Here is a 115,343-nt window from a genome sequence, read left to right as displayed (position 1 = left end):
ACCGCTTCGTTCAAGCGGAATGGGTGGTGCCGACGGTGCCCGCGGAATGCGTGCGATCGGCGGCGATGGCTTCATGATGCCGGATGACTTCCTTGATGATGAAGTTCAGGAACTTCTCGGCGAAATCCGGATCCAGATTGGCATCCTTCGCCAGGTGGCGAAGACGTTCGATCTGGTATTCTTCGCGCGCCGCATCGGCCGGCGGCAGATTGTGCTTGGCCTTGAGAACGCCGACCGCCTGGGTGCAGCGGAACCGTTCGGCCAGCATGTGGACGAGCGCGGCATCGATGTTGTCGATCGACTGCCGGTAACCCGCCAATTCCTTTTTGATTTCGGGATCAATCATCTCTCACCGATCCTCACTTCTTCTTGGGTAGGCCCGGAAGGCCGGGGAAACCGCCAAGGCCCGGAAGCTTGGCGCCGCCGAGACCGGGCAGGCCGCCGCCGCCAAGGCCCGGCATGCCGCCGGGCTTGAGGCCGGCTGCTTCCGCCTGCTTCTGCAACGCTTCGAGCTGCTTGGGGTCGAGGCTCGACAGATCGGGCATGCCGCCGCCACCAAGGCCGCCGAGGCCCATCTTGCTGGCAAGGCCGCCCATCATCTGCTTCATCATGCCGCCTTTGCCCTTGCCGCCCATCATCTTCATCATGTCCGCCATCTGGCGGTGCATCTTCAGAAGCTTGTTGATGTCGGCAGCATCGGTGCCGGAACCGGCGGCGATGCGCTTCTTGCGGGAATGCTTCAGCATGTCCGGGTTGGCGCGCTCGGCCCTGGTCATCGAGGAGATGATGGCGATCTGGCGTCCGAACAGCTTGTCGTCGAGACCGGCCGAGGCCATCTTGTCCTTCATGCCGGCCATGCCGGGCATCAGGCCCATGATACCGCCCATGCCGCCCATCTTCTGCATCTGACGCAATTGGTCGGCGAGGTCGTTCAGGTCGAACTTGCCCTTGGCCATCTTGGCGGCCATTGCGGCCGCCTTTTCGGCGTCGATGTTCTCGGCAGCCTTTTCGACCAGCGAGATGATGTCGCCCATGCCGAGGATACGGTCGGCAACGCGGCGCGGATGGAACTCTTCGAGTTCGCCCATCTTTTCGCCGACGCCGATGAGCTTGATCGGCTTGCCGGTAACGGCGCGCATCGAAAGTGCTGCACCGCCGCGGCCGTCGCCGTCCATACGGGTGAGCACGAGGCCGGTGATGCCGACGCGTTCGTCGAAGTTGCGGGCGAGGTTGACGGCATCCTGACCGGTCAGCGCATCGGCGACCAGCAGGATCTCATGCGGATTGGACTTCCGCTTGATTTCCGCCATCTCGATCATCAGCGGCTCGTCGATATGCGTACGGCCGGCGGTGTCGAGGATGACGATGTCGTGGCCGCCGAGCTTGGCGGCCTGCACGGCGCGCGCGGCGATATCGGTCGGCGACTGGCCGGCGATGATTGGCAGCGTATCGACGCCGGCCTGAACGCCGAGCTGGCGAAGCTGCTCCTGGGCGGCCGGACGACGGGTGTCGAGCGAAGCCATCAGGACCTTCTTTTTGTCCCGCGTCTTCATCCGGCTGGCGATCTTGCCGGTGGTCGTCGTCTTGCCCGAGCCCTGCAGACCGACCATCATGATGACGACCGGTGCCGGCGCATTGAGGTCGATAGTGACGCCCTCGGAGCCCAGCATCTCGACCAGCTCGTCATGGACGAGCTTGACGACCATCTGCCCGGGCTTGATCGATTTCAGGATCTCGGCGCCAACGGCCTTCTCGCGAACCTTTTCAGTAAAGGAGCGCACGACGTCGAGGGCGACATCGGCTTCGAGCAACGCACGGCGAACCTCGCGAAGCGCCGCGGAAACATCTGCTTCCGACAATGCGCCGCGGCCGGTCAGTCCATTCAATATGGAACCAAGGCGGTCCTGGAGGCTCTCGAACATTCTCACTTCCTTCTGGTTTCCGGTGGCATGGAGACTAGCCGGAAACGTGGGTTCCTTCGCCTGAAAAACAAGGCGCAAAGCCAAAAACCACCCGAGGGCGCAACGCGCTGTCGGATGTTGACCTCCGGGCTCTCTTTATACCTTTACGGGGCCTGGTCGGTGGCTTCGAAGTCATCAACTTGCGAAGGAATTTGCCGCGATAAACAGGAAAGCGGCCGAAAAGTCAAGAACGGCCGGCAAATCCGGCAGCAGGGATTTCAGGCACGGACTGCGCCGCGACGCTCACAGCACCAATCCCGGCGGTCAAGAGCCTTCCTTGTCATCCGCTGCGCCAAGTTCACGTGCCAGCTCATCGAACGCCGTCGCGACGCGGGTCATGACCCTGAGTGCCGCAACCACTTCGGTCTGGTTGATATCGCCCAGAACCGCGTGCAGCAATTCGAGTTCGCGCCGGTGGATGGCCTCGAACAGGTCGCGACCGACAACGCTCGGCGCACAGAAATAGGCGCGTCGATGTTCCGGGTTGGGTTGCTTTTCCAGAAGTCCCTTTTCCAGCAGTCCGACGACGACGCGCAGCACGAACTGCCGTTTCATCGACAACCGCCGCGCCGCCTCCGGCACTGTCAATGGCTCCACGCAGAGAAGCTCGAGCACCGCCCTTTCGGCGACGGATATGCCCGAACCTTCCAGCATGTGCTCGATCGAACGATGCACATTGAGATGGATCGGCCGGACCAGTTTGATGGCCTTGTACAGACGTTCCTGTTTGTCGAAGCGAACCAGCATGAGGCACGATAGCAATCAAGTTGCTATTTTCAAGAATTTCTTAAACCTTGTCCCCTCACCCTGTCACGACGCATCGCAAGCGCCTATCTTTTTCAGACACCGCCACCAAACAATCGCCGGAAAGCGACGATGCCGAAGGTCAATCCTTATTATCGGGGGCCCGCCTCCGACCACTTCGACGGAACGCGGTTCTTCAACCCCAATGGCCGGCAGCCGCGGGGCATGGGCGACCTTCTGCGCTGGCAGCTCGGTCGAGGCAAGGTGAGGTGGCCGACGCATTATCCAAGCCCGTTTCAGCAGGCAAAGCCGGATCTGAGCATCGAGGCCGACCGCCTGCGGGTGACGATGATCGGCCACGCGAGCCTTTTGATCCAGGTGCATGGCTTCAACATACTGACCGACCCGGTCTGGGCACACAGGGTGAGCCCGTTTTCCTTCGTCGGCCCAGCACGGCGCAATGCGCCAGGCATCGAGATGGACGATCTGCCGCCGATCGACCTCGTGCTCGTCACCCACAACCACTACGACCATCTCGATCTCGATACGCTGGCAGCCCTCAACGAAGAGCACAGTCCGCTGATCGTCACGCCGCTCGGCAACGACACAATCATCCGCCGCGCCGTGCCGGACGCGACCATATCCGTTCTCGACTGGGGCGACCGGCTGGACCTTGAAGACGAACTGGTGATCCATGCCGAGCCCTGCCATCACTGGTCGGCGCGCGGCTCCGGCGATCGCCGCATGGCGCTCTGGGCGGCCTTCGTCATCGAAACCCCTGTTGGCAAGATTTACCACGTCGGCGACACCGGCTTTCACGGCGGCATCAACTATCGCGCCGCCCGCGAAAAACATGGCGGCTTCCGCCTCGCCAACCTGCCCTTCGGCGCCTACGAGCCGCGCTGGTTCATGCAGGATCATCACCAGAACCCGGAAGAGGCGGTGCAGGGCATGATCGACTGCGCCGCCGACCACGTGGCTGGGCACCACTGGGGAACCTTCCGCTTGACCGATGAAGGCGTCGATGCACCGGTCAAGGCGCTCGAACAGGCGCTTGACGAGGCCGAGATTGCCCGCACGCGCTTCAGGGCCATGCGCCCGGGCGAAATCTTCGATGTGCCGCCTTCGTCGTCGACGCGCCAATGAAGCCGGCACTGGGAAGCCGGCACTGGTAATTTCCGGGCTTTTCCGCCATATACAGCCCAAATGAAGGGTGCCTCCGCTTGGCGAGGCTGGTTTGGACAATCGCGACATGGTCGACAACGTGCAATTTGCCAGAATGAACGGGCTTGGAAACAAGATCCTGGTCGTCGACATGCGCGGCCGCCGCGACCGCGTGACGCCGCAGGCTGCCATATCGCTCAACGCCGATCCGGCCACCGCCTTCGACCAGATCATGGCGATCCACGATCCGAAGGCCGCCGGCACCGACGCGTGGATCGATATCGTCAATTCCGACGGCTCGATGGCCCAGGCCTGCGGTAACGGCACGCGCTGCGTCGTCCAGGCGCTTGCCGCCGAAACCGGTAAGAAGGCCTTTCTCTTCCATACGGTTGCTGGCCTGCTCGAAGCCAAGGAGCACGACGACGGCACGATCTCCGTCGACATGGGAAGCCCGCGCTTCGGCTGGGACGAAATCCCGCTGTCGGAAGAGTTTCACGACACGCGCCGGATCGAGCTGCAGATCGGCCCGATCGACAATCCCGTGCTGCATTCGCCGTCGGTTGCCTCGATGGGCAATCCGCACGCGATCTTCTGGGTCGACAACGACGTCTGGTCCTATGACCTCGAACGCTTCGGGCCGCTGCTCGAAAACCACCCGATGTTCCCGGAGCGGGCCAACATCTCGATTGCGCGCGTGCTTTCGCGAAATGAACTGGACCTCAGAACCTGGGAACGCGGGGCCGGCCTGACGCTTGCCTGCGGTTCTGCTGCCTGTGCTGCGGCCGTCAGCGCCGCCCGGACCGACCGCACCGACCGCAGGGTGATCGTCAACGTGCCCGGTGGCCCACTGTCGATCGAGTGGCGTGAAGCGGACGACCATGTCGTCATGACCGGCCCGGCCGAATGGGAATGGTCGGGAACCGTCGACCCTGCGACCGGCGCCTGGCAGCGCGATGAAACCCAACCGGGAACCGCCGAGGCCCGGGCGCTTTGAGCGGCGTCGAGGTCATAACCTTCGGCTGCCGTCTCAATACCTACGAATCCGAAGTGATGCGGGCGGAAGCCGAAAAGGCGGGGTTGAACAACGCCATCCTCGTCAACACCTGTGCGGTGACCGGCGAGGCCGTGCGCCAGGCGCGCCAGGCGATCCGCCGCGCCCGCCGCGACAACCCGCATGCCCGCATCATTGTCACCGGCTGCGCCGCCCAGACGGAGAAGGAAACCTTCGCCGGTATGGCCGAGGTCGACGCCGTGCTCGGCAACGAGGAGAAGCTGAAAAGCGCCTCCTACCGATCGCTGCCCGATTTCGGCGTCTCGGCGGAAGAAAAGCTGCGCGTCAACGACATCATGAGCGTGCGGGCCACAGCACCACAGATGGTCAAGCATATCGACGGTCACGTACGCGCCTTCATCCAGGTGCAGAACGGCTGCGATCACCGCTGTACCTTCTGCATCATCCCTTATGGACGCGGCAATTCCCGCTCGGTACCGATGGGTGCGGTGGTCGACCAGGCACGCAGGCTCGTCGAGGGCGGCTACAGCGAGATCGTGCTCACCGGCGTCGATGCGACGAGCTACGGCGCCGATCTGCCGGGAACCCCGACGCTGGGACTGTTGGCAAAGACGCTTCTCAAACAGGTGCCGGATATCCGCCGCCTGCGCCTTTCCTCGATCGACGGCATCGAGGCCGACGGCCATCTGTTCGATTTGATTGCCGACGAAGCGCGCTTCATGCCGCATCTGCATCTGTCGCTGCAGCATGGCGACGACATGATCCTGAAGCGCATGAAACGTCGCCATTCGAGCGCCGACGCCCTCGCCTTCACGGACAAGGTCCGGCGCTTGCGCCCCGATATCAGTCTCGGCGCCGACATGATCGCCGGCTTCCCGACGGAAACCGAAGAGATGTTTGAAAATGCCGTGCGGCTTGCCAAGGATTGCGGCATCGCCCATCTGCACGTCTTTCCCTATAGCCCCCGTCCCGGCACGCCGGCAGCGCGTATGCCGCAGCTTGACCGGGCGCTGGTCAAGGATCGCGCCGCCCGCCTTCGCGCGACGGGCGCGGCCCTTTATGCCCGCCATCTCGAAGGCATGGTCGGCAGCGCGCAGACGCTGCTGGTCGAAAACAACGGCCTCGCTCACACCGAAAACTTCACGCTCGTCGACGCCGCCGGCCTCAAACCCCGTGCGCTTGTGCCGGTCACGATCACCGGCCACAATGGCAAGCATCTGACGATGCAGGTAAAACAGATGGCTGCGGCCTGACTCATGCGGAATCCCTGAATGGCAATCGGTTTCATCAAGAAGATCTTCTCCTTCGGCAAGGGCACTGTCGAGGAAACCAAGCCGCAGGATGCCGCGCCGGAAGCGGACGTCGCAGCAGCGGTACCGGCCGAAGTGCCGCCGGCGCCGGAGCCCGTTATCCCCGAGGCGATCGCCCCGGTCGACGTAGAAATCGACGAGCCCGTTGCCGAGCAGTCCGCGGCCGAAGAAGCCTCTGAAGAACTGCTTGAGCCGCTGTCTGATATCGAAGCCCTGCCGCTTGCCGTCGAGGACCCGATCCTGCCGGCCGAGATCGAGACCGCGGGCGGACCGGCATCGGACGAGGCGCGCAACGACGAGAATACCTCTGTCAGCGAAGACGCGGTCGTGCCCGTGGATGCAGCGGCAGAACAGGGAGAACTGTCGCCCACAACGCAAGAGGCGCTTGAGGCCTACGCCGCGCTTCAGGAAACAGCACCGGAAGAGCCGCCTGTCGAGCCAGAGGATCTGGCCGAGCAGGAGGAAATCGCAGCCGTCGAAGATCAGCCGATCGGCGACGATGCGAGCGATGAACTGGCTGCAGATGCGGCACCTGTCGAGGATGTCGTCGAACAAGACGACAGTGTTTTCGAGGCGCCAGTTTCAGAGGCAGCGGTCCCCGAGGAGCCGGTCCTCGGAACGCCGCTGCCCGAAGCACCTGCCCCCGAAGCTGTTATTGCCGCCAGCCTGCCGAAGGGTTTTGCCAGCGCTGCCGAGCGCGCGCAGGAAGAGCCCGTTGCCGCGCCACAGCCCAAGCTTACCTGGTATCAGCGCCTGCGCCGCGGGCTTGCCCGCACCTCGTCGCAACTGACCGGCCAGATCGCCAGCCTCTTTACCAAGCGCAAGCTCGACGAGGCGACGCTGCAGGACCTGGAGGATCTGCTGATCCAGGCCGATCTCGGCGTCGAGACTGCCATGCGCATCACCGATACGCTCGCCTCCGAGCGCTACGGCAAGGACGTGTCCGGCGAGGACGTGTCGCGGATCATGGCCGGCGAAATCACCAAGGTGCTTTCGCCCGTCGCCAAGCCGCTGGAACTCGACCTCAGCCACAAGCCGCATGTCATCCTGGTCGTCGGCGTCAACGGCACGGGCAAGACCACGACGATCGGCAAGCTCGCGGCCAAGTTGTCGGGCGCCGGCCTCAAGGTGATGCTCGCCGCCGGCGACACCTTCCGCGCCGCCGCCATCGAGCAGCTGAAGATCTGGGCCGATCGCACCAAGTCCGACATCGTTTCATCGAAGCTCGGCGCCGATGCCGCCGGCCTTGCTTATGAGGCCTTCCAGCAGGCGCGCGAAAAGAAGGCCGACGTGCTGATCATCGACACCGCGGGTCGGCTGCAGAACAAGGCCGAGCTGATGGCCGAACTGGAAAAGATCGTGCGCGTGCTCGGCAAGCTCGACCCGGACGCACCGCACACGGTGCTGCAGACGCTTGACGCCACCACCGGCCAGAACGCGCTGCAGCAGGTGGAGATCTTCCGCAACGTCGCCGGCGTCAGCGGGCTGATCATGACCAAGCTCGACGGCACGGCCCGCGGCGGCATTCTCGTCGCCATCTCCGCCAAGCACAAGCTGCCGGTCTATTTCATCGGCGTCGGCGAAGGCATCGACGATCTCGAACCATTCGAGGCCAAGGATTTCGCCGAGGCGATCGCGGGCGTCGCCGCGTGACGGCGGATGTCCGCCACGTCTTGTTCGAGGCAATGCGCCATAAGAGGCAATCTTTGATCGGCAGCATGATTTGCCCGTAAATCGGTTCCGACTTACGGAAATGTCCGGTGGCGTTTGCGCAAGCCGGCTGCCTTGATATGGTTTTGCCGCAAAGCTGGTGTTATGAGCGGCAGGCACATGCAAAAACAGGATCCCGAAATGTCGACGATCGAGGCTACCAAGCCGCAGAAGGAAGTCAGCCCGCTGTTGAAGCTGGTGCTGGAGCTCGGACCCCTGATGGTCTTCTTCTTCGCCAATTCCCGCGGCGAGTGGCTGGCCGGACATTTCCCGACGCTCTCCGAACTCGGCGGCCCGATCTTCATCGCGACCGGCCTGTTCATGGCCGCCACCGCGATTGCGCTCGTGGTCTCCTGGATGCTGACGCGCACGCTGCCTATGATGCCACTGATCTCCGGCATCGTCGTCTTCGTCTTCGGCGCGCTGACCCTCTGGCTGCAGAACGATACCTTCATCAAGATGAAACCGACGATCGTCAACACGCTGTTCGGCACGATCCTGCTCGGCGGGCTTCTCTTCGGCAAGTCGTTGCTCGGCTACGTCTTCCACTCCGCCTTCAAGCTCGATGAAGACGGCTGGCGCAAGCTGACGGTGCGGTGGGGCATTTTCTTCCTGGTGCTGGCCGTACTCAACGAGGTCATCTGGCGTTCGTTCTCCACCGATTTCTGGGTGGCGTTCAAGGTCTGGGGCACGATGCCCATCACCATCCTGTTTACACTGGCGCAAATGCCGTTGATCATGAAGCATTCGCTGGATCAGGATAGCGCCAAGTGAGCACAGCCATCGACGGCAATGACAGTCAGAACCGGCGGGCGCTGCTCTGGTTCGTGGCCTGTGTCGGCGTTCTCGCGATCCAGGTCATCACCCAGCATCTGATGGGTCGCATCTGGATCTGCGACTGCGGCTACGTCAAAATCTTCGAACCCGTCGTCAAATCGAGCGGCAATTCCCAGCACATTGCTGACTGGTACACGCCGTCGCACATCATCCACGGCTTCCTGTTCTATGGCCTCGGCCACCTGCTTCTGCGCGGCAAGCCACTGACCGCCAAGCTGTTCCTGGCGATGGTCATCGAATCCGCCTGGGAGATCGCCGAAAACACCCCAATGGTGATCGACCGCTACCGCTCGGCGACGATCTCGCTCGACTATTTCGGCGACAGCATCCTCAATTCGACGATGGACACGCTGGCCATGGTCGCCGGCTTCCTGTTTGCCGCCCGCATGCCCGTCTGGCTGACCGTTTTGATCGCCATCGGCTTCGAACTCTTCACCGGCTGGCTGATCCGCGACAACCTCACCCTCAATGTGCTGATGCTGGTCTGGCCGCTGGATGCAATTCGCGAGTGGCAGGCGGCGATTTAAGGCGGCGGTTCGCTCATCCCCGCCCCCGGAAAGTTGGCTGGAGGCGAACAATCAACCTCCTTCATCCCTGTGCTTGTCACAGGGATCCAGCAGCGCCGCGTCGGCGGCGCGCGAGACTCCGCCCTGACTGCAAGGCGAACTTTCTTGGAAAATTAAGCAGCCCATGGTCATTCACGGTGCGGACGCACCGTGGCTGGATCCCTGTGACGAGCACAGGATGAGGCGCGAATCGTAGCCGTTGCACGAAACGTTACGAGGTCAATTGCGGACTTGGCCTGAACCGCTCAAGAACCAGCGGCAGCCTTCTCGATCGCCGGCATCAGCCCTTCCTTCACGCTCTTCTCGTCGAACGGACCGACGCGCTTGTAAAGGATCGTGCCGTCGGCGCCGACGAGATAGGATTCGGGAATACCGTAGACGCCCCAGTCGATCGCCGCCTTGCCGCGCGGATCAACACCGACGGCTGCAAAGGGATTGCCGAGTTCGCCCAGGAACCGGAGGGCGTTTTCGTTCTGGTCCTTGTAGTTGATGCCGACGACCGTCAGACGCTCGTCCTTCGACAGTTCGAGAATGAACGGATGCTCCTGCCGGCACGGCACACACCAGGAAGCCCAGACATTGACCAGCGTCAGCTTGCCCTTGATGGCAGCGTCGGTCAGCGCCGGCATCGGCTGGCCGTCCCGGGTCGCGCCTTCGAGCGGCGACATGTCGAGCATCGGCGCCTTGGTGCCGATCAGCGCCGAGGGGATTTCGCTGACATCCTTGCCGGAATTGAGCTGGCTCCAGAAGATGGCGGCAAGCGCCGCGAAGATCGCCAGCGGCAGCAGCGCAAGGCCGACACGCAGGGCTCCGGGCTTGCGCTCCTCGCTACCGGGTGCGGGGCTGCTTGTCATCGCGGCTCTCCGGTTGCTGCTTCCGCCGAACGCCGGCGTACCCCTGCCGCTTCGAGTTCGCGCAGCTCACGCTGGCGCGCGCGCCCGTCGGCGATCACCCAGAGACAGAGGCCGACGACGGTCAGCGTCGCGATCCCGTAGCTGGCAAAAACATAGGCAGCGTGGCTCATCATTTGGATCAGACCTCCCGGCCGGCACTTCGGGCCGCCAGACGGCGAAGCGACGTCACACGCCGGCGCCAGATCTCGTTGCGCATGGCGGCGATGTGCAGCGTGAAGAACAGAAGCGTGAAGGCGATGGCCATGACGACGAGCGGGCGGAGAAACTCCGGGTCGATCGTCGGGCCATCAAGCCTGAGTACGCTCGCCGGCTGATGCAGCGTGTTCCACCATTCGACCGAAAACTTGATGATCGGAATGTTGACGAAGCCGACCAGCACCAGCACGGCCGAGACGCGCGACGAACGCGCCGGGTCGTCGATGGCGCGGTTGAGCGCCATCAGCCCGAGATACATCAGAAACAGCACGAAGACCGACGTCAGTCGTGCATCCCAAACCCACCAGGCGCCCCACATCGGTTTGCCCCACAGCGAGCCGGTGACGAGCGCCAGGAAGGTGAAACAGGCGCCGATCGGCGCTGCGGCCCGCGACGACACGTCGGCCAGCGGATGCCGCCAGACGAGCGTGCCAATGGCAGCGAGCGCCATCACCGAGTAACACATCATCGACAGCCAGGCGGCCGGCACATGCACATACATGATGCGCACCGTCTCGCCTTGCTGATAGTCGCCTTCCGTCGTGAACGACAGCCAGAGGCCGAGGACGAAGAAAAGCGCCGTCAGCGCCGCAAACCACGGCAGGACGCGATCGGCCAGCGCCAGAAACCGCGTCGGGTTGGCGAGATCGCTGAATTTGCGGATAGCAAGGCTGTTTTCGCTCATGATGGCTCTTTAACGCCTAAGGCCCTTTGCTGCAATTGATCCCCGTCAATCACGAGATCACGATGGTTCTTCTGTCGCATCAACCCAACGATCATAAACGTCATCGATTTTAACAGGTTAGAGCGGGAGACAGACGGAAAACCGCAAACAGTTTATCGGTTTCCCGCACCATCCGCGTCAGTCGGACGCATGGCGAAGCGCCGCGGCGGCGGCAACCGGCCCGATGACGGCAAAAAACAGGGTGATTGCCATCAATATCATCAAGGGCGGCAGAAACGGGGCCGGGTCCTCGATCGCCGCATAGACGGCGCTGACGCCGAAGATCAGCACCGGAATGGCAAGCGGCAGCACCAGGATCGACACCAGCAGACCACCGCGCGGCAGCGACACGGCAACGGCCGCACCGACGGCACCGATGAAGGTGATCGCCGGCGTTCCGACAAGCAGCGTCAGCATGGTGGCGCCGATTGCAAGCTCGTCCATGTTCATGAACAGGCCGAGCAGCGGTGCAGCGATCACCAGCGGCAGGCCGGTGGCGGCCCAGTGGGCCGCGCATTTGACGAACACGGTGGCGAGCAGCGGCGTTTCCTGCATCAGCATCAGATCGAGCGACCCGTCTTCGCGCTCCGCCTGGAACAGCCGGTCGAGACCGAGCAGCGACGCGAGCAGCGCCCCGATCCACAGGATGGCAGGCCCGATCCGCGCGAGAAGATTAAGGTCAGGGCCGACACCGAAGGGGATGACGGCGACGACCGTCATGAAGAACAAAACGCCGATCATCGCGCCGCCGCCGGCGCGGATGGAAAGCTTGAGGTCGCGGAGGAAGAGCGCGATCACCTGCACGCCCCTTTCATCTCTTTGCCCGCGATCGCCAGATTACGCGTCATGCCACATGCCTCCGCCGACGCCGGCAAAGCCGGTCATCCGCAATTCCCCAGTGCGCTCGAGCCCGAGCGGCTGATGCGTGGCCGCAACGACGATGCCGCCCTGATCCAGATGCGCGTTGACCAATCCGGCAAAAAGCCTGTCGGCACCGGCGTCGAGCGCCGCCGTCGGCTCGTCGAGGATCCAGATCGGACGGTGGGCGACAAGCAGCTTGGCCATCGCCATGCGCCTCTGCTGGCCGGCCGAAAGATAGCCGAAGGGTAGGTGCGCGATCCCAGGAAGGCCGACGGCTTCCACCGCTTCGACCAGGTCCCTGCCCGAGCCACCGGGCGAATCACCCATGAAGTTTTTCCAGAAGGAAAGATTTTCCGCGACGGTCAGCTCGCGTTTCATCGCATTTCGGTGGCCGAGATAGTGGCTGAGCTCTGACGGATGGCGCATTTCAGGAGGGCCATTCTCAAGTTTGAGACTGCCCTTTTCAGCCATGAGAAGACCGGCCAGAACACGCAGCAAAGTCGATTTTCCCGACCCGTTCGGACCCGTCACCACAAGGGCTTCGCCGGCACTAAGAGCAAAGGAAATATCGTTAAAAATCAGATCCTCGCCTCGCCTCGCACTCAGACCTTCAGCCAGCAGGCGCATGAATTTTCAGTTTCCCTTTACACTCTTTGCCGCAGGGCAAAAAAAAGTCCCGATTGGACCTTGGTTGGTCTGGCACGATTTGGAGAAATTATCTATAAGGCGGCCAACACGCCAGCGGTCGGCGTGAATTTCATCCTAGCGCCGAACATGGAATGAATTTCCACGTACGGACAGCGGAAATGGCCGCACCCGCATCCCAATTCGCGCTTCATTGCGCTCGGGCGTTCGTACGTCAGTTTTTGGCGATCAGACGGAACGGGGTATTATCCAGTGTCCAAGTCCCTAGACAGTTTCAATTGTCGCTCCACGCTCACCGTCAACGGTGTCGACTACGTCTATTACAGCCTGCCCAAGGCTGAGGCGAACGGTCTTGCCGGCGTTTCGAAGCTCCCCTACTCGATGAAGGTGCTGCTCGAAAACCTGCTGCGCAACGAAGACGGCCGCTCCGTCACCAAGAAGGACATCGAGAACGTCGCAGCCTGGCTGAACGACAAGGGCACCGCCGAAAACGAAATCGCCTACCGCCCGGCCCGCGTTCTGATGCAGGACTTCACCGGCGTTCCCGCCGTTGTCGACCTCGCTGCCATGCGCGACGCCATGGTGTCGCTTGGTGGCGATCCGGAAAAGATCAACCCGCTGGTGCCCGTCGACCTCGTCATCGACCACTCGGTTATCGTCGACGAATTCGGCACTCCGAACGCCTTTGCCCGCAACGTCGAGCTGGAATACCAGCGCAACGGCGAGCGTTACCGCTTCCTGAAGTGGGGCCAGCAGGCGTTCAAGAACTTCCGCGTCGTGCCGCCCGGCACCGGTATCTGTCACCAGGTCAATCTGGAATATCTGGGCCAGACTGTCTGGACCCGTGAAGAAGACGGCGAAATCACGGCCTACCCGGACACCTGCGTCGGCACCGACAGCCACACGACGATGATCAACGGCCTCGGCGTTCTCGGCTGGGGCGTCGGCGGCATCGAGGCTGAAGCCGCGATGCTCGGCCAGCCGGTCTCCATGCTGCTGCCCGAGGTCATCGGCTTCAAGCTCACGGGCAAGCTCAAGGAAGGCGTGACGGCGACCGACCTCGTGCTGATGGTCGTGCAGATGCTGCGCAAGAAGGGTGTTGTTTCGAAGTTCGTCGAATTCTTCGGCCCCGGCCTCGACAACATGACGCTCGCCGACCGCGCCACCATCGGCAACATGGGTCCGGAATACGGCGCCACCTGCGGCTTCTTCCCGGTCGACAGCGAAACCATCAACTACCTCACCATGTCCGGCCGCGAAGAACAGCGCATTTCGCTGGTCGAAGCCTACTCCAAGGCTCAAGGGATGTGGCGCGATGGTGACGGCTCCGAGCTGGTGTTCACCGACACGCTCGAACTCGACCTCGGCGACGTTGTTCCGGCCATGGCCGGTCCGAAGCGTCCGGAAGGCCGCATCCCGCTGGAAAGCATTGCATCCGGTTTCGCAACCGCCCTCGAAGGCGACTACAAGAAGCCGGGCCAGCTTTCGAACCGCTACGCTGTCGAAGGCACCGACTTCGATCTCGGCCATGGCGACGTTGCCATCGCTGCGATCACGTCGTGCACCAACACGTCCAACCCGTCGGTTCTGATCGCCGCCGGCCTTCTCGCCCGCAACGCCGTTGCCAAGGGCCTGAAGTCCAAGCCGTGGGTCAAGACCTCGCTTGCACCGGGATCGCAGGTCGTCGGCGAATACCTCGCCAAGTCGGGCCTGCAGAAGGACCTCGACGCGCTTGGCTTCAACCTCGTCGGCTTCGGCTGCACCACCTGCATCGGCAACTCCGGTCCGCTGCCGGCCCCGATCTCCAAGACGATCAACGACAAGGGCCTGATTGCCGCCGGCGTTCTCTCCGGCAACCGCAACTTCGAAGGCCGTATTTCGCCGGACGTTCAGGCCAACTACCTCGCCTCGCCGCCGCTCGTCGTCGCCTATGCACTCGCCGGAACGGTTCAGAAGGACCTGACCAACGAGCCGCTCGGCGAAGATCGGGACGGCAACCCGGTCTTCCTCAAGGACATCTGGCCGACCTCCAAGGAAATCCAGGAGTTCATCTTCAAGTACGTGACCCGCGAACTCTACGCGACCAAGTACGCCGACGTGTTCAAGGGCGACGAAAACTGGCAGGCCGTTCAGGTTCCTCCGGGCCAGACCTACGCCTGGGACGATGGTTCGACCTACGTGCAGAACCCGCCCTACTTCGTTGGCATGGGCAAGTCCGGCTTGGGCATCTCCGATATCAAGGGTGCTCGCGTTCTCGGCCTGTTCGGCGACAAGATCACCACCGACCACATCTCGCCGGCCGGTTCGATCAAGGCGGCTTCGCCGGCCGGTTCGTACCTCATCGACCATGGCGTCGGCGTCGCCGACTTCAACCAGTACGGTACGCGTCGCGGCAACCATGAGGTGATGATGCGCGGCACCTTTGCCAACATCCGCATCCGCAACCACATGCTCGGCCCGAACGGCAAGGAAGGTGGCTACACCATCCACTATCCGTCGAAGGAAGAGATGTCGATCTACGATGCGGCCATGCAGTACAAGGAAGAGGGCGTTCCGCTCGTCATCTTCGCCGGCGTCGAATACGGCAATGGCTCGTCGCGCGACTGGGCTGCAAAGGGCACCAACCTGCTCGGCGTCAAGGCCGTGATCGCCCAGTCCTTCGAGCGTATCCACCGCTCGAACCTGGTCGGCATGGGCGTCATCCCGTTCGTCTTCGAACAGGGAACGACTTGGGAATCGCTGGCCTTGAAGGGCGACGAGATCGTCACGATCGACAATCTCGCCAACGTTCAGCCGCGCGAAAAGCGCGTCGCCAAGATCACCTATGGCGACGGCAGCGTGAAGGACGTTCCGCTCGTTTGCCGCATCGATACGCTCGATGAAGTCACCTACGTCAACAATGGCGGCATCCTGCAGACGGTTCTGCGCGACCTCGCCGCCTGATCGCTCTGGTTGCTTGAAACATTGAAAGGCCGGGATACCGCAAGGTGTCCCGGCCTTTTCACGTTTCCTATAGGTTGCCTGCCCATATCCTCACTCCAACGTGACTTCCCGTTGAAGCATCGGCGTCGTATGTAATGGACTTCCCCGTGAAGTAGGCCTGTCGGCCGCCAATGAAGTGACGCCATGACATTCGCAGACAGATATTTCCTTCGCCCCGTTGCAATGGCTTTCGGGCTTTTTGCTGCAGCGTCGGTTCCGGCTATGGCTGAGGATGGCAAGGTTATCAAAGGCGTCGTCGAACTCTTCACCAGCCAGGGCTGTTCCTCCTGCCCTCCAGCCGATGCCGCCTTGAAGAAGCTGGTCGATGACGGCGACGTGGTGGCGCTGTCCTATCACGTCGACTACTGGAACTATCTCGGTTGGAAAGACACGCTCGCCTCGACAGAGAACACAGACCGGCAATATGCCTATGCCCGCATGCTGGGTCGAAATGGCGTCTACACACCGCAGGCGATCCTCAACGGTCGCGACCACGTCAACGGCGCCAATCTGCAGGCGATCAAATCCCGGCTCGACGCCATGAAGACCGCCGGCAAGGGGCTTGCCGTTCCGGTTGACGCGAAGATCAACGGCGAGGAGATTTCGATCAAGGTCGGCGCGGGTGACGGCAAGGCAAATGTCGTCGTCGTCTATTTCGACCGGGCGAAGATCGTCAATGTCGAGAAAGGCGAAAACAGCGGCAAGAAGATCGCCTACTGGCACGCAGTGCGCGATATCCAGACCATTGGCATGTGGGATGGCAAGCCTGCGACCTTCACCCTGCCTGCAACCGTCCTGACGGAGCAGCGTGGCAAAAGCGGCTGCGCGGTGCTGTTGCAGTCGATGAAAGATGCTGAAACCCCGGGCGCGATCATCGGCGCGACTGCCGTGCTCGCCGGCCCGCAGGGCAAACTGTGAGCGGCTGCAGGACGCTTTAAGTCGGAATCGATTTAGGGAAAATAGGCGGCATGCCTGAACCATTACAGCGTCCTTTGCGCGTCATACTTGACGCGCGGCGCTGTAAGGGGTGGTTCGGCCCGGCAGCATCGAGGGGCTGGGGCTGAGGGTTCGAAGTTACCGGACCGAACCGGCCATGACTGCGTTCTTTGAAGGTCACGCAGCATGACGATCTGACCGGACATACGGTGGCAACGACTCTGTCCGTCAGCGCCCGCGAGTTTTGCGGTGAATTGGGGCGGCGATTTGACTGAAATGGGGCAGAGGCAAGAAATGCCATCTGCACCCAGCGGCTCCGGCCGGTTCCGGCTTGCTTTTCGGCTCGTGTCAGGCAAACTGTTATCGTTCTGTCACAACAGAAGGCCGGATTGCCGATGACCGATGAGCCGGATTTGCCGCGAGGCGAGGCGCGACATCAGCGCCAGACCACTTCTGAAGTGGTCGTCGATCTCTCGGAATACAAGAACGCCCGGAATGCTCCTCCCATCACCTTTCACCGCCGAGAACTCGACCAGATCCTGTGGGTCTACGGCCGCATGGTCGGCGAAGGCGAATGGCGCGACTACGCCATTGACCACCTGAAGGACCGCGCCGTCTTCTCCGTTTTCAAGCGCGCGGGCGAGATGCCTCTCTTCCGCATCGAAAAAAACCCGAAGCTGGCGGCCAAGCAAGGTGCCTTTAGCGTGCTCAACGTCCACGGCACGATTCTGAAGCGCGGGCACGAGCTCGGACAGGTCCTGAAGGTTTTCGACAAGGCGCTCAAGCTGGTCGAAACCTGAGACGCCACATCGGAACGATCGGAGAGTCAGGCCCACATGCCGGCTCTGGCTTCGCTGACATCTGCCCTCAGGCTTGATAAAGCGTATCCGGGTAGACGCCCTCGGGCGGATCGCTCGTCGCTCGATCGCCCAGCGCAAGCTGCATGATCGCGGTATCGAGCCACCGTCCATGCTTGAAGCCGGTCGCCTTCATCAGCCCATGATGTTCGAAACCCAATGATTGATGGACCGCGATCGATGCGGGATGGGCACCGCCGATGACCGCCACCATCTGGCGAAATCCAAGCGCCGTGCAGCGGCGAACAAGCTCGGCGAGCAGCATCCTTCCTGCCCCCTTCCCCCGTGCCGAAGGCGCCAGGTAGATCGAATCCTCGACCAGGAAGCGATAGGCCGTCCGCGTGCGGAAGGCCGAGGCATAGGCGTAGCCGATGATCATGCCCGCCGCGTCGATCGCGACGATGTAGGGATAACCATGGCCGACGATGGTGGAGAAGCGCGCTGCCATTTCCGCCTGCGACGGAGGCGCGACCTCATAGGTCGCCACGCCGTTCAGAACGGATTCGCGATAGATCTCGGCAATGGTGGGCAGATCGGAGACGGTGGCGTCGCGCAGGGTCAGGGACATGGAAGGATCTTGACGGTTGGATTTTTTCATTCAGTCACATGGATCGCACCCGTGGATCAAGCCCTTTTCCGGGCAACAAAAAAGGCGGCCGAAGCCGCCTTTTCCGTCAATCTCTTCAGGCTTAGTTGTTCCGGTTGCCCATGAACTGCAGCATGAACATGAACAGGTTGATGAAGTCGAGGTAGAGCGTCAGCGCGCCCATGATCGCCTTGCGGCCAGCAACGGTGCTGTCGTCGGCATCGTAGTACATTTCCTTGATCTTCTGCGTGTCGTAGGCGGTGAGGCCTGCGAAGATCAGCACGCCGATCACGGAGATTGCGAAGCCGAGTGCCGAAGAGCCGAGGAAGATGTTGACGATCGACGCGATGATGACGCCGAACAGACCCATGATCAGGAACGAGCCCATGCCGGACAGGTCCTTCTTCGTGGTGTAGCCGTAGAGCGACAGTGCACCAAACGAGGCGGCGGTCACGAAGAACGTCTGCACGATGCTCTGGCCGGTAAAGACCATGAAGATCGACGACAGCGAAACGCCCATCAGGGCCGCATAGACCCAGAACGTCATCTGCGCGGCAGAAACGCTCATGCTATTGATGCGGAAGCTCATGAAGAACACGAGACCCAGCGGAGCGAGCATGACGACCCATCTCAGGGGCGACGCATAGAGAAGTTGGGCGAATGCCGGATTGGAGACGGCAAGCGCGAATGTTCCGTAAGCTGCCAGGCCGGTGATCGCCAGGCCGAGGGCCATCAAGTTGTAGACCTTCAGCATGTAGGTGCGAAGGCCTTCGTCGATCACGGCACCCGCCTGAGCGCCGGCGGGCGACATTCGGGTTTGGTAGTTTCTCAGATCAGCCATTGTTTCCTCATTTAAGCCCCGGTTGAACTTACGGTGTCGGGCGGATGACCTGACCGATCGGCCATCATCCCATGCCCAGGCGCCGCTGCGGGGCTCCAGCATGCCTGTGGATAAATATGATGCCGAAAGCCCTTGCGTACAAGACCTTCAGACCCGTGATTCGGCACAGCCTGGGCGTTTATGGCCTTGTATGACAGGGATTTACGGTTAACTCCGTCCGCTCAGAGCTCCCGCAGGACCGGCGCCGCCTTCTGACCCAGCACACGCCAGGTGCCGGCAAGCCCGATGCCAACAGTCATCACCAGCGCAATGACGACCGTGGCAACCGCAACATCCGGCAGGAAACTCGACGGCAGCTTCATGATCCGGCTGACGACGTACCAGGCGGAGACGCCGCCCGCAAACAGCGCAAAGACCGCGGTTGCAAGGCCAAGGATGATGTATTCGTAGCTGAAGGCACGGATCAGCGTGGCGCGCGTGGCGCCCAGCGTCTTCAGCACCACCGCATCGTGGATGCGCGCCCGATTGCCGGCAGCAAGCGCGCCGGCCAGCACCAGGACGGAGGCGACGAGCGCGACGGCGGCGGCAGCACGGATCGCCGTTGCCAGCTGCCCGAGAAGCGCGTTCACAATGTCGAGAGCATCCTTTACCCGCACGCTGGTGATCGTCGGATAGGCGTTGGTCACGGCTTTCAGCACCGTCGCCTCCTCCTCCGGCGTCGCGCCGGGATCGATCACCGTTGCGAGCCACGCATGCGGAGCGCCGGCAAAGGTGTTGGGCGAGAATACCATCACGAAGTTGATCGACAGCGATTCCCATTCGACATTGCGGAAGTTGGCGATCTTGGCGGTGATGTTGCGGCCAAGCACGTTGACCGTCACCATGTCGCCGATCTTCAATCCGAGCTCGCGCGCCTCTTCCGCCGAAAACGACACCAGCGGCTCGCCGCTATGGTCGGGCGCCCACCAGCTGCCTTCTGCAAGCGTCGAATTCTCCGGCTTGTTCTTGGCATAGGTGATGCCGCGGTCGCCGCGCAGCACCCACTGGCCACTCGGCGGGACGTTGCGACTGTTCACGTCCTCGCCGTTGAAGGCGACGATACGGCCGCGCAGCATCGGCACTTCGATGACCTTGCCATCAGGCATCGATCCGTTGAGCAGCGCGCGGAACCCCTCGATTTCGCTTCCCTGGATATCGACGAAGAAGAAATTGGGCGCCCGCTCGGCCATGCTGCCGGTCAGTTCGCGCCGAAGATTGCCGTCGATCAACGCAAGCGTGACGAGAAGCGCAAGACCGAGGCCGAGCGACAGCACCACCGAAGGCGTGAGCGCGCCCGGTCGATGGATGTTGCCGATCGCCAGCCGTAACGACGGCGAGTTGACGCGCGGGCTACGGCGCGCAAGCCATGAGATCAGCAGCGAGACGAGACGCAGAACGATGAAGGCGAAGGCGATCGCGCCGAGGAACACGAGCGAGATGTAGCGGTCATAGGCGGTCCAGATGGCAAGTCCTGCAAGCGCGCCCAGGCAGGCGAACGCGCCGACCAGATAGGGCCATGCGGGAAAGCCCGAGGGGTCGAAGCCCTGCTGGCGAAAGAGCGCTGTCGCCGGGATGCCGCGTGCGCGGCCGAGCGGAAGGATGGCGAACGCAAGCGCCGTCAACACGCCGAACAGGGCGGCGATGCCGAGCGCACCGGGATAGAGCCTGAACTCCGTCGAAATCGGTAGCAGATCGGCAAGAAACTGTGCGGCGACGAAGGGAATGAGCGCACCGAGAACAAGCCCTATGGCGATGCCGATCAGAGCGATCAGGAGGATCTGCGACAGATAGATCATCGCCACCAGCGAGGCAGGCGCACCCAGGCACTTGAAGGTGGCTATGACGCTGCGCTTCTGGTCGAGATAGGCGCGCACGGCATTGGCGACACCAACGCCGCCGACGATCAGGGCCGTCAACCCGACAAGCGTCAGGAACTGCGAAAAACGGGTGATATTGGCGGTCAGCGACGGGGCCGCGTTGGAGCTGGTGCGGATCGACCAGCCGGCCGACGGAAAGCGCGTCTCGGCGTCGCCGCGGACCGCGTCGACCCGGGTCGGATCGCTCACCTTCACCTTGTAGCCGTGTTCGACAAGACTTCCCGTCTGCACGAGACCCGATGCGTTGAGCGTTTCATCCGAAACCATCAGGCGCGGTGCGAAGCCGAATCCGTCGGAGAGCGCATCCGGCTCGTGCACGATCTTGCCTGAAATCTTGATGCGGGCATTGCCCAGCAGGATTTCATCACCGACGGAAATGCCGAGGCGATCAAGCAACAGCGGTGCGGCCACCGCACCGAACACGTCGCCCTGCCGCGCCAGCAGACTGCCAAGCGGCTGATCCGGTTGGCTTTCCAGCTTGCCATAGAGCGGATAGGCTGCATCGACGGCTTTCAACTCGACGAGTGCCTGGTTCGATCCATCGGGCAAACGCGCCATGGAGCGAAGGCCCGCTGAAACCGAGACGGGTCCGAGCCCGTCGAGGAACGCGCGCTCCTCTGTCGTTGCCACCCGGTTGTTGAGCTCGAAGCGGATGTCGCCGGCAAGCAGCTCGCGCCCCTGGGACGCGATCGTCGCGGTGATCGATTGCGACAGCGAGTTGACGCCGGCGATCGCCGCCGTGCCAAGCGCGATGCAGGCGAGGAAGATATAGAACCCCTTGAGGCCGCCGCGCATTTCGCGCAACGCCAGCCGCAGGGCGAGCAGTGGGCGCAGTCGGATCGCGAGGGCCTCGCTCATGCGGATGCCGCTTCCTGGCGCTGCGTTTCGACGACCGGTTCGAACGCGCCACTGGAAATGATCTCGCCGGAGCGCACCCGCACCTGCCGCGAGCAACGGGCCGCGAGCGCTGCGTCATGGGTGACCAGCACCAGTGTCATGCCCCGGTCACGCTGTTCGGCGAAAAGCAGATCGGCGATCTGCCGGCCCGTCTCGTCATCGAGATTGCCGGTCGGCTCATCGGCGATCAGCAGCTTCGGCGACGGCGCGAGTGCACGGGCGATCGCCACGCGCTGCTGCTCGCCGCCGGAAAGCTGGCCGGGATAGTGGCTCAAGCGCTCGCCGAGGCCGACGGCCACAAGCTCCTTGCGCGCGATCTCGAAGGCGCCGGGAACATTGGCGAGTTCGAGCGGCACGGCAACGTTTTCGAGGGCTGTCATATTGGGGATGAGGTGGAAGGATTGGAAGACGATGCCGATGTTGCGCCCGCGGAAGTCGGCGACCCTGTCCTCGTTCAGCCGGTGCAGCGGCGTGCCGTCGATAATGATTTCGCCGCGGTCCAGCCGTTCAAGGCCAGCCAGCACCATCAGCAGCGTCGACTTGCCCGAACCGGAAGGCCCGACGATGCCGACGGACTCGCCGGCGTCGATTGTCAGGCTCATGCCTTTCAGCACATGCACCGAGGCCGCGGCTTCGCCGAGGGTGAGGTCGGCATTTTTGAGCTCGATGATGGTACTGGCCAAGCGAAACAATCCTATATGAAACGGAAAGGGAATAAGAAAACAGCACCCGCGATTTAGGAACAGACCCATGGCATTAAAAGGATTTCAACGGTTTTTCTTGGGGCTCGCAATGACAATTGCGTTATCGGCGGCAGCACGGGCCGAAACGATCAGCCTCGTCGGCTTCGGCGACAGCCTGATGGCGGGTTATCAGCTGCCTCCCGAGGATGCCTTCCCGGCCCGGCTTGAAAAGGCGTTGAAGCAAAAGGGCCTCGATGTCACGGTGGCGAACGCCGGCGTTTCTGGCGACACCAGCTCAGGCGGCCTTGCGCGCATCGACTGGTCGATACCCGACGGCACCAAGGGTGTCATCCTGGAGCTTGGCGCCAACGACGCGTTGCGCGGCATTCCGCCGGAAGAAACCCGCAAGAACATCGAGGCGATGATTTCACGATTGAAGGAGCGCGGCATCGCCGTGCTGCTCGCCGGCATGATGGCGCCGCCGAACATGGGTGCCGACTATGCCGCCCGGTTCAATCCGATCTATCCGGAACTCGCAGAGAAATACGGGCTGCAGCTCTACCCCTTCTTCCTCGACGGCGTTGTCACCGACGCAGCACTCAAGCTTGAGGACGGCATGCACCCGAACGGCAACGGCGTCGGCACGATGGTCGATAAGGCGCTGCCCGTGGTCGAACGTTTCATTGCAACATTGTCAAAGGCGGAGTGAACAAATCATCCACAGTTAAGAGAGTGTTAATATTCGCAAGCGTCAAATAGTAGTTGCCTGCAGACTCGATGCGTGATTCGCTGAGACATCTGCAAGAGATTCGGGGAGCTCGCCATGCCGAGACTATTCACCGCCCTCGAAATTCCGCGCAATGTTGCGATGAGTCTTTCATTGCTGCGCGGAGGTCTTCCCGGAGCTCGCTGGATCGATGTGGAGAACTACCACATCACCTTGCGCTTCATTGGTGACGTCGACTGGCGCACCGCAGACGAGATCATCGACAAGCTTGACCGGATCGAAAGACCGGAATTCCAGCTGCAACTGACCGGCACCGGCGCCTTCGGCTCGAAGAAGCCACACTCGGTCTGGGCTGGGGTCAGCAATCACCCGGAAATGTACGCGCTGCAGGCCGAAATCGAGCGCATCTGCCAGAGGCTGCGGCTGCCGGCCGACCCGCGCAAGTTCACGCCGCATGTCACGCTTGCAAGGCTGCGCTCCAGCCGCGTCGAGGATGTGGTCGAATATCTCTCCGGACGCGGCAACTTCATGGCCTCACCCTTCACCGTCTCACGTTTCGTGCTTTTGTCGTCGCGCGATTCCGTCGGCGGCGGCCCCTACCTCACCGAAGAGGTGTTTCCGCTTCACGAAGTCCGCTCTTCGAGCCTTTCCAGCAACGACGAGCATCCGGCCTCCAACATCTGGTAAAGGCGTTTGAACGCTTCGGGACCGTCATAATAGGGATCAGGAACGTCCTGGTCCCGCCCCGAAGCGTAGCTCAGAAACAGATCGATCCTGTCTTCAAGCCCCGCCGGCGCGAGCTGGCGAAGCGTCTTGACGTTCTCCCCATCCATGCCGAGGATCAGGTCGAACGCCGCAAAGTCGGCCTTTGAAACCTTGCGCCCGCGAAGGCCGGAAATGTCGATGCCGTGCCGGCGCGCCGCCTCGATCGACCGGCGGTCCGGTGGATCGCCGATATGCCACCCACCCGTACCGGCAGAATCGACAGAAATCTGTGACGCCAGACCCTTTTGCGCCGCGAGCTCGCGCAGCACGCCTTCAGCCAGAGGTGACCGGCAGATATTGCCGAGACAAACAAAAAGAATTCGGACCGGTTTCATGCTATCCATTTCAAGGAGATAAGAGGCCAGCCGACTTATACGCGGCGGCACAGCCTTGGAACAGACGCGGTGAAAGGGAGGAACGGATGAGGCCGGAGAAACTCGACGAGGCGGCAATCGCCGAGCATTTGCACAAGATGGAAGGGTGGGTGCGCGCCGAAGACGGCGCCTCCATCTGGAAAGCTTTTCGCTTCAAGAATTTCGTCGAGGCTTTCGGCTTCATGACGGAGATGGCGATCGTTGCCGAAAAGCTCGATCATCACCCGGAATGGTTCAACGTCTACAACCGCGTCGACGTGACGCTCACGACGCACGACGCCAGCGGCCTCACCGAACTGGACTTCAAGCTGGCTGCCAGAATGGACAAGGCTGCGGCCGGCCGCATGCCCGACCATTTGAAATAGATTTTGAAATGGATCTGGCACTTCCCATATTGTTGAGCGTTGCAACATCGGAAGCGAGGCGATGGACGACGTAAAGATTGGTGAAATTCTCCTGCCCGGCGAAGAATCCGAACAGGAGCGCAGGGAAAAGCGCGTCAAGCGACGCTTCTGGCCGACCTTTCGCCGCGCCGCCCGGCAGATACCGTTCAGCCGGGAACTCGTGGCTGCCTATTATTGCGCGATCGACCCGAAGACGCCGACGCGCACGCGCGGCATCCTGCTGGCGGCACTGGCCTATTTCGTGCTGCCGCTCGACTTCCTTCCCGATGTGCTCGCCGTCGTCGGATTTTCCGATGATGTCGCGGTTCTGACTGCCGCCTTTGCCGCCATCAGCGGGCAAATCAAGGAAGCCCACTACCTCAAGGCCGACGAGACGCTGGCCGACAATCCCGAGGAATGACCGCGGAAAATGCGGTCCGTCCGTGTGTCCGCCGTATTCCTGCCCAAAAGTCAAACTCTTGCCCAATTCTTTGTGGCATAGACATTTTGGAACGACACGCATCGAAACGTCTTGGTTGAGACGCGCGTTGTTTGGAATGGCATGGGGCAGGAAACGATCCGGAAGAGCTGTTCGAGGCGCCGAACACTCGACGCCGGAAGAGCGCTCCAAAAAATTGACGGACGGCAGATCTGCGGATGCTGGAGCGAAGGCGACAAATGCTTCGTTTCGGGGCTGAAACCAGCGGATTTTGGCCCTCGTTGACGGTTTGGTAACCTGAATTAAGTCACAACAATTGAAATCATGACTACGCGTCGCCCGTCTGACCTGTTTCGGGTGATCGAAAAGCAAGAAAAGCGGCAGGACCTCATGTTTGTAAGAAAGATCGCAACCGCAATCGCACTCGTTCTGGCAACCGCCAGCATGGCTGCCGCCCAGTCTCCGACGCGCATCCAGCAGTTCAACGCCTGGGGCGCCTATTCCTACAATTCCGGCGGCGGCAAGGTCTGCTATGTCCTGTCGGTTCCGAAGGAAAAGAGCCCGGCCGGCGTCGACCACGGCGACATCTTCTTCCTCGTTTCCCAGCGCCCCGGCCAGAACATCAGCTACGAGCCGCAGGCCATGATGGGCTACCCGCTGCAGGAGAACTCGAAGGTCAACGTCGTCATCGACGGCCGCACCTTCGTGATGTTCACCAAGGGCAACTCTGCCTGGGTCGAGAACGCCGCTGAAGAGCCGGCGCTCGTTGCCGCGATGAAGACCGGCAAGGCGATGTCGGTCAACGCCAAGTCGCGCAAGGGCACCACGACCACCTACGCCTATTCGCTGTCGGGCATCTCGGCTGCACTGAAGCAGATCGAAGCCTGCAAGTAGGCTCTCGCCACTTTGGCAGAACACAAGGCCGGCGCCTGACGCCGGCCTTTTTGCATTCAGGATTGACGCCTGCGCGTGACTCTTGAGCAAAACAATGCTACAGCCCCGGCAAATTAAGAGCCCCCGCGCCCTATTGGCCGCGCTTGAAGGCTCGACCGATTTCAATTCGAGCATCAGGACAATCTCCGGACCCTTCTCCGGACGGGCGTTTTCTGTACGACAGGACACCAGAGCATGGCAGCCACTGAAATCTTGAACCGGGTGGATACCGTCAAGGCACCGCAGGCGCGCATCGCACCGCAGGCCGAGAAGCCTTCGCTGATCGGGCTGTTGCGCGAGGACATGGCCAAGGCCCTGGTCGAAAAAGGTATTCCCGAGCGTCAGGTGAAGATGCGCGTCAGCCAGCTCTGGCACTGGCTCTACGTGCGCGGTGTTTCCGACTTCGACGAGATGCTGAACGTCTCGAAGGACATGCGCGAGATGCTGAAGCAGCATTTCACCATCGCCCGGCCGGAGATCGTCGAGGAGCAGACCTCGGGCGACGGCACCCGCAAGTGGCTGCTGCGCTTTCCCGCCCGCGGCGCCGGCCGCCCGGTCGAGATCGAAACGGTCTACATCCCCGAAGAGGGCCGCGGCACGCTCTGCATCTCCAGCCAGGTCGGCTGCACGCTCACCTGTTCCTTCTGTCACACCGGCACGCAGAAGCTGGTGCGCAACCTGACGGCCGAGGAAATCCTGGCGCAGCTGCTGCTCGCGCGCGACCGGCTCGGCGACTTCCCGGAGCGCGACACGCCCCAGGGCGCGATCGTGCCGGCGGAAGGCCGCAAGATCACCAACATCGTCATGATGGGCATGGGCGAGCCGCTCTACAATTTCGAGGAGGTCAAGACCGCCCTGTTGATCGCCTCCGACGGCGAGGGCCTGTCGCTCTCCAAGCGCCGCATCACGCTTTCGACCTCCGGCATCGTGCCCGAGATCTATAGGACCGGCGACGAGATCGGTGTCATGCTGGCGATCTCGCTGCATGCGGTGCGCGACGACCTGCGCGACATGCTAGTGCCGATCAACAAGAAATATCCGCTGAAGGAACTGATGGATGCCTGTCGCGCCTATCCGGGCCTGTCGAACGCGCGCCGCATCACCTTCGAATATGTGATGCTCAAGGACGTCAACGACAGCCTCGAGGACGCCAAGGAACTGGTGAAGCTCTTGAAGGGCGTGCCGGCGAAGATCAACCTCATTCCGTTCAACCCTTGGCCGGGCACCAACTACCAGTGTTCCGAGTGGGAGCAGATCGAGAAATTCGCCGATTTCATCAACCAGGCGGGCTACGCCTCGCCGATCCGCACGCCGCGCGGCCGCGACATCCTGGCCGCCTGCGGCCAGCTGAAGTCCGAATCCGAGCGCATGCGCAAGGTCGACCGGCTCGCCTTCGAAGCAATGATGATTGCCAATCACGGCGAGGACTGAGCCATCAGGTGGGTGCGGCGCGGTTTTCCGCCCGCATTTCACCTTTCACGACTCAAAGACGATCGCAACGCCCTCGGATTGTGTCGATCCGCACCATCTCAACCGCAGGCATGTCGTGATCGATGAAGAACTTTGATGGGTGATGCAGTTCCTATCGATTGATTTCATGTCACCGGTTTCCTAAGAAAGCGGGCAATCAATCTAGGAGGACACCCATGCGCTCACTTCTCGTCGCCCTTGCCGCCACGGTGGCATTTACCCTGCCCGCACGCGCCGATGAGGTGACCGTCGCCGTAACCGCGATCGTCGAACACCCGGCTCTCGATGCCGCACGCGACGGTGTGAAGGACGCGCTGGCCGCAGCCGGCTACAAGGAGGGCGAAAACCTCAAGTTCCTCTACGAGTCCGCCCAAGGCAACCCGGCGACCGCAGCACAGATCGCCCGCCAGTTCGCCGGTGAAGCGCCTAATGTCATCGTTCCGATCTCGACCCCGTCGGCCCAGGCCGTCGTTTCCTCGACGCGCGATATTCCGGTGGTCTTCACCGCCGTGTCCGACCCGATCGGCGCACAACTGGTCAAGGACATGGACAAGCCGGGCGGCAACGTCACCGGTCTTTCCGACATGTCGCCGGTCGCCGAGCACGTCGCGCTGATCAAGGAAATCCTGCCGAACGCCAAGTCGATCGGCTACCTCTACAACTCCGGCGAAGCCAACTCCGTGTCGCTTCTGGCAGTCTTGAAGACGGAAGCCGAAAAGGCCGGCCTGACCGTGGTCGAATCCGCGGCAACGAAGTCGGCCGAAGTCCAGGGTGCGGCCCGCGCACTCGTCGGCCGCGCCGACGTGATCTACGTTCCGACCGATAACACGATCATCTCCGCGCTCGAAGGTGCGATCGCCGTGGCTGAGGAAGCCAAGTTGCCGCTCCTCACCGCTGACACGGATTCGGTCGCGCGCGGCTCGCTCGCGGCTCTCGGCTTCAACTACTACGATGTCGGCAAGCAGACCGGCGAAATCGTCGTTCGCATCCTCAAGGGCGAAAACCCGGGTGATATCGCCGTCAAGGTTGCCGCCGGTTCCGACCTGGTGATCAACAAGAAGGCCGCTGAAAAGATGGGCGTCACCCTTCCGGAAAGTGTCGTCAAGCGCGCTACACGCGTTGTCGAATAAGGCTTTGAGCCTTTTCAGGTTCAAGTTTATTGCGTTTTGGCCGCCCTCGTTCCATACGAGGGCGGTTCGTTATTGGAGCACGGCGTTTCCCTCGGGGCACGCAAGATGCGCTCTGACAGTTTGAAGCTGCGCCGACGCCGGATCTCTGGACGTCATGGCCAACCGGAGACGCCGCGCTGATAGAACAAGCTTAAGGCGCGCGGCAAAAAAAGAGGGTCGGGGGTTTGAGTCAAATCGCTTTCTGGGGAGCCGTCGAACTGGGGCTGGTCTACGCCTTTGTCGCCGTCGGCGTCTTTCTCGCATTCCGGGTTCTCGACTTCCCTGACCTGACGGTCGACGGTTCGTTCCCGCTCGGCGCCGCGGTGACCGCGGTGCTGATCATCGCCGGCGTCAACCCGTGGATCGCGGCCTGTGTCGCCATGGTGGCGGGTGCCGCCGCCGGCATCGTCACGGCGATGCTCAACGTGCGCTTCAAGATCCTCAATCTGCTGGCCTCGATCCTGACGATGATCGCGCTGTTCTCGGTCAATCTGCGCGTGATGGGCAAACCCAACGTCGCGCTGATCAACGCCGACACCATGCTCTCGCCGTTCTTTGGCCTGGGGCTTCGTGATTTCTACGTTCGCCCGCTGTTCATCGGCATCCTGGTGCTCGTTGCCGTCATCGTCGTCTGGCGCTTCCTCGAAAGCGATGCGGGTCTTGCGATGCGGGCAACCGGCGCCAATGCGCGCATGGCCCGTGCGCAAGGGGTCGACACCAACCGGCAGATCTATCTCGGTATGGCGATCTCGAACGCGCTCGTTGCCTTCGGCGGCGCGCTCTTTGCCCAGACCAACGGCTTTGCCGACGTCACTTCCGGGGTCGGTACCATCGTCGTCGGCCTTGCAGCCGTCATTATCGGCGAGACGCTGCTCGGCGCCCGCGGCATCCTGATCGCGCTGATCGGCTGCGTGCTCGGCTCGATCCTCTATCGCATCGCCATCCAGCTGGCGCTGTCGACCGACATGCTCGGCTTGCAGGCCTCCGATCTCAATTTCGTGACCGCCGTGCTCGTCACCTTCGCCCTCATCCTTCCCCGACTTCGTCGCGGAGGTGCGGCATGATCAGCGTCAAGAACATCCAGGTCGTCTTCGGCAAGGGAACGCCGCTGCAGAAGCAGGCGCTGAACGGCGTCGACCTCACAATCGAGCAGGGCTCCTTCGTCACCGTCATCGGCTCCAATGGCGCCGGCAAATCGACGTTGCTCGGCGTTCTCGCCGGCGACGTGCTGCCGAGTGCGGGCCAGGTGACGATCGGCAAGACCGATGTGACCCGCAAGGGCACCGCCGCTCGCGCCGGCCTTGTCGCCCGCGTGTTTCAGGATCCGCTGACCGGTAGCTGCGGTGCGCTTTCGATCGAAGAGAACCTGGCGCTCGCCGCCAAGCGCGGCGAGAAGCGTGGCCTGATGGCAGCGCTCGGGCCGAAGCGCCGCGAACATTTCCGCGAGCGCATCGCCGAGCTTAATCTCGGCCTCGAAAACCGCATGGGCGACCGCATGGACCTGCTTTCGGGCGGCCAGCGCCAGGCGGTCTCGCTGGTCATGGCGACACTTGCCGGCTCCGAAGTGCTGCTGCTCGACGAACATACCGCCGCCCTTGATCCCGGGATGGCCGAGTTCGTTATGAACCTCACCCAGAAGATCGTTTCCGAGCGCAGGCTGACGACGATGATGGTTACCCACTCGATGCGCCAGGCGCTCGACTATGGCCATCGCACCGTCATGCTGCATGGCGGCGAGATCGTGCTCGACGTTGCCGGCGACAGCCGCAAGGAATTGCAGGTCGAGGACCTCATCGCCATGTTCCGCCGCATCCGCGGCCAGACGCTCGACGACGACGCGCTGCTCATCGGCTGACCCCGTCGCTTACGGGGCGATCAGAGCTTGCCCCTCATCTGCCTGCCGGCATCTTCTCCCCGTAAAGACGGGGAGAAGAGACAAGTGGCAATCTCTCAGCCGTTCTCCGGCAAACGGCGTGAAGTGCCATCTACCGTTTCACACGTCTCCCCATGCTGCTCCGGCGATCGCCGTTGCCGCCGAACGATGCAGCACGTGCTCTTCTCCCCACATGCGGGGAGAAGATGCCGGCAGGCAGATGAGGGGCGAAACCCTCCGAAGACGCCCTATCGCGCCGTCGTCATGAAGATCTTCACCGCAAAGACAGGGAAGACGCCGGCAAAACTGTAGTCGAGCGCCCGCATGAACCCCTTGTTGCGCTGCAGCCAGGAGGACAGCCAGTCGGCGGTAAATACCACCAGCATGTTTACAGGCATGCCGATGACGATGAACATCGCGCCGAGGAACAGAAGCTTGCCCGTCACCGATGCATCGTTGGCGCTGACGAACTGCGGCAGGAAAGTCATGAAAAAGATGATGACCTTGGGGTTGAGCAGGTTTACCCAGAAGCCCGACGAGACGTTGGAAAGAGCCGTACCGCCGGAACCTTCGACGGTCTTGACCGAAAGCGTCGATCCGTGGCGGATCGCCTGAACCGCAAGCCAGAGCAGATAGGCGGCACCTCCGGTCTTCAGCACCATGAACGCAGCAGGCGAGGCCGTGATCAGCGCCGAGATGCCGAAGGCGACCAGTAGGGTGTGAACGACGATGCCGAAGCTCGTCCCGAGCACCACGAATAGGGCGGCCTTCTTGCCTTGCGACAGCGCGCGGCTGATCGAAAGCGTCATGTCCGGCCCCGGCGTTGCCGCAAGCAGCAGCGTGGCGGCAGCAAAGCCGAACAGCGTGGGCAGGCTGGGAAGGAAGTCCATGTGCGCGATTCCTGGAACACTCGGTGACCTCGTCTATTCCGGAGCGTCGGCTTTTGCCAGCGGATTTGGGTGTCGCAGCGTTCTTCCGCTTGTATCCAGGCGTGTTCCGGATAAAGTGCCGCAGAATTTCCAAGGCGGCACGCCGCCCTCTTCCAAGACCAGACGGACGGAAACCATGGCATCGCATAAAGACGTGAAAAAGGTCGTTCTCGCCTATTCGGGCGGTCTCGACACCTCGATCATCCTGAAGTGGCTGCAGACCGAACTCGGCGCCGAAGTTGTGACGTTTACGGCAGACCTCGGCCAGGGCGAAGAACTGGAGCCGGCGCGCAAGAAGGCCGAGATGCTCGGCATCAAGGAAATCTACATCGAGGATGTGCGCGAAGAGTTCGTGCGCGATTTCGTCTTCCCGATGTTTCGCGCCAACGCCGTCTATGAGGGCGTCTACCTGCTCGGCACCTCCATCGCGCGTCCGCTGATTTCCAAACACCTGATCGACATCGCCAAGAAGACCGGCGCTGACGCGATCGCCCACGGCGCCACCGGCAAGGGCAACGACCAGGTTCGCTTCGAGCTGTCGGCATACGCGCTCAACCCCGACATCAAGATCATCGCTCCATGGCGCGACTGGTCGTTCAAGAGCCGCACCGACCTGCTCGAATTCGCCGAGAAGCACCAGATCCCGGTCGCCAAGGACAAGAAGGGCGAGGCTCCCTTCTCTGTCGACGCCAACCTCTTGCACTCCTCCTCCGAGGGCAAGGTTCTGGAAGATCCGTCGCAGGAAGCCCCGGAATACGTGCACATGCGCACGATCTCGCCGGAAGCGGCTCCCGACAAGGCAACCGTCATCAAGGTCGGTTTCGAGCGCGGCGACGCCGTCTCGATCAACGGCGTGCGCCTTTCGCCGGCAAACCTGCTGGCAAAGCTCAACGACTACGGCCGCGACAATGGCATCGGCCGGCTCGACCTCGTCGAAAACCGCTTCGTCGGCATGAAGTCGCGCGGCGTCTACGAGACCCCCGGCGGCACCATCCTGCTGTCGGCACACCGCGCGATCGAATCGATCACGCTCGACCGTGGCGCCGCCCACCTCAAGGACGAGCTGATGCCGCGCTACGCCGAGCTGATCTATTACGGCTTCTGGTTCTCGCCGGAGCGCGAGATGCTGCAGGCGGCGATCGACAGGAGCCAGGAGCATGTCGAAGGCGAAGTGACGCTGAAGCTCTACAAGGGCAATGTCATGGTCACCGGCCGCGAAAGCCCGAAGTCGCTCTATTCCGACAAGCTGGTCACCTTCGAAGACGACCAGGGCGCCTACGACCAGAAGGATGCTGCCGGCTTCATCAAGCTGAATGCGCTGCGCCTGCGCACGCTGGCTGCACGCAACCGTTAAAAGCGGCAAGCACCTGACAAGAAAAAGCCTCCGCGACCCGGGTCGCGGAGGCTTTTTCGTTTCGTCTTATTCAGCCGCTTCCGGCAGGGGCTGCGTGCCATCGACTGGCGCCGCCAATGGCGTCAGGCGAACGGTGCGGCGATACCAGAGATAGCTGAACACGCAGAGAAGGCCGAAGCTCGGAATGATCGTGCCGAGCGCCAGCACCGGCACGCCGACAACGGCCGCCAAGGCGCCGCCGAGAAGGCCGGCGCCCATCTGGATGAAGCCCATCATCGCCGACGCCGTACCGGCGATATGCGGGAAAGGCGCCATGGCCGCCGTCATCATGTAGGGCATGACGAAGGCGATGCCGAAGGCGTAGACGCCGACCGGCGCCATCACCGCCAGGAAGCTCGGTTCGAGCGCGTGCATGGTGTAGGCGAGCGCCACACTGCCGAGCGCGATGAAACAAAGACCGACCGGCACCAGCGCCTGCGGCGTGAACCGCCGCATTAACAGCCGCACCGTGACCGTGCCCGAGAAGAAGAAACCGGATTGCATCAGCATGCCGACGCCGAATTCGGTCGGCGTCAGCCCGACCGTGCCGATCAGGACGAAGGGCAGCATCGTCGCTTGGGCGTAGAGCGCGCCGACGGCGCCGGCAATCACCAGGGTCGAGGAGACGAAGCGGGTATCTGTCAGAAGCTCGCGATAGGCGGCAAGGATCGGCCGCAGATGGCCCTTGGCCGGATCGGGCGTCGCGGTTTCGGCCATGAAGAACTGCACGCAAACGCAGGCCATCAGCGCAAAGCCGACCATCAGGAAGAAGATAGACTGCCAGCCGAAGAGGCCAAGCGCCAGGCCGCCGAGCGTCGGCGACACCGCCGGCCCGATGGCCAGCATCATGCCGATCATGTTCATGATCCGCGCCGCCTGAAGGCCGGTGAACTGGTCGCGCACGATGGCGCGCGCAACCGTCATGCCGACGGAGGCGCCGATGCCCTGCACCAGGCGCCCGGCGAGCAGGACCGCGACCGATGGGGCAAAGGCTGCCATCAGGCTGCCGGCGAGGTAGATGGTCATGAAGATCAGCGTCGTGCGCCGGCGGCCGATGACGTCGGAGAGCGTGCCCGAAACCAGCTGTGCGAAGGCGAAGCCTGCGAAGTAGAGCGACAGCGTCATCTTGATCGCCGCCTCGCTGGAGGAGAAGGCGCGGACCAGTTCGGGCATTGCCGGTGTATAGAGCGCCATGGAAACGGGGCCGAGCGCGACAAGGAAGGCGCCGATGATGCTGGTGCGCCGTTCGCTCATGCGGCGCGTCATGGCTTTGCACCCTTCTCCTTGCCGGCGACGCACGGATCGAGGCCGCGCAAATTTTCGCGCAGGATACGCAGGTTGGCGCAGAGCATGTCGCGCGTCGCCTCGTCGAGCCCTTCCGTATAGGCATTCATCATCTCGCGCAGCCCCGCCATCAGCTCGGCGAGCAGCGGATCGGCCTTGTCGGTGATGACGACGTTCTTGGCGCGGCGGTCGGCCGGGTCGGGCAGACGGGCAACCAGCTCCATCGCCTCCAGCCGGTCGAGATAGGCCGACAGCGTCATCGGCTCGATGCCCATGCGCGTGGCGATTTCCGCCTGCTTGATGCCCTCGGTCAGCGCCACCTGGATCAGCGTGCGCGCTTCACCGGGCGTGATGCCGAGATCCATGGCGTTGACCTTGCGGTCAAAAGCGCCACGCAGAAGGCGGGAGACATCGGTCAGCAACATGCCGATGGTTTCGGATTCGAGTTTTGTCGGCATCAGGATCGTTCACGAGAGATATAATAAGTTTTCCTTATCATACCCCTTGCCAACTTTCAACGCGGGAGCGGCGAGGCTCAGCCCTCGAGCTCCTCGCGCAGCATCTCCAGTTCCAGCCATTCCTCTTCCATGCGGGCGAGATCGCCGCGAAGCTTTTCCAGCTCCTTCGCCAGTTTCGCAAACGTATTCGGGTCCTTGGCAAAGAGGTTGGGGTCGGCCATCCGCTCCTCGCGCTTGGCTGCCTCCGCCTCCGCCTTGGCGATTTCCTTCGGCAGGTTTTCGAGTGCAAACTTCTGCTTGTAGGAGAGCTTGCCCTTGGCCTTCGGTGCCTCGGCTGCGGGGGCAGCGGCATCGGCCACCTTGGCCTTTTCCGCCTTCTCCGTCTTGCGCCGCTCTTCGATCGCGCCCTTGCGCTGCGCCATCATGTCGGTGTAGCCGCCGGCATATTCGATCCAGCGGCCGTCAGGCGCTTCGGGATTGGCCGGCGCGATGGTCGAGCTCACGGTGCGGTCGAGGAAGTCGCGGTCGTGGCTGACGAGGATGACGGTTCCGGCAAAGCCGGCGACGACCTCCTGAAGCAAGTCCAGCGTCTCGATGTCGAGATCGTTGGTCGGCTCGTCGAGGATCAGCAGGTTGGTGGCGCGGGCGAGAATGCGTGCCAGCATCAGCCGGGCGCGCTCACCGCCCGACAGTTCGCGGATCGGGGTGCGCGCCTGCTCCGGCTGGAACAGGAAGTCCTTCATGTAGCCGGTGACATGGCGCTGCTCGCCGTTGACAATCAGGCTCTCGCCCCGGCCGTCGGTCAGGTAGTGGGCCAGCGTATCGTCGAGGTTGAGATCCTCGCGCTTCTGGTCGAGCGTCGCCATCTCAAGATTGGTGCCGAGTTTCACCGTGCCGGTATCCGGCTCGATCTGCCCGGTCAGCATCTTCAAAAGCGTCGTCTTGCCGGCACCGTTCGGGCCGACAAGGCCGATCCGGTCGCCACGGTGCACGCGAATGGAAAACGGCGCAACGATCGTCCGCTCGCCGTAAGCCTTGGTGATCTTCTCCGCCTCGATCACCAGCTTGCCCGATTCCTTGGCGTCGGAAGCCGCCGCCTGAACGGAGCCCTGCGGCCCCTTGTGGCCGCGATGGCGCGAGCGCATGTCCTGCAATTCGCCGAGACGACGCATGTTGCGCTTGCGCCGGGCGGTAACGCCGTAGCGCAGCCAATGCTCCTCGCGCTCGATCGCCTTGCCGAGCTTGTGCTGCTCCAGCTCTTCCGCCTCCAGCACCTCGTCGCGCCAGGCCTCGAAATGGCCGAAGCCGCGGTCGAGCCGGCGGGATTGGCCGCGATCGAGCCAGACCGTCGCGTTCGAGACCTTTTCGAGGAAGCGCCGGTCGTGCGAGATCAGCACCAGGGCCGAACGGCTGCGGGTCAGCTCGTCTTCGAGCCATTCGATCGTCGGCAGATCGAGATGGTTGGTCGGCTCGTCGAGCAGCAGGATATCCGGCTCCGGCGCCATCACCCGGGCAAGCGCTGCGCGGCGCGCCTCGCCGCCGGAAAGGCGTGCCGGGTCTTCTTCGCCGGTCAGACCCAGGTGCTGCAGTAGGTAAGCGACGCGATACGGGTCGTCGCTTGGGCCAAGGCCCGACTCGGCATAGGCCTGCACCGTGTCGTAGCCTTCGAAATCCGGTGCCTGGGGCAGGTAGCGAACGGTCGAGGACGGATGGCGGAAGACCTCGCCCGATTGCGCTTCGGCAAGACCGGCGGCGATCTTCATCAGCGTCGATTTGCCGGAACCGTTGCGCCCGACAAGGCAGATGCGATCCCCCGGCTCCACCTGCAGGTTGGCGCCGGCCAGAAGCGGCGTGCCACCGAAGGTCAGGAAGATATCGTCGAGTTTCAGAATGGGAGGCGCCAAGGCTCAGGCTCCGGAAAGGTCATAGGGGCGGGCGAGAACGATCGCCCGGCCGGTGTCGAGGGAAATGCGAAGGGGACCCTCCGCGACATTGGAAACGGTGCGCGAAGACCCGAACGGCAACGTGAAATCGGTGAGCGGATAACGCGCGTTGACGATCGTAAGCCCGATGAGATCGGTCAGTCCGAGGATCGAGAATAGGCTGCCCTTCGGCAGATCGATTTCGATCTCGCCTGCAAGCAGCGGATAGGCCTCCTCCTCACCCGAGGTCATGAACACCGGCAACCCACGTTCGGCCAGCGAAGCAGCCTGAAGCAGGTGCAGGAAGGCATGGTCGCTGCGTGATCCTCCGAGCGCGCCGGCAAAGATCAAGGCTTCGGCGCCACGCGACAGCGCCGCCTCGACAGCGATTTCGCCATCGGTCGCAGCCTTGGCGGCGGGATAGGGCTCGCGCGGGACATCGGCAAATTCCGCGAGCAGCGCCTCCTCGGTCGAATCGAAATCGCCCACCCAGACGTCGGGGGTCACGGATAGCACCCGCGCATGCCGCATGCCGCCATCGGCCGCAACGAAGCGGCTGCCTGCGAGCTGGCGCGCAAGGCGATCGGTCGGGGTCAGTGCACCGCCGAGCAGAATGGTGAAGGTGGATCGGGCCATGGCAAAGCCCATAGCGCAAAGGCACGGGCAAGGAAAAGCAAGAAAACCGAACAAGGGCGCGATCCGGCGATTTTGCGTCCTCGTTGTCAGTGATCTTCGGGCAAGGTATCGGGAAACAGCATCTCCGCATAGATCCCGGGGTTGGAATCGGGGATCTCGATGGCGCCGACCGTGCGTCGGTAGAATTCGGCCGGGCCGACGCCGCCGATGATGGCGTAACCGTAGCCTGCGTCACGCATCGCCGTCAGGCTCACGCGCAAGAGCGCCTCGCCGATCCCCGTCCGCGCATGGCCTCGTCGACGCCCGTCGGCCCGAAGAAACCGAGCGCTGTGACATCGTGGCAGGCAAAGCCGACGATCCGGTCCTCGAACACCGCGATGTGCATGCACGTCGGCGTCGATCTGAAGGCCGCCTCCGCCTCGCCCGCCCAGCCGGAGCCAAATGTCTGCTCGATCCAGGGAACAACAAGCTTCGTTCGGGTGCCATTGCGCGGTGAATGCCGATACCGTCAGCAAGCGGTGATCTCGCTTGTGCCGGCAGTGCATAAAGGCGAACGAGCATGTCAGTCATCGCAGGCTCCTTCGGCGTCTGCAAACTCTGCCGACGATTTTACCCCATGCGCCGCGGCGCGAAAATGCGGGGCGGGCGCTTTTGCCGTCCTCAAACTTCGCTTGCCATCAAACCGGCTCGGCGGTAAATCTCTACCCGCTCTAACGGGGTGCCTTCCGACCGCATGGCGGCCGAAGGCTGAGAGGCGTTGAACGCCAACCCGCGGAACCTGATCCGGCTCATACCGGCGGAGGGATTAGACGCGATCGGATCGATACGCCCTTTTCCCATGCAACATCATTTTTAGGGAGAGGTGCCTGCCATGTCCAATTCATCGCAACTCAAGGTTCTTAGCCGGCTAGCGCTTGCCGCGACGGCAGGACTTGTCTTCGCGGCCAATGCCGTTGCTGCCGACAAGACGCTGACCGTCTACACCTATGAAAGCTTCATCACCGAATGGGGGCCGGGTGCCAAGGTCGCCGAAGCTTTCGAGAAGACCTGCGAATGCAAGGTCACCTATGTCGGCGTCGCCGATGGCGTCGAGCTTCTGACCCGCCTCAAGCTCGAAGGCGCGGCCTCCAAGGCCGACATCGTGCTCGGCCTCGATACAAACCTCGTCGCCGAGGCCAAGGCCACCGGCTTCTTCGCGCCGCACGGCATCGAGCCTGCCAACGTCAAGGTACCCGGCGACTTCACCGACGACACCTTCCTTCCCTATGACTACGGCCATTTCGCCGTCGTCTACGACACCCAGACCTTGAAGACGCCGCCGAAGAGCCTGAAGGAACTGGTCGAAGGCGACGCCTCTCAGAAGATCGTCATCGAGGATCCGCGCACCTCGACGCCGGGCCTCGGTCTGCTTCTCTGGGTCAAGGCCGTCTATGGCGACGAAGCCGGCGCCGCCTGGGCCAAGCTCAAGGACAGGGTACTGACCGTAACGCCGGGCTGGTCGGAAGCCTATGGCCTCTTCACCAAGGGCGAAGCGCCGATGGTGCTTTCCTACACCACGTCGCCCGCCTACCACATGGTGGCGGAAAACACCGACCGCTACCAGGCGGCCGAATTCTCGGAAGGTCACTACATCCAGATCGAAGTTGCCGGCATGACCAAGAGCGCCAAGGAGCCGGAGCTTGCCAAGCAGTTTCTCGCCTTCATGACCGGCCCGGAGTTCCAGTCGATCATTCCGACGACCAACTGGATGATGCCGGTCGCGGCGACCAAGGAGCCGCTGCCGGAGGCTTTTAGCAAGCTGGTCAATCCGGAGAAGACTTTCCTGCTGCCGTCGGAAGAGGTGGCGGCGAACCGCAAGGCCTGGATCGACGAATGGCTGGCCGCCATTAGCAAGAACTGAGGCGCATTTGTTCGCGCCTGCCGAAAATCGCATCACGATGACCGCCGGGACTTTAAGTCTCGGCGGTATCCTGCTGTTTGTCGGCCTGGCGATTGCAGCCCTTTTGCTCCAGAGCGGTGACTTCGGCAACAGCGTGCTGTTCGATGCCTATATCTGGCGGGTAACGCGCTTCACCTTGCTGCAGGCGAGCCTTTCGACGCTGCTTTCCGTTGTTCTTGCCATCCCGATCGCACGGGCGCTTGCGCGCCGGCCGAGCTTTCCCGGCCGCGTCTGGGTTCTGCGGGTGATGGCCCTGCCGCTCGGCCTGCCCGTGCTTGTCGGCGCGCTCGGGCTGATCGAGATCTGGGGCCGGCAGGGCGCGCTCAACACCGCCCTCGCCGGCCTCGGGCTGCAGCAGCCGATCAGCATCTACGGCCTTTTCGGCATCCTGCTCGCCCACGTCTTCTTCAACATGCCGCTTATCGCACGTCTCTTTCTCGCCGGGCTCGAGCGCATCCCTTCGGAATACTGGAGAACCGCCGCCAATCTCGGCATGCCGCCAGCCGCACTCTTCCGCTTTGTCGAGTGGCCGGTCCTTCGGGGATTGCTGCCAGGTGCTGCCGGCCTCGTCTTCATGCTCTGCGCCACCAGCTTCACGCTGGTGCTGACGCTCGGCGGCGGGCCTGCCGCCAGCACCATCGAGGTCGCGATCTACCAGGCGCTGCGCTTCGATTTCGACCCGCCGCGGGCGATCGCCCTGTCCGCCCTACAGATCGTCATGACCGGAGCCCTGCTCCTGGCTCTAACGCGTGTCGCGACCGAACCTGCACAAAGCGCAACCGCGGGCAAAATCTCCAGACGCTATGATGCAGGAACCGGCCTCTCCCGGACGTCCGACGCCGGCTGGATCCTGTTCTCGCTGCTCTTCATCGGCGCACCGCTGATCGCCGTCGTCGGTTCCGGCCTGCGTGCGGATCTGGTGAAGCTTGCCGGCGACCCGACCGTGCATCGTGCTCTCGTCACCAGCATTGTCATCGCCGTCCTCTCGGCATTCTTTTGCGTCACCATGGCCGCCGCGATGATCCGCGCCGCCGGCATCGTCGTGGCGCGTCGCCACGCCCCGACCTTGGCCAGGGCATTTGCGGGCACTGTCACCGCCAGCACGTCGCTGGTGCTGCTGGTGCCGCCGGTCGTGCTCGGTGCGGGATGGTTTCTGCTCCTGCGCCCCTTCGGCGATGTCGCCCGTTTCGCCCCCGCCATCGTCGTCGCCATCAACGCATTGATGGCGCTGCCGTTCGTGCACCGGATCCTGGCACCGGCGATGGCAACACATGCCGCACGCACCGACCGACTGACAGCAAGCCTCGGCATCCGCGGCTTCCATCGCCTGCGATGGATCGACTTGCCGCCGCTCCGGAAACCGTTGCTGATGGCGTTCTCCTTCGCCATGGCGCTGTCGCTCGGCGACCTTGGTGCAGTGGCGCTGTTCGGTTCGCAGGACATGGTCACGCTTCCATGGCTGCTCTACAGCCGGATGGGCAGCTATCGCACCGCGGATGCAGCCGGTCTGGCGCTCTTCCTCGGCCTCATCTGCCTGATCTTCACCATGCTCGGCACGGCCGGCGACAGGCGAGTGCCGGAAGGACGAAACGCATGAATTCCCAGGCGGCGGTAGAACTTGTTGGCGTCGACGTTCGTTACGACACCACCGCACTGCACTTCGATTGCGCCATTCAGCCAGGTGGCATCGTCGCAGTTGCCGGGGCCTCCGGGTCGGGAAAGTCGACCCTCTTTCATGTCATCGCCGGTTTCGAGGAGCCGGACCGGGGCGAGGTTCGCATTCTCGGCAAGACGATGTCGGGACAGGCGCCGGCAGAACGACCCGTCTCCGTGATCTTTCAGGACAACAACCTGTTTGCACATCTCGACGTCGCGACCAATGTCGGCTTCGGCATCAGCCCCTCGCTTCGCCTGTCGGTCGCTGATCGCGCACGGATAGACGATGCCCTCGGCCGCGTCGGGCTCGACAGCTTCGGCAAGCGCCTGCCGCCGACGCTGTCCGGCGGCGAACGACAGCGTGTGGCGTTGGCGCGCGCCTTGGTGCGACATCGCCCGCTGCTGCTGCTGGATGAGCCTTTTGCCGCTCTCGATCCCGGCATGAGGGCCGGTATGCGGGCACTGCTGCAGGACCTGCATGATCAGGAAAACAACACGATCCTGATGATCACGCACCATCCCGATGACGTGAGGGCGCTGGCCGATAGCGTGCTTTTTCTGGACCAGGGGCGTATCATCGCCCATGACCCGGTCGAGCGCTTTCTCGAACGGCGCGATATGGCGTCCATCAACCGCTTTCTCGGCAACGCGTGATGCGACGTGGAATCTTGGAGCATTTCCAGGAAAAGTGCGAAGCGGTTTTCCGTCAGGAAATGCGTGGAAACAGGCAGATAGAGCGTTTCCGCGACGTCGTCTAAACCGGAAATGCTCTAGCGCGCGTGGTACTCCGCCACAATTTGACCGCCGCGCCATGCGACGCGCGGATTGTCCGGCCGGAGCGTCACGAATATTCGCGTATCCGTTGCCGTGATACCACGGGGCAACTATTTCTACCGGGGTAAACTAGGCAGGTGGCGCTGAAATCAGATACAGCAAGACCAGGGCTGGAATACTCTTCCCGGATCGGACGTATCCGGCTGAAAAAGTAAGACTTTCAACGCCGCCCGAGTCCCTGTTGTGGGGTGGCGTTGGACGGGAAACGGGCTGAGGCATGGAAAGTCATACAGTCAGAAACGACCGGTTCCCGCCCAAGCGCGGAGGCCTCCGGACACGTGCTGTGGTTGCATTGCTTGCGACGACGCTGCTTTCCGCCTGCCAGTCGGTGATCGAGCAGACCTACGAGCCGACCGTATCGCCGTCCTCCAATCCGCAGATCGTCGACGAAGTCCAGAAGAACGACCCCCGTGCCCAGCTCGGCGCGCGCGAACACCCGCGCATCGTCGCGAGCTACGGCGGGGAGTACAAGGACGCAAAGACGGAGCGGCTGGTCGCCCGCATCGCCGGCGCCCTGACGGCCGTCTCGGAAAACCCGCAGCAGTCCTACCGCATCACCATTCTCAATTCCCCGGCGATCAACGCCTTTGCGCTGCCCGGCGGCTATCTCTATGTCACCCGCGGCCTGCTTGCGCTTGCCAATGACGCGTCCGAGGTTGCGGCCGTGCTGTCGCATGAAATGGCGCACGTCACCGCCAACCATGGCATCGAGCGCCAGCAGCGCGAAGAGGCGGAAGTCATCGCCAGCCGCGTCGTCTCCGAGGTGCTGTCCTCGGATCTCGCCGGCAAGCAGGCACTGGCGCGCGGCAAGCTGCGTCTGGCCGCCTTCTCCCGCAACCAGGAGCTCCAGGCTGACGTCATCGGCGTGCGCATGCTGGGCGAGGCCGGTTACGACCCCTATGCGGCGGCACGCTTCCTCGATTCCATGGCCGCCTACAGCCGCTTCTCCGCGGTCGATCCGGAAGCAGACCAGAGCCTCGACTTCCTATCGAGCCACCCGAATGCCCCGCAGCGCGTCGATCTCGCGCGCCGGCACGCGCGCGCGTTTGGCGCCGAGGGCACCAGCGGCGACCGCGGGCGCGACTATTATCTCGCCGGCATCGACGGCCTGCTCTATGGCGACAGCCCGCAGGAAGGCTATGTCCGCGGCCAGACCTTCATGCATGGCCAGCTCGGCATTCGTTTCGACGTGCCGACCGGCTTCCAGATCGACAACAAGGCAGAAGCGGTCCTGGCAACCGGCCCCGGCGACGTGGCGATCCGTTTCGACGGCATCGCCGATACGGCCCGCAAGAGCCTGACGGATTACATCGCCAGCGGCTGGGTGACCGGCCTGCAGCCCGATACCATCCGTCCGATCAGCGTCAACGGTCTTGAGGCCGCAACGGCCCGCGCGTCTGCCGATCGCTGGGACTTCGACGTCACGGTCGTGCGCATCGACAACCGCATCTACCGCTTCCTGACTGCCGTTCCAAAAGGGTCGCGCGCGCTGGAGCCGACGGCAAACCAGCTGCGCGCAACGTTCCGCAAGATGACGCCGGCCGAAGCACAGTCGCTGAAGCCGCTGCGCATCCGCGTCGCCGTGGTCAAGCCCGGAGAGACGATCGCCATGCTGTCGGCCCGGATGATGGGTACCGACCGCAAGCTCGATCTGTTCCGGCTGATCAACGCCATGCAGGTGACCTCGACCATCAAGCCGGGCGACCGGGTGAAGATCATTTCCGAATAAACGCCAACGGCGCCGCACCATTCAGTCCGACGCCGTCTTATGTCTTCGTGTCAAAGATGCGAAATCGCTTGCCGTGCCCGACGCGCGTTTGACGCGTTGAGGTTTCCGGCGCGAACGTGCAACTGCGTCATCACGTGTTCACCCGTCCTATGGACGGGATGGCCACCCACTGCATGTTTCCTTAAATCCTATTCGATTTAAGGATAAAAACATGCAGCAATTCAAAGTGCTACAGCGACCTTAGCGCGTCTAATAAGACGCGCGGCGCTGTAGGCACGTCTCCCGAAAATGCTTCAGTGCACGACCGATGTCAGCGCCGGAGCCTTGGTTGCCAGCGCCGCCCTGAGCTTTTCAAGCGCCCGCGTCTCGATCTGGCGGACCCGCTCCTTGGAGATGCCGAGGTCGAGCCCGAGCTCCTCCAGCGTTGCGCCTTCCTCTGACAGACGTCGTGCGCGGATGATCCGCATCTCGCGCTCGGTCAGCGCACCCATGGCGTCGTGCAGCCAGATGCGGGCACGCTCGCCGTCGATCATGTCGCTCACCTGTTCGTCAGGCAGCGGCGCGTCGCTTGCGAGAAAGTCGAGGCGCTCTCCCCCATCGGAATCCGCCCCACCGACCGGTGCCTGCAGCGAGGTGTCGCTGCCGGAAAGGCGGGCATCCATGGTCTGGACGTCGGCAATGCTGACCCCGAGTGCGGCGGCAATTTCCTCATGCATAGCCTGCGATGTGAGCTGACGATCGCCTTGGGCAAGCCGCGCGCGCAGCCGGCGAAGATTGAAGAACAGCGCCTTCTGCGCCGAACTGGTGCCGCCACGAACGATCGACCAATTGCGCAGAACGTAGTCCTGCATCGAGGCACGGATCCACCAGGTCGCGTAGGTCGAGAAGCGCACTTCACGGCTGGGCTCGAAGCGCGCGGCGGCTTCGAGCAGGCCTATATGCCCCTCCTGAACGAGATCGCCCATCGGCAGGCCGAAATTGCGGAATTTTGCCGCCATGGAAATGACCAGCCGCATATGCGACATGGCGATCTTGTTGCGGGCGTCCTGATCGTGATCGTTTCGCCAGGCCGTGGCCAGGGCGTGTTCTTCTTCACGCTCGAGATAAGGCGCCTCCATCGCAATCTTGATCATGCGCCTGTCTGCTGTGAGAGTCCTCATCGATCGCTCCATGGCGGGCGCCTGGACGCCGCTAACGGGTGAAGTCCAAGGGCCGGACGGAAGGACCCGACCGACGCCGACGGCGGCTGGTGCGACGACACCGAAGCTTGAAGAACCGGTGCAGCGCCCTACTTCCAAACTACGAAGCTGAATTCTGACAGAAGATCAGAGCACCCAGATCGCCCCGGCAGGAAGGCGGCGCATCCCTGCCGGCTTTGATAAATGCGCGCCGGCGAGAAAAGTTCCCTCGCCCCGACGAAAAAGCTGCAAGCAGGAATGGTGCAAACGAAAAAGCCCGGCGCGATGGCCGGGCTTTGTCTTGTCGTGATGGTATGGGACTGGCGCTCTTTAAGCTGCCTCGTCCTGGGCGTCGTCTTCTTCGATCGCCTTGCCGCGCTTCGGACCCTTGTTAAGATTGGCTTCGACCAGGCGAACAGCCTCGGTCTCGGACATCTTGTTCACGGCCGCGATTTCGCGCGCCATGCGGTCGAGGGCAGCTTCATAGAGCTGGCGTTCGGAATAGGACTGCTCCGGCTGGTTTTCTGCGCGGTAGAGGTCGCGCACGACTTCTGCGATCGAGATCAGATCGCCGGAATTGATCTTGGCATCGTATTCCTGTGCGCGGCGCGACCACATGGTCCGCTTGACGCGAGCCTTGCCCTGCACAACCTTCAACGCGCGATCGACGAAATCGGTCTCCGAGAGCTTGCGCATGCCGATGCTGACGGCCTTGGCGACCGGCACCTTCAGGCGCATCTTGTCCTTTTCGAAATCGATGACAAAAAGCTCAAGCTTCATGCCGGCAACTTCCTGCTCCTCGATAGCGACGATCTGTCCGACGCCATGGGCCGGATAGACAATCGATTCACCGGTCTTGAAGCCGTGGCGTGTCGAAGATTTTTTCTGCTGGGTCGTCATTCGTTTCAAAAACTCCCTGTTTCGCACCCGGCCATTCTTGGCCGGGGCCGGGTCAGTGAGGCCCGGGATAGACGGGGATACCGCCGGGTGGGTCCATCCTGGTCCGTCCAAAGGAACCCAAACAATCCCATCAAACGCGGTCACAATAGAGAGACGCAACGGTGCGTATCTGGAAAAACCGCGCTGTGGAGATCGTTTGCTTTCGTGAGGTTTTCGGGCGCGCAAAAACACCCTCTGTGGATCAGTAGAAGGACCCTATCACAAAAAACTGCGGAAATCAATAATTTGCTGCATGGCAGCCATCAAGCCGCCATTCTCGCAGATGCGAGGGCGGAGCCTGATTTTCCCCAGATTTGACGCCGGGGTCATTATCGTCTCGCCAGCCTCGGCGCACGGACCGAGGCCGAGCGCCTCAGTCGCCCTGGCCGGGTTCGGCAGAGAAGTACTTCTCGTACTTGCCTTCGACCCCGTCCATTTCCTTGGCTTCCGGCATCGCGTCGCGCTTGATGGTGACGTTCGGCCACTTGGTGGCAAAATCAGCGTTCACTTTCAACCACATATCGAGGCCCGGCTCGGTGTCTGGCTTGATGGCCTCGGCAGGACATTCCGGCTCGCAGACGCCGCAATCGATGCATTCATCGGGATGAATGACGAGAAAATTCTCGCCTTCGTAGAAGCAGTCCACCGGGCAGACTTCAACGCAATCCATGTACTTGCAGCGAATGCAATTGTCGGTCACGACATACGTCATGAGGTACTCCAGCCAATGCTCACGTTTGATGGCGGACCGCAATCAATGGTGATGCTCATGTCCGCGCATGCTAGGAATGTCCGGCGCGCATAGCTGCCGAAGCAAGACCGATGCACTCAACGTGGGTTGTCAGGTAAAGGCTTTATGGACCCTTTGCAAGAATATTCAATGCGCAAAACGCCGCGCTGAAGGCAGAGTTTTCTAATCGTCGAGCGGATTGAAACCGGGCTTCAACCGGTCGGTTTCGCGCCGCTCTTTCTTGGTGGGTCGCCCCGCCCCCGGCTCACGCGTCGCGAGGTCAAAAGCCGAGAGCTTTTCCCGCGGCTCCGCCGGCGTCAGGTCCTCGTAGAGCAGCCGCGCCTCATCGAAAGGGCCGCGTCGTTCGCCGGGCAGAAGCACACGCACGATCACGTCGCGCCGCTCGAGCGACACAGCGAGCACATCGCCCGCCTTCACCTGGAAGGAGGACTGCTTGACCCGTTCGTCATTGACAGTGACGTGCCCCGCCTCGATCGCCTTTTGGGCGAGCGAGCGGGACTTCAACAGGCGCGTGAAGAACAGCCATTTGTCGAGACGCTGGCGCGATGCCGGGTTGGACGCAGACTGTTTCTCCATGGCGTTCCTACTTCTTCATCTGCTCCTTGAGAGCGGCAAGCTTGGCAAAGGGCGAATCCGGATCGATCGGCTTCTCCTTGCGCGGCGGGCGCGCCTCGAACTTGGCCGCGTTCGGCTTGCCGCCGCGATCGTGACGATCATGGCGATCCTGCCGCTGGCCACCCTCGGGCTTGCCGTCGTGCCGCTTGCCGCGGGCCGGTGCGCCGGCCTTGCGGCCGCCTTCGCGTCCCTCGCCCTGGCCTTGGCCTTGCCCCTGGCGCGGACCGCCACGGCGCTGATCGCCCTGGTGACGGCCACCCTGGCGCTGATTGTCCTGGCGGGTGCCCGGACGCCAGAGGAGAACCGGCTTGGCTTCGGCAGCCTCGGCACCCTCTTCCGCGGCTGCCTGGGGAGCGGCAGCTTCGCCTTCGGCAGTCGCCGGCTCGACGGAGGCAGGTGCCTCGGTTTCAGCCGCCGGTTCGCCTTCACCGCTTGCATCCGCATCGTCGTGGTCGGCGGCAGCTTCCGTGGACGCCTCGGCCGGGGCTGCAGGCGCCACGCCCTGGCTTGCCAGGAACGCTGCGGCATCCTCGGCCTTCACGCTATCGGCGCGGTAGCCAAGCCCCTTGAGAATTTCTTCCATATCGTCAGGCGTTGCGCCGAGAATGGAGAGCATGGAGGTCGTCGCGGTGAAGCGACGGCCGTCATAGGCGCCTTCGGGACGCGGCTGCGCACCCGGCTTCCACTGCAGCAGCGGACGGATGAGATCCGCCAGACGCTCGAGGATGTCGATGCGAACGGCACGCTTGCCGAGGAAACGGAAGCCCGCGAGCTTGTAGAACGTCCGCTCAAACGAGGGATCGGTAACGACCGAGGTGCGGCCAGCGGCCAGCATCGGGATCAGATCGCCATAGCCAGCCTTGTCGAGGCCATCGTTCTTCAGCGCCCAGAGCAGCGTAATGAGCTCGGCCGGAGCCGGCTTCAACAGCGCGGGCAGGAAGATGTGATAGGCGCCGAAGCGGACGCCATACTTGCGGATCGAGGCGCGACCGTCCTGGTCGAGCGACTTCACCTCTTCGGCGACGTCGCGGCGGAACAGCACGCCGAGATTTTCGACGAGCTGGAATGCCAGCCCCTTGGCGAGGCCTTCGAGATCCTCGGCGCGCGAGATATCGTCAAGCGGTTTCAGCACCGTGCCGATATGATGGTTCACGAAACGCTCGATGCGGGCGACGACATGCTCGCGCGCATTGGCCTGCAGCTGCTCGTCGGCAAGCAGGATGACGCGCGGACGCATGACATGGTCGCTGGCCGCAAGCCGAGCCACGGGATCGCCGAGCCAACGCACCAGTCCGTCGGACGATAGCGCAAGGTCGCCATTGCCGGAGGCGTGCAGACGCGCCGCACGCGCTTCGAACTCGAGCGCCAGCGCCTTCTGCGCAGCACCCTGCACGGCCTTGGCATCCGGTCCGTCTCCGCCGGTCGCCAGCGTAAACCGGAAACCGGTTAGTTGTCCTACGTGATGGCCTTCAACGAAGACGTCACCATTCACACTGATTTCAGCTTCCAGCATAGCATTCTCTCTCAGGCGCTTCATGAGCACAGATGTCCTGCGATCAACAAAGCGTTTCGTCAACCGTTCATGTAGTGCGTCGGACAATCGATCTTCAATTTCCCGCGTCTTTTCTTGCCAGTGTGTCGGATCGGCAAGCCATCCGGGCCGGTTCGACACATAGGTCCAGGTTCTGATCTGCGCGATTCGCGCCGAAAGTGTGTCGATCTCACCATCGGTATAATCCGCCCGACGGACTTGCTCGGCCATGAAATCTTCGTTCACGGCGCCACGTCGGACAAGATCGGCGTAGATCGTGGAGATCAGATCGGCGTGTTGAGCCGGTGTAATGCGGCGATAATCCGGCAATGCACAGGCTTCCCACAATTTTTCGACCCGGTCCGGCGTCGTCGCCAGATCGGCCACTTCGGGATAGCGCGACAAATGTTCGAACGCCTGCTGATCCACCGCAGGTAGAGCGCGCGCAAGCCCCGGAATTGTCGGGGCGGCATCCAGGCTTCGCTTCAACGCGGCAAGCGACGCATAGTCAAACGCCTTGGAGCGCCATTGCAGCACCTTGAGCGGATCGAATTCATGTGACTCGATGCGATGCACCAGCTCGTTGTCGAACGGATCGACCCGGCCGGTGACGCCGAACGTGCCATCGCGCAGGTGCCGCCCGGCACGCCCGGCGATCTGCGCCAGTTCGGCCGGATTGAGGTTGCGGAACTGGTAGCCGTCGAACTTGCGGTCCTGTGCGAAGGCGACATGGTCGACGTCGAGGTTCAATCCCATGCCGATCGCATCGGTCGCCACCAGAAACTCGACGTCGCCTTCCTGATAGAGCGCGACCTGGGCATTGCGCGTGCGCGGCGACAGCGCCCCGAGCACGACGGCAGCGCCGCCGCGCTGACGGCGGATCAGCTCGGCAATCGCATAGACTTCGTCTGCCGAAAAGGCGACGATGGCCGAGCGATGCGGCAGGCGGGTGATTTTCTTCGACCCGGCATAGAGCAGCTGCGACATGCGCGGGCGTTCGACGACGGTGATGCCCGGCAACAATTGTTCGAGGATCGGCCGCATCGTCGCGGCCCCGAGCAGCAGCGTCTCGCCGCGGCCGCGCAGATAGAGCAGCCGGTCGGTGAAGATGTGACCACGCTCGAGATCGCCGGCGAGCTGCACTTCGTCGATCGCCACGAAGGACGCCGTCGTTTCGCGCGGCATCGCCTCGACCGTGCAGACCGAGTAGCGGGCGCGATGTGGGGTGATCTTTTCCTCGCCGGTGATCAGCGCAACGTTGTGATGGCCGACCTTTTCGACAACACGCGTATAGACCTCGCGCGCGAGCAGCCGCAGCGGCAGCCCGATGACGCCGCTATCGTGCGCGATCATGCGCTCGATCGCATAATGCGTCTTGCCGGTATTGGTTGGCCCGAGCACCGCGGTGACGCCGCGGCCGCTCAGGATCATGGGGTGAACGGACACGTCATCGATCCCGGGCATTCAAGAACATAAGAGGCGCCTTTACGCGCCGGCGGCAAACACATGCCCACGCACCGCGGCAAACGCAAGGGGCGCCGGCAACTAAAACCATTTCCCGGCAAACCAGCGCCTGCCCGCACCACCATATCTGGACGTGCGAAATTAAGGTTCGGAACAGCCACGGAACGAATCGGCGACGAATCGCTGACTCCACTCGATTCACTGTATGTTCACGGCTACATATAGATTGCAACTGCCAATATTGCACCACATGCTGAATCAGGTCTCTGGCAGCGCGTGCGCCGTGCACCCCGAGCGTTAATCTGGGTTGCCGAAGCATTAAAGGTGGCAAAGGATTCGGAATCCAAGACTCTGGAAAGTTTAGGAAATTTTAACCGAAGAATCAGGCTGATTCGCCGGAATCAGGGAATGGGAATCGCTGCGTTAACACATCGACCAAAGCCGGAACGAATCGACGACGAATCACAGACATCACTGCGTTCCACATTCGTTCTCCACAACATATGGTATGTCGACGCACGGCAAACAACAGGCCAGAAACCGGCTTTCTCCAACTTGCGGACAGATTCCGGTGCGCCATTAACCTTCTGTCTTTGAACCGAGCAGGCAATAAAAATGAAACGGCGCCCCAAACGGAGCGCCGTCGAAAGTGCGGGCGATAACAGGATCAGACGAAGAACTGTCCGCCATTGGCGGAGATCGTCGACCCCGTGATGAAGCCGGCATCGTCGGATGCGAGGAAAACCACGCAGCGGGCAATCTCCTCCGGCTCGCCCAGACGACCGACCGGGATCTGCGGAATGATCCGCTCGTTGAGAACCTTTTCCGGTATCGCCCGCACCATCTCCGTGCCGATGTAGCCCGGGCAGATGGCATTGACAGTGATGCCTTTGGCAGCCCCTTCCTGGGAGAGTGCCTTGGTGAAGCCGAGATCACCGGCCTTGGCGGCCGAGTAGTTCGCCTGCCCCATCTGGCCCTTCTGGCCGTTGATCGACGAAATATTGATCACCCGCCCGAAGCTGCGGTCCCGCATGCCGGTCCAGACCGGATGGGTCATGTTGAACAGGCCGGTCAGGTTGGTGTTGATCACCTCGCCCCATTGCTCCGGGGTCATCTTGTGGAACATGGCATCACGGGTGATGCCGGCATTGTTGACAAGCACTTCGATCGGCCCAAGGTCGGCCTCGACCTTGGCAATGCCGTCGACGCAGGACTGATAGTTGGAGACATCCCACTTGTAGACCGGGATGCCGGTTTCCTCCTTGAACGCCTGCGCCTTCTCGTCATTGCCGGCGTAGTTGGCAGCAACCTTGTATCCTGCATTCTTCAGCGCGATGGAAATCGCGGCGCCAATGCCGCGTGACCCACCCGTAACCAATGCTACCCTGCTCATGCTCGCCTCCCACTTGATTAATTCAGTTTATCAAAGGCCTTCTTCATCAATTTTTCGCCCATATGCTGCCCGTAGATCCTGGCCGCAGCCTGAAATTGCGGATCAGCGAGCATGGACATTCCGACCTCGCACTTGGTCAGCGCGAGGTTCATCAACAGACTGCTCATCTGGACGACGTAGGATTTGACACTGCCGCTGTCGTCGTTGAGGGCAGCGATCATCAGGTTCTTGAAAACGGTCTCGTCATCGACAGTCGTGTGGTCCAGCATGCACTGGACCACTTTTGCCTGTTCGAACGGCGGAGATGTCGCATGACCCTGGTTCGCCGACGAAGCGACAAACAGGACCGAAAAGATCAACCCGCTGACATGACGCATGCGGTCGGGCCGGTCAGAGACGCTCGACGCACATGGCGACGCCCATGCCGCCACCGATGCACAAGGTCACAAGGCCCTTGGAAACGCCGCGGCGCTTCATTTCGAACAGCAGCGTGTTGAGAACGCGGGCGCCGGACGCGCCGATCGGATGTCCGATCGCAATCGCGCCGCCATTGACGTTGACGATCGACGGATCCCAGCCGAGGTCCTTGTTGACCGCGCAGGCCTGTGCCGCGAAGGCCTCGTTGGCTTCGACGAGTTCGACATCACCGATCGCCCAGCCGGCCTTCTCCAGCGCCTTGCGCGATGCCGGGATCGGGCCTGTGCCCATCACCTGCGGATCGACGCCGGCCGTGGCCCAGGAAACGATGCGCGCGAGCGGCTGAATGCCGCGCTTGGCGGCCTCTGCCTCGGTCATCAGCAGGGTGGCGGCGGCACCGTCATTGAGGCCGGATGCGTTGCCGGCGGTCACGGTTCCCTCCTTGTCGAAGGCCGGACGCAGCTTGGTCATCTGGTCGATGGTCGCGCCATGGCGGATATATTCGTCCTGATCGACGATGACGTCACCCTTGCGGCCCTTGACGACGAACGGAACGATCTCGTCAGCGAAGCGGCCCGCCTTCTGCGCGGCCTCGGCCTTATTCTGCGACGCCAGCGCAAACTGATCCTGCTCCTCGCGGGTCAGCTGCCACTGACGGGCGACATTCTCCGCGGTGATACCCATGTGGTAGCCGTAGAAGGCGTCCGTCAGGCCATCCTTGATCATCGTGTCGATCATCTTGAAGTCGCCCATCTTCACGCCGCCACGCAGGTGCGAGCAATGCGGTGCCATCGACATCGACTCCATGCCGCCGGCAATGATGATTTCTGCATCGCCGGATGCGATCTGCTGCATGCCGAGCGCGACTGCGCGCAGGCCCGAGCCGCAAAGCTGGTTCATGCCCCAGGCGGTCTTTTCTGGCGGAATGCCCGCCTTCATCGCGGCCTGGCGCGCCGGGTTCTGGCCTTCGCCTGCCTGCAGCACCTGCCCGAGGATCACTTCATCGACCTCGTTCGCCTCGACGCCGGCGCGTTCGAGTACCGCCTTGATGACGGCGGCGCCAAGCTCGTGGGCCGGTGTGTTGCCGAAGGCACCGTTGAAGGATCCGACGGCGGTACGTGCCGCGCTGGCGATCACGATGGAGGGATTGCTCATGGGGGACGTTTCCTCAGATTTTCTTGCGTGACGACAGCAGACTGGCAAAGCGCGGGGCGCAAGTCAAACGCCTTGATGCACTGCCGCAAAACCGTCATCCCCTGCCGACCGCGAGATTTCGCACTTGCGTCGCCGCATCGCACAAAGACATTGTCAGCGGCATTCGTTTGCGGATACTCTGAAAAGTAGAAAAAGACGGACCGCGGGTAATGAGGAGAGCCTGATGGCGAAGAACGACGGCCAGATCGTAATCAAGAAATATGCGAACCGGCGGCTCTACAACACCGGGACCAGCACCTACGTCACGCTCGACGACCTGGCCGTGATGGTGAAGAAGGGCGAGGAGTTTACCGTACAGGACGCCAAATCAGGCGAAGACATTACCCATTCGGTTCTGACGCAGATCATCTTCGAGCAGGAATCCAAGACCGGCAACACGCTGCTGCCGATTTCGTTCCTGCGCCAGCTGATTTCCTTCTACGGCGACCAGATGCAGATGGTCGTGCCGAGCTATCTCGAGCACTCGATGCAGGCCTTCACCGAGCAGCAGGTGCAGATGCGGGAGCAGATCAACAAGGCCTTCGGCGACACGCCGCTCGGCAAGAACCTGCAGGCGCCGCTGCAACTGGTCGAGGAGCAGGTTCGGCGCAACACAGAGATGTTCCATCAGGCGATGCAGATGTTTTCGCCGTTCATCGCCTCGCCTCCGGTCAAGGAGACCAAGAAGGCGGAAGCCAAGGATATCGACGAGTTGAAGGAGCAATTGCGCGCCCTTCAGACCAAGCTCGACAATCTCGGCTGAGCGTATCGCGACGGCGCCGCGGTCCTCATCGGCACGCGGCGATGTGAGCGTTCTTCTTCAGTCCGCTTCAAAGACCGATTGAAACGTCCCGGCCGGCCGATCGCATCGACACGGAGAAGCCGGCGATGACGTCGATGAAGCTGATCGTCATCAGGATGAAGAAGATTTGTGTGGCCGCCGGGGCGACCAGTAGGAACTCGACCAGGAACGCGATGAAGAGCACCATCGACAACAGATGGTCCATCAGCGCCCGCGTGCCGGTGCGGGTCGCCTTGAGAATTTCCACGAAAAGCAGAAGCAAGGCCACGACGATCAGGAGATCGCCGAAGCTCATGGCCCATGTCGCGCCGGACAGCATGGACAGCGACATCACGCCGGCACCGAGGCCAGCCGTGCCGCCGAAAAGGCCGAGCATGGCAAGGTTGTAGATGGCAAAGGGCAGGATCAGCAATGGAATGGCGGCAAGCATGAACAAATGCGCTCCCTCTTCAATGAGTGATCGCTACATGCGCCACGTGACGCCAGAGATCACCACGCCGACTTAATACCAACCTCTCCGTCGAGAAGATGTCAGGCATGCAAAAGAAAAGGGCTGGCAAAGCCAGCCCTTTAACTCGGTCCGCCAATGTCAGCGCTTATGCGCTTTCCTTCGGGGTCAGAACCTGACGACCACGGTACATGCCGGTCTTCAGGTCGATGTGGTGCGGGCGACGCAGTTCACCGGAGTTCTTGTCTTCGATGTAGGTCGGCGTCTTGAGGGCGTCAGCAGAACGGCGCATGCCACGCTTGGACGGGCTCGTTTTTCTTTTAGGTACAGCCATTTCATTCTCCACTTATCGGGCAAAACACTGTTCAGCAGCCGAAATGGCCGTATAAAACAGATGTTAATCACGGAAATTTGGCGCGCTTATACATGGCGAACTGCCGCTTGACCAGTCCCCGAGCGCAATTTTTCGACTCCTCCTCGCAAGGAAGTCGAATCAGACTTCTTCCTCGGCAACGATCCACGGTTCCGCTCGTGCGGCCGCTTCCCATTTCCGGGATGCCGGATGCGCCTTTACTCGCTCCATATATCCCAACGTCGTGGGGTCGCTAACGAGATTGTAGACGTCGAAGCGGTTAACCACAGGCGCGTACATCGCATCCGCAGCCGTGAACGACCCGAAAAGGAACGGACCGCCGGAGCGCGCGAGCGCGTCGGCCCAGATCGTCTCGATGCGGGCGACATCGGCGCGCACGTCGCCCGAAACCCCAAGCGTCTGTTTCTGCCGGCGAATGTTCATCGGGCAGGCGCTGCGCAAGGCACGAAAGCCGGAGAGCATTTCGCAGGCATAGCTGCGCGCCCGCGCCCGGTCCTGTTGGTCTGCCGGCCAAAGCCCGGCATCCGGAAACAGTTCGGCGACATATTCGATGATCGCCAGCGACTCCCAGATCTTGACGTCGCCATGCTCGAGAAGCGGCACACGCCCGGTCGGCGAGATTTCCCGCAGCTTCGGGTTTCCGGCCGCAAAATCGAAGGGAATGACCACGTCCTCGAAGGCAATGCCTGAGGCTTCGAGCGCCAGCCACGGTCGCAGCGACCAGGACGAATAGTTCTTGTTGCCGACGTAAAGGACGAGTTTGTTCAAGATTGGATCTCCCTATGCACCCTGCTGCAACCATTACAGCGCCGCGCGTCTTATTAGACGCGCAAAGGTCGCTGTAGCACTTTGAACTGCTGCATGTTTTTATCCTTAAATCGAATAGGATTTAAGGAAACATGCAGTAGGCCACGGCGAGCATCAGGACCAATGAATAGGCGTCATCTCAATCATAAAGGCAGGTGATGTATCCGCCCGATCGGCTGGCCCGGCGCTCGATCAGTGATGCCAGGCGTTTCAGTCCGCGCCCCGGTTTTCCGGCGTTGCGCTCTTTCGGGTTGGGCAGCGACACGGCGAGAAGAGCGGCCTGGCGCCTGGAAAGCTTGGCGGCGGAAACGCCGAAATGGTGGCGGGCGGCAGCCTCGATGCCGTAGATACCGTCACCCCATTCGGCGACATTCAGGTAGATCTCCATCATCCGCTGTTTGCTCCAGACGAAGTCGGCGGCGATGGCGAGCGGCAGTTCCATCGCCTTGCGCACGAAGGAGCGGCCGTTCCAGAGGAAGAGGTTCTTCACCGTCTGCATCGGGATGGTGCTGGCGCCGCGCGTCGATTCCCCATCGAGCGCATCCTCAACCACGCCCCGCATCTGCCCCCAGTCGACGCCGTCGTGGATGCAGAACTGGCCATCCTCCGACATCATCACCGATTGCACCAGCACCGGCGCTATCTTGTCGAACTCGACCCACTGTCGGTCATAGCCGCGCAGCAGCACGAGGTCGCGCAGCATCAGCGTCGAAACCGGGCGAATGAAGTCGATGAGATAGAGCGCAATCAGCGCATAGGGCAGAAGCAACAGGCCAAGAACGACGAAAATGATGCGACGGCGATGCAGGCGCCACGTCCGACGGAGGGACGACCAGCGACTGGCGGGCATATCGCCCTCCTCACGCGCCTCGGGAACGATGTCCACGGCCTGACTGTCCACCTCTCTGTCCATCCGTTTCTCTTAGTGCATGGGCTGGCAAAGTTGAACGGGCTTTCTGGCAAAAGGCAAGGCACTCACAGGTCTGTCCTCGACAAAGCGCACTGCCGCGACACGAAAGCCCGTTGAAAGCGCCTTTCGCGCATGTCAAAGAGCGCTCATGAGACAGGAAACACCGACCTTCGAGACCCAACTGAAACGCAACGCGCTCGCGATCGAGACGCTGCTGGGGCGCCTGCTGGGTTTGAGCATCGAACCCGACGAGATCGGCCGCCCGGAAAACCTGCTCGGCGCGATGCGTCACGGCGTCCTCAACGGCGGCAAGCGGTTGCGCCCGTTTCTGGTGATCGAATGCGCCAGCCTGCTGGGCGGACGCTTCGATGCAGCGCTGCGGGTCGGTGCGGCGCTCGAATGCGTCCACTGCTACTCTCTGGTCCATGACGACCTGCCGGCGATGGACGACGACGACATCCGGCGCGGCCAGCCGACCGTACACAAGGCTTTCGACGAGGCGACTGCGATCCTTGCCGGCGACAGCCTGCTGACCTTCGCCTTCGACATCATCGCATCGCCGGAGACGCCGCTTGCCGACGCACAGAAGGCGGCGCTTGTCCTCGCGCTGGCGCGTGCTGCCGGCCATGGCGGCATGGCCGGTGGACAGGCGCTCGACCTTGCGGCGGAGAAATCCACTCCCGACGAAGCCGGCATCGTCACCCTTCAGGCGATGAAGACAGGCGCGCTTCTGCGCTTTGCCTGCGAGGCGGGCGCGATCGTCGCCGGAGCAGACGCGAACGACCGTCACCGTCTGCGCAGCTTCGGCGAAAAGATCGGCCTTGCCTTCCAGCTCGCCGACGACCTGCTTGACCTCACCGCCGACGCCGAGACCATGGGCAAGGCAACCGGCAAGGATGCCGCACGCGGCAAGGGCACGCTCGTCGCGCTCCACGGACAGGCCTGGGCCGAGACCCGGCTGGAACAACTGGTGGCGGAGGCAGAGGCGCTGCTCGAACCCTATGGCGAGCGCTCGTCGATCCTTGCCGAAACCGCCCGCTTCATCGCCAATCGCAGGAATTGAATCGTGAGCAAATACTGGTCGCCCATCGTTTCGACGCTCAAGCCCTATGTGCCAGGCGAACAGCCGCGCATCGCCAACCTCGTCAAGCTCAATACCAACGAGAGCCCCTACGGCCCTTCGGACAAGGTTCTGAGCGCAATCACCGCAGCGGCCAACAGCGATCTCAGGCTCTACCCCGACCCCCTGGCGCTCCGCCTGCGTGAAACGATCGCGGCCCGTCACCGGGTCACCGCCGGCGAGGTCTTCGTCGGCAATGGTTCGGACGAGGTCCTGGCCCACATCTTTGCCGGGCTGTTGAAGCACGACGCCCCGCTGCTCTATCCCGACATCTCCTACAGCTTCTATTCGACCTACGCCCGGCTGTTTGCGATCGATGCCGTCGAAGTCCCGCTCGACACTCAATTCCGCATCGATCTAGCCGATTACGACAGGTCCTGCGGCGCCATCATCCTGCCAAACCCGAATGCGCCGACCGGCATCGGCCTGCCGCTTGCCGAAATCGAGCGGCTCGTTGCCGCCCACCCGGATCAGCCAGTTGTCATCGACGAGGCCTATATCGACTTCGGCGGCCAGTCGGCGATCGCGCTGGTGCCGAAATACGAAAACCTGCTGGTCGTCCAGACCTTCTCCAAGTCGCGTGCGCTCGCGGGCCTGCGCGTCGGCTTCGCCATCGGTCAGCGGCCGCTGATCGAGGCGCTGGAGCGGGTGAAGGACAGCTTCAACTCCTATCCGCTTGGCCGCCCGGCCCAGGCAGGAGCGACCGCTGCGATCGAAGACGAAGCCTGGTTCGAAACGACCCGCAAGAAAATCATGGCATCCCGTGAACGCCTCACCGGTCAACTCGCCGAGCGCGGTTTCGAGGTCCTCCCATCGCAGGCAAACTTCGTCTTCGCCCGCCATCCCGGCCATTCCGGCGACGCGCTGATGCAGGCGCTGCGTGAGCGTGCCGTGCTCGTGCGCCATTTCGCCAAGCCCAGGATCTCCGATTTCCTGCGCATCACCATCGGCACCGATGCCGAATGCGCCCGGCTGATCGAAGCGCTCGACGACATTCTCTGAGATCTGGTCCCGAGACGGGGGCTCTCAGACTTGGCTCAGGCACTTGGCCGCGAAAGACACATTCGCTAAGGTCCGGCGATCCACGCCGGAGCCCTCTCCATGTTCGACCTGTCGCCATACCTTTCGCAACTCGCGGTCGCCTGGACGGCCTATATGATTGCGACCGCATCGCCAGGTCCGGCGGTGCTTGCAATCATCACCACCTCGATCAGCCAGGGGCGCAAGGCGGGCCTGGCGCTCGCCTTCGGCGTACTGTCCGGCAGCTACACCTGGGCGATGCTAACGGCATCCGGCCTTTCTGCGCTCATCGGCGCTTACGGACAGGCGCTGATCGTCCTGAAGATCGCCGGCGCCTGCTACCTGTTCTGGCTCGCCTACAACGCGCTACGCGCCGCCATGCGCGGACATGCGCCCCCAAAGGCGATGCCGGGCCAACCACAGGCGTTGCTGAAGAAGCACTATCTCAAGGGGCTCGGCATCCACCTGACCAATCCCAAGGCGATTTTCTCCTGGATCATGCTGGTCTCGCTCGGCATGCCCGCCGGCGCGCCGACGGCCGTGACCGCCGCCTTCATCGCCGGATGCATGCTGCTCGGTCTCGTGACCTTCTGCGGTTTTGCGATCGTGTTCTCGCTGCCGCCGGTGCATCGCGGCTATCTCAAGTCGCGACGCATCATCGAGAGCCTGATGGCAGGCTTCTTCGCTTTCGCAGGATTGAAACTGCTGACGACGCGGCTCTGAGCTAGAGCATTTCCAGGAAAAGTGTGAAGCGGTTTTCCGTCAGGAAATGCGTAGAAACAAAGAAACAGAGCACTTGTGTGATTCCGCTTAAACCGGAAACGCTCTATTCGGCCGCGGCCTGACCCTGGCCGTAACGCTTTTCGATATAGTCGGAAACGAGCGTCTCGAAATCGCCGGCAATGTTGGGGCCGCGCAGCGTCATCGCCTTCTGGCCGTCGATGAAGACGGGTGCGGCCGGCGTTTCGCCGGTGCCGGGCAGCGAGATGCCGATATCGGCATGTTTGCTTTCGCCGGGGCCGTTGACGATGCAGCCCATGACCGCGACCTTGAGGCCTTCGACACCCGGATATTTCTCGCGCCAGACCGGCATGTTGCGGCGGATGTCGTCCTGGATCTTCTGGGCGAGCTCCTGAAACACCGTCGACGTCGTGCGGCCGCATCCGGGACAAGCGGCAACGACGGGAATGAACTGGCGGAAGCCCATGACCTGCAGCAGTTCCTGCGCCACCTGCACCTCGCGGGTGCGGTCGCCGCCGGGCTCCGGCGTCAGCGAAATACGGATTGTGTCGCCGATGCCCTGCTGCATGAGAATGCCGAGCGAGGCCGACGAGGCAACGATGCCCTTGGTGCCCATGCCGGCTTCGGTGAGGCCGAGATGCAGCGCATGGTCCGAGCGCGTCGACAGCATGGCATAGACGGCGATCAGGTCCTGAACACCCGACACCTTGGCCGAAAGAATGATGCGGTTGCGCGGCAGGCCGATGTCTTCGGCAAGTTCGGCCGAAAGCAGCGCCGACTGCACGATCGTCTCGCGCGTCACCTGCTGGGCCGTCAGCGGAAACCCGTTCGCCTGGTTCTCATCCATCAGCCGCGTCAGCAGTTCCTGATCGAGCGAGCCCCAGTTGACGCCGATGCGCACCGGCTTGTCGTAGCGGATCGCCATCTCGACGATCTCGGCGAACTGCTTGTCCTTCTTGTCCTTGAAGCCGACATTGCCCGGGTTGATGCGGTACTTCGCCAGCGCCTCGGCGCAGGCCGGATGGTCGGCAAGCAGCTTGTGGCCGATATAGTGGAAATCGCCGACGAGCGGCACGTCGAGGCCGAGGCGCTCGAGCCGATCGCGGATCTTCGGCACCGCAGCCGCACTTTCGTCGCGGTCGACGGTAATGCGCACCAGCTCCGAGCCGGCCTTGTGAAGCGCCGCCACCTGCGCCACCGTTCCGTCGATATCGGCGGTGTCGGTATTGGTCATCGATTGGACGACCACCGGCGCACCGCCGCCGACTATGACTCCGCCGACATCGACGGCGACGGACGCGCGGCGGGGCTGCGGATCAAAATCAAAGGCGGCAGACATGAAGGCCTCTTGGTCCCCCAGGTCACGCCGGTGACCTGGTCTCATCGTTTCAGCGCGGGATGCAGACGGAAACCCGCATGGGTTTTCCCGTTCCGCTCCTGCTTTTCGTCCATCAGGTGGATGAGGAAAGCATCGTTGTCAACGGCGACATCATGCCCTGACGGCGATTTGATGGCAGGCGCCCGACCTCAATGGCCCTTTCCATGGTCCGCATGAACGGCATGGTGCGACAGCATCAGCACGACGATGAACAGCACCGGCACCGAGGCGAAGATGATCGCAAAGCCTGTATGTTCGGCGACGAAGCCGATCAGCGACGGTGCGAACAGCATGCCGGAATAGCCCATGAAGGTTGCGACCGAGAGGCCGATACCCGGCTGCAGGCCCGGCATGTTGCCGGCGGCCGAAAACGCGATCGGCACCATGTTGGAAATGCCGATCCCGGCAATCGCAAAACCGAGGATGGCGAGGTAGGCATTCGGCGCGAGGCCCGCCAGCACCATGCCGACAAGCGCTGTGACCGTGCAGATGCGCAGCGTCCGCTTGGCGCCGAAACGATCACGCACATGGTCTCCGGCAAAACGCATCGTCGCCATCGTCGCAGAGAAGGCGGCAAAGCCGAAGCCGGACAGTTCGACCGAAGCGCCGAGTTCGTTGCGCAGATAGAGCGCACCCCAATCGAGCACGGTTCCTTCCGGCACCATCGAAAACAGCGCCATGATGCCGATCAGCCAGGGAAGCGGCGTCATCGGCAGGCGCAGCTTTTCCTTGGTGGCGGCGGGGTGCGGCTTGTCGGCCAGGATCATCGGCCAGGCGATCGCGAGCACTGCCAGGCTGAGCAAGGTCACGACGATGACGTGCGGCAGAACGCCGAAGCGCGCCATCAGGAAGCCGCCAATGCCGGCACCGATCAGGCCGCCGAGGCTCCAATAGGCGTGGCAGGAGGACATGATGGCGCGGCGCATCGATTTTTCGACCTCGACCGCATTGGCGTTCATCGCCACGTCCATCGCGCCGACGAAGCCGCCGAGCAGGAACATGCCGACGGCAGCGGCCCAGACATTCGGCAGCAGCGTCAAAAGCAGGAGCAGCGGCGACAGCAGGATGGCGGTGACCTTGACGACCTTCTGCGAGCCGACCCGGGCGATAAAGCCGCCGGCGATCGGCATCAGCACCAGCGAGCCGACGCCGAACATCAGGATGAGCAGGCCGAGCACGCTTTCGCTGATGCCCAGCCGATCCTTGAATTCGGGGATCTTCGGTGCCCAGCTTCCGGTGACGAAGCCGTTCATCAGGAAGAGCAGCGACACGGCAAGCCGGTCGCGGGTCATGTAACCCTGCCGAACGGCGGTGGGAGCGGAACGTTGGTCCATGATTGTGCCTCTATGCCGGAAGCCGCCGGCTCAAATGGTAATTTCGATCAGATTGCCGTCGGGGTCGCGAAGCACCGCCTCGTAGAAGCCGTCGCCCGTCCACCGCGCCTGCGATACCAGAATGCCCTCAACCGAGGCCCGGGCCGCCATCGCGTCGACCGCCGCTCCGCTGCCGAGCGACAGGGCTACATGCGCGAGCCCCGTACGCTCGACGCCTTCGGGCTCGGCCGGAGCCACCCAAGGCCCCTCCATGATTTCGATTGCCGGCCCATCGCCAAAGGTCAGAAAGCGGGAGCGAAACCCCGGACGACGCCGGCTCTCATAGGCGTCTCCGACGCTCGCGCCGAAGAAACGCGACCAGAAGGACGCGACCCCCTCCAGATCCCTGGTCCAAAGAGCCACATGCGCGATGCTCATCGTTCGCTCCCTCCAGCCATGATCACGGTCGTCCCAGATGCCTCGAAGGCGGCGACGTGGTGCGCCGGCGCGTCGGCCTCCAGCACCAGCGTCGTCACCTGGTCGATGCCGACAACCGCGTGGGATGCGGCCGTGCCGAGTTTGTCGTTGGTAACGGCGACAAGCAGGGCGCGGCTGCGCGATGCGATCAGCCGCTTGAACTCGGCGTCCTCGAAAAAGATCGCCGTCAGGCCGGCATCAGCATCGGCGCCGCAGGTGCCGAGGATGCAAAGGTCGGGCCGAAGCTGTTCGATATCCCGTTGCGCCCGCGCGCCGACGGCAGCACCAACGGCGCGGTTGAGTGGGCCGCCGACGAGAATGAGGTCGATGCCCGGCTTCTCCATCAAGGCGGCGGCGATCAACGGCGTGTTGGTGACGATGGTCGCCTTCAGGTCCGGCTCGATACGCTGGGCGATAGCAAGATTGGCCGAGCCGGCGTCGAGGAATACCGTGCTACCGGGCGCTATGAAGCCGACCGAGGCGCGCGCCAGCGCGGCCTTGCGCTCCGGCGCCATCGCCACGCGCTGGCTGAGCGACAGGGCGCTTGGCGCAAGCGGCAACGCGCCACCATAGACCCGCTCGCACAGGCCGGCCGCGGCCATCTCGCGCAGATCGCGCCGGATCGTGTCTTCGGAGACCCGGAACTCGGCGGCAAGGTCGGCCGCCAGCACCCGGCCGTCGGCCTTCAGCCGTTCCTGGATGAGTGTCTTTCGTTCGCGAAGAAGGAGTTCCGTGGACATTTGGCCAATCGTGCATAAACGTGCATGAATCGATGTAAATGTGCATAGCGAATTTTGAAAGCGATTTCAACCGCGATCCGGCGACAAAATCGAAAAGGGCCAGATTTGCCGACAGGCGCGTGTTTCGGATGAAAATTCTACCGGTCCGGGGAAAAATCTTCACAAAAACGCTCAGCAATTGGAGTTTTATGCGCTCAAGCGGCGATTTTTTTATGAGATTCTCTCCTCAATCCGGACGACGGGCCGGAACACAAAAAAGATGGAAAGACAAGATGAAACTCCTCCCCACGCTTTTCGCCGCCGCCCTCCTGCAGGTTGCCGCCTTCGTCCCCGCTATGGCCGGTGAGAACCTCGACCAGATCAAGTCCGCCGGCGTGCTGAAGATCGGCACAGAGGGCACCTATGCGCCCTTCACCTATCACGACAAATCTGGCGCGCTCGTCGGCTTCGACGTCGAGATCGGCCAGGAAGTGGCCAAGAAGCTGGGCGTCAAGGCCGAGTTCCTGGAAGGCAAGTGGGACGGCCTGATCGCCGGCCTCGACGCCAACCGTTACGACGCGGTGATCAACCAGGTCGGCATCACCGAGGAGCGCAAGAAGAAGTACGACTTCTCCGAGCCCTATATCGCCTCCAAGGCCGTGCTGATCGTCAAGGGCGACGACGCCGAAATCAAGGACTTCGCCGACCTCAAGGGCAAGAAGTCCGCCCAGTCGCTGACGAGCAACTTCGGCAAGCTTGCGCAGGCTTCCGGCGCCGAGCTGGTCGGCACCGACGGCTTCGACCAATCGATCCAGCTGGTTCTGACCGGCCGCGCCGATGCGACCATCAACGACAGCCTTTCCTTCCTCGACTTCAAGAAGCAGAAGCCTGATGCCAACGTGAAGATCGCCGCCGAACAGGCCGACGCCGACTATTCCGGCATCATCATCCGCAAGGGCGAGCCGGAACTTCTCGAAGCCGTCAACAAGGCGCTTGCCGAAATCAAGGCCGACGGCACCTACGAGACGATCTCGCAGAAGTACTTCGGCGCCGACGTCTCGAAGTAACACCCGCCTGACATTAAGGCCGGCAGCTTCTCCCCCGGCCTTGCTCGCTACGGCGCCGCGCGTCGGACATGACGCGCAAAGGACGCGGTAACACTTCAAGCTCGCTGCATGCCCCCGCCTCAAACCAATTTCGATTTAAGGCATCATGCAGTATGAATCGCGATCCGTTCCGGCCTCCGGAGCGGATCGCGCTTTTTCGAAAGGCCCATCCCTTGCCCACCTGGCTTCAACTCATGCTGGATTCGCTGCCGTCCCTGCTTTGGGCCGGGCTGACGTTCACCATCCCGCTGACGCTGCTTTCGTTCATTCTCGGCCTGGCGCTTGGCCTGGCAACGGCCATCGCCCGCCTCTTCGGGCCGGCGCCCGTCGTTGCCGTCGCGCGGTTCTATGTCTGGGTCATCCGCGGCACGCCGCTGCTCGTCCAGCTCTTCGTGATCTTCTACGGCCTGCCGAGCATGGGTATCCTGCTCGACGCCTTCCCGGCCGCGCTGATCGGCTTCACGCTCAATGTCGGGGCCTATACCTCCGAGATCATTCGCGCGGTGATCTCCTCGGTGCCGCGCGGGCAATGGGAAGCGGCCTATTCCATCGGCATGAGCTGGAGCCAGGCGATGCGTCGCACGATCCTGCCGCAGGCAGCCCGCGTCGCCGTGCCGCCGCTGTCGAACACCTTCATCTCGCTGGTGAAGGATACCTCGCTTGCCGCCGCGATCACGGTTCCAGAGCTTTTCCAGACCGCCCAGCGCATCGTCGCCACCACCTACGAGCCGCTGATCCTCTATATTGAGGCAGCGCTGATCTATCTCGCCATGAGTTCGGTACTGTCAGCCCTGCAAGTGCGGCTGGAGCGCCGGTTCGCCCGCTATGGCGGCTTCCTGGAGGCCCGGACATGATCGAGCTTTCCCACATCGAAAAACGCTTCGGCGACAATCTCGTGCTGAAGGACATCTCCGTGACGCTGGCCGAAGGCACGGTTACGGCGCTGGTCGGCCCTTCCGGCGGCGGCAAGAGCACGCTCCTGCGCTGCATCAATCTCCTGGAGATCCCGACATCGGGCTCGATTCGACTTGGCGACGAGGCGCTGGACTTTCAGCCCGGGCGCAAGACCGGCTGGCAGGCGATCCAGCGCCTGCGCCGCCAGACCGGGATGGTGTTCCAGAATTTTCAGCTTTTCCCGCACCAGACCGCACTCGGCAACGTCATGGAAGGCCTTGTCACCGTGTTGAAATGGCCCGCCGACAAGGCGCGCGCCCGCGCCATGGAGCTGCTTGAAAAGGTCGGCATGGCCCATAAGGCCGATGCCTGGCCGGCCACGCTTTCCGGCGGCCAGCAGCAACGCGTGGCGATCGCCCGCGCATTGGCGCCGTCGCCACGCGTTCTTCTCTGTGACGAGCCGACCTCGGCGCTCGATCCGGAGCTGGCAGAAGAAGTCGTCGAAGTGCTGAGCCGGCTTGCCCGCGAAGGCACGACCATGGTGATGGCGACGCATGACCTGAGGTTAGCCTCGCGCGTCGCCGACAAGGTGGTCTTCCTCGACGGTGGCGTCATCGTCGAAAGCGGCGCGCCGAAGACGATCTTCTCGACGCCCGAGCGCGAACGCACCAAGAAGTTCATCGCCTCGCTGAGTGCGCCGCACAGCTACGACATCTGAGCGACGTTTGGGGGCCGATCGCCCGGGTGACTGATAGCGGGCCAGGGTCGGTGGAGGGCGAACTATCTCTCATTCGCCATTCTCCACCCTCTCCTCCGTCATCCTCGGGCTTGACCCGAGGATGACGGAGGAGAGGGTGGAGCTCACCGGCAAGAACTGCGTACCAAGGCGTCTTGAGGCGCGGCGGAGGGCCGTGCTTGCGGCTGGATCCTCGGGTCAAGCCCGAGGATGACGACAGGGATGGCGGCCTATCCCCTCTCACGAAAACGGCCGGACTCACGCCCGGCCGTTTCTATTTATTCTTGCCCGAAACCTCAGGCGCCGAAAACGATCAGCAGGTCCTTGGCATCGATCTGGTCGCCGGCGCGCACCAGAACTTCGGCAATCGTGCCGTCCTTCTCCGCATGCAAGGCCGTTTCCATCTTCATCGCTTCGATCGACAGCAGCACGTCGCCCGCCTTGACCGCCTGGCCCGCGTGCACCGCGACCGTCGAGATCACGCCCGGCATCGGCGCGCCGAGCTGCGTAGCGTTGCCGGCCTCCGCCTTGCGGCGGATGGCGCTGGAAGCACCGCGGTTGCGATCGGGAACCTTGATCGGGCGCGGCTGGCCGTTGAGTTCGAAGAACACCTTGACCATGCCCTTCTCGTCTATCTCGCCCTGGGTCTGGTTGAGAATGACCAGCGTCTTGCCTTTTTCAAGGTCGGCGAACAGCTCCTCGCCCGGCGCCATGCCGTAGAAATAGGCCGGCGTCGGCAGCACGCTGACGGGACCATAAGTCTCCGCCGCCAGCGCATAGTCGGTGAAGACCTTGGGATACATCAGATAGGACGCGAACTCGTAGTCGTTGACCTCGCGTTCCAGCTTCTCTTCGATCGTCTTGCGCTCGGCATCGAGATCGGCAGCTTCGAGCAGCGAGCCCGGGCGAACCACATAGGCCTTTTCGCCCTTCAGCGCCTTCTTCTGCAGGCCTTCCGGCCAGCCGCCCGGAGGCTGGCCGAGGTCGCCCTTCAGCATCGACACAACCGATTCCGGGAAGGCGATGTCCTTGGCCGGGTTCTCGACGTCGGCAACGGTCAGGTCCTGGCTGACCATCATCAGCGCCATGTCGCCGACGACCTTCGAGGACGGCGTCACCTTGACGATGTCGCCGAACATCTGGTTGGCGTCGGCATAGGCCTGCGCCACTTCGTGCCAGCGGGTTTCCAGACCGAGCGAGCGGGCCTGCTCCTTGAGGTTGGTGAACTGGCCGCCCGGCATTTCGTGCAGATAGACTTCCGATGCCGGTCCCTTGAGATCGCTTTCGAAGGCGGCGTACTGATGGCGCACCGCTTCCCAGTAGAACGAGATGCGGCGGATCCATTCCGGATCAAGGCCCGGGTCCCGTTCGGAGCCGCGCAAGGCTTCGACGATCGAGCCGAGGCAGGGCTGCGAGGTGTTGCCGGAGAGCGAATCCATCGCCGCATCGACGACATCGACGCCGGCATCGACGGCAGCCAGAACGGTCGCGGCGGCAATGCCCGACGTGTCGTGGGTGTGGAAGTGGATCGGCAGATCGGTCGCCTCACGCAGCGCCTTGAACAGCACGCGGGCTGCAGCCGGCTTCAACAGGCCAGCCATATCCTTGACCGCGATGATATGTGCACCGGCCTTTTCCAGTTCGGCGGCAAGCGCGGTGTAGTACTTGAGATCGTATTTCGGCCGGGCGGCATTGAGAATATCGCCGGTATAGCAGATCGCCGCTTCGCAGATCTTGTTCTCTTCGGCGATCGCCTCCATCGAGACGCGCATGTTGTCGACCCAGTTGAGGCAGTCGAACACGCGGAAGACGTCGATGCCGCCCCTTGCCGCCTGGCGGACGAAGTATTTGACGACGTTGTCAGGATAATTCTTGTAGCCGACGCCGTTGGCGCCGCGCAGAAGCATCTGCAGCAAGAGGTTCGGCGCATCCTCGCGGATGCGCGCCAGCCGGTCCCATGGATCTTCGGTGAGGAAGCGCATCGAGACGTCGAAGGTCGCCCCACCCCAGCATTCGAGCGAAAACAGATTCGGCAGAGCCCGCGCATAGGTGCCGGCGACACGGGCGATGTCGTAGGTGCGCATGCGAGTGGCGAGCAGCGACTGATGGCCGTCGCGCATGGTCGTGTCGGTGACGAGCACCTGCGGCTGCGCCCTGACCCATTCGGCAAATTTCTTCGGGCCGAGTTGGTCGAGCATCTGCTTGGTGCCCGGCTTGATCTCGCCGCCGATGAACGGCACGACGGGGGCGGCGATCTCATCCGACGGACGCGGACGGCCCTTGGCTTCCGGATGGCCGTTGACGGTAACGTCGGCGAGATAGGTCAGGAGCTTGGTCGCGCGGTCCTGGCGGCGCACCTGCTGGAAAAGCTCCGGCGTCGTGTCGATGAAGCGCGTGGTGTAGGTGTTGTCGTGGAATTTCGAGTGGCTAATGATCGCTTCGAGGAAGGTCAGGTTCGTGGCCACTCCGCGGATGCGGAATTCGCGCAGCGCGCGGATCATGCGCTGGATCGCCTCGTCGGGGTTCGGCGCCCAGGCCGTCACCTTTTCCAGCAGCGGATCGTAGTAGCGGGTGATGACCGCGCCCGAATAGGCGGTGCCGCCATCGAGCCGGATGCCGAAGCCGGTTGCGCCGCGATAGGCAGTGATGCGGCCATAGTCCGGAATGAAGTTCTGCTCGGGATCTTCCGTGGTGATGCGGCACTGCAGCGCGTGGCCGTTGAGGCGGATATTTTCCTGCGACGGCACGCCGGATTCCGGCGTGCCGATGGCATAACCGTCGAGGATGTGGATCTGCGCCTTGACGATATCGATGCCGGTGACCACCTCGGTCACCGTGTGCTCGACCTGGATGCGCGGATTGACTTCGATGAAGTAGAATTTGCCGCTGTCGGCATCCATCAGATACTCGACAGTACCGGCGCCGATGTAGTTAGTCGCCTCGGCAATGCGCTTGGAATAGGCGGCAAGCTCTTCGCGCTGGCTGGCGTTGAGGTAAGGCGCCGGCGCGCGCTCGACGACCTTCTGGTTGCGCCGCTGGATGGAGCAGTCGCGCTCGAACAGATGCACGACGTTGCCGTGGGTATCGCCGAGAACCTGGCTTTCGACGTGGCGGGCACGCTCGACCAGCTTTTCGAGGTAGACCTCGTCCTTGCCGAAGGCGGCCTTGGCCTCGCGCTTGGCTTCCGTCACCTCGCGGGCGAGATCCTTCGGGTCGCGGATCGCGCGCATGCCGCGCCCGCCGCCGCCCCAGGAAGCCTTCAGCATCACCGGATAGCCGATCGCCTCGGCCATCTTCGCCACTTCAGCCATGTCTTCGGGAAGCGGTTCCGTCGCCGGCACGACCGGTACACCGATCGAGATCGCCAGGTTGCGGGCGGCAACCTTGTTGCCGAGCTGGCGCATGGTTTCCGGCTTCGGGCCGATGAAGGTGATGCCGGCCTCGGCGCAGGCCTCGGCGAATTCGGGGCTTTCCGACAACAGGCCGTAGCCCGGATGAATGGCATCGGCGCCGGAAAGCTTGGCGACGCGGATCACTTCCTCGATCGACAGGTAACTCTCGATCGGCCCGAGGTCCCGCGACAGATGCGGGCCGCGGCCGACCTGATAACTTTCGTCCGCCTTGAAGCGGTGCAGCGCCAGTTTGTCCTCTTCAGCCCATATCGCGACCGTTTTCAGACCTAGTTCATTGGCCGCGCGAAACACGCGGATTGCAATTTCGGAACGGTTGGCAACAAGGATCTTCGAAATGGGCAAGTCGGACTCCTCAAGACTTGAAACGCGGGAAATGCTGCACCCGCGAAGTAAAGTATTAGCGGGTCGCGGAATGAAGCGCAATTTCAGAGTCGAGCGGAAATCCGAGAGAAATGGATCAGGAAATGAGCCCCAGCCGGAAGGCGATCGCCACGACGTGGTGACGGTTCTTGCCCTTCAGTTTCTCCTGGATGCCGTTCATGTACCAATCGACTGTGTGACTGGAAATATCGAGCACCTTGCTGATATCGTTCGAGGTCATGCCGTCGGCGAGATAGTTGAGCGCTTCCATTTCGCGCCGCGTCATCTGCACTTCGACACGCGATGCGAGTTCGGCTGAAATCTCCGGATCGGTCAGTTCCAGCAGTTTCCAGAACAGACGCTTGGCAATCTGGTCGAACAGGCTGATTTCAATAGGGCTCAAATCGACGACGCGGCCGCCGACCGTGAGATTGCCCAACAGGCCGCGGCGGCCGTGCACCGGAAAGATGTAACCGTCATAGAGGCCGTGGTTGCGGGCCTCGATCATCATGCTTTCCATGCGCTTGCGATGCGGGTCGGAACGGAAGGCAAACAGTGTGTCGCGCCAGCGGAAGCCGCGCTGGGCGTGACCGAGGTAGCGGATGGTCGGATCGATCACGACAAACTTCTTGCGGATGTAGATCTGCGGCCAGCCTTCCGGCCAGCGACCGGCGAGCAGCAGCCTCAACGGGTTTTCGTGAGGCTTCGGCTGCCTGACGACCCCGTAGAAGTCGAAGCCGCAGCGGTCGAGCAACCGTTCGAACTCCGGTACGATTTCTTCGCGCGTCTTCATCTCTTCGATCAGCGCAAGAAATTGCACAAGCAGCGTGATATTCATGGATCACCTTCCAGGTAGAACACGTGTGCGAGGGCCGGAAACCGGACATGAATGAACCGTTCAGGGGCCATTCATGTTGCACCCGCGATAATTCGACATACCACGCCCGGTCTTGTGCGAAAATCGCGAGAAATCGGAATTGGACGGAAAAGATAGCAGACTATGAATACTCTCGCCAAGCCCAACGACGGGCGAACGGAGTTTCGCTATCAAAACCGCCTCAAGCTCCTGTTTTTCCTAAAATATCGCAAATGACCGTCCCAGAGCGGCCTTGGCGGCCGGCAAATCGCGGCCTCGTGCCCGACGGCCGGAGGTGTTGAGGCGTGACGCATTTGCCGCACGAATGTTTGGTGCGGCGCAAAATCCGGTACCCGGAAGGGGTGAGACAGTGTCATTGTTCCAAGTGTATGCAAGAGCGCTTCAGTATCTTGCGGTTCACAAGTTCCGTGTCTCGGCGATCGTGCTCGCCAACGTCGTGCTCGCCGTCATCACGATTGCGGAGCCGATCCTGTTTGGTCGCATCATCGACGCCATTTCCTCCAAAGGCGCAGTAACGCCGATGCTGCTGATGTGGGCAGGCCTGGGTGTGTTCAACACCGTCGCCTTCGTCCTCGTCGCCCGCGAAGCGGATCGGCTGGCCCATGGCCGTCGCGCCACGCTGCTGACGGAAGCCTTCGGCCGCATCGTCTCGATGCCGCTCTCCTGGCACAGCCAGCGCGGTACGTCGAACGCGCTGCATACGCTGCTTCGCGCCTGTGAAACGCTGTTCGGTCTCTGGCTCGAATTCATGCGCCAGCATCTGGCAACGGCGGTAGCGCTCGTCCTGCTCATCCCGACCGCGTTTGCGATGGATGTACGCCTGTCGCTGGTGCTCGTCGTCCTCGGTGTCTCCTATGTGCTGGTCAGCAAGGCTGTCATGAACCGCACCAAGGAAGGCCAGGCCTCGGTCGAGAACCACTATCACACGGTTTTCTCCCACGTTTCCGACGCCATCAGCAACGTTTCGGTCGTTCACAGCTACAACCGCATCGAAGCCGAAACGCGCGAACTCAAGAAGTTCACCGAACGCCTGATCTCCGCCCAGTTCCCCGTGCTTGACTGGTGGGCGCTGGCAAGCGCGCTCAACCGCGTCGCTTCGACCATCTCGATGATGACGATCCTCGTCATCGGCACCGTGCTCGTCCAGCGCGGCGAACTCGGCGTCGGCGAAGTCATCGCCTTCATCGGCTTTGCCAACCTGCTGATCGGCCGTCTCGACCAGATGAAGGCTTTCGTTACGCAGATCTTCGAAGCCCGCGCCAAGCTTGAAGACTTCTTCCAGCTCGAAGATTCGGTGCGCGAACGCGAAGAGCCGGCCGGTGCGATGGACCTGGGCGCGGTCAAGGGCGAAGTGGAATTCCGCGACGTGTCCTTCGACTTCGCCAACACCACGCAGGGCGTGCGCAACGTGTCCTTCACGGCCAAGGCCGGCCAGACGATCGCGATCGTCGGCCCGACCGGCGCCGGTAAGACCACGCTCGTCAACCTGCTGCAGCGCGTTCACGAACCGCGTGACGGCCAGATCCTGATCGACGGCGTCCATATCGCCAAGGTCACGCGCAAGTCGCTGCGCCGCTCGATCGCCACCGTCTTCCAGGACGCCGGCCTGATGAACCGCTCGATCTGCGAAAACATCCGGCTTGGCCGCGACGACGCGTCGCTCGACGAAGTGATGGCTGCCGCCGAAGCGGCTGCCGCCAGCGACTTCATCGAAAGCCGCAACAATGGCTACGACACCGTCGTCGGCGAACGCGGCAACCGCCTGTCTGGCGGCGAGCGCCAGCGCGTTGCGATTGCCCGCGCCATCCTCAAGAACGCACCGATCCTGGTGCTCGACGAGGCGACCAGCGCGCTCGACGTCGAGACCGAGGCTCGGGTGAAGGATGCGATCGATGCGCTTCGCAAGGACCGCACCACCTTCATCATCGCCCACCGCCTGTCGACGGTGCGCGAGGCCGATCTGGTGATCTTCATGGATCAAGGTCGGATCGTCGAGATGGGCGGCTTCAACGAGCTCAGCCAGAGCAACGGCCGCTTCGCCGCCCTGCTTCGCGCCAGCGGCATCCTGACGGACGAAGACGTCCGCATGAGCCACACGGCGGCCTGAGCCGACGCCTTATAGATCACGCAATGCAAAAGGCCCCGGACCCTCCGGGGCTTTTTTCGTTCATGCCGCTCGCATTGACTTGGCTCTTGCAATCCCGTTCAAGTACTGCGCCGTCGTTTGCTGGACGGCACTGCATGCAGCCGCCATTGGCGTCATGGGTTCTCGGTCAGAACGGCCAGCGAATTCGGCGTTAGCGAAGGCCAGCGAACATCCTTCGGAAGGTAGGTCACGATTGACCGTTTTATTCGATGGTCGGGTCATGGCTGATTATCATCAGTTCTAGCTCGCAGACGCTTCCAACAACCTACATCTCCCATCGAACTGGACAGACGAAGACTTCAAGATCCGAATGCTTGCAGGCAACGATGCGCTGGTCGTCGTGACTGCTCGGAACAGGGATGTTGCGGTTATCGTGGAACTGCACGAACAGATGCCGAAGATCGACATCGAAAATGCGGATCATGTCGTCATCGGACGGCTCCACACGTCAGGCCAAATCGTCATAGCCGGGCTAACTGACTATCTTCAAGAGGTTCATGTTCGCGTTCCTGCGGGGCATCTGGACGCCATGGTCGTGTCGACCGGACTTCGCACCCTGAGTGACGTCGGCCTACGCCGGGCGTCTTTATTAGACGCGCAAAGGTCGCTGTAGCCCTTTGAATGGCTGCAGTTTTTGTCCTTCAATCGAATAAGATTAAAGGAAACATGCAGTAGATGGCGATGATCGGTACCGCGTGTATCTCTGGGCCCTGCGAAGCAGGCGGAATTACTGTCCTGCGCGCCAATGGCAAGACGATCGAACTCGAGGGTAGGGGCCCCCAAGTTCCGCGGCCGGCTGCCTACACATTTGAACCGGCGGCCGAGCCTTGATGCAAACCCTTGGTCGTCCTTATCGTTTCATCATGTCGCTCGCATCGGTTTCGCGCTGACGACGCCCCGCAACCATTCCAGATAGTAGCCGTAAACGAAGTGCAGGCCGATGCCGACGATCACGAAGAGCGTGCCGGCGATCGGGTTCCGGCCGGTCACGAACAACAGCACCTGACCGACCATCGCCAGGATAGTGCCGAAAATGAAGATCGGCAGGGAATGGCGGCCGACCATCGCCAGCGGGTGGTCGGCATCGAGCCGGGCGAGGCGATTGACGGCGGGAATGACGGCGACGAGATAGGCGATCGCGAGAACATGGCTTAGCCGCGTCAGTGACAGGAAGGTCTTGTCGAAACCGGTCAGCACCGCCGGAAGACCGAAGGACAGGTCGATGTTCCACCAGGAGAAGAGAACCCACAGCGCCGAAACGACGAGATAGATCGCGGCGATCGCGATCAGCAGCGGCCTGCGCGGCAGGACTGCGCCCTGGCGGATCGCGGTCATCGAGACGATGCCGATGACGAAGAGGAACTGCCAGGACCACGGATTGAGAAACCAGTAGCCCTCGTCGAGGAAGTTGGAGGGCACCAGCTTGAACACCCCGGCCACAAGCCAGAGCAGCGCGGAAAACACGAGGAGCAGCCGGCTGCTGATGCCGTTCAGCCAGAGGATGCCGGGCAGCATCAGGAACAGCACCGCATACATCGACAGGATGTTGTTATAGCCGAGTTGGTGCCCGAGCAGGACCATCGCGACGATGCCTTGCTCGGTCTGCTCGACGAAGGGTCGGATGTTTATCTCGCTGATCAGGTCCTGCCGGCCGAAATAGAGGGCGCCGCCGGCAAAGATCGCCAGTGTGACGATACTGGTCATGATATGGGCGACGTAGAGCGCCAGCGCCCGCCGCCAGATCTTGAGCGTCAGCGCCAGGCATGCGCCGGACACGAACTTGCCGCCATAGGCAAGCCCGACGGAGAGGCCAGAGATGAGCACGAAGGCCTCGGCCGAATCCGAGAAGCCGAAGTTCTTGTGGGTCAGATATTCGAGATATTGCCCGGGCACGTGGTTGACGAAGATCGTCAGAAGGCAGAGCGCCCTCAACACGTCGAGGCGCGTGTCGCGCTCCTTGGGAACCATGCGGGCGGATATCGTCGGGTTCGAGCCGCCCCCAAATGTGTTTTGCAGCATGCGGTCTAGTATCCGGGATCTGGCGCCCCTGCCCCACCCCTGTTGAAACGGGCACCGGACATGCGCTTAGCCCCAGGGGCAAGCGCATGTTCGATGCCGTCGATCGATGCACGAGCCCGTCAGGGTTCGTGCCGCCGGCAAATCAGCAAGAAAAAACCGGCCTTGCCCGTTCGGGTGCAAAGCCGGTTCCAACGTTCATTCAATACCGGCAGTTACAGCAAAATGCCTTCATGCGCGTTTTTTGTGACACTATTATTGATGCTGACGATCGGCTCGCGACTTTTTGCATCGCGCTTGACCGAAATCTTGTGCTTCGTGCCGTTCAGCGTCACTTCCGCCGAGTAGCCGTCCCAGGCCTCCGGCAACACCGGTCGGATGACCAGCTTGTCGCCTTGTCGGCGGATGCCGAGAATACCCTCGACGCCGGCGCGGTAGAGCCAGCCGGCCGACCCGGTATACCAGGTCCAGCCGCCGCGTCCGGCGAGCGCGCCTTCGCCATAGATATCGGCGGCGACCACATAGGGCTCGACCCGATAGTGGTCCGCGTCTTCGCGGCTGAGGGCATGCGAGACAGGGTTCAGCATCTGGAAGACACGCCAGGCTTCCTCGGCCCTTCCCTGCTCGGCAAAGGCCAGCGCCACCCAGGTCGCCGCATGGGTATATTGGCCGCCGTTCTCCCGTACGCCAGGCGGATAGGCCTTGATATAGCCCGGGTCCTGCCTGGTTCTTTCAAGCGGCGGCGTGAACAGCCGGACAATGCGGCGATCCGGATCGACGAGTTCGGCCATGACCGCATCCATCGCATTCTGCGATCGCTGCTCGTCACCCTCGCCTGAAAGCACGCTCCAAGACTGGCCGATCGAATCGATCCGGCATTCGTCGCTTTCGCTCGATCCGAGCGGCGCGCCATCGTCGTAGTAGCCGCGACGATAGTAGTCACCATCCCAGCCGGCTTCGTCGAGCACCTTTTTCAAGGTGGCGAGATGCGCTTCCCAATGGCTGACGCGCGCCTTGTCCTTGCGCTCGCGGGCAAAGGGCAGGAAGCCGCGCAGCGTGCCCGCCAGGAACCAGCCGAGCCAGACGCTGGTGCCGCGGCCGGCAATGCCGACGCGGTTCATGCCGTCGTTCCAGTCGCCGCCGAGAATGAGCGGCAGGCCATTTTCGCCGCTGCGCTTGATCGCGAGATCGAGTGCGCGGGCGCAATGCTCGTAGACGTCGGCGATCTCGTCCGAGATCTCCGGCTTGTAGAAGCTGTCGTGCTGCCCTTCCTCGAGCGCCGGTCCGGTGATGAAGGCGATCTTCTCACCGAGAATGTCGGCGTTCCCCGTCACTTCGCAGTAGTGCGTGACGGCATGGGCAAGCCAGACGACATCGTCCGAGATCATTGTTCGCACGCCGGCGCCGGTGCCCGGCAGCCACCAATGCTGCACGTCACCCTCGACGAACTGCCGCGCGGCCGCGTTGAGGATCTGTGCCCGTGCCAGTTCCGGCCGATGGATCAGGAACGCCAGCGTATCCTGCAGCTGGTCGCGGAAGCCGAAGGCGCCGCTCGCCTGGTAGAAGGCCGAGCGTGCCATGATCCGGCAACCAAGGCTCTGATAGGGCAGCCAGTTGTTGATCATGGTGTTGAAGGCCGCATCCGGCGTTTCCACCTTCACGATGTCGGTGAACTCGGTCCAGAAGGACTTGGCGGCGTCCATGACGGTGTCGAACGCAGTCTGGCGCAACTCGCCGAGAACCGAGCGCATCTGCTCGTCGTTGTCGGCGTCGCCGAGGATGAAGGTGAGCTGCTTTTCGGCACCGGGCTCGATCACCAGATCGGTCGCCAACGCCGCACAGGCGTCGCCATCCACATCGATCGAGCCGGAAAGCTCGGCGCCAGCGAAAACGGCCTGCGGCACCAGAATGCCGCCGACCCGCCCGAGGAACTCGCGACGGCTTGCCGTATGGCTCACACCTTCACCGCCATCGACAGCAAAGAAGGCCGAACGACCGGCATAGTCGATGCTGTAGGGGTTGGTTGCAACCAGCGCATCGGAGGCTTCGTCCCAGGTCGACAGAACGAAGGGCGCCATGCGGGCCCGGTTGTTGCCGAGCACCCATTCGGCAAAGCCGTAGACCTTCAGCTGGCGGGCAGCCGTGGAGCGGTTGCGGATCGAGATGCGGACCAGCTTGGCCGGCAAGGTCCGGTGCACCGTGTGGGCTGCCTCGATATCGAGATCGTCCTGTGTGCTGCGGAATGTCGAATAGCCAAGTCCGTGGCGCGTCTCGAAGACGACCGACCGGCTGCGCGACAGGGCAGCGTATGGCGTCAGCACTGCGCCGCTCGCCATGTCGCGGATGAAGACCGCTTCGCCCGGCCGGTTGACGACCACATCGTTGGCCCACGGCGTCAGCTGGTAGTCGCGCGAGTTGCGGCTCCAGGTGAAGGCGGCCCCTTCGGCCGAAACGTGGAAGCCGAACTGCTCGTTGGAGATGACGTTGATCCACGGCTGCGGTGTCGCCTCGCCGCCGCGCAGGCGCACGACATATTCGCGCCCACCTTCGGCAAAGCCGCCGTAGCCGTTCCAGAAATCGAGACCGTCACCGACAATCTCCGCATCGACGGCGTCGGCCGGCTGCTGCGGGGCGGCGAGCAGAGCGAAGTTGCTTTCGCTGCCCTTCACCGGTGGCGTCGAATAGAGCGAATTGGCGCGGGCGATCTGGTCGGAGATCGTGCCGTTGCGGGCATGGAAGACGGCGCGGGAAGCCGACAAGAGCGTCGACCAGGTCTCCGCCTCCATCAGGTCGCGGCGCACCGAGAAGATGTGCTGGCGCGGACCGTCGGAGAGGCCGCGAAGCCTCAGGTTCTCGCACATCGAATCGAGCGCGTGCTGCATGTCCTGGGCATAGGACGAGGCCCGCTCGTTGATGATCACCAGATCGGCGGTAATGCCGCGCGCGCGCAGATATTCCTGTGCCCTGAGGGCCTCACGAGCGATGCCGAGGTCACCGTCATCGTTGATGCGCAGGCAGAAGATCGGGAAGTCGCCCGAGATTGCCAGCGGCCAGAGCGTTGACTGCGACGCGAGCCCCGCCTGAACCGTTGCGGTATCGGCGCGCAGGTGCATGTCGGGGTAGACGAGGTAGCGTCCGAGCATCTGGAAGCTTGCGGCCTCCTGCGAGGTGACGCCGACATGGCGCATCTGCACCTGACTGCGCGTCCAGGCATGGATCAGCTCGTGATTGAAGGTTTCCGTGTGCCTGTAGCGATCGATGGCGCGGTCGACGGCCTCGCGGTTCGGGGCCGCGATCGTCCAGAAGACGACGCTGACCTTCTTGCCGGCCGGAACCCGAACGACACGTCGAAGCGACATGATCGGGTCGAGCGTAAAGCCATCGGTTCCCGAAAGCACCGCGTCGGTGTCGAAGGCGGCGGCCTCGGCAAGGGTGCGCCCCTGGCCGATGAAGCGGCGACGGTCGGTCTCCGCCTCGGTCGGACGGTCGCTGCCGGCATTATCGGTGACGAGATGCGCCACTTCCATATCCGGATCGCCTGAGCTGCGCTTGTTGCGGCTGACATGGATGACGTCGCCGCGCCGGCTGATCTCCGTGCGCAGGAACATCTTGGAGAAGGCGGGATGCGCGCTGTCGGCCTCGTCGGTCGACAGCACCGGTTCGGCATAGGACGTCACCTCGATGAAGCGGTCCTGCGTTCCGGTGTTGAGCAGGATGACGCGGCGGCCTTCGGCATCGTGCTCGGTGGCAACGATGCACTCGACTTCGCTGGTGAGGTCGCCGACGGTCTTGACGAATTCGGCCTTGTCGTCACCGAACCGCGTCAGGAGCTTTTCGCCGACGGCGCGCCGGGGCTCGGCGGTGGCCGACCACCAGTCGCCCGTCGTCGTGTCGCGCAGGAAAATGAAGGTGCCCGTGCGGTCCTCGACCGGGTCCGGCTTCCAGCGGGTGACCGACTGGCCGTTCCAGCGGGCATAACCGGCACCGGTTGCCGTCAGCATGACGGCGTAGTGGCCGTTGGACAGGAACACGGTTTCGCGGTCCTGGGCGAGCGGGTTTTCGATGACCCGAACCTCCGGACGCAACAGATCGTCCTGGCCCTTGCCGAGCGATTCCGGCTCGCGCTTGGCGTTCATGATCGGAATATCGCGCGGCGCCTTTTCCTGCAGCAGCAGTTCGGCCGCCTCGATTACCGGATCGGCGTGGAACCATTCGCGCAGCCTGCCGGTGAATACGACGTTGGCGACAGCGGCGATCGACATGCCATGGTGGTGGGCATAGTAGTTGCGCACGACGGCGCATTTCTGCCCCTCGGGCACGCGCGTCGGCGTGAAGTCGACGGCATCGTGGAAGCCGTAAACGCCGAGCGCCCCGACTTCGCGCAGTCGACCGAGATTGGCGAGCGCCGCCTTCGGATCGTACATGCAGGCGAGAATGGAGGCGTAGGGCGCGATGACGGCGTTCTGCCCGAGGCCACGCTTGAGGCCAAGCGTCGGCACACCGAAGTTGGTGTACTGGTAGGTCAGCTCGTGGTCGCGCGCATTGAAGGCCGCTTCGGAGATGCCCCACGGCGTGCCGAGACGGCGGCCGTGATTGATCTGCTCCTTGACCACCAGATTGTTGGTCTGGTTGAGGATACCGCCCTGCCGCTCCTGCATCACCAGCGGCGGCATCAGATATTCGAACATCGAACCGGACCAGGAGATCAGCGCGCCACGCGCGCCGATCGGCACGATCGGACGGCCGAGCTTGTACCAGTGCTCGGTCGGCAGGTCGCCCTTGGCGATCGCGAACAGGCTGGTCAGACGGGCCTCGGACGCCAGAAGATCGTAGCAGGCCTCGTCGAGCTCATTGGCGTTGACGCGGAAGCCGATTGACAGCAGGCGACGCTCGGGCCGGAACAGGAAGCCGAAATCCATCGAGAAGGCGATGTCGCGAGCACGATCCTTTAGAACCGCCAAGCGCTGGCGCAGCGCTTCGATGGCGCCAAGATCGAACACGCCGTCGGCAATATGCGCTTCGCAGGTGGTGACCAGCGCGTTCGCCCACTTCGTCACTTCGCTGCTCTGGGCCGTGCGAACCTCATGGTCGAGGTTGACGGTCAGCTTGTGCATGTCGCGCGCCAGAACGGCGAGATTGATCACGCGGATCGATGCGAATTCATGCTCGCGCTTGACGGCAGCCAGAGCATTCTGGAAGCCGACGATGCGCTCCTCGATCAGGCGGCGCAGCGGGCGAACGGTCTTGCGGTCGTCAGGCAGGTCGTTCAGCACCTCGGCAAGAATGGCGACGACGTCGCCAATGCCGTCAAGGCTGCCCTGGACATGCGCCGACGGCGCTTCCGCCCATTCCCGACACATGGACGACACGGCGATCAGGTGGCCGGCAAGATTGCCGCTGTCGACCGACGAGATGTAGCGCGGCTCCATCGTTTCGAGCGTGTTGGTGCGGTACCAGTTGAACAGGTGGCCGCGATATTTCGGCATCCGGTCGATGGTCGCAATCGTCTGCTCCAGGCGGTTGATCGTTTCTTCGAAGCCGATCCAGCCGAAGTCGCGTGCCGACATGACCGAGAGTAGGTAGACGCCGATATTGGTCGGCGAGGTGCGCTCGGCCAGCACCGGCTGCGGCGTTTCCTGGAAGTTGTCCGGCGGCAGAAAATTCTGCTCGGCGGTCACGAAGGTCTCGAAATAGCGCCAGGTGCGCCGCGCGATCAGGCGCATTTCCTCGATCGCCTCGTCGGAAACGACCAGCTGGTCCTCGGTTTCGGCCGATTGGCTGACGAACCACGCGACAGCGGGAGAAAGCGCCCAGAGCAGGGCAAAGGGAATGCCGATGAAGGGCAGGCCGGTATCGGAAATCGCCGCAAGCGCCAGCGACAGAACCGACAGCGCCGGTGCGATCCACATCGCCTTGTAATAATCACCGATGCTTCCATGCCCGGCACTTTGCACCTGGGCAGCGGTGCGCCATTCCAGCATCAGCTTGCGGCTGACGAAGGTGCGGTAGAGCGAACGCACGATCGCGTCGCCCATCATCGCCGCGCCATGGGCGATGAAGACGATGCGAAGGGCGACCTGGGCATTGGCGGCACGAACTTCGGTCAGCACAGCATGGAGGTGGGCACGGGCGACGATGTCGTTGCGGCGCGGCAGGAGGCCATTGATCAGCGACAGCGTCGGGGCGACGAACAAGCTGAAGATCAGCACGATCTGCCAGATCAGCGCCTCGGTCGGCTGCATGTAGTACCAGCCCATGACAGAGGCGACGAGCCAGGCGCAGGGGATCAGCGAACGGCGCAAATTGTCGTACATCTTCCACCGGCCGAGCATCGACAGGCCGTTCGACGGGTTGAAGATATAGGGCAGCAGCTGCCAGTCGCCGCGGGCCCAGCGATGCTGGCGCGACATCTCTACCTCGTAGCGGGTCGGGAAATCCTCGACGAGTTCGACGTCCGTCACCAGCGCGCAGCGCACAAACGAGCCTTCGAGCAGGTCGTGGCTGAGAACGGCATTTTCCTCGATCCGCCCCTTGAGCGCGGCCTCGAAAGCATCGACGTGATAGAGGCCCTTGCCGGTGAAGCTGCCTTCGCCAGCGATGTCCTGGTAGACGTCGGAAACGGTGAAGACATAGGGGTCGATGCCACGATTGGCCGAGAAGATGCGCTGGAAGGCCGAGGCTTCGCTTCCAGTCGTCAGCGACGGCGTCACGCGCGGCTGTAGCAGGCTGTAGCCGGCAATCACCTTCTGTGTTTCCGGGTCGACGATCGGGCGGTTGATCGGGTGGTACATCTTGCCGACGAGCTTCGTCACCGCGTCGCGCATCAGGCGCGTATCGGCGTCGAGCGTCATGACATATTGAACGTTCTCCGGCACGGTATTGGCGCCCTGGAGGAACGAGGTGTCGCGATCGCCGCGCAGCAGCATGTTCAGCTCATGCAGCTTGCCGCGCTTGCGCTCCCAACCCATCCATACGCCTTCCGCCTCGTTGAAGAGGCGGCGGCGGTGCAGCAGGAAGAAACGCGTCCTGCCGTCATAGGCATAACGCGCCGAAAGCTCGGCAACCTCGCGCCGGGCATAGTCGAGAACATCGGTATCGGCCGGGGTTTCCTCGAACTTGCTGTCGATCCAGTCGCTGAGCAGCGCGAAAGAGATCTCGCCGCGCGGATTGGCGAGGTAGTGAACCTCGAGATTGCGCACGAGTTCGTCGACATGGTCGCGCTTGGAGATCAGGCAGGGCACGACGACGAGCGTGCGGGCATATTCCGGAACGCCATCGAGGAACTCATAGCCGACCAGGCGCGACGGTTTGACGAACAGCGTGACGAGCGTGTTGAACAGACCCATCGCACCTTCGGACGCCGGCAGCGCAAACAGCAGAAGCATGATCAGCTTCGCGCCGTTCGGAATATCCATCGGGCTGACGAAGGCATAGACGGCGACCATCGCCAGGATCGTCAGGAGAATGTTCGGTCCGGCGATCGCAAACCAGTCGAGCTTGCGGCTGAGGCGAATGATGCTCTGCAGCACCGACGGCCGGTAGCCGATCTTCTGCTCGAGCGCCTTGCGCTGCTTGCCGACAAGGAAGGAGCCAACGTTCGGCTCATGAAGCTGCGGCTCGACTGCAGCCACCGCTTCCGCTTCCTTCACCATCTCGATGGCGATCTGGGTGACTTCGTATTCGCTGTGGCCGGAGCGGCGCGCCAGCTTTTCGATCGTATCGCGGTATTTGTTGCGCGAGCCGAATTCGAGCGCGGCGTAATCGGAACCATCGCGCAGCGCCGCATCGATCTTGCTGACGCTTTCGAACCAGACGGCCCAGTCGGTATCGTCGATCTCGCGCAGGCTGCGGATGATGTTGCTCATCGTCGCATTGCCTGACGACAGGCGGTTCTGCTCGGCGACCAGCGCGTCCTCGACGTCGCTGCCGCGCTTCTCGAGCTGTTCCTCGATCCAGGCGATCACCGAGCCGGAGGTCTGCGAGCCATCGCGCATGCGGTAGAGCAGCTGGGCGACGAAGGTATTGTCCGCCGCAAGCGCCTCGGATTCGGCCAGCAGCGCTCGCAACTTTTCCGGGTCGTTGTGACGGATGATCTGGTCGGCGATGTCGTTGGCCTTGCGCCGCATGCCGCGCGAACGCTCGACGCGGATGGCGATGCGCCGCAGGTTCTCGATGAGAACGAAGCGCAGGATCGAGGGCAAGGCCCACAATTCGCCGATCTTGAACGTGTCGTGCTTCTGGAAGCCCTCGACCATCGCGGTAATGCTTTCCCGCGAGACCGTGCTGTGCGTATGGGCGACATAGAGCCAGGCGAGCGCCATCGTGCGCGGAATGACTGTTCCGGAGACGGACAGCGTGGGCAGCTGGCGATAGAACTTGCGCGGGAAGTCGCGGCGGACTTCCTGGATCGCTTCCTCGACCACGTGGTGGTTGTCGAGCAGCCATTCGGCGGCCGGCGTGATCGACGCCCCCGCTTCGACATCAGCCGCTGTTGCCCGATACACCCTCAGGATTTCGTTTTCATTCTCGCGGTGGCGCGGGCGGAATTCGAACGGGAAGAAGCCCGGCAGGGACGGTGCGCCCTTGAGCGCAAGGGTCTCGCCGCTTTGCCGCAGATCCTCCATCGAGAAAAAGGTCGAGCGGATCGAATCGTTGTAATCGATCTGTTTCGCTTCCGGTTCGCGAGAAGAGGAGGTCGGCGTGTTGTGAAGGGGCATGGGTGCTGGTTCTGAATCCAACCGGGGTTGATCGGCCCGGCTCTCGTTGTTCTGCCGGGTTGGCTGCGGTCCTGAAGTTCCAGGCTTGGCCGGCACGTTGCTAGACACGGTCATGTGTCCTCCCATCCGCCGTCATTTTCCGGCAAACCGGAAACTGGCGGAAACTGGCGCCGCCCTTGAACTGGGCATCAGAGAAAGCAAAGCCGGCGGCGCATTGGTTTTCAAGGCCGCGTGATGCATGAAAGTGGCATTTTTTAGCCGTGGTGCCAACAGCTTGCAAGGATCGGCGGCGCAAGTTTGGACGAATTGCGCACACTCTCATCGGGCGAAAACGCAATAGTCCGCGCTCGCCTATGGCAACCTCAAATCTATGTATCAATTTTGCCCCTTCCCGGCGCATCTCTGGGTAGCAGTCCGTCGCGAAACGCCGACGGCGTCAGGAAGGTTCCGGCCATCGGTCGAAACATGTTCGAGGATGGGAAACCTACCCGACCTGTTCAGTGATCCATTCGCGGAAGGCGAGACTGATCGGGTTTTCGAGTTTGCCTTCCGGAACCGCGAGATAATAACTGTTCTCCGTCTGCATCGGCCGGTCGAGAACGATGCGCAATGTTCCCGCTGCCAGCTCCTGTTCGATCAGATAGCGGGGCAGCAAGGCGAAACCGAGACCGGCCGTGGCCGCCTCGATCACCATCGAGAACTGATCGAAGCGGTTACCGCGATAGGCACCCCTTCCATCCATGCCGTTGGCCTCGAACCATTGCGCCCAGAGTTTGGGTCGCGTCGCCAGGTGCAGCAGCGGACCGCCGACGATATCCTCCAGCGTCGCCACCGGATTGGCCGCAAGCAGGGTCGGGCTTGCCGCCGGCACGATGATCTCGCTGCAGAGATAGCTGCAGGTGGCATGCGCCCAAACCGGCTGGCCGTAGTGGATGGCGATGTCGAAGTTCTGCTCGTCGAAATCGAAGGGTGCCGACCGCGACGCGATATTGACCACGGTATCGGGGTGCTGGCGAAGAAAATCCGGCAGCCGCGGCACCAGCCAACGGCTGCCGAAGGTCGGCAGCGACGCGATCGACAATGTCGAGTCGGCGCGCGCCGAGGCCATTGCCCGCACCATCAGCTCTTCGGTCTGGTTGAGCAGGCGGCGAACCTCGGGCAGGAACTTCTGCCCGGCCTCGGAGAGAATGACGCGCTGGCGCACCCGCTCAAACAGGAGAACGCCGAGCTGGTTCTCCAGATCCTTGATCTGACGGCTGACGGCACTCTGGGTCAGATTGAGTTCGGCGGCTGCCTGCGTGAAGCTGCCGTGCCGTGCCGCGCATTCGAAAGCCTGCAGCGTCGTAACATCAGGAACCAGTCTGCGGCTTAACTTCATTCCAGCCTCGCATCAACATAGTCACAAGCAGCGCGATCAATGGCCGCTTCCTTTGGATATGATCCGAAATGAGAATGACCTTGTCCTTCACCCATAGCGCGAGGCGAGCCCCAGTGAAAGAGAATAGTTTCGTATCCGCCGATGATATCCGTTCGGCCTTTTCCGCAGCCATGTCGGTCATGTACCGCGAGGAAGTGCCTGCTTACGGCACGCTGATGGAACTGGTTGCCAAGGTCAACGACGATACGCTCAATGCCGACCCGGCGCTGAAAGAGCGCCTCGATGCGACGGATTCGCTTGATCGCATTTCCGAGGAGCGCCACGGCGCAATCCGTCTCGGCACGCCTGCTGAACTCTCGATGATGCGTCGCGTCTTTGCTGTCATGGGCATGTACCCGGTCGGCTACTACGATCTTTCGACCGCCGGCGTACCGGTGCACTCGACCGCCTTCCGCCCGGTTGGCGAAACCGCTCTGAAGCGCAATCCCTTCCGTGTCTTCACCTCGCTTCTTCGCCTTGACCTGATTGCGGACGAGAGTCTGCGCGCCGCATCCGAGGCGATCCTGGCCGAGCGTCGGATCTTTACGCCTGTTGCCATCGAACTCGCCGAAAAGGCCGAGCGTGATGGCGGCCTCGACAAGGCCGACGCCGAGCGTTTCGTCTCCGAAGTGCTGGAGACCTTCCGCTGGCACGACAGGGCCAATGTCAGCGCCGACATGTACAAGCGCCTGCATGACGCCCACCGGCTGATCGCCGACGTCGTGTCGTTCAAGGGCCCGCATATCAACCACCTGACGCCGCGCACGCTGGATATCGACCAGGTCCAGGCGCTGATGCCCGAATTCGGCATCGCGCCGAAGGCCGTCGTCGAAGGTCCGCCGACCCGCAAATGCCCAATCCTGCTTCGCCAGACCTCGTTCAAGGCGCTGGAAGAGGCCGTTTCCTTCCGTGATGGCGGCGGCGACTGGAAAGCCGGCTCGCACACCGCCCGCTTCGGCGAGATCGAGCAGCGCGGCATTGCGCTCACTCCCAAGGGCCGTGCGCTCTACGACGAGCTTCTGGAAGCCTCGCGCAAGATCGTGCGCCCGGCAGCCGACGGCTCCAACGCCCGCGACTATGAAGCCGCGCTTGCCAAAGCCTTCGAAAGCTTCCCCGACACCTGGGCAGGCATTCGCGAAGCCGGCCTTGGCTATTTCAGCTATTCACTGACCGAGAAGGGCTTGAAGACCCGGATTTCCGACCGCCGCGATATCAACACGCTGATCGCCGACGGCCTCGTGCAGTTCGACGCCATCGTCTACGAAGACTTCCTGCCGGTCAGCGCCGCAGGCATCTTCCAGTCCAATCTCGGCGACGGCGCGCAGCAGGCTTTTGTCGCAAGCCCGAACCAGAAGCGCTTCGAGATTGACCTCGGCGCCACAGTGCTCAACGAGTTCGATCACTATGCCGGCATCGAAGAGGCATCGATCGAAAGCTGCCTGCGGGCCTTGACCGCAGCCATGGCTGCGGAATGATGCGTTCACGATGATTGAACAGGTACACATAGACGCGCTGACCGGCATCCTTGGCGACAAGGGTGTGGTCACGCGTGCTGAAGACATGGAAGCCTACGAGACCGGCGCGCGCTACGATCGTGGCCGGGCTTCGGTCGTTCTGCGGCCGGCGACAACAGTGGAAACCTCGGCAACCGTTGCCTATTGCGTGCGTCATGGCATCGCCCTGATCCCGCAATCGGGCAATACCGGACTGGTCTCGGGCTCGACCCCTGATAGTTCCGGCAACGAAGCGATCCTCAGCCTCGACCGCCTCACCAAAGCGTTCGAACTCGATCTCGACAATCGTTCGGTGCGCGTCGATGCCGGGTTCAGGCTTTCCGATCTCAACCGCCGGCTGGAAGAACATGGCCTGTTTTTCCCGATCGATCTCGGCGCCGATCCGCGCATCGGCGGCATGATCGCCACCAACACCGGCGGCTCGCGTTTCCTGAAATACGGCGACGTGCGCCGCAACACGCTGGGCCTCACCGTGGTTCTCGCCGATGAAGACGGCACCGTGCTCGATCTTCAATGCGACCTGCGCAAGAACAACACCGGCGTCGACTGGAAGCAGGTCTTCGTCGGCACGTCGGGCGCCTTCGGCATCATCACGGAATGCGTGCTCAATCTGGAGCGCCTGCCGCAGCAGACGGCGACCGCATTGCTGGTGCCGGCAAGCGGCGCCCATGTGCTGCCGCTGCTGCGCGCCATGGAAGAGCGGCTCGGCGCCTACCTCTCGGCCTTCGAGGGCATGTCGAGCAACGCCGTCAAGGCGGCGTTCGCGCATGTGCCTTCGCTGAAGAACCCGTTCCAGGGCGGACACGTCCCTGAATACGTCATTCTCGCGGAAATCAGCCGCACCTGGGCCCCACGCGAAGGCGAGCAATCGCTCGACGCCGTGCTTGAAACGGTGCTGGCCGAGATCTGGGAGATGGAGACGGCACCGCTCGCCGACGCGTTCGTCGGCCCGCCGCATGAGGTCTGGGCGCTGCGCCACGCACTTTCGGAAGGTGTGAAACACCTGGGCAAGCTGATCGCCTTCGACGTCTCCTTCCGCAGGGGTGACATCATGGCCTTCTGCGACCATATGAAGGCCGAAATGCCGACGAGGTTTCCTGATGTCACCGTCTGCGACTTCGGCCATATCGGCGATGGTGGTGTACACTTCAATCTCGTGGTGCCGAAGGACAGCGCGCTGCTCAGCGATCCGACATTCGAGCAGCGTTTGAGAGAATGGGTTTTCGCCGTGGCGGTCGAGGAGTATCACGGCAGTTTCAGCGCGGAACATGCGATAGGCCGCCGCAACCAGGCCTACTACGACGTTTATACAACCGACAAACTCAAGGACATGGCCGCGGGCCTGAAGACGCTCACCTCGCCGGGGAAACTCGGCAGCGTGCGCTTCGGATAGGCCAGGGCAGGAAAACGGGAGTCAGACCAGATGAACATTGCAACGAAGAAGATCGACGTCACCAAGGAGGCAGCAGCCCTCCTCGAGAAGATGGGCGTCGCCAAGGAACTCTACACCGGCGGCGACATGCCGTCGTTCAGCCCGGTCACGGGCGAACAGATCGCCAGCCTGAAGACGGTTTCGGCCACGGAGGCTGCCGCCAAGATCGACAAGGCGCATGAAGCCTTCAAGGCCTGGCGCCTCGTTCCGGCACCGAAGCGCGGCGAATTGATCCGCCTGCTCGGCGAAGAGCTACGCGCCTTCAAGGCCGACCTCGGCCGCCTCGTTTCGATCGAAGCCGGCAAGATCACCTCCGAGGGCCTCGGCGAAGTTCAGGAAATGATCGACATCTGCGATTTCGCAGTCGGCCTTTCCCGCCAGCTCTACGGTCTGACGATCGCCACGGAGCGTCCCGGCCACCGCATGATGGAAACCTGGCATCCGCTCGGCGTCGTCGGCGTCATCTCCGCCTTCAACTTCCCGGTCGCCGTCTGGTCGTGGAACACGGCGCTGGCGCTCGTCTGCGGCAACTCCGTCGTCTGGAAGCCGTCGGAAAAGACCCCGCTCACGGCGCTTGCATCGCAGGCTATCTTCGAACGCGCGCTTGCCCGCTTCGGCGACGCCCCGGAAGGCCTGTCGCAGGTTCTGATCGGCGACCGCGCCGTCGGTGAAGTCCTCGTCGACAACCCGAAGGTTCCGTTGGTCTCGGCCACCGGCTCGACCCGCATGGGCCGCGACGTCGGCCCGCGTCTTGCCAAGCGCTTCGCCCGCGCCATCCTCGAACTCGGCGGCAACAATGCCGGTATCGTCTGCCCATCGGCCGATCTCGACATGGCGCTGCGCGCCATCGCCTTCGGCGCCATGGGCACCGCCGGCCAGCGCTGCACGACCATGCGCCGCCTGTTCGTGCATGAAAGCGTCTACGACCAGCTCGTTCCCCGCCTGAAGAAGGCCTATGGCTCGGTCTCGGTCGGCAATCCGCTGGAAACCACCGCACTCGTCGGCCCGCTGGTCGACAAGGCCGCTTTCGACGGCATGCAGAAGGCAATCGACGAAGCCAAGGCCCATGGCGGCGCCGTCACCGGCGGCGAACGCGTCGAGCTCGGTTATGCCAACGGCTACTACGCCAAGCCCGCCCTGGTCGAAATGCCTGAGCAGGCAGGCCCGGTCCTCGAAGAAACCTTCGCGCCGATCCTCTACGTCATGAAGTACAGCGACTTCGACGCAGTCGTTGCCGACCACAATGCGGTTGCAGCCGGCCTGTCCTCGTCGATCTTCACCCGCGACATGCAGGAATCCGAACGGTTCCTGGCCGTCGACGGCTCGGATTGCGGCATCGCCAACGTCAACATCGGCACCTCAGGTGCGGAAATCGGCGGCGCCTTCGGCGGTGAAAAGGAAACCGGCGGCGGCCGCGAATCGGGCTCCGATTCGTGGAAGGCCTACATGCGTCGCGCCACCAACACGGTGAACTACTCGAAGGCCCTGCCACTGGCACAGGGCGTCTCCTTCGATATCGAGTAGGACCAAGCGATGACCATCAACGCAACGGTCAAGGAGGCGGGCTTCAAGCCCGCCTCGCGGATCTCTTCGATCGGAGTATCCGAAATCCTCAAGATCGGCGCGCGCGCGCAAGCGATGAAGCGCGAGGGCAAGCCGGTCATTATTCTCGGCGCAGGCGAGCCGGATTTCGACACGCCTGACTACGTCAAGCAGGCCGCCTGCGAGGCGATCCAGCGCGGCGAAACCAAATACACCGCACTCGACGGCACGCCGGAACTGAAGAAGGCGATCCGTGAAAAGTTCCAGCGCGAGAACGGCCTCGCCTACGAACAGGACGAGATCACCATTGCCACCGGCGCCAAGCAGATCCTGTTCAACGCCATGATGGCGACGATCGACGCCGGCGACGAAGTTGTCATTCCGACGCCGTACTGGACCTCCTATTCGGATATCGTCCAGATCTGCGAAGGCAAGCCGGTGCTGATCCCCTGCGACGCGGCCTCCGGTTTCCGGCTCACCGCCGACAAGCTCGAAGCGGCGATCACGCCGAAGACGCGCTGGGTGCTTCTCAACTCACCCTCCAACCCTTCGGGTGCCGCCTACAGCGCTGACGACTACCGGCCGCTGCTCGACGTGCTCTTGAGGCATCCGCATGTGTGGCTGCTGGTCGACGACATGTACGAGCACATCGTCTATGACGGCTTCCGCTTCGTCACCCCGGCCCAACTGGAGCCTCGGCTCAAGGACCGCACCCTGACGGTCAACGGTGTCTCCAAGGCCTATGCCATGACCGGCTGGCGCATCGGCTATGCCGGTGGTCCGCGCGAGCTGATCAAGGCGATGGCTGTCGTCCAGAGCCAGGCGACCTCCTGCCCGTCTTCGGTCAGCCAGGCCGCTTCGGTGGCAGCCCTGACCGGCCCGCAGGATTTCCTGAAGGAACGCACGGCCAGCTTCCAGCACCGCCGCAATCTCGTCGTCAACGGCCTCAACGCCATCGACGGTCTCGACTGCCGCGTTCCGGAAGGCGCCTTCTACACCTTCTCCGGCTGCGCCGGCATGCTCGGCAAGGTGACGCCTTCGGGCAAGACGATCGAGACGGACACGGACTTCTGCGCCTACCTGCTCGACGACGCCCATGTCGCCGTTGTCCCCGGCTCGGCCTTCGGCCTGTCGCCGTTCTTCCGCATCTCCTATGCGACGTCGGAAGCGGAACTGAAGGAAGCGCTCATGCGCATCGCCGACGCCTGCGCTCGGCTTTCGTAACTCGGAAGTAGCCCCTCACCCTAGCCCTCTCCCCGCTTGCGGGGAGAGGGGACGGTCGCGCAAACAGCTGCCTCTCTACTCCTGTTCGCAAAGAGAGTATGAGGCGCTGGCGGCATATCCCTTCTCCCCGCAGGCGGGGAGAAGGTCGCGGCAGCGGGATGAGGGGCGCCCGCTCCCTTCCTTCAAAACGTCGGCGGCGTGCAGGCGCTGATCACCTCGCAAGGTACCGGCCCGACGCAACGAAATCGGTGCGGTCGCCGGCTTTCGAAATAGTACGCATCCCCAGGCCCGAGAATCCGCCGCTCGTCGTCGACGGTGACCTCAATGCGCCCCGACAGCACGATGCCGCCCTCCTCGCCTTCATGCACCAGCGGCACTTTTCCAGTGTCCGCGCCCGGCTGATAACATTCCTTCAGGATCTGCAGGCTGCGGCCAAAGAGATTGTCGCCGATCTGGCGATAGGAGATCGGCCCTTTGCCGATCTCGACCAGTTCCTCTGCGGCGTAGAATGCCTTGCGCGGCCGTTCAGGCTCGAACGAAAAGAACTCCGCAAGTCCGATCGGTATGCCGTCGAGGATGCGCTTCAGTGCGCCGACCGACGGATTGGACGCATTCGACTCGATCAGCGAGATCGTCGAGTTGGTCACGCCCGCTCGCTTGGCAAGTTCGCGCTGCGAAAGATTGTGCATCAGCCGGAGGTGGCGAAGCCGGTTTCCAATGTCGACGCTCATGGGTGTCCATCTCGGTGTTCAGGTTGTTCGAAATATCGCAATTTCGCAAACCTCGTTGTATAAAATTCAATGGCTTGAACGACAACAGAAAAGGACTTGTTTGGCAATTCAAATCATGGCGTCAATCCCCTGATCTTCAGGAGGATGCCATGAACCAGCACACCAAACCCAACGCCCCCGTACTCGACAGCTACTGGATGCCCTTTACCGCCAACCGGCAGTTCAAGGCGGCACCGCGCTTGCTCGCCTCCGCCGAGGGCATGCACTACACCAGCACCGATGGCCGCACGATCCTCGACGGCACCGCCGGTCTCTGGTGCGTCAACGCCGGCCACGGCCGCCGCCAGATCGCGTCAGCCGTCGAACGCCAGCTGTCGACGATGGATTTCGCCCCCTCCTTCCAGATGGGCCACCCGATCGCCTTCGATTTTGCCGAACGCCTTGCCGAAATCGCGCCGGGGCCGGAAGGCCAGAAGCTCGACCGCGTGTTCTTCACCGGCTCGGGCTCGGAATCGGTTGACACGGCGCTGAAGATGGCCATCGCCTATCAGCGCGCGATCGGCCAGGGCACTCGCACGCGGCTGATCGGGCGCGAGCGCGGCTACCACGGCGTCGGCTTCGGCGGCATTTCGGTGGGCGGCATCCTCAACAACCGCCGCGTCTTCCCGCAGCTTCCCGGTTCCGACCATCTGCGCCACACCCACGACCTTGCCAAGAATGCCTTCGTCAAGGGCCAGCCCGAGCACGGCGCCGAACTTGCCGACGATCTCGAACGGCTGGTGGCGCTACACGGCGCCGAAACCATCGCCGCCTGCATCGTCGAGCCGGTTGCCGGTTCGACGGGCGTGCTCATCCCGCCGAAGGGCTATCTCGAGCGGCTGCGCGCGATCTGCGACAAACACGGCATCCTGTTGATCTTCGACGAAGTCATCACCGGCTTCGGTCGCCTTGGCGCTGCGTTCGCCACCGACTTCTTCGGCGTCACCCCGGACCTGGTGACGGCGGCGAAGGGGCTCACCAACGGCGCCATCCCAATGGGCGCGGTCTTTGCCAGCCGCAAGGTGCACGACGCATTGATGCACGGCCCGGAAAACCAGATCGAGCTCTTCCACGGCTACACCTATTCCGGCCACCCGGCCGCCTGCGCCGCGGGTATCGCCACGCTCGACATCTATCGCGATGAGGGCCTGATGACCCGCGCCACCGAGCTGCAGGACGCCTGGCATGATGCCATGCATTCGCTGAACGGCCTGCCGCATGTCATCGACATCCGCACCATCGGCCTCATCGCCGGCATCGAGCTGCAGTCACGCGAGGGTGCTGTCGGCGCCCGCGCCTATGAGGTCTTCGTCGATTGCTTCGAAAAGGGGCTGCTGATCCGCGTGACCGGCGACATCATCGCCTTCTCGCCGCCGCTGATCGCCGACGAAAATCACTTCGGCGAAATCGTCTCGATCCTCGGCGATGCCTTGAAGCGCGCCAAGTAAAAACAAGAGATCATGGTCGCCGCCGAAACGTTTGGCGGCGACCATGACACGCAGATTTTCTGTTCTGCCTTGAGCCGGAGAATCCGGCTAACGGATTAGCATCGCCCTGAAGTCATTGACATTGGTTCCAGTCGGACCGGGCGCGAAAAGATCGCCACTCACTGAGAATGCCGACCAGGCATCGTGGCGCGCCAGATGCGCCCGCGGATCAGCACCGGCAGTACGCATGCGACTGACGCTGCCGCCATCGGCAAAGGCGCCGGCATTGTCCTCAGACCCGTCGATGCCGTCCGTATCCGCCGCCAGGGCATCGATCCCGTCGAGCCCCTCGATGTCGAGCGCCAGCGACAGCAACAGCTCGCTGTTGCGGCCGCCTTTGCCGTAATCCTTGCCCGATATCGTCACAGTCGTTTCGCCGCCGGAAAGCAGCACGACCGGCTTTTCGAAAGGTTGATTGCGCTGGGCGACTTCACGCGCCAGCGCCGCATGCATGCGGCCGATATCGCGCGCCTCGCCTTCAATCGCATCAGAAAGAATGCGCGCCTCTACACCCAATTCCTGCGCCGTCCTTGCTGCAGCCTCCAGCGAGACACGCGCCGACGCAATCACGTGGCATTCGTGCCGACGGAAAACCGGTTCGGACGGATCAGGTGCCCGCGCGGCACCGGATCGCAAGTGGGCCACCACGCCATCGGGAAGAGCCATGCGATAGCGGCCGACGATCTCCAGCGCCTCCTCCACCGTCGACCCGTCAGGCACTGTCGGGCCCGAGGCAACGAAAGCGGGGTTGTCGCCGGGAACGTCGGAAACGACGAGGCTGACGACACGCGCCGGCCCAGCGGCCGCCGCAAGACGGCCTCCCTTGATGCGCGACACATGTTTGCGCACGACGTTCATCGCGGAAATCGGTGCGCCGGAGGCAAGCAGCGCCCGGTTGACGGCGATCTCGTCGGCAAGCATCAAACCCTCCGGCGGCGCCGGCAGCAAGGACGATCCACCACCCGAAATCAGAGCGACAACCAGATCGTCAGCGGTCAGGCCTTCCACCAGCTTCAGCAGCTCTTCCGACGCCCGAAGGCCAGCCTCATCCGGCACCGGATGGGCGGATTGCAACACGCGAATGCGCTCGCAGCGTTCAATCGGCCCGTGGCGCGCAACGACGGCGCCGGTCAGCGGGTGATCCCACAGCTTTTCGAAAGCTGCGGCCATCTGGCTTGCGGCCTTGCCCGCGCCGACAACGATCGTTCGTCCCTTCGGCTTTTCCGGCAGATGCGCGCGGATCGCCTCATAGGGATCGGCGGCGCGGACGGCCGCGTCGAAAAGGGCGGTGAGAAAGGGACGCGCTTCGAAGGCCGCCATCGTCTTCAGCCCGCGATTTCGAGATCGTAGACGAAAATGCCGTCGATGCCGCCTTGCGCCGCCGCGACGATCTTTGCACCGGTCTGCCGATGCTCCGGATCGTCGAGATAGGCGTCACGCGCGGCTGCGTCGGAGAAATCGACGATGAAACCCTCGGCATACCCTTTGTCCATGCCCACTTCCGGGCTGACATTGGCGCCGGCATAGGTCGCGAGAAGGCCGGGAAGCCGGCTTTTTAGCGCCGCGATCTCGGCGAAGATCGACGCTTTCTCATCCGCCGAAACGTCTGGACGAAAGCGAATGAAGACACAGTGGCGGATCATGGTTTTCCTCAACGGATATCGGCGCGGGCACGTGGCCGGGCATCGTTTCGTTCATGGGCGAAGATCTCCGGCGGCAAGGGCTGGCGCTCGCGAATGATGTCGGCGCCCTTTTCGCCCATCATGATCGTCGGCCCGTTGGTGTTGCAAGAGGGAACGCGCGGCATGACCGAACTGTCGCAGACGCGAAGGCCCTCCAGCCCACGCACTTTCAGATCGAGTCCGACCACGGCCATGGCGTCGGTGCCCATCTTGCAGGTGCCGACCGGGTGGTGGTCGGTCTTGGCATTGGCGCAGCCATAGTCGAAGAACTGCTCGTCGGAGACGACAGTGTTGCCCGGCAAACGTTCCGCCAGCACGAAAGGCTTGAGGGCGGCCTGCTGCATGATCTCGCGGGCTATCTTCAGCCCCTCGATCGACATCTTGCGGTCGTGCGGATCTTCCCAGTAATTCGGATCGATCAGCGGCGCTGCGGCCGGATCAGCGTCGGAAAGCCTGACGGTGCCGCGTGAGCGCGGATGCAGATAGGCGGAATTGAGCGTCACGCCGGCGTTCTTCAGTCGCGCGACGCCAGCCTCGATGCCGGAGCCGAGGCCGAGGTGGAACTGGATATCCGGCGAGCGGGCATCCGGGTCGGCGTACCAGAAGCCGCCGGTCTCAAACAGGCTCGATGCCACCGGGCCGGAGCGGAAAAGCACGTATTGCAGGCCGGCCCAGAGCGTCCGGTGCAGCTTCGCGACGTTGTCATAGGTGTGATCGCCGGTGCATTCGGAAATGACGAACAGATCGAGGTGGTCCTGCAGATTGCCACCGACGCCGGGTAGGTCGTGCTTTACCGGCACGCCCACCGACTTCAGGTGATCCGCCGGGCCGATACCGGATTGAAGGAGCAGCTTCGGCGAACCGATGGCGCCCGACGTGACCAGAACTTCCCGCTCCGCCCGGATCGTCTCGCTTCCCTTCGCCGTCACCACCTCGACGCCGACGGCGCGCGTACCCTCGAGCACGATCCGGGCGACGCGCGTTCCGGTGCGAACGGTAAGGTTCCGGCGGTCCTTGATCGGTGAGAGATAGGCAAGCGACGCGCTCGAACGCCGGCGATTGCGCTGCGTCAGTTGGTAGAAGCCGACGCCGGCCTGCTGACGGCCGTTGAAATCGTGATTGTAGGGAATGCCGAGTTCCTGGCCGGCGCGGATGTAGGCATCGCAGATCGGCAAGGTAGAAACCGGCATCGAGACGCCGAGCGGACCGCCATAGGCATGATAGTCGTCGGCGAAGCGCTGGTTGTCTTCGGCGCGCTTGAAATAGGGAAGAACGCTGCGATAGTCCCAGCCGGCACAGCCGTCCTCGGACGCCCAGAGGTCATAGTCGGCCGCATTGCCGCGGGTGTAGAGCTGGGCATTGATCGACGAACCGCCGCCGATGACCTTGGCCTGGGTGTAGCGCAGCACCCTGCCCTTCATGTGTTTCTGTGGCACGGTCTCCCAGCCCCAACTTGCAACTCCCTTGGTCATCTTGGCAAAACCGGCCGGCATGTGAAACAGCGGGTTCCAGTCGCCGCCACCCGCCTCCAGCAACAGGACGCGGACCGACGGATCCTCAGAGAGACGGTTGGCGAGAACGCAGCCGGCAGGGCCGGCACCGGTGATGATATAGTCGTATGTCATTGCCTGTCTTCCTCCACGGCACGGCATTTGGAACGTTCCAAATTTCCGACGTGTTAAACTCGAAACCTGCTCGCCGTTGCGAGCCCCGGACTGCCCTGCACTATTTTCTAGAGTCGACCGATCGACAGGCCGCCATCGGCCTGGATGACTGAGCCGGTCGCAAAGCCGAATTTGCCGCTGGCAAGCCCTGCGGCGATGTTGCCGATGTCTTCTGGCTCGCCCCAGCGTTTCATCGGCACCAGTCCGCCGTCGATCAGGGCGTCGTATTTCGCCGAGACGCCAGCGGTCATGTCAGACCGGATGACCCCGGGCCGGATTTCGAAGACGGAGATGCCTGTGTCGGCCAGCCGCAAGGCGAGCCCCTGGCTGAAGGCGGCAAGGCCGGCCTTGGTCATGCAATAGTCGAGCCGCTCGGGCGAACTCATGGTCGCGGAAACCGATGTGATGTTGATGATTGAACGTGGTGCCGCACCTGGCGGCTCGGTGAGCATCGAGAGCAACACGGCCTGGGTGAAGAACACTGTGCCGCGCAAGTTGGTGGCGACGATCGTGTCGAAATTCTCCGGCAGAAGGTCGAGAAAGTCGCCGCGCACGACGGAGGCGATGCCGGCGTTGTTGACGAGGCAGCGGATCGGGCCCAGTTCCTGGCGGATGCAGGCGACGGTGGCGGCATGCGCGCCGATATCGGCGAGATTGGCCTCGAGGTAGATGGCGCGACCGCCTTGCGCCGATAGCTCGGAGAGCGTGGCTTGCGTCGCTTGATCCGCCGCACCGAGCCCCGTCAGCGCTATGTCGAAGCCGTCGCGCGCCAGTGCCCGGGCCACGCCGAGTCCGATTCCGCGCCGGCCACCGGTGACAACAGCCACGGGACGCGTCGATGTCGTCATGCTCTCAGCTCCTTCGCAACGATATGGTCGGCAACGCGCAGCGCCTGTGCCGCCACCGTCAGCGCCGGGTTGACCGCAGCGGACGTTGGCAGGAAGCCGGCATCGACGACAAAGAGGTTCGGATGATCGAAGGCGCGGCAATAAACGTCGAGCGGCGCCTGACCGGGATCGGTGCCCATCCGGATCGTGCCGCACTGGTGCGACGGCGTGCGCTTGTCGAAGGCCTGGGAGAGCACGATCGGATAGCCTGCAGCTTTGAAGTGGGCGCGCATCTTCGCTTCGAGCCCGGAAAGCGCCTCCATGTTCGAGCGCCGCCACTGCATGATGATGCCCTTGCCGTCGACCATGATGCGGCTTTCCGGGTTCGGCAGGTCCTCCGTCATCATGTACCAGTCGACCGCATGACCGGCCATGAAATCCAATGCGAAGCGCGGCGCCCAGACCGGCGCATTGGCCTTGAGGATGTCACCGTTGATCTTGCCGAGCAGCTGGACATTGCCGAGTGGCAAACCGTCCCTGCCGCCGGTCAGGTAATAATCGTTCAGCATCAGCGTCTTCTGGTAGATGCTGTCATTGCGCCTGAACGGATTGATCGCCAGCATGGCGCTGCAATTGTGGTTCATGAAGTTGCGGCCGACCTGGCCGGAGGCGTTGGCGAGCCCCTTGCCATCGCCGGAGCGCAGCAAGATGGCGGCCGAGTTGATCGCGCCCGCCGACAGGATCACCAACTTGGGCGACAGGCGCTTCTTCTCGCCCCTATGGGTGTAATGGACCGCCTCGATCCGGCCGCCCCGACCTTTCTCCAGCGTGTCGACATGCGCGGAGGTGATCAGCTCGATGTTGGGGTCATTCAGCGCGGAGGCGAGCGATGCGGTCTCGGCATCCTTCTTGCCCTTGCCGGTGTTGGGAAACCCGTCCCATGGCGTGCGCCCGCCTGCCAGCCACGTCTCGATGTCGACGCCAAGCGGCAGCGTCGCCGGATTGAGCCCCTGCGCCTTCAACTCGGCGCGCGCGCGAGCAATTGCCGGCTCGTCCGGTACCGGGCCATAAGGGTAGGGCGAGGCGTGGAACGGCTCCGTAGGGTCCTGACCCAATTCGCCACGCACCTCGAACAGTTGCTCGGCTTTGCCGTACCACGGCTCCAGCTCTTCATAGAGAAAGGGCCATGCCGGCGAAACGCCGCCAAGATGCTGCATCTCGGTGAAATCCTCTGCACGGTAGCGCAAGAGCACCGCACCGAAGAGTTTGGAATTGCCGCCAACGAAATAGAAATTGCCCGGATTGAACTCCGTGCCGTCGGCTTCGCGCCACATCTCCTTGGGCCGGAAATGGCCCTTGACGAAGATCGAACTATAGCTGCGCGCTTCCGGTGTGTCGGGCAGGCGCTCGCCGCGCTCGAGTATGGCTATGCGCGCCCCGGAGCCGGCAAGCCCCGCCGCAACGGTGGAGCCGCCGATGCCCGACCCGATGATGACGATATCCGGCTGCTGCTCCATCGGCCGTTACGCGATCCGTTGCTGCGTCTGAGGATCGAAGAACACCGCCTTGTCGAGATTGAAGGCGAGCTGCGACGTCTGGCCGGGTGCGATGCGCGCATCGGCACGCAGGCGGGCGACGACCTCCTTGCCGCCAAGGCGGGTCACCGCAAAGGTGTCCGAACCGGCGGGCTCGACCACCTCGATCAGGCATTCGCCTTCGACGATCGCCTTGGCATTGCGGTCGGCACCGTCAGGGTCGGTCAGTGCTTCCGGGCGGATGCCGAAGACGACGTCCTTGCCGGCATAGGTAGAGAGTGCGCCGCTGGCATGCGGAACGGTGAGCTTCATCGGCTCGGCGTTCGGGCGCGCGAGCGTGACGGCAACATCGGCGCCGTTCCTTTCGATCCGGGCCGTCAGCAGGTTCATGGCCGGCGAACCCATGAAGTCGGCGACGAACATGTTGGCCGGATTGTTGTAGATTTCGGCCGGCGTCCCGAATTGCTGCAGCACGCCATCCTTCAATACCGCGATCTTGGTCGCCAGCGTCATCGCCTCGATCTGGTCGTGGGTGACGTAGACGATGGTTGTCTTCATCCGGTGGTGGAGACGCTTGATCTCGGTGCGCATGTCGACGCGCAGCTTGGCGTCCAGGTTCGACAGCGGTTCGTCGAAGAGAAAGACCTGCGGCTTGCGCACAAGGGCGCGGCCCATGGCGACACGCTGGCGCTGGCCGCCGGAAAGCTGGCTCGGCTTGCGATCGAGCAGATGGCCGATCTGCAGCATGTCGGCGACCTGCTTGATCGCCTTCTCGCGTTCGTCCTTCGGCACGCCGCGGATTTCCATGCCGAAGGCGATGTTGCCCGCAACCGTCATGTTCGGATAGAGCGCGTAGGACTGGAACACCATGGCGATGTCGCGCTTGGACGGGTGCAGATCGGCGACCGACCGGCCGTTGATGGCGATCTCGCCCGAGGTGATTGGCTCCAGCCCGGCAATGGTGTTGAGCAGGGTGGACTTGCCGCAGCCGGACGGGCCGACGAGCACGAGGAAGCCGCCTTCGTCGATCTCCAGATTGATGTCCTTCAGGATCTCGAGCGAGCCGTAGGATTTGCGCAGGTTGCTGATTTTGAGGAACGACATGAGCTTATCCTTTCACGGCGCCGGACATCAGCCCGCGCACGAAGTAGCGGCCGGACACGATGTAGACGATGAGCGTTGGCAGGGCGGCGAGGATCGCGCCCGCGAAATGAACGTTGTATTCCTTGACCCCGGTCGACGAGCTGACGAGGTTGTTGAGCGCCACCGTCATCGGCGTCGAAGAGGCGCCGGAGAAGGATGCCCCGAACAGGAAGTCGTTCCAGATATTGGTGAACTGCCAGATGACCGAGACGACGATGATCGGACCGGACGACGGCAGCAGGATCCGCCAGAAGATCTGGAAGAAGCTGGCGCCATCGATCTGCGCCGCACGCACGAGTTCCGTCGGGAAGGCTTCGTAGTAGTTGCGGAAATAGAGCGTGGTGAAGCCGAGGCCGTAGATCACGTGGACGAAGATCAGGCCCCAGATCGATCCGGCAAGGCCGATGATGCCAAGCACGCGCGCCATCGGGATCAGCACGATCTGGAACGGGATGAAGCACGACAGGAGCAGCATGCCGAAGAAGATGTTGGCACCGGGAAAGCGCCACTTGGTCAGGACGTAGCCATTGAGCGCGCCGATCATCGTCGAGATCGCGACGGCCGGCACCACCATCAGGATCGAGTTGATGAAGAACGGCTTCAGGCCTGTCGGCTGAACTCCGATCTGCGCCGTCGACCAGGCCGAAAGCCAGGGTTCCAGTGTCAGGGTCTGCGGTAGGTTGAGCATGCCGCCCTGGCGGATCTCGTCGAGCGGTTTCAGCGAGTTGACCAGCATGACATAGAGCGGCAGCAGCGAATAGAGCGCAAAGACGATGAGTACCGTGTAGATCAGGGCACGCGTCAGGCGGTTGTGCGAGATGACATTGTCTGGGCTGGGGGCGCTCATGGGCGTTTTCCTCCGCGGATTTCGGAGTAGAGATAGGGAACGATGATCGAGAAGATCATCACCAGCATGATGATGGCCGACGAGGCGCCGATGCCCATCTGGTTGCGGGTGAAGGTGTAGGAATACATGAAAGTCGCCGGCAATTCGGTCGCCTGGCCCGGCCCGCCGCCGGTGAGCGCGATGATCAGGTCGTAGGCCTTGATCGCCAGATGGGCGAGAACGACGAAGGCGGAGAGGAAGACCGGCCGCATCAAGGGAATGATGATCCGCCGGTAGATCGTCGATGTCGGTGCGCCATCGATCTGCGCCGCCTTGATGATCTCGTTGTCGACGCCGCGCAGACCGGCAAGGAACATCGCCATGATGAAGCCGGTCGATTGCCAGACGGCGGCGATCACCACGCAATAGATCGCGTAGTTGCGGTCCTTGATCCAGTTGAACGAAAAGCTCTCCCAGCCCCAGAGGTGCATGGTGTTTTCAAGCCCGATGCCGGGATCGAGGAACCACTTCCAGGCCGTGCCGGTCACGATGAACGACAGCGCCATCGGATAGAGGTAGATCGGCCGTAGGAAGCCTTCCGCCCGGATCTTCTGGTCGAGCAGGATCGCAAGTCCAAGCCCCAGCACCGAGCAGATGGCGATATAGAGCGAAGCGAAGATCGCCAGATTGCTCACCGCCCGCCACCAGTGCGGCAGGGCCCAGAGCTTCTGATAATTGCTGAAACCGACGAAATTGTAGGACGGCAGCATCTTGCTGTCCGTCATCGACAGGAAGCCGGTATAGGCGATGAAGCCATAAACAAAGATCAGGACGATAACGAAGCTCGGGGCAAGGACCAGCTTCGGTATCAGGTCCTGCAGTCGACTGCGGTTATCCATGAACGTTCACCACTTCTGGCGCTCTGCCGTCGGGAAACTCCCTGGTATCGGCATCCGCGCAGGTTCTTTGTATCAAACCGCTCCCCTGCGTCCGCGATGGACGCGACGCTTCGAAGACGCTTGCATGTCAGAATGAGTGTCCGGGACGCTTGCTCGCGTCCCGGACCGGGCCTCGCCCGTTACTTCGCAGCCGCGACGGCGGCGACGAGTTCCTTGACCGCCTCATCGGAGGTCAATTCACCGTTGAACTCGCGCGTCACGACGTCGTAGATCGCGTTCTTGACGGCAGCTGGGTTGGCATGGCCATGGGCCATGGAACCGAACAGCGTGCCGTTGGTGTTGGCTTCGGCGAGATCCTTGATGCCCTTCTTGCCGCAAGCGTCGAAGTCCGTATCCGGAACGTCGGTGCGTGCAGGAACCGAACCCTTGACGACGTTGAAGGCCGACTGGAAGGTCGGGCTTTCGATCGCCGAGGCCATCTGCAGCTGTGCCGGGATCTTGTCGTCAGCAACCTTGAACATCGCGAACTGGTCGGAGTTGAAGGTGACGGACCCTTGCGTACCCGGGAAGCGCATGCAGACGAAATCGGTGCCTGGCACCTTCTTCGCCTTCAGGAACTCGCCCTTGGCCCAGTCGCCCATGAACTGCAGGCCGGCCTTGTTCTCGATCACCATTGCCGAAGCGAGGTTCCAGTCGCGGCCGGAGAAGTTGTCGTCGACATAGGAGCGCAGCTTCGTCATGCGGTCGAAGGCTTCCTTCATCTTGTCGCCACCGAGCGCTGCCGGATCGAGATCGATGAAGGCCTGCTTGTAGAAATCATTGCCGAGCGAGAGCACGACGGCGTCGAAGATCGTCGCGTCCTGCCACGGCTGGCCGCCATGGGCGATCGGCGTGATGCCCTGAGCCTTGAAGTTGTCGAGAAGGACGATGAGCTCGTCCCAGTTCGCCGGCTCCTTGCCGCCGGCCTTGTCGAGGGCAGCCTTGTTGATCCAGACCCAGTTGGTCGAGTGGACGTTGACCGGAGCGGCGATCCAGTGGCCGTCATACTTCGAGAACTGCTGCAGGGCCGTCGGGATGACCTTGTCCCAGCCTTCCTTGGAAGCGGTATCGTCAAGGTTGCCGAGTGCGCCTTCCTTGGCCCAGTCGAGAATATCGAAACCGAGCATCTGCACTGCGGTCGGAGCGTTGCCCGAGGTGACGCGGGCGCGAAGCACGGTCATGGCTTCCGTGCCGCCGCCGCCGGCGACCGGCATATCGGTCCAGGAAATACCCTTGCTTTCGAGGTCCTTCTTCAGAACGTCGAGCGCAGCAGCCTCACCGCCGGAAGTCCACCAGTGCAGCACTTCCACGTTTTCTGCTGCGCGCGCGGCGGTGGCCGCCATCATCAGCGCCACAACAGCCGTCGTCGTCATCAACTTGCGCATCGTTATCCTCCCGTTTGCAAGTTATCGAAGCGGAACCTCCTCCCGCCTCGGATATCGCACCGCCTAAGGCAGCGGCTGGCCAATTTAAAACGTTATAAATTCAGCAAGTCAAGCATTCCGCACGCGTGCACTTCCTCACCTCACGAAGCAATTGAATTTGCTGAATTATATACAACAGTTTGCGTTTCGCAGTGCAGCAATTCATGCCGCGTCGCGAGATTTAAAACGTTTTCATGATTCGATTGCCTAAGCGTTCGTGCCACGTTACAAAAGCCGCTCTTGACCGCCTTGAGGATGACTAGCATTGGCCGATTCCCCCAAGCCCGCCCGTTCCGAAGACATTGGTTCGCCCGCCAGACGGGGCAAGCCGACCCTTCGCACGATCGCCGAGATCACCGGGCTTGCGGTCACCACCGTTTCGCGCGCCCTCGCCGAAGCGCCGCAAATCTCCGCCGACACCCGCAAGCGGGTTCGCGAGGTGGCGATCGAAATCGGCTATTCGCCCGATCGCGCCGCCCAGCGCCTGAAGACCGGCCGCACCAACGTCATCGCCGTCCTGCTCGACCCACACGAGGAAATCCTCGGCTATGGCACCTCGATCATGAGCGGCATCGCCAAGGCGCTGCAGGGCACGTCCTATCACCTGATCGTCATGCCGAACTTCCTCAACACGACCAATGTCGAGGCGGTGAACTACATCACCCGCAACAGCATGGCTGATGGTCTGATCTTCTCGCGCACCGAACCGCTCGATCCGCGCGTCATGTTGCTTTCGGAGATCGGCTTTCCGTTCGTCACCCACGGACGCACCGAGCTTTCGACCCCGCACGCCTATGTCGACTACGACAACTTCACCTTCTCCTACCAGGCCACCCGCCGGCTGATCGCCAAGGGGCGCCGCAAGCCGGCACTGATCAGCGGCCCAACCGACTTCACCTTCGGCGGCCACCTGCAGCACGGCTTCATGACCGCCGTGCGCGAGGCGGGCTGCGCCTACGAAATTCTCTCCGGTATCGATCTCGACAGCCCGGCCGGCGACATCCGCGACCGTGTTCGCCAGCGTTACGCCGAGCCCGACCCGCCTGATAGTTTCATGTGCGGTGGCGAAGTCTGTGCTCTCGCCACCATTACCGGCATGAGCGATTGCGGCCTGACGCTCGGCAACGAATACGACATTGTCGCCAAGCAGACGTCGCACCTCCTGGGCGCGATCCAGCCCCAGGTGGAAACGATCTATGAGGATCTGACGGCTACGGGCGAGGACATGGGCCGCGTGCTGCTCCAGCGCATCGGCGGCGAAACCGACGTCAACAAACTGCAGCTTCTGCTCTCTCCGCAGATCCCCGCCAACTGGTCGGCATCGAACTGAACCGCGCGACAACGACAGGCCGGCGGCGTGCCATGACGCCCCTGCCCGTTTCGTTGCTGCGATCCCTGCCGACATCATCCGTCTCCCCTTGTCCCCTAGAGCGTTTCCGGTTTAAACGGAGTCACGGCGACGCTCTATCTCTTTGTTTTTACGTATTTCCTGACGGAAAACCGCTTCGCACTTTTCCTGGAAATGCTCTAAGTTAGCGCGGCATCCACCAGCCGGTGCGGGCGCCGATATGCATGTTGAGCGTTTTGGTTTCGGTATAATCCTCGACCGCATGCCGACCGAGTTCGCGGCCGAGGCCGGACTGGCGATAACCGCCGAACGGCAGCTCGGAAGCCCCATCCATGAAGGTGTTCATCCAGACCGTGCCGGCGCGCACGCGGCGGCCGATCGTCAGGCAGGTGTCGAAATCGCGGCTCCAGACACCGGCCGACAGACCGTAGTCGATGGAGTTGGCGATGCGGATTGCCTCGTCGGTGGTCTCGAAGGTCAGCACCGACAGCACCGGCCCGAAAACCTCCTCGCGGGCAACAGCCATGTCGGGTCGCACCTGTGAAAGAATGGTTGGCGCCATGAACTGTCCCATGCCGAGATCGAGTGCAGCGCCGCCATGAGCGACAGCGGCACCATCCTTCGATGCGGCAGAAACATAGCCGGCAATCTTTTCCAGATGCTGCGGCGTGATGATCGCGCCGACCTGGGTTTCCGGATCGAGCGGATCGCCGACCTTGACCTTGGCCGCGAGTGCGGCGATGCGCGCCGTCACCTCCTCGGCAATGTCGCGGTGAAGGATCAGCCGCGAGCCGGCATTGCAGCATTCGCCGGCGTTGAAGTAGGCGCCGAACACGGCCGCATCGATGAACTCGTCGAGGTTGGCGTCGGGGAAGACAATCTGCGGGTTCTTGCCGCCGAGTTCGAGCGATACCTTCTTCAACGTCTGCGCCGCATTGGCCATCGTCAGACGGCCGACGCCGGTGGAGCCGGTGAAGGAGATCATGTCGACATCCGCGTGCGTCGTCATCGGCGCGCCGACCTCGGGACCCGTGCCGGTGAGAATGTTGACGACACCGGCCGGTACGCCGGCCGCTTCGAGAATTTCGCCAAGCACGAGCGTCGAGGCTGAGGTCAGTTCGGAAGGCTTGACCACTGTCGTGCAGCCGGCGGCAAGCGCAAAAGGCAGCTTCTGGCTGACGATCAGGAACGGGAAGTTCCACGGCGTGATGATCGAAACGACGCCGATCGCTTCGCGCAGAACCACACCGAGCGTGCCGTCTCCCAGCGTATTGTAGCTTTCGCCGTGAAGATCACGGGCAAGAGCAGCAGCATAACGCCAGATATCGGCAGCGCCACCCAGTTCGCCCTTGGCCTGGCTGATCGGCTTTCCCGATTCGATGGCGTCGAGGAAAGCAAGCTCGTCGGCGCGCGCGGCAATCATGTCGGCCGCCTTGAGCAGGATCAGAGACCGCTCGGACGCCGTCATGCGCGGCCAGGGGCCATCGTCGAAGGCGCGACGGGCAGCAGAGATCGCCCGCTCGGCATCGCCGCTCGCTGCTGCCTGATAGCGGCTGACGACGACGCCGTGGCCGGGGGCGACGCGCTCGATCGTGCGTCCGTCGGCGCTGTCGACCCATTTGCCGTCGATCAGCATCTGGAACGTGCGCACCTTGTGATCGCTAAGTGCCTTGGGCCTCACCAGAACCGTCATTACCATTCTCCCTTGAACTGGGCTTCGCGCTTTTCGGAAAAGGCAGCGACCCCTTCCCTGAGGTCGCCTGTCTTGGCGACGAGGATGGACCCCAGCGCTTCGACCGCGGCACCATTGTCCTCGCCGTTCGCCGAGGCGATCATCAGTTTTGAAATCTCGAGCGCGGCCGGGCCGCGCTTTGCCACGCGGGCTGCGTAGTCGCGCGCCGCCTGCATCACTGTTCCGGTCTCGACGACCCCATCGACAAGGCCTTCGGCCTTCGCCGTCTCTGCCGTAAACATCTCACCGCCGAGTACCATGCGCCGCACGATCTGCGCGCCGAAACGGACGACGAGACGTTGCGTGCCCGACCAGCCGGGAACCATGCCGAGGCTCGTTTCCGGCAGGCCGATCTTGATCTGGCTTTCGGCGATCCGGATGTCAGCCGCCGCGGCTAGTTCCAGGCCGCCGCCGAGGGCATGGCCGTTGAGCGCTGCGATGACGGGCATTCTCAACGTCGCCAGCCGCTCGAAGACGCGATGGCCAAAGCGCACCCAATCATGACCGAAGGCTGCGGCATCCATGCCGCCCCAGGCCTTGATGTCGCCACCGGCGGAGAAGGCCTTGCCCTCACCCGTCAGGATCAGCACGCGCACGTCGCGCATCACTTCCACCGTATCGCAGGCGGCAGCGAGCGCCTTCAGCATGTCGATGTCGAAGGCATTGAGCTTGTCCGGACGCGCGACAGTCATCGTCGCGATCGGGCCGTCGACTGCGATCTGGATGCGCTCCTCAGACACGGGCGCCTCCCGCAAGCGTACGGGCAGCCTTGACCGGCAGTTTCAGGCCGATCGGCGCCTCGTGGAAAAGTGCCGCATCCATGGTCTTCAATCGATCGGATACAAGGAGCGGAAATTCGGACTGGTCGAGAATATGTGCCTGCAGGTCGACACCCGGCGCGATCTCGGTCAGCATCACGCCTTCGGGCGTCAGCTTCATCACGCAGCGCTCGGTGACATAGGTGATGTCCTGCCCCTGCTCGACGCCGCGGCGGCCCGAGAAGGTGACGTGTTCGACCTCGTTGACGAGCTTCTTCAGCTTGCCTTCCTTCTCGATCACCAGCTTGCCATCGGCGACGGCAAGCTTCGCGCCGGCGTTGAACATGCCGGAAAAGACGATCTTCTTGGCTCGAGCAGTAATGTCGACGAAGCCGCCGGCGCCGGCCGTCACATGCGGCCGGAAGGAGAGCTTCGAGACATTAACCGAACCGTTGCGGTCGATTTCGAGGAAGGAGAGCAGCGAGGCATCGAAGCCCGCGCCCTGGAAATAGGTGAACTGGTAGGGCGAAGGCATGAAGGCGTCAGCGTTCGACGCGCAGCCGAAGGCGAAATCCAGGAGCGGTACGCCGCCGACAGCCCCCTGTTCGATCACCCAGGTGACGGCGCCATGCAGGCCCTCCTCGAGCAGGATGCGCGGCACGTTGGCCGAAATGCCGAAGCCGAGGTTGACGGCGCTGCCCGTTTGCAACTCCTGCGCCACCCGGCGGGCAATCACCTTCTGGATGTTGAATTCCGGCACGCGGAAACTGTCGAGCGGACGGAAGATCTCGCCGGAGATGGCCGGATCGTAGAGCGTCTGCGTCGTCTGCTTCTGGTCGGGATCGACGACGACATAGTCGACGAGCACGCCCGGCACACGCACGTCGTGCGGCTTCAACGAGCCTTCCTTGGTGATGCGCTTGACCTGGGCAATGACGATGCCGCCATTGTTGCGGGCGGCCAGCGCCTGATCGAGACCACCGAGATAGGCACCCTCGTGCTCATAGGTAAGATTGCCGCGCTCGTCCGCAGTCGTCGCGCGAATAATCGCCACCTGCGGTGCGATCGCCTTGAAATAGAGCCAGTCCTCGCCCTCAAAGGCGACCTTTTTGACCACCGGCTCGACTGACGCCGAGGCATTCATGGCGCAGCCTTCGCGCGACGGATCGACGAAGGTGTCGAGCCCGACCTTGGTCATAACGCCAGGGCGCTTGGCGGCGGCCTCGCGGTGCATGTCGAAGAGAACGCCGGAGGGGATATTGTAGGCTGCAACCTCGTCGGCGCCGATCATCTGCCAGATCAGGGGCGGTTCGGCACTCGACGGACCCGAGGGATAGGAGCCGCCGATGATCCTCTTCAAAAGTCCCTTCTTGGCGATGTAATCGACACCCTTGATGCCGCTCATGTCGCCGGCGGCGATCGGGTGCAGCGTCGTCAGGTCGCGAGGATGGCCGGTTGCGTCAAAACGCTCGCCGATCGCCTTTAGCATCAGATCGGGGCAGCCAAGACCACTCGACGACGAGACCGAAACGACGGCACCATCCGGGATCAGCGCGGCGGCCTCAGTGGGTGAAATATGCTTGTTCATCGACATCAACTCAAAGTCCCGTTTCGATCGCAGCCGCCTGACCGGTCGCTGCCGCCTTGACGACCGCAAGGCCGGTTGCCAGCGACCAGACACCGTCCTCGCCGGTTGCCGAGGGCTGGCCATGGCCTTCGATCGCTGAATGAAACGCCGCAAGGGCGGTTTCATAGAGATTGGCCGGATCGAGCGGCAGTTGGCTTTCGCCCTCGGCATTACGCAAGGTGACGGTGCCGACCGGCTTCTGCGTCATGACGTTGCGGCCAATCAGCGACCCCTCCGTGCCGTGGACTTCGAACCCGGTCTCGGCAAACTTGGTGGTGAAAGCATCGTGGAACTGGGCGATGACGCCCGACTGGAAGCGCAGCACCCCCATGACGCCGTCCTCCACCCCCTCCTTGCCCATGCCGGCGCTATGGCTGATGGCAACGGCTTCGGCCGGATCGTCGTTAAGGACGAAGCGCAAGGTGTCGGCATCGTGCACGGTAATGTCGAGAATGACGCCGCCACCGGCTTCCGGCCGCTCCAGCCGCCAGCCCTGCAGATGCGGCGGCAGATAGACCGCATGGAAGACCCGTGCCGCGATCGGCCGGCCGATCCGCCCTTCGGCGATGGCATCCCGCATCGCCCGGTGGGCAGCGGCGTTGCGCAGGTGATGGTTGGTGCCAAGCACCACGCCGGCTTCGCGTGCGGCGACAACCATTTCGCGCGCATCCTCCAGCGTCATCGCCAAGGGCTTTTCACATAGCACGTGCTTGCCGGCCCGAATTGCCGCCAGCGTCTGCTCGCGGTGCAGCTCGTTGGTGGTCGAGACGTAGACGGCATCAACATCGGGATCACCGACCAGTTCCTCGACCGACGTCACCGACTTGCCGATGCCATTTTCCGTGGCATAGGCAGCACCGCGCTCAGCGCTGGTGCTCATCACCGAAACCACTTCGCCACCGGTGGCGCGAATTGCGCCAATGACCCATTCGCGCGCGATCGTGCTCGCGCCGATCAGACCCCATCTGTTCATGACAATGCCTCCCTCGTTCTGCGCTCGATCGCAGCACCGCAGCTCTGGCGAACGACGAGACGCACCGAACCGATAATCGCTTCGGCCTCCGCCTTGCCCGCATTGATCTGCTTCAGCAGCAATTCCGCCGCCCTCTGCCCCATGCCTTGCGGATCGACGGACACGGTCGTCAGTGCCGGCACCGCCGTCTTCGCCTCGATCACATCGTCGAAGCCGATCACAGCAAAGTCGGCGCCCGGCTCCAGCCGCCGCGCCCGCAGGCCGTCGCAGACACCGAATGCGACCGCGTCGTTGAAGCAGAGCGCGGCCGTTGGCCGGTCGGAAAGCATCATCGCCTGCTCGATGGCCGTGACACCGCCGGCGCGCGATGGCGCCGAGCCGATGACAAGCGCCTCGGCCGCATCAAGTCCCGCCTCGAGCAAAGCTTCGCGGTAGCCGCGCATGCGCGCCTCGAATACGGCGGTGTCGTGGAAACCACCGAGGAACGCGATGCGCCGATGACCCCGCTCGATCAGGTGGCGCACCGCCGCCATGGCGCCGGCATGATTGTCAGACGTCAGCGATGAAACGCCCGCGTCGGCGATATCGCGAACGACGAGCACGACGGGGATGCCGCTATCGACCAGAGGCGCCAGATCGGCAGCCTCGGTGCCGCGCGCCGGGGAGATGATCAGCCCGGAGACCCCATGCTCGCGCATGGACGCCACGACCTCGCGTTGCCGCTCGATCTTTTCATTCGTGTTGGCGAGAAACTGGACGAAGCCGGCTGACTGCACCACGGTATCGACGCCAACCGCCAGTTCGGCAAAGAAGCTGTTGGTCAGGTCGTTGACGACGATGCCGATGATCTTCGACTTCGATTGGCGCAGGTTGGCAGCGCTGCGATTGTAGACGTAACCAAGCTCGCGAATGGTCGCGTTGACCTTGGCGCGCGTCACCTCGTTGACCAGCGAGCTGCCCTGAAGGACGAGCGACACGGTCGACTTCGACACGCCGGCTGCGTGTGCGATATCCACCACCGTTACCCGTTCCTTGACCAAAGCACCCTCCCAAACCCGCCTTATTTTTCACATTCATAATTGGAACGTTCCAAATTCGTCAAGAGGTGGAGGATCACTTTTTTGGTTTCCGTACTATTCTATGGCCATCTCAGTCCCAGCGATACAGGTAATAGATCCACGGCATCACCGTTGTAATTGTTTATAAATATCCTTGTTTACAATGGCTTATGCCATATTTTTCTTTTCATTCCGGAGCCTTGGCACCTCGATTGGCATCGGATGCCAGATTTCCCACTTGAAATTTGGAACGATCTAAATTATTCGAATGCAACGATCCGAGGAGGAGAAGAAAGCCGATGACAAGCCTGACGCTGCCACGCCATGACGGTTCACTTGAGCGATACAGTCTGGCGGGCATCCCGATCGAGCGGCCAAGCGCCGCCCCAACCTTCAATCGCATTGCCTATGCCGCCGCTCATGTTGTGTCGGATCCGTTTCGCGATGCCGATCCCTGGGGCAATGCCGCCATCGACTGGGAGCGGACGATGGCCTTCCGCCATCATCTCTGGGGCCTGGGCTTCAAGATCGCCGAGGCGATGGACACCGCCCAGCGCGGCATGGGCCTCGCCTGGCCGGGCGCGCAGGAACTGATCCGCCGCTCCCTCACCGAGGCGCGAAGCGTGCCGGGCGCTGACCTTGCCTGCGGTGCGGGCACCGATCACCTGGCGCCCACTGAGGCACGCTCGCTCGACGACGTGATTGCCGCCTACGAGGAACAAATCGGATTCGTCGAGGGTGAGGGCGGCCGCGCCATCATGATGGCAAGCCGCGCGCTTGCCCGCGTCGCCCGCTCGCCCGACGATTATCGCCACGTCTACGGTCACATTCTGCGCCAGACAAAAAACAAGGTCGTGCTGCATTGGCTCGGCGACATGTTCGATCCGCAGCTCAAGGGTTACTGGGGCTCTGACGATTTCAATGAGGCACTCGACGCGGTGCTGTCGATCATCCAGGCCAACCGCGACAAGGTTGAAGGCATCAAGATCTCCCTGCTCGACAACGCCAAAGAAGTCGCCTTGCGCAACCGACTGCCGGAGGGCGTACTTTGCTTCACCGGCGATGACTTCAACTATGCGGAGCTCATCGAGGGCGACGGCGCGAAATACAGTCACGCACTTCTCGGCATTTTCGATGCGGTGGCACCTTCCGCCTCCAAGGCGCTTGCGGCATTGGCCAAGGGCGATGTGGCCACTTTCCGTGGCGTCATCGAGCCGACCGTGCCGCTGTCGCGCAAGATCTTCGAGACGCCGACACAGTACTACAAGGCCGGCGTCGTTTTCCTCGCCTGGCTGAACGGCCACCAGGGCCATTTCACCATGCCGGCAGGCATGCAGTCGGCGCGTGGCCTGCTGCACTACTCCGACATCTTCCGGCTTGCCGACAAGGCCAACGTGCTTGATCGACCCGAGTTGGCGGCAAAGCGGATGCAGAGCTTTGTTACGACCCTCGGCGTCGAACAGGCCGGCTGACAACGAAAAACGGCGCCCGCAACGGGCGCCGTCGATGACCGGGGCAGCGACCCCGGCGGATGGCCTCAGAACGTTGTCGTCAGGCTCATCCAGAAACGGCGGCCCTCCATCACCGTGTTGAAATCCGTCTGCTCGACCTTCTTGTCCAGGAGATTGTAGACGGCGGCACTGAGGGTCAGGCCTTCGCCGAGCAGTCTCGGCAACGCCTCCGACTTCGAGGCGGCGCGCAACACGGCGCGCGCACTGTGGTCGGGCCGATCGCGCCAGATGGCGCGGTAGGACCGACAATCATGCCTCAGGCCGCCAGGCCCTTCTTGGCCAACATGGCATCGGGGCTCGGCAGCTTGCCGCGGAACCCCTTGTAGGCGTCTTCCGGATCGATGGAGCCGCCGACCGAATAGACGTTGTCCCTGAGCTTGCGCGCCATGACGGGATCGAAAGGATTGCCCGTCTCTTCGAAGGCGGCAAACGCATCCGCATCGAGCACTTCCGACCACATGTAGGAATAGTACCCCGCAGAGTAGCCGTCCCCGGAGAAGACATGCAGGAAATGCGGGCTGCGATGCCGCATGACGATCGACTTCGGCATGCCGATCTTTTCCAGTGTCGCCGTTTCGAGCGCCATCGGCTCACCCTGCGTTTCCGCCGTGTGATAGGCCATGTCGACCAAGGCGGACGAGGTGAACTCGACCGTGGCGAAGCCGGAGTTGAAGGTGCGTGCGGCCAGCACCTTGTCGAGCAGCGCCTCGGGCATCGGCTCGCCGGTCTGGTAGTGCACCGCATAGCGCTTGAGGATATCCGGCACCGTCAGCCAGTGTTCGTAGAGCTGCGAAGGCAGTTCGACGAAATCTCGCGACACGCCCGTACCGGATACGGAGGGGTAGGTGACGTTGGATAGCATGCCATGCAACGCATGCCCGAACTCGTGGAAGAGGGTGCGCGCGTCGTCGAGCGACAGGAGCGCCGGCTTGCCTTCAGCGGGTTTGGCAAAGTTGCAGACGTTGTAGATGATCGGCAGTTCGCCGACGGTGCCGTTCTTGAGCGTCAGCTTGTGCTGAGACTGGAACGAACTCATCCAGGCGCCGGAGCGCTTCGACGAACGCGCGAAGTAATCGCCGAGGAACAGCGCCACAAGCTTGCCGGCGGCGTCGCGGATCTCGAAGACGCGCACATCCGGATGATAGCCGGCCATGCCCTTCTTTTCCGTCGCGGTGATGCCGAACAGGCGCTGGGCGACATCGAAGCAGGCGTAGATGATCTTTTCGAGCTGCAGATAAGGCTTCAGCTCGCCTTCCGAGAAATTGAACTTTTCGGCACGCAGCTTTTCCGCATAGTGGCGCCAGTCCCACGGCATGACGTCGTGATTGCGGCCTTCGGCTGCGATCAGCTTGGCAAGATCGGCCTCTTCCTCGCGGGCACGGGAGACCGCCTTTTCCCAGACCTGCATCAACAGGCCGTTCACGGCTGCCGGTGTCTTGGCCATGGTGTTGTCGAGCTTCAGCGCCGCGTAATTGGCATAGCCGAGCAGCCTGGCCTTCTCGGCCCGCAGAGCCAGCGTTTCGGCGATGAGGCCGCGATTGTCGGTCTCGCCGCCATTCTCACCGCGGGCGATCCAGGCCCGGAAGGCCTGCTCCCTCAGCTCGCGATTGTCGGAGAAGGTCAGAAACGGCTCGATGATCGAACGCGACAGCGTCACCGCATATTTGCTCTTTTCGCCGCGGTCGCTGGCGGCAGCCGCCATGGCGTCGCGCAGGAAGTCCGGCACCCCGGCCAGATCCTCGTCGCTCTCAAGGAAGAGGGCCCAGTTCTTTTCGTCGGCAAGCACGTTCTGACCGAACTTGGCGCCGAGGCCGGCAAGCGTCTCGTTGATCGCCGCCAGCCGCTCCTGCTCATCCTTCGCCAGCTTCGCGCCGGATTTGACGAAACCCTTCCAGTGCCGCTCCAGGACCCGCGTCGCCTCAAGGTCGAGACCGAGGGTTTCGCGGTTTTCCCACAGCGTGTCGATCCGCTTGAACAGCGCTGCATTCGTGCCGATCCTGGAATAGTGCCGGGACATTTTCGGCGCGATGTCGCGTTCCAGCGCCTGGATGGTTTCGTTGGTGTCGGCGCCGGCCTTGTTCCAGAAGAGCGAGGAGATGCGCGACAGCTCATCGCCGGCAATCTCAAGCGCGATCACGGTGTTGTCGAAGGTCGGCGCATCAGTGCTTCCGGCGATTTCGTCGATCTCCGCTTCATGCACCTTGAAGGCCGCCTCGAAGGCGGGCGCGAAATCCGTGTCCTTCACCAGGTCGAAGCGGGGCAAGCCCTCATGTCCGGTCCAGGTCGTCAGGGCAGGATTGAGCGGGGTGCTGGCGGTCATGAAGGATCCTTTCGCATGCGGATGCCGGCTAATGGCCGGGGAGGGGAGCGCCCACGCAGCTGGAGACAACGTCGGGCGGAAGAGCTTGAGGTGGTTGCCGGCGGCCCCAGCGTCAAGACTTGGGCTTGGGTTTCAGGGCTTGCGCAGACCGAGAAGGCCGGGGGCGGCGTGCCACACGGCCTGGACGGCAAAGCCGATGAACAGCAGCCCTGAGAGCCGAACGATCGCCAGCTCATGGTGGCGATAGAAACGCCGAACGACCGACGCGCCGATGATTACGATCAGGATCAGGTCGGCAACGAGAAAGCCGATAAGCGAGACGCCGAGCAGCATCGGCAGGGCGTCGAATTCAAGCGCGTTGGCGGAGCCGGCGAGCAGGGCGGTGAAGGTCGCGAGCGCCACCGGATACCCCTTCGGGTTTGTCAGGCCGAAGATAAGCCCGCGCCGGAGCGGTCGCTCCACCGTGATCAGCGCCCTGTTTTCGCCCGTCGGCCGGGCGCGCAGCGCGGTCCAGCCGATCCAGCCGAGATAGAGGCCACAGAAGAGGCCGAGAATGTCGAAGATCGTCGTGCCGACCGAACGCGCGCCGACGATCGCAACCAGCGCCAAGCCCGACCAGAGGATATCGCCGGCGAGATGGCCGCCCATGAACAGGGCGCCTGCCTTGCGGCCCTGGCCGGCACCGATGCCGAGCAAGGCCAGAAAAGCCGGCCCGGGAATGAGCGTATAGGAAAGGGCGGCGAGAAAGGCACCGATCAGCAGCGTCTCGGACATGGCGGGTCCCCGGTTGTGTCAGCGACCATTCGATCCCCAGCCAACGATTCCGTCAAGCGGAAAGGCTGCTCCGAGAGAATGTCGAAACGGGAACTGCAAAAACGCTCCAGGATTTCCAGGCGCACGGTCGCTTCGCGAAAATCGGTAGGCGCGAACGGCAAGACAGACCTCCACCGAAGAGTGGCGGCATGCAGTGACACGAAGAACTGTGTTCTAGCGACGGGAACCGCTGGCTCGACGGTTGCCGAAGACAAGGGCATTGACGCTGGCGCCGAGAAGCGTCGTGATCTCGTGAGTGAAATTGCGCATGATCTCGATCCTTTTCCGTGTGTGTGCGGGCGTTGCGGCTTCGGGCCGCGGATGTGAGAATTCCACCCTTTCGGCGTGCACGCTGTTTCTCCGGTAACCGGCGCGGGGCCGGGATGTTGGCGCACAATTCTTTCGTCGCGATCATTTCCCTCGATACGAAGTTGCGTTAAGACGCGCGCGAGTTTTCCCCGCGAGAAGGACTTTCCATGACAGTGCGCAATCTCTTCCTTCTGCCCGGCGACGGCATCGGCCCGGAAGCCATGGCGGAAGTCCGCAAAATCATCGCCTACATGAATGCCGAGCTTGGCGCCGGCTTCGTGACGGACGAAGGCCTCGTCGGCGGTTCTGCCTATGACGCCCACGGCCAGGCGATTTCGGAAGGGGACATGGCCAAGGCGC

The 115,343-nt window shown here is 62.7% G+C and carries 97 protein-coding genes, 1 pseudogene and 1 riboswitch; of the genes and pseudogenes, 40 read left to right on the top strand and 58 right to left on the bottom strand.

All coding sequences use genetic code 11. The features are described 5' to 3' along the window. Nucleotides 1-10: 10 nt before the first annotated feature. From C6558_RS16070 to C6558_RS16060, 3 genes are all read right to left on the bottom strand, one after another. Nucleotides 11-346 (bottom strand): chorismate mutase, encoded by a 336-nt coding sequence (locus tag C6558_RS16070; RefSeq protein ID WP_025425175.1) that lies wholly within the window; start codon nucleotides 344-346, stop codon nucleotides 11-13. Between the two features lie 13 nt (nucleotides 347-359). Continuing rightward, nucleotides 360-1,922, bottom strand: a complete 1,563-nt coding sequence (gene ffh, locus C6558_RS16065) for a signal recognition particle protein (protein WP_025425176.1) — start codon at nucleotides 1,920-1,922, stop codon at nucleotides 360-362. Nucleotides 1,923-2,225: 303 nt separating this feature from the next. Further along, nucleotides 2,226-2,708, bottom strand: coding sequence for a MarR family winged helix-turn-helix transcriptional regulator (locus tag C6558_RS16060; protein WP_025425177.1), 483 nt, complete (start codon nucleotides 2,706-2,708; stop codon nucleotides 2,226-2,228). A gap of 129 nt (nucleotides 2,709-2,837) precedes the next feature. On the opposite strand from C6558_RS16060, the gene C6558_RS16055 reads away from it, so the two are divergent. The 6 genes from C6558_RS16055 (at nucleotide 2,838) to C6558_RS16030 (ending at nucleotide 9,265) form a co-directional block, all read left to right on the top strand. After that, nucleotides 2,838-3,851 carry an MBL fold metallo-hydrolase gene (locus C6558_RS16055; RefSeq protein ID WP_025425178.1) on the top strand — a complete coding sequence of 338 codons (1,014 nt, stop codon included), beginning with the start codon at nucleotides 2,838-2,840 and terminating at the stop codon, nucleotides 3,849-3,851. A gap of 106 nt (nucleotides 3,852-3,957) precedes the next feature. Continuing rightward, nucleotides 3,958-4,863, top strand: a complete 906-nt coding sequence (dapF, locus tag C6558_RS16050) for a diaminopimelate epimerase (RefSeq protein ID WP_171520372.1) — start codon at nucleotides 3,958-3,960, stop codon at nucleotides 4,861-4,863. After that, entirely contained in the window at nucleotides 4,860-6,134 is a 1,275-nt protein-coding gene (gene mtaB, locus C6558_RS16045) for a tRNA (N(6)-L-threonylcarbamoyladenosine(37)-C(2))-methylthiotransferase MtaB (RefSeq protein WP_025425180.1), read from the top strand. The genes dapF and mtaB overlap by 4 nt, the downstream gene beginning before the upstream one ends. An 18-nt stretch (nucleotides 6,135-6,152) precedes the next feature. Next, nucleotides 6,153-7,844: a signal recognition particle-docking protein FtsY gene (gene ftsY, locus C6558_RS16040; protein WP_025425181.1), complete on the top strand. Its 1,692-nt coding sequence runs from the start codon at nucleotides 6,153-6,155 to the stop codon at nucleotides 7,842-7,844. Between the two features lie 198 nt (nucleotides 7,845-8,042). After that, nucleotides 8,043-8,675 (top strand): septation protein A, encoded by a 633-nt coding sequence (locus C6558_RS16035; RefSeq protein ID WP_025425182.1) that lies wholly within the window; start codon nucleotides 8,043-8,045, stop codon nucleotides 8,673-8,675. Further along, nucleotides 8,672-9,265, top strand: a complete 594-nt coding sequence (locus C6558_RS16030) for a DUF2585 domain-containing protein (RefSeq protein WP_025425183.1) — start codon at nucleotides 8,672-8,674, stop codon at nucleotides 9,263-9,265. Before C6558_RS16035 ends, C6558_RS16030 begins: the two co-directional genes overlap by 4 nt. Nucleotides 9,266-9,549: 284 nt before the next feature. Here C6558_RS16030 and C6558_RS16025 read toward each other — a convergent pair whose 3' ends face one another. The 5 genes from C6558_RS16025 to ccmA all read right to left on the bottom strand — a co-directional run bounded on the left by C6558_RS16025 (nucleotide 9,550) and on the right by ccmA (nucleotide 12,625). Further along, entirely contained in the window at nucleotides 9,550-10,158 is a 609-nt protein-coding gene (locus C6558_RS16025; protein WP_025425184.1) for a DsbE family thiol:disulfide interchange protein, read from the bottom strand. Next, nucleotides 10,155-10,331: a heme exporter protein CcmD gene (ccmD, locus tag C6558_RS16020; protein ID WP_171520373.1), complete on the bottom strand. Its 177-nt coding sequence runs from the start codon at nucleotides 10,329-10,331 to the stop codon at nucleotides 10,155-10,157. Before ccmD ends, C6558_RS16025 begins: the two co-directional genes overlap by 4 nt. A gap of 5 nt (nucleotides 10,332-10,336) precedes the next feature. Continuing rightward, nucleotides 10,337-11,098 (bottom strand): heme ABC transporter permease, encoded by a 762-nt coding sequence (locus C6558_RS16015; protein WP_025425185.1) that lies wholly within the window; start codon nucleotides 11,096-11,098, stop codon nucleotides 10,337-10,339. 177 nt (nucleotides 11,099-11,275) lie between these two features. Continuing rightward, complete coding sequence (gene ccmB, locus C6558_RS16010; protein ID WP_025425186.1) at nucleotides 11,276-11,935, bottom strand: heme exporter protein CcmB; 660 nt, start codon at nucleotides 11,933-11,935, stop codon at nucleotides 11,276-11,278. A gap of 39 nt (nucleotides 11,936-11,974) precedes the next feature. Further along, nucleotides 11,975-12,625, bottom strand: a complete 651-nt coding sequence (gene ccmA, locus C6558_RS16005; RefSeq protein ID WP_025425187.1) for a heme ABC exporter ATP-binding protein CcmA — start codon at nucleotides 12,623-12,625, stop codon at nucleotides 11,975-11,977. Between the two features lie 270 nt (nucleotides 12,626-12,895). On the opposite strand from ccmA, the gene acnA reads away from it, so the two are divergent. From acnA to C6558_RS15990, 3 genes are all read left to right on the top strand, one after another. Beyond that, a complete protein-coding gene (gene acnA / locus C6558_RS16000) occupies nucleotides 12,896-15,586 on the top strand; it encodes an aconitate hydratase AcnA (RefSeq protein WP_025425188.1) in 2,691 nt (896 codons plus the stop codon). Between the two features lie 183 nt (nucleotides 15,587-15,769). Further along, nucleotides 15,770-16,543, top strand: coding sequence for a thioredoxin family protein (locus tag C6558_RS15995; protein WP_025425189.1), 774 nt, complete (start codon nucleotides 15,770-15,772; stop codon nucleotides 16,541-16,543). Between the two features lie 413 nt (nucleotides 16,544-16,956). Then, on the top strand, nucleotides 16,957-17,361 hold the full coding sequence (locus tag C6558_RS15990) for a DUF2794 domain-containing protein (protein WP_038576579.1): 405 nt from the start codon (nucleotides 16,957-16,959) through the stop codon (nucleotides 17,359-17,361). Between the two features lie 67 nt (nucleotides 17,362-17,428). Here C6558_RS15990 and C6558_RS15985 read toward each other — a convergent pair whose 3' ends face one another. The 4 genes from C6558_RS15985 to C6558_RS15970 form a co-directional block, all read right to left on the bottom strand. Then, nucleotides 17,429-17,986: a GNAT family N-acetyltransferase gene (locus tag C6558_RS15985; protein WP_025425191.1), complete on the bottom strand. Its 558-nt coding sequence runs from the start codon at nucleotides 17,984-17,986 to the stop codon at nucleotides 17,429-17,431. Between the two features lie 121 nt (nucleotides 17,987-18,107). Then, complete coding sequence (locus C6558_RS15980; RefSeq protein ID WP_025425192.1) at nucleotides 18,108-18,845, bottom strand: Bax inhibitor-1/YccA family protein; 738 nt, start codon at nucleotides 18,843-18,845, stop codon at nucleotides 18,108-18,110. 221 nt (nucleotides 18,846-19,066) lie between these two features. Then, nucleotides 19,067-21,619 (bottom strand): ABC transporter permease, encoded by a 2,553-nt coding sequence (locus tag C6558_RS15975; protein ID WP_057218359.1) that lies wholly within the window; start codon nucleotides 21,617-21,619, stop codon nucleotides 19,067-19,069. Next, complete coding sequence (locus tag C6558_RS15970; protein ID WP_025425194.1) at nucleotides 21,616-22,341, bottom strand: ABC transporter ATP-binding protein; 726 nt, start codon at nucleotides 22,339-22,341, stop codon at nucleotides 21,616-21,618. Before C6558_RS15970 ends, C6558_RS15975 begins: the two co-directional genes overlap by 4 nt. Nucleotides 22,342-22,408: 67 nt before the next feature. Here C6558_RS15970 and C6558_RS15965 point away from each other — a divergent pair, with 67 nt between their 5' ends. Next, nucleotides 22,409-23,050: an arylesterase gene (locus C6558_RS15965; protein ID WP_025425195.1), complete on the top strand. Its 642-nt coding sequence runs from the start codon at nucleotides 22,409-22,411 to the stop codon at nucleotides 23,048-23,050. Nucleotides 23,051-23,164: 114 nt separating this feature from the next. Then, nucleotides 23,165-23,755 carry an RNA 2',3'-cyclic phosphodiesterase gene (thpR, locus tag C6558_RS15960; protein ID WP_025425196.1) on the top strand — a complete coding sequence of 197 codons (591 nt, stop codon included), beginning with the start codon at nucleotides 23,165-23,167 and terminating at the stop codon, nucleotides 23,753-23,755. Here thpR and C6558_RS15955 read toward each other — a convergent pair. Then, nucleotides 23,692-24,168: a low molecular weight protein-tyrosine-phosphatase gene (locus C6558_RS15955; RefSeq protein WP_025425197.1), complete on the bottom strand. Its 477-nt coding sequence runs from the start codon at nucleotides 24,166-24,168 to the stop codon at nucleotides 23,692-23,694. The genes thpR and C6558_RS15955 overlap by 64 nt on opposite strands. A gap of 86 nt (nucleotides 24,169-24,254) precedes the next feature. Here C6558_RS15955 and C6558_RS15950 point away from each other — a divergent pair, with 86 nt between their 5' ends. The 7 genes from C6558_RS15950 (at nucleotide 24,255) to C6558_RS15920 (ending at nucleotide 30,456) form a co-directional block, all read left to right on the top strand. After that, entirely contained in the window at nucleotides 24,255-24,572 is a 318-nt protein-coding gene (locus tag C6558_RS15950; RefSeq protein WP_025425198.1) for a 4a-hydroxytetrahydrobiopterin dehydratase, read from the top strand. 61 nt (nucleotides 24,573-24,633) lie between these two features. Continuing rightward, the gene (locus tag C6558_RS15945; protein ID WP_025425199.1) at nucleotides 24,634-25,011 is read left to right on the top strand and encodes a YkvA family protein; all 378 of its coding nucleotides are present in this window, start codon (nucleotides 24,634-24,636) and stop codon (nucleotides 25,009-25,011) included. 408 nt (nucleotides 25,012-25,419) lie between these two features. Then, nucleotides 25,420-25,923, top strand: coding sequence for an invasion associated locus B family protein (locus C6558_RS15940; RefSeq protein ID WP_025425200.1), 504 nt, complete (start codon nucleotides 25,420-25,422; stop codon nucleotides 25,921-25,923). Between the two features lie 234 nt (nucleotides 25,924-26,157). Next, the gene (gene rlmN / locus C6558_RS15935; RefSeq protein ID WP_025425201.1) at nucleotides 26,158-27,393 is read left to right on the top strand and encodes a 23S rRNA (adenine(2503)-C(2))-methyltransferase RlmN; all 1,236 of its coding nucleotides are present in this window, start codon (nucleotides 26,158-26,160) and stop codon (nucleotides 27,391-27,393) included. A gap of 215 nt (nucleotides 27,394-27,608) precedes the next feature. After that, nucleotides 27,609-28,562 (top strand): ABC transporter substrate-binding protein, encoded by a 954-nt coding sequence (locus C6558_RS15930; RefSeq protein WP_025425202.1) that lies wholly within the window; start codon nucleotides 27,609-27,611, stop codon nucleotides 28,560-28,562. A gap of 224 nt (nucleotides 28,563-28,786) precedes the next feature. Further along, nucleotides 28,787-29,665 (top strand): ABC transporter permease, encoded by an 879-nt coding sequence (locus tag C6558_RS15925; RefSeq protein WP_025425203.1) that lies wholly within the window; start codon nucleotides 28,787-28,789, stop codon nucleotides 29,663-29,665. Then, nucleotides 29,662-30,456, top strand: a complete 795-nt coding sequence (locus C6558_RS15920; RefSeq protein WP_025425204.1) for an ABC transporter ATP-binding protein — start codon at nucleotides 29,662-29,664, stop codon at nucleotides 30,454-30,456. The genes C6558_RS15925 and C6558_RS15920 overlap by 4 nt, the downstream gene beginning before the upstream one ends. Before the next feature lie 266 nt (nucleotides 30,457-30,722). Here the strand turns inward: C6558_RS15920 and C6558_RS15915 are convergent, their stop codons facing one another. Beyond that, nucleotides 30,723-31,364, bottom strand: a complete 642-nt coding sequence (locus tag C6558_RS15915) for a LysE family translocator (protein WP_025425205.1) — start codon at nucleotides 31,362-31,364, stop codon at nucleotides 30,723-30,725. A gap of 175 nt (nucleotides 31,365-31,539) precedes the next feature. On the opposite strand from C6558_RS15915, the gene C6558_RS15910 reads away from it, so the two are divergent. Continuing rightward, nucleotides 31,540-32,757 (top strand): argininosuccinate synthase, encoded by a 1,218-nt coding sequence (locus C6558_RS15910; RefSeq protein WP_025425206.1) that lies wholly within the window; start codon nucleotides 31,540-31,542, stop codon nucleotides 32,755-32,757. A 66-nt stretch (nucleotides 32,758-32,823) separates the two neighbouring features. Here the strand turns inward: C6558_RS15910 and C6558_RS15905 are convergent, their stop codons facing one another. The 5 genes and pseudogenes from C6558_RS15905 to C6558_RS15885 form a co-directional block, all read right to left on the bottom strand. Then, nucleotides 32,824-34,062 (bottom strand): multidrug effflux MFS transporter, encoded by a 1,239-nt coding sequence (locus C6558_RS15905; RefSeq protein ID WP_025425207.1) that lies wholly within the window; start codon nucleotides 34,060-34,062, stop codon nucleotides 32,824-32,826. After that, entirely contained in the window at nucleotides 34,059-34,538 is a 480-nt protein-coding gene (locus tag C6558_RS15900) for a MarR family winged helix-turn-helix transcriptional regulator (protein WP_025425208.1), read from the bottom strand. Before C6558_RS15900 ends, C6558_RS15905 begins: the two co-directional genes overlap by 4 nt. Before the next feature lie 77 nt (nucleotides 34,539-34,615). Beyond that, the gene (locus C6558_RS15895) at nucleotides 34,616-36,442 is read right to left on the bottom strand and encodes an ABC-F family ATP-binding cassette domain-containing protein (protein WP_025425209.1); all 1,827 of its coding nucleotides are present in this window, start codon (nucleotides 36,440-36,442) and stop codon (nucleotides 34,616-34,618) included. Between the two features lie 3 nt (nucleotides 36,443-36,445). After that, on the bottom strand, nucleotides 36,446-37,096 hold the full coding sequence (locus C6558_RS15890) for a thiamine diphosphokinase (protein WP_025425210.1): 651 nt from the start codon (nucleotides 37,094-37,096) through the stop codon (nucleotides 36,446-36,448). Nucleotides 37,097-37,182: 86 nt separating this feature from the next. Beyond that, nucleotides 37,183-37,666: pseudogene (locus tag C6558_RS15885) on the bottom strand (GNAT family N-acetyltransferase). A gap of 134 nt (nucleotides 37,667-37,800) precedes the next feature. Continuing rightward, nucleotides 37,801-37,918: riboswitch (TPP riboswitch) on the top strand. Between the two features lie 49 nt (nucleotides 37,919-37,967). On the opposite strand from C6558_RS15885, the gene thiB reads away from it, so the two are divergent. The 4 genes from thiB to C6558_RS15865 all read left to right on the top strand — a co-directional run bounded on the left by thiB (nucleotide 37,968) and on the right by C6558_RS15865 (nucleotide 43,254). Next, nucleotides 37,968-38,996, top strand: a complete 1,029-nt coding sequence (gene thiB / locus C6558_RS15880) for a thiamine ABC transporter substrate binding subunit (protein WP_025425211.1) — start codon at nucleotides 37,968-37,970, stop codon at nucleotides 38,994-38,996. 31 nt (nucleotides 38,997-39,027) lie between these two features. After that, nucleotides 39,028-40,632: a thiamine/thiamine pyrophosphate ABC transporter permease ThiP gene (gene thiP, locus C6558_RS15875; protein ID WP_025425212.1), complete on the top strand. Its 1,605-nt coding sequence runs from the start codon at nucleotides 39,028-39,030 to the stop codon at nucleotides 40,630-40,632. Continuing rightward, entirely contained in the window at nucleotides 40,629-41,345 is a 717-nt protein-coding gene (locus C6558_RS15870) for an ATP-binding cassette domain-containing protein (protein ID WP_025425213.1), read from the top strand. The genes thiP and C6558_RS15870 overlap by 4 nt, the downstream gene beginning before the upstream one ends. A gap of 397 nt (nucleotides 41,346-41,742) precedes the next feature. Then, nucleotides 41,743-43,254: a M48 family metalloprotease gene (locus tag C6558_RS15865; RefSeq protein ID WP_025425214.1), complete on the top strand. Its 1,512-nt coding sequence runs from the start codon at nucleotides 41,743-41,745 to the stop codon at nucleotides 43,252-43,254. A gap of 293 nt (nucleotides 43,255-43,547) precedes the next feature. Here the strand turns inward: C6558_RS15865 and C6558_RS15860 are convergent, their stop codons facing one another. From C6558_RS15860 to C6558_RS15825, 8 genes are all read right to left on the bottom strand, one after another. After that, a complete protein-coding gene (locus C6558_RS15860) occupies nucleotides 43,548-44,414 on the bottom strand; it encodes an RNA polymerase factor sigma-32 (protein WP_025425215.1) in 867 nt (288 codons plus the stop codon). Between the two features lie 348 nt (nucleotides 44,415-44,762). After that, nucleotides 44,763-45,332 (bottom strand): CarD family transcriptional regulator, encoded by a 570-nt coding sequence (locus C6558_RS15855; RefSeq protein WP_025425216.1) that lies wholly within the window; start codon nucleotides 45,330-45,332, stop codon nucleotides 44,763-44,765. Nucleotides 45,333-45,744: 412 nt separating this feature from the next. After that, complete coding sequence (fdxA, locus tag C6558_RS15850) at nucleotides 45,745-46,083, bottom strand: ferredoxin FdxA (RefSeq protein ID WP_025425217.1); 339 nt, start codon at nucleotides 46,081-46,083, stop codon at nucleotides 45,745-45,747. A gap of 201 nt (nucleotides 46,084-46,284) precedes the next feature. Continuing rightward, the gene (locus C6558_RS15845) at nucleotides 46,285-46,698 is read right to left on the bottom strand and encodes an RNA-binding S4 domain-containing protein (RefSeq protein ID WP_057210875.1); all 414 of its coding nucleotides are present in this window, start codon (nucleotides 46,696-46,698) and stop codon (nucleotides 46,285-46,287) included. Between the two features lie 7 nt (nucleotides 46,699-46,705). Then, complete coding sequence (locus C6558_RS15840; RefSeq protein WP_063997122.1) at nucleotides 46,706-49,699, bottom strand: DEAD/DEAH box helicase; 2,994 nt, start codon at nucleotides 49,697-49,699, stop codon at nucleotides 46,706-46,708. Between the two features lie 700 nt (nucleotides 49,700-50,399). Next, nucleotides 50,400-51,125, bottom strand: a complete 726-nt coding sequence (locus tag C6558_RS15835) for a beta-ketoacyl-ACP reductase (RefSeq protein ID WP_025425220.1) — start codon at nucleotides 51,123-51,125, stop codon at nucleotides 50,400-50,402. 17 nt (nucleotides 51,126-51,142) lie between these two features. Then, a complete protein-coding gene (locus tag C6558_RS15830; protein WP_025425221.1) occupies nucleotides 51,143-51,502 on the bottom strand; it encodes a hypothetical protein in 360 nt (119 codons plus the stop codon). A 13-nt stretch (nucleotides 51,503-51,515) separates the two neighbouring features. Beyond that, on the bottom strand, nucleotides 51,516-52,697 hold the full coding sequence (locus C6558_RS15825; RefSeq protein ID WP_025425222.1) for an acetyl-CoA C-acetyltransferase: 1,182 nt from the start codon (nucleotides 52,695-52,697) through the stop codon (nucleotides 51,516-51,518). Between the two features lie 223 nt (nucleotides 52,698-52,920). On the opposite strand from C6558_RS15825, the gene phaR reads away from it, so the two are divergent. After that, nucleotides 52,921-53,499, top strand: coding sequence for a polyhydroxyalkanoate synthesis repressor PhaR (phaR, locus tag C6558_RS15820; RefSeq protein ID WP_025425223.1), 579 nt, complete (start codon nucleotides 52,921-52,923; stop codon nucleotides 53,497-53,499). A gap of 67 nt (nucleotides 53,500-53,566) precedes the next feature. Here phaR and C6558_RS15815 read toward each other — a convergent pair whose 3' ends face one another. From C6558_RS15815 to mtgA, 4 genes are all read right to left on the bottom strand, one after another. After that, complete coding sequence (locus tag C6558_RS15815; RefSeq protein WP_025425224.1) at nucleotides 53,567-53,968, bottom strand: hypothetical protein; 402 nt, start codon at nucleotides 53,966-53,968, stop codon at nucleotides 53,567-53,569. A 166-nt stretch (nucleotides 53,969-54,134) separates the two neighbouring features. Beyond that, complete coding sequence (gene rpmF / locus C6558_RS15810; protein ID WP_025425225.1) at nucleotides 54,135-54,320, bottom strand: 50S ribosomal protein L32; 186 nt, start codon at nucleotides 54,318-54,320, stop codon at nucleotides 54,135-54,137. A gap of 159 nt (nucleotides 54,321-54,479) precedes the next feature. Further along, nucleotides 54,480-55,127 carry a glutathione S-transferase family protein gene (locus C6558_RS15805; RefSeq protein ID WP_025425226.1) on the bottom strand — a complete coding sequence of 216 codons (648 nt, stop codon included), beginning with the start codon at nucleotides 55,125-55,127 and terminating at the stop codon, nucleotides 54,480-54,482. 178 nt (nucleotides 55,128-55,305) lie between these two features. Continuing rightward, on the bottom strand, nucleotides 55,306-56,052 hold the full coding sequence (gene mtgA, locus C6558_RS15800; protein ID WP_025425227.1) for a monofunctional biosynthetic peptidoglycan transglycosylase: 747 nt from the start codon (nucleotides 56,050-56,052) through the stop codon (nucleotides 55,306-55,308). Nucleotides 56,053-56,224: 172 nt separating this feature from the next. Here mtgA and C6558_RS15795 point away from each other — a divergent pair, with 172 nt between their 5' ends. The 3 genes from C6558_RS15795 to C6558_RS15785 all read left to right on the top strand — a co-directional run bounded on the left by C6558_RS15795 (nucleotide 56,225) and on the right by C6558_RS15785 (nucleotide 58,939). Beyond that, nucleotides 56,225-57,139: a polyprenyl synthetase family protein gene (locus tag C6558_RS15795; RefSeq protein WP_025425228.1), complete on the top strand. Its 915-nt coding sequence runs from the start codon at nucleotides 56,225-56,227 to the stop codon at nucleotides 57,137-57,139. Between the two features lie 3 nt (nucleotides 57,140-57,142). Continuing rightward, on the top strand, nucleotides 57,143-58,198 hold the full coding sequence (gene hisC / locus C6558_RS15790) for a histidinol-phosphate transaminase (protein WP_025425229.1): 1,056 nt from the start codon (nucleotides 57,143-57,145) through the stop codon (nucleotides 58,196-58,198). A gap of 99 nt (nucleotides 58,199-58,297) precedes the next feature. Beyond that, the gene (locus C6558_RS15785) at nucleotides 58,298-58,939 is read left to right on the top strand and encodes a LysE family translocator (protein ID WP_025425230.1); all 642 of its coding nucleotides are present in this window, start codon (nucleotides 58,298-58,300) and stop codon (nucleotides 58,937-58,939) included. 103 nt (nucleotides 58,940-59,042) lie between these two features. Here the strand turns inward: C6558_RS15785 and ispG are convergent, their stop codons facing one another. The 4 genes from ispG to C6558_RS15765 form a co-directional block, all read right to left on the bottom strand. After that, the gene (ispG, locus tag C6558_RS15780; RefSeq protein WP_025425231.1) at nucleotides 59,043-60,296 is read right to left on the bottom strand and encodes a flavodoxin-dependent (E)-4-hydroxy-3-methylbut-2-enyl-diphosphate synthase; all 1,254 of its coding nucleotides are present in this window, start codon (nucleotides 60,294-60,296) and stop codon (nucleotides 59,043-59,045) included. Between the two features lie 188 nt (nucleotides 60,297-60,484). Beyond that, on the bottom strand, nucleotides 60,485-61,669 hold the full coding sequence (locus C6558_RS15775) for an MFS transporter (RefSeq protein ID WP_025425232.1): 1,185 nt from the start codon (nucleotides 61,667-61,669) through the stop codon (nucleotides 60,485-60,487). Between the two features lie 30 nt (nucleotides 61,670-61,699). After that, the gene (locus C6558_RS15770) at nucleotides 61,700-62,086 is read right to left on the bottom strand and encodes a glyoxalase/bleomycin resistance/extradiol dioxygenase family protein (RefSeq protein ID WP_025425233.1); all 387 of its coding nucleotides are present in this window, start codon (nucleotides 62,084-62,086) and stop codon (nucleotides 61,700-61,702) included. Further along, on the bottom strand, nucleotides 62,083-62,865 hold the full coding sequence (locus C6558_RS15765) for a DeoR/GlpR family DNA-binding transcription regulator (protein ID WP_025425234.1): 783 nt from the start codon (nucleotides 62,863-62,865) through the stop codon (nucleotides 62,083-62,085). Before C6558_RS15765 ends, C6558_RS15770 begins: the two co-directional genes overlap by 4 nt. A 272-nt stretch (nucleotides 62,866-63,137) precedes the next feature. Between C6558_RS15765 and C6558_RS15760 the strand changes: the two genes are divergently transcribed. From C6558_RS15760 to C6558_RS15750, 3 genes are all read left to right on the top strand, one after another. After that, the gene (locus tag C6558_RS15760; RefSeq protein ID WP_025425235.1) at nucleotides 63,138-63,911 is read left to right on the top strand and encodes an amino acid ABC transporter substrate-binding protein; all 774 of its coding nucleotides are present in this window, start codon (nucleotides 63,138-63,140) and stop codon (nucleotides 63,909-63,911) included. Between the two features lie 212 nt (nucleotides 63,912-64,123). Beyond that, nucleotides 64,124-64,804: an amino acid ABC transporter permease gene (locus tag C6558_RS15755; protein WP_025425236.1), complete on the top strand. Its 681-nt coding sequence runs from the start codon at nucleotides 64,124-64,126 to the stop codon at nucleotides 64,802-64,804. Further along, complete coding sequence (locus C6558_RS15750) at nucleotides 64,801-65,562, top strand: amino acid ABC transporter ATP-binding protein (RefSeq protein WP_025425237.1); 762 nt, start codon at nucleotides 64,801-64,803, stop codon at nucleotides 65,560-65,562. The genes C6558_RS15755 and C6558_RS15750 overlap by 4 nt, the downstream gene beginning before the upstream one ends. A gap of 314 nt (nucleotides 65,563-65,876) precedes the next feature. Here C6558_RS15750 and pyc read toward each other — a convergent pair whose 3' ends face one another. Then, nucleotides 65,877-69,335, bottom strand: coding sequence for a pyruvate carboxylase (gene pyc, locus C6558_RS15745; RefSeq protein ID WP_025425238.1), 3,459 nt, complete (start codon nucleotides 69,333-69,335; stop codon nucleotides 65,877-65,879). A gap of 115 nt (nucleotides 69,336-69,450) precedes the next feature. After that, on the bottom strand, nucleotides 69,451-70,191 hold the full coding sequence (locus tag C6558_RS15740; protein ID WP_057210879.1) for an autoinducer binding domain-containing protein: 741 nt from the start codon (nucleotides 70,189-70,191) through the stop codon (nucleotides 69,451-69,453). A 388-nt stretch (nucleotides 70,192-70,579) separates the two neighbouring features. On the opposite strand from C6558_RS15740, the gene C6558_RS15735 reads away from it, so the two are divergent. Both C6558_RS15735 and C6558_RS15730 read left to right on the top strand, forming a co-directional pair. Further along, on the top strand, nucleotides 70,580-72,337 hold the full coding sequence (locus tag C6558_RS15735; RefSeq protein WP_025425240.1) for a glucan ABC transporter ATP-binding protein/ permease: 1,758 nt from the start codon (nucleotides 70,580-70,582) through the stop codon (nucleotides 72,335-72,337). A 349-nt stretch (nucleotides 72,338-72,686) separates the two neighbouring features. Beyond that, the gene (locus C6558_RS15730; RefSeq protein ID WP_025425241.1) at nucleotides 72,687-72,989 is read left to right on the top strand and encodes a hypothetical protein; all 303 of its coding nucleotides are present in this window, start codon (nucleotides 72,687-72,689) and stop codon (nucleotides 72,987-72,989) included. 248 nt (nucleotides 72,990-73,237) lie between these two features. Here the strand turns inward: C6558_RS15730 and C6558_RS15725 are convergent, their stop codons facing one another. The 3 genes from C6558_RS15725 to C6558_RS15715 form a co-directional block, all read right to left on the bottom strand. Next, nucleotides 73,238-74,395: an OpgC family protein gene (locus C6558_RS15725; protein WP_025425242.1), complete on the bottom strand. Its 1,158-nt coding sequence runs from the start codon at nucleotides 74,393-74,395 to the stop codon at nucleotides 73,238-73,240. A gap of 212 nt (nucleotides 74,396-74,607) precedes the next feature. Further along, nucleotides 74,608-83,223: a cyclic beta-(1,2)-glucan synthase gene (ndvB, locus tag C6558_RS15720; protein WP_057217355.1), complete on the bottom strand. Its 8,616-nt coding sequence runs from the start codon at nucleotides 83,221-83,223 to the stop codon at nucleotides 74,608-74,610. A gap of 370 nt (nucleotides 83,224-83,593) precedes the next feature. After that, entirely contained in the window at nucleotides 83,594-84,487 is an 894-nt protein-coding gene (locus C6558_RS15715; protein ID WP_025425244.1) for a LysR family transcriptional regulator, read from the bottom strand. 113 nt (nucleotides 84,488-84,600) lie between these two features. On the opposite strand from C6558_RS15715, the gene C6558_RS15710 reads away from it, so the two are divergent. The 4 genes from C6558_RS15710 to C6558_RS15695 are packed head-to-tail and all read left to right on the top strand — an operon-like array spanning nucleotide 84,601 to nucleotide 90,238. Then, on the top strand, nucleotides 84,601-86,001 hold the full coding sequence (locus C6558_RS15710; protein WP_025425245.1) for a VOC family protein: 1,401 nt from the start codon (nucleotides 84,601-84,603) through the stop codon (nucleotides 85,999-86,001). A 10-nt stretch (nucleotides 86,002-86,011) separates the two neighbouring features. Next, entirely contained in the window at nucleotides 86,012-87,433 is a 1,422-nt protein-coding gene (locus C6558_RS15705; protein ID WP_025425246.1) for an FAD-binding oxidoreductase, read from the top strand. Nucleotides 87,434-87,463: 30 nt separating this feature from the next. Further along, complete coding sequence (locus C6558_RS15700) at nucleotides 87,464-88,996, top strand: aldehyde dehydrogenase family protein (protein ID WP_025425247.1); 1,533 nt, start codon at nucleotides 87,464-87,466, stop codon at nucleotides 88,994-88,996. Nucleotides 88,997-89,005: 9 nt separating this feature from the next. Next, nucleotides 89,006-90,238 (top strand): pyridoxal phosphate-dependent aminotransferase, encoded by a 1,233-nt coding sequence (locus C6558_RS15695; protein WP_057210881.1) that lies wholly within the window; start codon nucleotides 89,006-89,008, stop codon nucleotides 90,236-90,238. A gap of 182 nt (nucleotides 90,239-90,420) precedes the next feature. On the opposite strand, the gene C6558_RS15685 is transcribed toward C6558_RS15695, so the two are convergent. Beyond that, on the bottom strand, nucleotides 90,421-90,969 hold the full coding sequence (locus C6558_RS15685) for a cupin domain-containing protein (RefSeq protein WP_025425249.1): 549 nt from the start codon (nucleotides 90,967-90,969) through the stop codon (nucleotides 90,421-90,423). Nucleotides 90,970-91,118: 149 nt separating this feature from the next. Here C6558_RS15685 and C6558_RS15680 point away from each other — a divergent pair, with 149 nt between their 5' ends. Beyond that, entirely contained in the window at nucleotides 91,119-92,456 is a 1,338-nt protein-coding gene (locus C6558_RS15680; protein WP_025425250.1) for an aspartate aminotransferase family protein, read from the top strand. 87 nt (nucleotides 92,457-92,543) lie between these two features. On the opposite strand, the gene C6558_RS15675 is transcribed toward C6558_RS15680, so the two are convergent. The 9 genes from C6558_RS15675 to C6558_RS15635 form a co-directional block, all read right to left on the bottom strand. After that, complete coding sequence (locus C6558_RS15675; protein ID WP_025425251.1) at nucleotides 92,544-93,815, bottom strand: glycerate kinase; 1,272 nt, start codon at nucleotides 93,813-93,815, stop codon at nucleotides 92,544-92,546. A gap of 5 nt (nucleotides 93,816-93,820) precedes the next feature. After that, nucleotides 93,821-94,138: a Dabb family protein gene (locus tag C6558_RS15670; protein ID WP_025425252.1), complete on the bottom strand. Its 318-nt coding sequence runs from the start codon at nucleotides 94,136-94,138 to the stop codon at nucleotides 93,821-93,823. A gap of 8 nt (nucleotides 94,139-94,146) precedes the next feature. Next, nucleotides 94,147-95,802, bottom strand: a complete 1,656-nt coding sequence (locus tag C6558_RS15665; RefSeq protein WP_025425253.1) for a GMC family oxidoreductase — start codon at nucleotides 95,800-95,802, stop codon at nucleotides 94,147-94,149. 107 nt (nucleotides 95,803-95,909) lie between these two features. Then, nucleotides 95,910-96,689: a 3-ketoacyl-ACP reductase gene (locus C6558_RS15660; protein ID WP_025425254.1), complete on the bottom strand. Its 780-nt coding sequence runs from the start codon at nucleotides 96,687-96,689 to the stop codon at nucleotides 95,910-95,912. Beyond that, nucleotides 96,686-98,185: an FAD-dependent oxidoreductase gene (locus tag C6558_RS15655; RefSeq protein ID WP_025425255.1), complete on the bottom strand. Its 1,500-nt coding sequence runs from the start codon at nucleotides 98,183-98,185 to the stop codon at nucleotides 96,686-96,688. The genes C6558_RS15660 and C6558_RS15655 overlap by 4 nt, the downstream gene beginning before the upstream one ends. A 6-nt stretch (nucleotides 98,186-98,191) precedes the next feature. Then, nucleotides 98,192-99,307 (bottom strand): ABC transporter ATP-binding protein, encoded by a 1,116-nt coding sequence (locus C6558_RS15650; protein WP_025425256.1) that lies wholly within the window; start codon nucleotides 99,305-99,307, stop codon nucleotides 98,192-98,194. A gap of 4 nt (nucleotides 99,308-99,311) precedes the next feature. Further along, the gene (locus tag C6558_RS15645; RefSeq protein ID WP_025425257.1) at nucleotides 99,312-100,193 is read right to left on the bottom strand and encodes a carbohydrate ABC transporter permease; all 882 of its coding nucleotides are present in this window, start codon (nucleotides 100,191-100,193) and stop codon (nucleotides 99,312-99,314) included. Continuing rightward, nucleotides 100,190-101,071 carry a carbohydrate ABC transporter permease gene (locus tag C6558_RS15640; RefSeq protein WP_025425258.1) on the bottom strand — a complete coding sequence of 294 codons (882 nt, stop codon included), beginning with the start codon at nucleotides 101,069-101,071 and terminating at the stop codon, nucleotides 100,190-100,192. Before C6558_RS15640 ends, C6558_RS15645 begins: the two co-directional genes overlap by 4 nt. Nucleotides 101,072-101,250: 179 nt before the next feature. Beyond that, the gene (locus C6558_RS15635) at nucleotides 101,251-102,483 is read right to left on the bottom strand and encodes an ABC transporter substrate-binding protein (protein WP_371412274.1); all 1,233 of its coding nucleotides are present in this window, start codon (nucleotides 102,481-102,483) and stop codon (nucleotides 101,251-101,253) included. A gap of 316 nt (nucleotides 102,484-102,799) precedes the next feature. Here C6558_RS15635 and C6558_RS15630 point away from each other — a divergent pair, with 316 nt between their 5' ends. Next, nucleotides 102,800-103,864, top strand: a complete 1,065-nt coding sequence (locus C6558_RS15630) for a LacI family transcriptional regulator (protein ID WP_025425260.1) — start codon at nucleotides 102,800-102,802, stop codon at nucleotides 103,862-103,864. A 202-nt stretch (nucleotides 103,865-104,066) separates the two neighbouring features. Here C6558_RS15630 and C6558_RS15625 read toward each other — a convergent pair whose 3' ends face one another. The 5 genes from C6558_RS15625 to C6558_RS15605 are packed head-to-tail and all read right to left on the bottom strand — an operon-like array spanning nucleotide 104,067 to nucleotide 110,012. Continuing rightward, a complete protein-coding gene (locus C6558_RS15625; protein ID WP_025425261.1) occupies nucleotides 104,067-105,575 on the bottom strand; it encodes an aldehyde dehydrogenase family protein in 1,509 nt (502 codons plus the stop codon). After that, entirely contained in the window at nucleotides 105,575-106,354 is a 780-nt protein-coding gene (locus C6558_RS15620) for an enoyl-CoA hydratase/isomerase family protein (RefSeq protein WP_025425262.1), read from the bottom strand. Before C6558_RS15620 ends, C6558_RS15625 begins: the two co-directional genes overlap by 1 nt. Continuing rightward, nucleotides 106,347-107,966 carry an acyl CoA:acetate/3-ketoacid CoA transferase gene (locus C6558_RS15615; RefSeq protein WP_025425263.1) on the bottom strand — a complete coding sequence of 540 codons (1,620 nt, stop codon included), beginning with the start codon at nucleotides 107,964-107,966 and terminating at the stop codon, nucleotides 106,347-106,349. Before C6558_RS15615 ends, C6558_RS15620 begins: the two co-directional genes overlap by 8 nt. A 4-nt stretch (nucleotides 107,967-107,970) precedes the next feature. Then, entirely contained in the window at nucleotides 107,971-108,972 is a 1,002-nt protein-coding gene (locus C6558_RS15610) for a Gfo/Idh/MocA family protein (protein WP_025425264.1), read from the bottom strand. Beyond that, a complete protein-coding gene (locus C6558_RS15605) occupies nucleotides 108,969-110,012 on the bottom strand; it encodes a LacI family DNA-binding transcriptional regulator (RefSeq protein WP_025425265.1) in 1,044 nt (347 codons plus the stop codon). Before C6558_RS15605 ends, C6558_RS15610 begins: the two co-directional genes overlap by 4 nt. Before the next feature lie 317 nt (nucleotides 110,013-110,329). Here C6558_RS15605 and C6558_RS15600 point away from each other — a divergent pair, with 317 nt between their 5' ends. Beyond that, nucleotides 110,330-111,502, top strand: coding sequence for a dihydrodipicolinate synthase family protein (locus tag C6558_RS15600; protein ID WP_025425266.1), 1,173 nt, complete (start codon nucleotides 110,330-110,332; stop codon nucleotides 111,500-111,502). Nucleotides 111,503-111,567: 65 nt separating this feature from the next. On the opposite strand, the gene C6558_RS39935 is transcribed toward C6558_RS15600, so the two are convergent. From C6558_RS39935 to C6558_RS15590, 3 genes are all read right to left on the bottom strand, one after another. Next, on the bottom strand, nucleotides 111,568-111,705 hold the full coding sequence (locus C6558_RS39935; protein ID WP_156408076.1) for a hypothetical protein: 138 nt from the start codon (nucleotides 111,703-111,705) through the stop codon (nucleotides 111,568-111,570). A 92-nt stretch (nucleotides 111,706-111,797) separates the two neighbouring features. Further along, nucleotides 111,798-113,861, bottom strand: a complete 2,064-nt coding sequence (locus C6558_RS15595) for a M3 family metallopeptidase (protein ID WP_025425267.1) — start codon at nucleotides 113,859-113,861, stop codon at nucleotides 111,798-111,800. A gap of 132 nt (nucleotides 113,862-113,993) precedes the next feature. After that, nucleotides 113,994-114,635, bottom strand: coding sequence for a LysE family translocator (locus C6558_RS15590; RefSeq protein ID WP_025425268.1), 642 nt, complete (start codon nucleotides 114,633-114,635; stop codon nucleotides 113,994-113,996). A 515-nt stretch (nucleotides 114,636-115,150) separates the two neighbouring features. Between C6558_RS15590 and C6558_RS15585 the strand changes: the two genes are divergently transcribed. After that, a partial coding sequence (locus C6558_RS15585; RefSeq protein WP_245449184.1) for an isocitrate/isopropylmalate family dehydrogenase occupies nucleotides 115,151-115,343 on the top strand: 193 nt, incomplete at its 3' end.

The sequence above is a fragment of the Ensifer sp. NM-2 genome (genome assembly GCF_003024455.1).
Classification (GTDB): Bacteria; Pseudomonadota; Alphaproteobacteria; order Rhizobiales; family Rhizobiaceae; genus Ensifer; species Ensifer canadensis.
The sequence above is the reverse complement of the archived record's forward strand: the minus strand, read 5'-3'. Positions and strand labels throughout refer to the sequence as shown.

What these genes read in the sequence shown, in the direction of transcription:
- C6558_RS15965 (WP_025425195.1), top strand. Translation starts at nt 22,409, where the DNA reads ATGGCATTAAAAGGATTTCAACGGTTTTTCTTGGGGCTCGCAATGACA.
- rpmF (WP_025425225.1), bottom strand. Translation starts at nt 54,320, where the DNA reads ATGGCTGTACCTAAAAGAAAAACGAGCCCGTCCAAGCGTGGCATGCGC.
- C6558_RS15910 (WP_025425206.1), top strand. Translation starts at nt 31,540, where the DNA reads ATGGCATCGCATAAAGACGTGAAAAAGGTCGTTCTCGCCTATTCGGGC.
- C6558_RS15835 (WP_025425220.1), bottom strand. Translation starts at nt 51,125, where the DNA reads ATGAGCAGGGTAGCATTGGTTACGGGTGGGTCACGCGGCATTGGCGCC.
- ccmA (WP_025425187.1), bottom strand. Translation starts at nt 12,625, where the DNA reads ATGCGCCTGCTGGCTGAAGGTCTGAGTGCGAGGCGAGGCGAGGATCTG.
- C6558_RS15950 (WP_025425198.1), top strand. Translation starts at nt 24,255, where the DNA reads ATGAGGCCGGAGAAACTCGACGAGGCGGCAATCGCCGAGCATTTGCAC.
- C6558_RS15870 (WP_025425213.1), top strand. Translation starts at nt 40,629, where the DNA reads ATGAATTCCCAGGCGGCGGTAGAACTTGTTGGCGTCGACGTTCGTTAC.
- C6558_RS15990 (WP_038576579.1), top strand. Translation starts at nt 16,957, where the DNA reads ATGACCGATGAGCCGGATTTGCCGCGAGGCGAGGCGCGACATCAGCGC.
- C6558_RS15680 (WP_025425250.1), top strand. Translation starts at nt 91,119, where the DNA reads ATGAACCAGCACACCAAACCCAACGCCCCCGTACTCGACAGCTACTGG.
- C6558_RS15635 (WP_371412274.1), bottom strand. Translation starts at nt 102,483, where the DNA reads ATGACGACGACGGCTGTTGTGGCGCTGATGATGGCGGCCACCGCCGCG.
- C6558_RS15855 (WP_025425216.1), bottom strand. Translation starts at nt 45,332, where the DNA reads ATGACGACCCAGCAGAAAAAATCTTCGACACGCCACGGCTTCAAGACC.
- C6558_RS15890 (WP_025425210.1), bottom strand. Translation starts at nt 37,096, where the DNA reads ATGGCCCGATCCACCTTCACCATTCTGCTCGGCGGTGCACTGACCCCG.
- C6558_RS15685 (WP_025425249.1), bottom strand. Translation starts at nt 90,969, where the DNA reads ATGAGCGTCGACATTGGAAACCGGCTTCGCCACCTCCGGCTGATGCAC.
- C6558_RS15945 (WP_025425199.1), top strand. Translation starts at nt 24,634, where the DNA reads ATGGACGACGTAAAGATTGGTGAAATTCTCCTGCCCGGCGAAGAATCC.
- ffh (WP_025425176.1), bottom strand. Translation starts at nt 1,922, where the DNA reads ATGTTCGAGAGCCTCCAGGACCGCCTTGGTTCCATATTGAATGGACTG.
- C6558_RS15645 (WP_025425257.1), bottom strand. Translation starts at nt 100,193, where the DNA reads ATGAGCGCCCCCAGCCCAGACAATGTCATCTCGCACAACCGCCTGACG.
- C6558_RS15715 (WP_025425244.1), bottom strand. Translation starts at nt 84,487, where the DNA reads ATGAAGTTAAGCCGCAGACTGGTTCCTGATGTTACGACGCTGCAGGCT.
- C6558_RS15660 (WP_025425254.1), bottom strand. Translation starts at nt 96,689, where the DNA reads ATGACGACATCGACGCGTCCCGTGGCTGTTGTCACCGGTGGCCGGCGC.
- C6558_RS15840 (WP_063997122.1), bottom strand. Translation starts at nt 49,699, where the DNA reads ATGATCCTGAGCGGCCGCGGCGTCACCGCGGTGCTCGGGCCAACCAAT.
- C6558_RS15740 (WP_057210879.1), bottom strand. Translation starts at nt 70,191, where the DNA reads ATGAATATCACGCTGCTTGTGCAATTTCTTGCGCTGATCGAAGAGATG.
- C6558_RS15640 (WP_025425258.1), bottom strand. Translation starts at nt 101,071, where the DNA reads ATGGATAACCGCAGTCGACTGCAGGACCTGATACCGAAGCTGGTCCTT.
- ispG (WP_025425231.1), bottom strand. Translation starts at nt 60,296, where the DNA reads ATGTCTGCCGCCTTTGATTTTGATCCGCAGCCCCGCCGCGCGTCCGTC.
- C6558_RS16060 (WP_025425177.1), bottom strand. Translation starts at nt 2,708, where the DNA reads ATGCTGGTTCGCTTCGACAAACAGGAACGTCTGTACAAGGCCATCAAA.
- C6558_RS15920 (WP_025425204.1), top strand. Translation starts at nt 29,662, where the DNA reads ATGATCAGCGTCAAGAACATCCAGGTCGTCTTCGGCAAGGGAACGCCG.
- C6558_RS15675 (WP_025425251.1), bottom strand. Translation starts at nt 93,815, where the DNA reads ATGGCGGCCTTCGAAGCGCGTCCCTTTCTCACCGCCCTTTTCGACGCG.
- thiB (WP_025425211.1), top strand. Translation starts at nt 37,968, where the DNA reads ATGTCCAATTCATCGCAACTCAAGGTTCTTAGCCGGCTAGCGCTTGCC.
- C6558_RS15795 (WP_025425228.1), top strand. Translation starts at nt 56,225, where the DNA reads ATGAGACAGGAAACACCGACCTTCGAGACCCAACTGAAACGCAACGCG.
- C6558_RS15750 (WP_025425237.1), top strand. Translation starts at nt 64,801, where the DNA reads ATGATCGAGCTTTCCCACATCGAAAAACGCTTCGGCGACAATCTCGTG.
- dapF (WP_171520372.1), top strand. Translation starts at nt 3,958, where the DNA reads ATGGTCGACAACGTGCAATTTGCCAGAATGAACGGGCTTGGAAACAAG.
- ccmD (WP_171520373.1), bottom strand. Translation starts at nt 10,331, where the DNA reads ATGATGAGCCACGCTGCCTATGTTTTTGCCAGCTACGGGATCGCGACG.
- C6558_RS16055 (WP_025425178.1), top strand. Translation starts at nt 2,838, where the DNA reads ATGCCGAAGGTCAATCCTTATTATCGGGGGCCCGCCTCCGACCACTTC.
- C6558_RS15670 (WP_025425252.1), bottom strand. Translation starts at nt 94,138, where the DNA reads ATGATCCGCCACTGTGTCTTCATTCGCTTTCGTCCAGACGTTTCGGCG.
- C6558_RS15775 (WP_025425232.1), bottom strand. Translation starts at nt 61,669, where the DNA reads ATGGACCAACGTTCCGCTCCCACCGCCGTTCGGCAGGGTTACATGACC.
- C6558_RS15980 (WP_025425192.1), bottom strand. Translation starts at nt 18,845, where the DNA reads ATGGCTGATCTGAGAAACTACCAAACCCGAATGTCGCCCGCCGGCGCT.
- C6558_RS15655 (WP_025425255.1), bottom strand. Translation starts at nt 98,185, where the DNA reads ATGGAGCAGCAGCCGGATATCGTCATCATCGGGTCGGGCATCGGCGGC.
- ndvB (WP_057217355.1), bottom strand. Translation starts at nt 83,223, where the DNA reads ATGACCGTGTCTAGCAACGTGCCGGCCAAGCCTGGAACTTCAGGACCG.
- C6558_RS15955 (WP_025425197.1), bottom strand. Translation starts at nt 24,168, where the DNA reads ATGAAACCGGTCCGAATTCTTTTTGTTTGTCTCGGCAATATCTGCCGG.
- ftsY (WP_025425181.1), top strand. Translation starts at nt 6,153, where the DNA reads ATGGCAATCGGTTTCATCAAGAAGATCTTCTCCTTCGGCAAGGGCACT.
- C6558_RS15725 (WP_025425242.1), bottom strand. Translation starts at nt 74,395, where the DNA reads ATGCTGCAAAACACATTTGGGGGCGGCTCGAACCCGACGATATCCGCC.
- C6558_RS15830 (WP_025425221.1), bottom strand. Translation starts at nt 51,502, where the DNA reads ATGCGTCATGTCAGCGGGTTGATCTTTTCGGTCCTGTTTGTCGCTTCG.
- C6558_RS15615 (WP_025425263.1), bottom strand. Translation starts at nt 107,966, where the DNA reads ATGTCGATGAACAAGCATATTTCACCCACTGAGGCCGCCGCGCTGATC.
- C6558_RS15760 (WP_025425235.1), top strand. Translation starts at nt 63,138, where the DNA reads ATGAAACTCCTCCCCACGCTTTTCGCCGCCGCCCTCCTGCAGGTTGCC.
- C6558_RS15770 (WP_025425233.1), bottom strand. Translation starts at nt 62,086, where the DNA reads ATGAGCATCGCGCATGTGGCTCTTTGGACCAGGGATCTGGAGGGGGTC.
- C6558_RS16015 (WP_025425185.1), bottom strand. Translation starts at nt 11,098, where the DNA reads ATGAGCGAAAACAGCCTTGCTATCCGCAAATTCAGCGATCTCGCCAAC.
- C6558_RS15595 (WP_025425267.1), bottom strand. Translation starts at nt 113,861, where the DNA reads ATGACCGCCAGCACCCCGCTCAATCCTGCCCTGACGACCTGGACCGGA.
- thpR (WP_025425196.1), top strand. Translation starts at nt 23,165, where the DNA reads ATGCCGAGACTATTCACCGCCCTCGAAATTCCGCGCAATGTTGCGATG.
- fdxA (WP_025425217.1), bottom strand. Translation starts at nt 46,083, where the DNA reads ATGACGTATGTCGTGACCGACAATTGCATTCGCTGCAAGTACATGGAT.
- C6558_RS15995 (WP_025425189.1), top strand. Translation starts at nt 15,770, where the DNA reads ATGACATTCGCAGACAGATATTTCCTTCGCCCCGTTGCAATGGCTTTC.
- C6558_RS15985 (WP_025425191.1), bottom strand. Translation starts at nt 17,986, where the DNA reads ATGTCCCTGACCCTGCGCGACGCCACCGTCTCCGATCTGCCCACCATT.
- C6558_RS15785 (WP_025425230.1), top strand. Translation starts at nt 58,298, where the DNA reads ATGTTCGACCTGTCGCCATACCTTTCGCAACTCGCGGTCGCCTGGACG.
- C6558_RS15650 (WP_025425256.1), bottom strand. Translation starts at nt 99,307, where the DNA reads ATGTCGTTCCTCAAAATCAGCAACCTGCGCAAATCCTACGGCTCGCTC.
- C6558_RS16035 (WP_025425182.1), top strand. Translation starts at nt 8,043, where the DNA reads ATGTCGACGATCGAGGCTACCAAGCCGCAGAAGGAAGTCAGCCCGCTG.
- C6558_RS15905 (WP_025425207.1), bottom strand. Translation starts at nt 34,062, where the DNA reads ATGACGCGCCGCATGAGCGAACGGCGCACCAGCATCATCGGCGCCTTC.
- C6558_RS15600 (WP_025425266.1), top strand. Translation starts at nt 110,330, where the DNA reads ATGACAAGCCTGACGCTGCCACGCCATGACGGTTCACTTGAGCGATAC.
- phaR (WP_025425223.1), top strand. Translation starts at nt 52,921, where the DNA reads ATGGCGAAGAACGACGGCCAGATCGTAATCAAGAAATATGCGAACCGG.
- C6558_RS15665 (WP_025425253.1), bottom strand. Translation starts at nt 95,802, where the DNA reads ATGACATACGACTATATCATCACCGGTGCCGGCCCTGCCGGCTGCGTT.
- C6558_RS16070 (WP_025425175.1), bottom strand. Translation starts at nt 346, where the DNA reads ATGATTGATCCCGAAATCAAAAAGGAATTGGCGGGTTACCGGCAGTCG.
- C6558_RS15705 (WP_025425246.1), top strand. Translation starts at nt 86,012, where the DNA reads ATGATTGAACAGGTACACATAGACGCGCTGACCGGCATCCTTGGCGAC.
- C6558_RS15975 (WP_057218359.1), bottom strand. Translation starts at nt 21,619, where the DNA reads ATGAGCGAGGCCCTCGCGATCCGACTGCGCCCACTGCTCGCCCTGCGG.
- C6558_RS16025 (WP_025425184.1), bottom strand. Translation starts at nt 10,158, where the DNA reads ATGACAAGCAGCCCCGCACCCGGTAGCGAGGAGCGCAAGCCCGGAGCC.
- C6558_RS15845 (WP_057210875.1), bottom strand. Translation starts at nt 46,698, where the DNA reads ATGGAGAAACAGTCTGCGTCCAACCCGGCATCGCGCCAGCGTCTCGAC.
- C6558_RS15860 (WP_025425215.1), bottom strand. Translation starts at nt 44,414, where the DNA reads ATGAGGACTCTCACAGCAGACAGGCGCATGATCAAGATTGCGATGGAG.
- C6558_RS15590 (WP_025425268.1), bottom strand. Translation starts at nt 114,635, where the DNA reads ATGTCCGAGACGCTGCTGATCGGTGCCTTTCTCGCCGCCCTTTCCTAT.
- C6558_RS15930 (WP_025425202.1), top strand. Translation starts at nt 27,609, where the DNA reads ATGCGCTCACTTCTCGTCGCCCTTGCCGCCACGGTGGCATTTACCCTG.
- C6558_RS15765 (WP_025425234.1), bottom strand. Translation starts at nt 62,865, where the DNA reads ATGTCCACGGAACTCCTTCTTCGCGAACGAAAGACACTCATCCAGGAA.
- C6558_RS15865 (WP_025425214.1), top strand. Translation starts at nt 41,743, where the DNA reads ATGGAAAGTCATACAGTCAGAAACGACCGGTTCCCGCCCAAGCGCGGA.
- C6558_RS15825 (WP_025425222.1), bottom strand. Translation starts at nt 52,697, where the DNA reads ATGAGCAATCCCTCCATCGTGATCGCCAGCGCGGCACGTACCGCCGTC.
- C6558_RS15915 (WP_025425205.1), bottom strand. Translation starts at nt 31,364, where the DNA reads ATGGACTTCCTTCCCAGCCTGCCCACGCTGTTCGGCTTTGCTGCCGCC.
- C6558_RS15815 (WP_025425224.1), bottom strand. Translation starts at nt 53,968, where the DNA reads ATGCTTGCCGCCATTCCATTGCTGATCCTGCCCTTTGCCATCTACAAC.
- C6558_RS15940 (WP_025425200.1), top strand. Translation starts at nt 25,420, where the DNA reads ATGTTTGTAAGAAAGATCGCAACCGCAATCGCACTCGTTCTGGCAACC.
- C6558_RS15900 (WP_025425208.1), bottom strand. Translation starts at nt 34,538, where the DNA reads ATGCCGACAAAACTCGAATCCGAAACCATCGGCATGTTGCTGACCGAT.
- C6558_RS15625 (WP_025425261.1), bottom strand. Translation starts at nt 105,575, where the DNA reads ATGACGGTTCTGGTGAGGCCCAAGGCACTTAGCGATCACAAGGTGCGC.
- C6558_RS15610 (WP_025425264.1), bottom strand. Translation starts at nt 108,972, where the DNA reads ATGAACAGATGGGGTCTGATCGGCGCGAGCACGATCGCGCGCGAATGG.
- rlmN (WP_025425201.1), top strand. Translation starts at nt 26,158, where the DNA reads ATGGCAGCCACTGAAATCTTGAACCGGGTGGATACCGTCAAGGCACCG.
- C6558_RS15730 (WP_025425241.1), top strand. Translation starts at nt 72,687, where the DNA reads ATGCTTGCAGGCAACGATGCGCTGGTCGTCGTGACTGCTCGGAACAGG.
- C6558_RS15695 (WP_057210881.1), top strand. Translation starts at nt 89,006, where the DNA reads ATGACCATCAACGCAACGGTCAAGGAGGCGGGCTTCAAGCCCGCCTCG.
- C6558_RS15700 (WP_025425247.1), top strand. Translation starts at nt 87,464, where the DNA reads ATGAACATTGCAACGAAGAAGATCGACGTCACCAAGGAGGCAGCAGCC.